The organism is Pseudomonas fluvialis (genome assembly GCF_002835605.1).
Lineage (GTDB): Bacteria > Pseudomonadota > Gammaproteobacteria > Pseudomonadales > Pseudomonadaceae > Aquipseudomonas > Aquipseudomonas fluvialis.
Genome location: NZ_PIYS01000027.1, coordinates 115,344 through 230,686, shown reverse-complemented (window position 1 = coordinate 230,686; position 115,343 = coordinate 115,344). Strand labels below are relative to the sequence as shown.

General features: G+C 65.0%; 96 protein-coding genes (2 of these 96 cut by a window edge). 59 read left to right on the top strand and 37 right to left on the bottom strand.

Translation table 11 applies throughout. From position 1 onward, the window contains the following. The 3 genes in view from CW360_RS13945 to CW360_RS13935 are tightly spaced (at most 17 nt apart) and all read left to right on the top strand, a layout consistent with a single transcriptional unit that may run on beyond the window. A protein-coding gene (locus CW360_RS13945) for a bifunctional diguanylate cyclase/phosphodiesterase (RefSeq protein ID WP_212633303.1) crosses the window boundary here: on the top strand, positions 1 to 827 show its 3' portion. The gene continues 1,426 nt to the left of window position 1, outside the view; the window shows 827 of its 2,253 coding nt (coding positions 1,427-2,253); its start codon lies off the left edge, out of view; the stop codon is at positions 825 to 827. 17 nt (positions 828 to 844) lie between these two features. Then, complete coding sequence (locus CW360_RS13940; RefSeq protein ID WP_101194111.1) at positions 845 to 1,966, top strand: ABC transporter substrate-binding protein; 1,122 nt, start codon at positions 845 to 847, stop codon at positions 1,964 to 1,966. Further along, on the top strand, positions 1,941 to 3,956 hold the full coding sequence (locus CW360_RS13935) for a sensor histidine kinase (protein WP_101194110.1): 2,016 nt from the start codon (positions 1,941 to 1,943) through the stop codon (positions 3,954 to 3,956). The genes CW360_RS13940 and CW360_RS13935 overlap by 26 nt, the downstream gene beginning before the upstream one ends. Here CW360_RS13935 and CW360_RS13930 read toward each other — a convergent pair. Next, positions 3,886 to 4,662 carry a ferredoxin--NADP reductase gene (locus CW360_RS13930; protein WP_101194109.1) on the bottom strand — a complete coding sequence of 259 codons (777 nt, stop codon included), beginning with the start codon at positions 4,660 to 4,662 and terminating at the stop codon, positions 3,886 to 3,888. The genes CW360_RS13935 and CW360_RS13930 overlap by 71 nt on opposite strands. Before the next feature lie 72 nt (positions 4,663 to 4,734). Here CW360_RS13930 and CW360_RS13925 point away from each other — a divergent pair, with 72 nt between their 5' ends. The 6 genes from CW360_RS13925 (at position 4,735) to CW360_RS13905 (ending at position 12,204) form a co-directional block, all read left to right on the top strand. After that, a complete protein-coding gene (locus CW360_RS13925) occupies positions 4,735 to 5,859 on the top strand; it encodes a methyltransferase (RefSeq protein ID WP_101194108.1) in 1,125 nt (374 codons plus the stop codon). Between the two features lie 47 nt (positions 5,860 to 5,906). Continuing rightward, on the top strand, positions 5,907 to 8,603 hold the full coding sequence (locus tag CW360_RS13920; RefSeq protein ID WP_101194107.1) for a diguanylate cyclase domain-containing protein: 2,697 nt from the start codon (positions 5,907 to 5,909) through the stop codon (positions 8,601 to 8,603). A 192-nt stretch (positions 8,604 to 8,795) separates the two neighbouring features. Next, entirely contained in the window at positions 8,796 to 10,091 is a 1,296-nt protein-coding gene (locus tag CW360_RS13915) for an NCS2 family permease (protein ID WP_093984332.1), read from the top strand. A 95-nt stretch (positions 10,092 to 10,186) separates the two neighbouring features. Beyond that, positions 10,187 to 10,333 carry a hypothetical protein gene (locus CW360_RS16925; protein WP_165765279.1) on the top strand — a complete coding sequence of 49 codons (147 nt, stop codon included), beginning with the start codon at positions 10,187 to 10,189 and terminating at the stop codon, positions 10,331 to 10,333. Between the two features lie 80 nt (positions 10,334 to 10,413). Further along, positions 10,414 to 11,571 carry an MFS transporter gene (locus tag CW360_RS13910; protein ID WP_101194106.1) on the top strand — a complete coding sequence of 386 codons (1,158 nt, stop codon included), beginning with the start codon at positions 10,414 to 10,416 and terminating at the stop codon, positions 11,569 to 11,571. A 63-nt stretch (positions 11,572 to 11,634) separates the two neighbouring features. Continuing rightward, positions 11,635 to 12,204, top strand: a complete 570-nt coding sequence (locus CW360_RS13905; protein ID WP_101194105.1) for a COG3904 family protein — start codon at positions 11,635 to 11,637, stop codon at positions 12,202 to 12,204. 2 nt (positions 12,205 to 12,206) lie between these two features. On the opposite strand, the gene lipA is transcribed toward CW360_RS13905, so the two are convergent. The 12 genes from lipA to CW360_RS13845 form a co-directional block, all read right to left on the bottom strand. Then, complete coding sequence (lipA, locus tag CW360_RS13900) at positions 12,207 to 13,181, bottom strand: lipoyl synthase (protein WP_101194104.1); 975 nt, start codon at positions 13,179 to 13,181, stop codon at positions 12,207 to 12,209. Further along, positions 13,178 to 13,846, bottom strand: coding sequence for a lipoyl(octanoyl) transferase LipB (gene lipB, locus CW360_RS13895; RefSeq protein ID WP_093984336.1), 669 nt, complete (start codon positions 13,844 to 13,846; stop codon positions 13,178 to 13,180). Before lipB ends, lipA begins: the two co-directional genes overlap by 4 nt. Further along, the gene (locus CW360_RS13890) at positions 13,846 to 14,124 is read right to left on the bottom strand and encodes a DUF493 domain-containing protein (RefSeq protein ID WP_093984337.1); all 279 of its coding nucleotides are present in this window, start codon (positions 14,122 to 14,124) and stop codon (positions 13,846 to 13,848) included. The genes lipB and CW360_RS13890 overlap by 1 nt, the downstream gene beginning before the upstream one ends. A gap of 127 nt (positions 14,125 to 14,251) precedes the next feature. Continuing rightward, the gene (locus tag CW360_RS13885; RefSeq protein ID WP_101194103.1) at positions 14,252 to 15,412 is read right to left on the bottom strand and encodes a D-alanyl-D-alanine carboxypeptidase family protein; all 1,161 of its coding nucleotides are present in this window, start codon (positions 15,410 to 15,412) and stop codon (positions 14,252 to 14,254) included. Between the two features lie 70 nt (positions 15,413 to 15,482). Then, positions 15,483 to 16,499: a septal ring lytic transglycosylase RlpA family protein gene (locus CW360_RS13880; protein WP_093984339.1), complete on the bottom strand. Its 1,017-nt coding sequence runs from the start codon at positions 16,497 to 16,499 to the stop codon at positions 15,483 to 15,485. Further along, positions 16,496 to 17,500 (bottom strand): lytic murein transglycosylase B, encoded by a 1,005-nt coding sequence (gene mltB / locus CW360_RS13875; RefSeq protein ID WP_101194191.1) that lies wholly within the window; start codon positions 17,498 to 17,500, stop codon positions 16,496 to 16,498. Before mltB ends, CW360_RS13880 begins: the two co-directional genes overlap by 4 nt. A 13-nt stretch (positions 17,501 to 17,513) precedes the next feature. Next, positions 17,514 to 18,659, bottom strand: a complete 1,146-nt coding sequence (gene rodA / locus CW360_RS13870; RefSeq protein ID WP_093984411.1) for a rod shape-determining protein RodA — start codon at positions 18,657 to 18,659, stop codon at positions 17,514 to 17,516. Between the two features lie 2 nt (positions 18,660 to 18,661). After that, positions 18,662 to 20,551, bottom strand: coding sequence for a penicillin-binding protein 2 (gene mrdA, locus CW360_RS13865; protein ID WP_101194102.1), 1,890 nt, complete (start codon positions 20,549 to 20,551; stop codon positions 18,662 to 18,664). A gap of 6 nt (positions 20,552 to 20,557) precedes the next feature. Next, complete coding sequence (gene rlmH / locus CW360_RS13860; RefSeq protein WP_101194101.1) at positions 20,558 to 21,025, bottom strand: 23S rRNA (pseudouridine(1915)-N(3))-methyltransferase RlmH; 468 nt, start codon at positions 21,023 to 21,025, stop codon at positions 20,558 to 20,560. 7 nt (positions 21,026 to 21,032) lie between these two features. Beyond that, positions 21,033 to 21,383, bottom strand: coding sequence for a ribosome silencing factor (gene rsfS / locus CW360_RS13855; RefSeq protein ID WP_101194100.1), 351 nt, complete (start codon positions 21,381 to 21,383; stop codon positions 21,033 to 21,035). Between the two features lie 12 nt (positions 21,384 to 21,395). After that, a complete protein-coding gene (gene nadD, locus CW360_RS13850) occupies positions 21,396 to 22,040 on the bottom strand; it encodes a nicotinate-nucleotide adenylyltransferase (protein ID WP_101194099.1) in 645 nt (214 codons plus the stop codon). Then, the gene (locus tag CW360_RS13845; RefSeq protein ID WP_101194190.1) at positions 22,040 to 23,305 is read right to left on the bottom strand and encodes a glutamate-5-semialdehyde dehydrogenase; all 1,266 of its coding nucleotides are present in this window, start codon (positions 23,303 to 23,305) and stop codon (positions 22,040 to 22,042) included. The genes nadD and CW360_RS13845 overlap by 1 nt, the downstream gene beginning before the upstream one ends. A 131-nt stretch (positions 23,306 to 23,436) precedes the next feature. Here CW360_RS13845 and CW360_RS13840 point away from each other — a divergent pair, with 131 nt between their 5' ends. Beyond that, on the top strand, positions 23,437 to 24,126 hold the full coding sequence (locus tag CW360_RS13840; protein WP_101194098.1) for a DNA-3-methyladenine glycosylase: 690 nt from the start codon (positions 23,437 to 23,439) through the stop codon (positions 24,124 to 24,126). Beyond that, on the top strand, positions 24,123 to 25,439 hold the full coding sequence (locus CW360_RS13835; protein WP_101194097.1) for a bifunctional DedA family/phosphatase PAP2 family protein: 1,317 nt from the start codon (positions 24,123 to 24,125) through the stop codon (positions 25,437 to 25,439). Before CW360_RS13840 ends, CW360_RS13835 begins: the two co-directional genes overlap by 4 nt. A 1-nt stretch (position 25,440) precedes the next feature. Here the strand turns inward: CW360_RS13835 and CW360_RS13830 are convergent, their stop codons facing one another. From CW360_RS13830 to CW360_RS13820, 3 genes are read right to left on the bottom strand one after another with little or no spacing between them, the layout of a single operon-like run. Continuing rightward, complete coding sequence (locus tag CW360_RS13830) at positions 25,441 to 26,025, bottom strand: LON peptidase substrate-binding domain-containing protein (RefSeq protein ID WP_101194096.1); 585 nt, start codon at positions 26,023 to 26,025, stop codon at positions 25,441 to 25,443. 17 nt (positions 26,026 to 26,042) lie between these two features. After that, a complete protein-coding gene (locus tag CW360_RS13825) occupies positions 26,043 to 26,756 on the bottom strand; it encodes an LrgB family protein (protein WP_101194095.1) in 714 nt (237 codons plus the stop codon). Further along, positions 26,749 to 27,111, bottom strand: a complete 363-nt coding sequence (locus tag CW360_RS13820; protein WP_093984348.1) for a CidA/LrgA family protein — start codon at positions 27,109 to 27,111, stop codon at positions 26,749 to 26,751. The genes CW360_RS13825 and CW360_RS13820 overlap by 8 nt, the downstream gene beginning before the upstream one ends. Before the next feature lie 208 nt (positions 27,112 to 27,319). Between CW360_RS13820 and CW360_RS13815 the strand changes: the two genes are divergently transcribed. From CW360_RS13815 to CW360_RS13795, 5 genes are all read left to right on the top strand, one after another. Then, positions 27,320 to 27,775 carry a MaoC family dehydratase gene (locus tag CW360_RS13815; protein WP_101194094.1) on the top strand — a complete coding sequence of 152 codons (456 nt, stop codon included), beginning with the start codon at positions 27,320 to 27,322 and terminating at the stop codon, positions 27,773 to 27,775. 63 nt (positions 27,776 to 27,838) lie between these two features. Then, positions 27,839 to 28,051 carry an NINE protein gene (locus tag CW360_RS13810; RefSeq protein WP_093984350.1) on the top strand — a complete coding sequence of 71 codons (213 nt, stop codon included), beginning with the start codon at positions 27,839 to 27,841 and terminating at the stop codon, positions 28,049 to 28,051. 103 nt (positions 28,052 to 28,154) lie between these two features. Further along, entirely contained in the window at positions 28,155 to 28,796 is a 642-nt protein-coding gene (locus CW360_RS13805; RefSeq protein WP_101194093.1) for a Rossmann-fold NAD(P)-binding domain-containing protein, read from the top strand. 58 nt (positions 28,797 to 28,854) lie between these two features. After that, positions 28,855 to 29,136 (top strand): DUF5629 family protein, encoded by a 282-nt coding sequence (locus tag CW360_RS13800; RefSeq protein WP_245874724.1) that lies wholly within the window; start codon positions 28,855 to 28,857, stop codon positions 29,134 to 29,136. A gap of 59 nt (positions 29,137 to 29,195) precedes the next feature. After that, complete coding sequence (locus CW360_RS13795) at positions 29,196 to 31,787, top strand: EAL domain-containing protein (RefSeq protein WP_101194091.1); 2,592 nt, start codon at positions 29,196 to 29,198, stop codon at positions 31,785 to 31,787. 5 nt (positions 31,788 to 31,792) lie between these two features. Here the strand turns inward: CW360_RS13795 and CW360_RS13790 are convergent, their stop codons facing one another. Next, positions 31,793 to 32,431, bottom strand: a complete 639-nt coding sequence (locus CW360_RS13790; RefSeq protein WP_093984354.1) for a response regulator transcription factor — start codon at positions 32,429 to 32,431, stop codon at positions 31,793 to 31,795. 19 nt (positions 32,432 to 32,450) lie between these two features. Further along, entirely contained in the window at positions 32,451 to 34,730 is a 2,280-nt protein-coding gene (locus tag CW360_RS13785) for a PAS domain-containing sensor histidine kinase (protein WP_101194090.1), read from the bottom strand. Positions 34,731 to 34,881: 151 nt separating this feature from the next. Here CW360_RS13785 and CW360_RS13780 point away from each other — a divergent pair, with 151 nt between their 5' ends. The 12 genes from CW360_RS13780 (at position 34,882) to CW360_RS13725 (ending at position 46,075) form a co-directional block, all read left to right on the top strand. After that, the gene (locus CW360_RS13780; RefSeq protein ID WP_101194089.1) at positions 34,882 to 36,504 is read left to right on the top strand and encodes an acyl-CoA synthetase; all 1,623 of its coding nucleotides are present in this window, start codon (positions 34,882 to 34,884) and stop codon (positions 36,502 to 36,504) included. A 99-nt stretch (positions 36,505 to 36,603) separates the two neighbouring features. Beyond that, complete coding sequence (locus CW360_RS13775; protein ID WP_093984357.1) at positions 36,604 to 37,977, top strand: solute carrier family 23 protein; 1,374 nt, start codon at positions 36,604 to 36,606, stop codon at positions 37,975 to 37,977. Positions 37,978 to 38,150: 173 nt separating this feature from the next. After that, positions 38,151 to 39,017, top strand: coding sequence for an MBL fold metallo-hydrolase (locus CW360_RS13770; RefSeq protein ID WP_101194088.1), 867 nt, complete (start codon positions 38,151 to 38,153; stop codon positions 39,015 to 39,017). Positions 39,018 to 39,061: 44 nt separating this feature from the next. Continuing rightward, complete coding sequence (locus tag CW360_RS13765; protein WP_101194087.1) at positions 39,062 to 39,382, top strand: MazG-like family protein; 321 nt, start codon at positions 39,062 to 39,064, stop codon at positions 39,380 to 39,382. Continuing rightward, the gene (locus CW360_RS13760) at positions 39,375 to 40,124 is read left to right on the top strand and encodes a methyltransferase (RefSeq protein ID WP_093984360.1); all 750 of its coding nucleotides are present in this window, start codon (positions 39,375 to 39,377) and stop codon (positions 40,122 to 40,124) included. The genes CW360_RS13765 and CW360_RS13760 overlap by 8 nt, the downstream gene beginning before the upstream one ends. 77 nt (positions 40,125 to 40,201) lie before the next feature. After that, positions 40,202 to 40,789: a DUF4136 domain-containing protein gene (locus CW360_RS13755; protein ID WP_157825305.1), complete on the top strand. Its 588-nt coding sequence runs from the start codon at positions 40,202 to 40,204 to the stop codon at positions 40,787 to 40,789. Between the two features lie 20 nt (positions 40,790 to 40,809). Then, the gene (locus CW360_RS13750; RefSeq protein WP_093984362.1) at positions 40,810 to 41,352 is read left to right on the top strand and encodes a DUF4136 domain-containing protein; all 543 of its coding nucleotides are present in this window, start codon (positions 40,810 to 40,812) and stop codon (positions 41,350 to 41,352) included. 8 nt (positions 41,353 to 41,360) lie between these two features. After that, positions 41,361 to 41,849 (top strand): GNAT family N-acetyltransferase, encoded by a 489-nt coding sequence (locus tag CW360_RS13745; protein WP_093984363.1) that lies wholly within the window; start codon positions 41,361 to 41,363, stop codon positions 41,847 to 41,849. 53 nt (positions 41,850 to 41,902) lie between these two features. Further along, positions 41,903 to 42,352: a DMT family transporter gene (locus tag CW360_RS13740; protein WP_093984364.1), complete on the top strand. Its 450-nt coding sequence runs from the start codon at positions 41,903 to 41,905 to the stop codon at positions 42,350 to 42,352. Positions 42,353 to 42,511: 159 nt separating this feature from the next. Further along, complete coding sequence (locus tag CW360_RS13735; protein ID WP_101194084.1) at positions 42,512 to 43,999, top strand: SulP family inorganic anion transporter; 1,488 nt, start codon at positions 42,512 to 42,514, stop codon at positions 43,997 to 43,999. Between the two features lie 15 nt (positions 44,000 to 44,014). Further along, entirely contained in the window at positions 44,015 to 44,866 is an 852-nt protein-coding gene (locus CW360_RS13730) for a universal stress protein (RefSeq protein WP_101194083.1), read from the top strand. A gap of 87 nt (positions 44,867 to 44,953) precedes the next feature. After that, complete coding sequence (locus tag CW360_RS13725; protein WP_101194082.1) at positions 44,954 to 46,075, top strand: GGDEF domain-containing protein; 1,122 nt, start codon at positions 44,954 to 44,956, stop codon at positions 46,073 to 46,075. Between the two features lie 9 nt (positions 46,076 to 46,084). Here the strand turns inward: CW360_RS13725 and CW360_RS13720 are convergent, their stop codons facing one another. From CW360_RS13720 to CW360_RS13690, 7 genes are all read right to left on the bottom strand, one after another. After that, positions 46,085 to 47,416 carry a hemolysin family protein gene (locus tag CW360_RS13720; protein ID WP_212633302.1) on the bottom strand — a complete coding sequence of 444 codons (1,332 nt, stop codon included), beginning with the start codon at positions 47,414 to 47,416 and terminating at the stop codon, positions 46,085 to 46,087. 354 nt (positions 47,417 to 47,770) lie between these two features. Further along, positions 47,771 to 50,089, bottom strand: a complete 2,319-nt coding sequence (gene pbpC / locus CW360_RS13715; protein WP_101194080.1) for a peptidoglycan glycosyltransferase PbpC — start codon at positions 50,087 to 50,089, stop codon at positions 47,771 to 47,773. Positions 50,090 to 50,138: 49 nt separating this feature from the next. Next, the gene (locus tag CW360_RS13710) at positions 50,139 to 55,043 is read right to left on the bottom strand and encodes an alpha-2-macroglobulin family protein (protein ID WP_101194079.1); all 4,905 of its coding nucleotides are present in this window, start codon (positions 55,041 to 55,043) and stop codon (positions 50,139 to 50,141) included. Between the two features lie 201 nt (positions 55,044 to 55,244). Continuing rightward, positions 55,245 to 57,158: an arginine decarboxylase gene (gene speA / locus CW360_RS13705; protein ID WP_101194078.1), complete on the bottom strand. Its 1,914-nt coding sequence runs from the start codon at positions 57,156 to 57,158 to the stop codon at positions 55,245 to 55,247. 96 nt (positions 57,159 to 57,254) lie between these two features. Then, complete coding sequence (locus CW360_RS13700) at positions 57,255 to 57,626, bottom strand: translation initiation factor Sui1 (protein WP_093984372.1); 372 nt, start codon at positions 57,624 to 57,626, stop codon at positions 57,255 to 57,257. A 225-nt stretch (positions 57,627 to 57,851) separates the two neighbouring features. Next, the gene (locus CW360_RS13695; RefSeq protein ID WP_101194077.1) at positions 57,852 to 58,385 is read right to left on the bottom strand and encodes an NUDIX hydrolase; all 534 of its coding nucleotides are present in this window, start codon (positions 58,383 to 58,385) and stop codon (positions 57,852 to 57,854) included. Next, positions 58,385 to 59,449, bottom strand: coding sequence for a DUF2333 family protein (locus CW360_RS13690; RefSeq protein ID WP_101194076.1), 1,065 nt, complete (start codon positions 59,447 to 59,449; stop codon positions 58,385 to 58,387). The genes CW360_RS13695 and CW360_RS13690 overlap by 1 nt, the downstream gene beginning before the upstream one ends. A 254-nt stretch (positions 59,450 to 59,703) precedes the next feature. On the opposite strand from CW360_RS13690, the gene CW360_RS13685 reads away from it, so the two are divergent. From CW360_RS13685 to CW360_RS13670, 4 genes are all read left to right on the top strand, one after another. Next, positions 59,704 to 61,314, top strand: a complete 1,611-nt coding sequence (locus tag CW360_RS13685; RefSeq protein ID WP_101194075.1) for a response regulator — start codon at positions 59,704 to 59,706, stop codon at positions 61,312 to 61,314. Positions 61,315 to 61,422: 108 nt separating this feature from the next. Next, a complete protein-coding gene (locus CW360_RS13680; protein ID WP_101194074.1) occupies positions 61,423 to 63,381 on the top strand; it encodes a methyl-accepting chemotaxis protein in 1,959 nt (652 codons plus the stop codon). Positions 63,382 to 63,457: 76 nt separating this feature from the next. Next, a complete protein-coding gene (locus CW360_RS13675) occupies positions 63,458 to 65,194 on the top strand; it encodes a protein-disulfide reductase DsbD (protein ID WP_101194073.1) in 1,737 nt (578 codons plus the stop codon). A 307-nt stretch (positions 65,195 to 65,501) separates the two neighbouring features. After that, positions 65,502 to 67,556 carry a TonB-dependent receptor gene (locus tag CW360_RS13670; RefSeq protein ID WP_101194072.1) on the top strand — a complete coding sequence of 685 codons (2,055 nt, stop codon included), beginning with the start codon at positions 65,502 to 65,504 and terminating at the stop codon, positions 67,554 to 67,556. A 145-nt stretch (positions 67,557 to 67,701) separates the two neighbouring features. Here CW360_RS13670 and CW360_RS13665 read toward each other — a convergent pair whose 3' ends face one another. Then, on the bottom strand, positions 67,702 to 68,841 hold the full coding sequence (locus CW360_RS13665) for an acetyltransferase domain-containing protein (protein WP_101194071.1): 1,140 nt from the start codon (positions 68,839 to 68,841) through the stop codon (positions 67,702 to 67,704). A 328-nt stretch (positions 68,842 to 69,169) separates the two neighbouring features. Here CW360_RS13665 and aroQ point away from each other — a divergent pair, with 328 nt between their 5' ends. The 20 genes from aroQ to tyrS all read left to right on the top strand — a co-directional run bounded on the left by aroQ (position 69,170) and on the right by tyrS (position 95,785). Continuing rightward, positions 69,170 to 69,613 carry a type II 3-dehydroquinate dehydratase gene (gene aroQ / locus CW360_RS13660; protein ID WP_093984380.1) on the top strand — a complete coding sequence of 148 codons (444 nt, stop codon included), beginning with the start codon at positions 69,170 to 69,172 and terminating at the stop codon, positions 69,611 to 69,613. 52 nt (positions 69,614 to 69,665) lie between these two features. Next, positions 69,666 to 70,127 carry an acetyl-CoA carboxylase biotin carboxyl carrier protein gene (gene accB / locus CW360_RS13655; RefSeq protein WP_101194070.1) on the top strand — a complete coding sequence of 154 codons (462 nt, stop codon included), beginning with the start codon at positions 69,666 to 69,668 and terminating at the stop codon, positions 70,125 to 70,127. A 17-nt stretch (positions 70,128 to 70,144) separates the two neighbouring features. Further along, entirely contained in the window at positions 70,145 to 71,494 is a 1,350-nt protein-coding gene (gene accC / locus CW360_RS13650; protein ID WP_093984382.1) for an acetyl-CoA carboxylase biotin carboxylase subunit, read from the top strand. 60 nt (positions 71,495 to 71,554) lie between these two features. Then, the gene (locus CW360_RS13645; protein ID WP_101194069.1) at positions 71,555 to 72,415 is read left to right on the top strand and encodes a hypothetical protein; all 861 of its coding nucleotides are present in this window, start codon (positions 71,555 to 71,557) and stop codon (positions 72,413 to 72,415) included. 26 nt (positions 72,416 to 72,441) lie between these two features. Further along, on the top strand, positions 72,442 to 73,320 hold the full coding sequence (prmA, locus tag CW360_RS13640; protein ID WP_101194068.1) for a 50S ribosomal protein L11 methyltransferase: 879 nt from the start codon (positions 72,442 to 72,444) through the stop codon (positions 73,318 to 73,320). Positions 73,321 to 73,436: 116 nt separating this feature from the next. Further along, a complete protein-coding gene (locus CW360_RS13635) occupies positions 73,437 to 74,810 on the top strand; it encodes a DUF3426 domain-containing protein (protein ID WP_101194067.1) in 1,374 nt (457 codons plus the stop codon). Between the two features lie 130 nt (positions 74,811 to 74,940). Next, positions 74,941 to 75,939 carry a tRNA dihydrouridine synthase DusB gene (dusB, locus tag CW360_RS13630; RefSeq protein WP_101194066.1) on the top strand — a complete coding sequence of 333 codons (999 nt, stop codon included), beginning with the start codon at positions 74,941 to 74,943 and terminating at the stop codon, positions 75,937 to 75,939. Continuing rightward, positions 75,936 to 76,256, top strand: coding sequence for a DNA-binding transcriptional regulator Fis (fis, locus tag CW360_RS13625; RefSeq protein ID WP_093984387.1), 321 nt, complete (start codon positions 75,936 to 75,938; stop codon positions 76,254 to 76,256). Before dusB ends, fis begins: the two co-directional genes overlap by 4 nt. Before the next feature lie 97 nt (positions 76,257 to 76,353). Beyond that, positions 76,354 to 77,961 (top strand): bifunctional phosphoribosylaminoimidazolecarboxamide formyltransferase/IMP cyclohydrolase, encoded by a 1,608-nt coding sequence (gene purH, locus CW360_RS13620; RefSeq protein ID WP_101194065.1) that lies wholly within the window; start codon positions 76,354 to 76,356, stop codon positions 77,959 to 77,961. Between the two features lie 88 nt (positions 77,962 to 78,049). After that, positions 78,050 to 79,351 (top strand): phosphoribosylamine--glycine ligase, encoded by a 1,302-nt coding sequence (purD, locus tag CW360_RS13615; protein ID WP_101194064.1) that lies wholly within the window; start codon positions 78,050 to 78,052, stop codon positions 79,349 to 79,351. A 104-nt stretch (positions 79,352 to 79,455) separates the two neighbouring features. Then, positions 79,456 to 82,188 carry a hybrid sensor histidine kinase/response regulator gene (locus tag CW360_RS13610; protein ID WP_101194063.1) on the top strand — a complete coding sequence of 911 codons (2,733 nt, stop codon included), beginning with the start codon at positions 79,456 to 79,458 and terminating at the stop codon, positions 82,186 to 82,188. Positions 82,189 to 82,361: 173 nt separating this feature from the next. Then, positions 82,362 to 84,170 (top strand): allophanate hydrolase, encoded by a 1,809-nt coding sequence (gene atzF, locus CW360_RS13605; RefSeq protein ID WP_245874723.1) that lies wholly within the window; start codon positions 82,362 to 82,364, stop codon positions 84,168 to 84,170. A gap of 132 nt (positions 84,171 to 84,302) precedes the next feature. Next, positions 84,303 to 87,932: an urea carboxylase gene (gene uca / locus CW360_RS13600; RefSeq protein ID WP_101194061.1), complete on the top strand. Its 3,630-nt coding sequence runs from the start codon at positions 84,303 to 84,305 to the stop codon at positions 87,930 to 87,932. Position 87,933: 1 nt separating this feature from the next. After that, complete coding sequence (locus tag CW360_RS13595; RefSeq protein WP_093984392.1) at positions 87,934 to 88,656, top strand: GntR family transcriptional regulator; 723 nt, start codon at positions 87,934 to 87,936, stop codon at positions 88,654 to 88,656. 33 nt (positions 88,657 to 88,689) lie between these two features. Then, positions 88,690 to 89,955: an urea ABC transporter substrate-binding protein gene (gene urtA / locus CW360_RS13590; RefSeq protein ID WP_101194060.1), complete on the top strand. Its 1,266-nt coding sequence runs from the start codon at positions 88,690 to 88,692 to the stop codon at positions 89,953 to 89,955. 149 nt (positions 89,956 to 90,104) lie between these two features. Continuing rightward, complete coding sequence (urtB, locus tag CW360_RS13585) at positions 90,105 to 91,673, top strand: urea ABC transporter permease subunit UrtB (protein ID WP_101194059.1); 1,569 nt, start codon at positions 90,105 to 90,107, stop codon at positions 91,671 to 91,673. Further along, positions 91,673 to 92,764, top strand: coding sequence for an urea ABC transporter permease subunit UrtC (gene urtC / locus CW360_RS13580; protein WP_101194058.1), 1,092 nt, complete (start codon positions 91,673 to 91,675; stop codon positions 92,762 to 92,764). Before urtB ends, urtC begins: the two co-directional genes overlap by 1 nt. Then, positions 92,761 to 93,600 carry an urea ABC transporter ATP-binding protein UrtD gene (gene urtD, locus CW360_RS13575; RefSeq protein WP_101194057.1) on the top strand — a complete coding sequence of 280 codons (840 nt, stop codon included), beginning with the start codon at positions 92,761 to 92,763 and terminating at the stop codon, positions 93,598 to 93,600. Before urtC ends, urtD begins: the two co-directional genes overlap by 4 nt. Positions 93,601 to 93,693: 93 nt before the next feature. Then, complete coding sequence (gene urtE / locus CW360_RS13570) at positions 93,694 to 94,392, top strand: urea ABC transporter ATP-binding subunit UrtE (protein WP_101194056.1); 699 nt, start codon at positions 93,694 to 93,696, stop codon at positions 94,390 to 94,392. Positions 94,393 to 94,567: 175 nt separating this feature from the next. Then, positions 94,568 to 95,785: a tyrosine--tRNA ligase gene (gene tyrS / locus CW360_RS13565; RefSeq protein WP_101194055.1), complete on the top strand. Its 1,218-nt coding sequence runs from the start codon at positions 94,568 to 94,570 to the stop codon at positions 95,783 to 95,785. 23 nt (positions 95,786 to 95,808) lie between these two features. Here tyrS and CW360_RS13560 read toward each other — a convergent pair whose 3' ends face one another. Then, positions 95,809 to 96,579 carry a substrate-binding periplasmic protein gene (locus CW360_RS13560; RefSeq protein WP_101194054.1) on the bottom strand — a complete coding sequence of 257 codons (771 nt, stop codon included), beginning with the start codon at positions 96,577 to 96,579 and terminating at the stop codon, positions 95,809 to 95,811. Positions 96,580 to 96,741: 162 nt separating this feature from the next. On the opposite strand from CW360_RS13560, the gene CW360_RS13555 reads away from it, so the two are divergent. Both CW360_RS13555 and CW360_RS13550 read left to right on the top strand, forming a co-directional pair. Then, positions 96,742 to 97,455 (top strand): VC0807 family protein, encoded by a 714-nt coding sequence (locus CW360_RS13555; RefSeq protein WP_101194053.1) that lies wholly within the window; start codon positions 96,742 to 96,744, stop codon positions 97,453 to 97,455. A 42-nt stretch (positions 97,456 to 97,497) separates the two neighbouring features. After that, positions 97,498 to 98,775: an Hsp70 family protein gene (locus CW360_RS13550; RefSeq protein WP_101194052.1), complete on the top strand. Its 1,278-nt coding sequence runs from the start codon at positions 97,498 to 97,500 to the stop codon at positions 98,773 to 98,775. Here the strand turns inward: CW360_RS13550 and CW360_RS13545 are convergent. Continuing rightward, entirely contained in the window at positions 98,754 to 99,842 is a 1,089-nt protein-coding gene (locus tag CW360_RS13545; RefSeq protein WP_101194051.1) for a fatty acid desaturase family protein, read from the bottom strand. The genes CW360_RS13550 and CW360_RS13545 overlap by 22 nt on opposite strands. After that, on the bottom strand, positions 99,839 to 100,942 hold the full coding sequence (locus CW360_RS13540) for a ferredoxin reductase (protein ID WP_101194050.1): 1,104 nt from the start codon (positions 100,940 to 100,942) through the stop codon (positions 99,839 to 99,841). Before CW360_RS13540 ends, CW360_RS13545 begins: the two co-directional genes overlap by 4 nt. 152 nt (positions 100,943 to 101,094) lie before the next feature. On the opposite strand from CW360_RS13540, the gene fabR reads away from it, so the two are divergent. The 4 genes from fabR to CW360_RS13520 all read left to right on the top strand — a co-directional run bounded on the left by fabR (position 101,095) and on the right by CW360_RS13520 (position 105,680). Next, a complete protein-coding gene (gene fabR / locus CW360_RS13535; protein WP_093987063.1) occupies positions 101,095 to 101,742 on the top strand; it encodes an HTH-type transcriptional repressor FabR in 648 nt (215 codons plus the stop codon). A 531-nt stretch (positions 101,743 to 102,273) separates the two neighbouring features. Beyond that, positions 102,274 to 102,864 carry an LOG family protein gene (locus CW360_RS13530; protein WP_229727214.1) on the top strand — a complete coding sequence of 197 codons (591 nt, stop codon included), beginning with the start codon at positions 102,274 to 102,276 and terminating at the stop codon, positions 102,862 to 102,864. A gap of 60 nt (positions 102,865 to 102,924) precedes the next feature. Continuing rightward, complete coding sequence (locus CW360_RS13525; RefSeq protein WP_101194049.1) at positions 102,925 to 103,956, top strand: ABC transporter substrate-binding protein; 1,032 nt, start codon at positions 102,925 to 102,927, stop codon at positions 103,954 to 103,956. Between the two features lie 2 nt (positions 103,957 to 103,958). Beyond that, positions 103,959 to 105,680, top strand: a complete 1,722-nt coding sequence (locus CW360_RS13520) for a sensor domain-containing diguanylate cyclase (protein ID WP_101194048.1) — start codon at positions 103,959 to 103,961, stop codon at positions 105,678 to 105,680. Between the two features lie 7 nt (positions 105,681 to 105,687). Here CW360_RS13520 and CW360_RS13515 read toward each other — a convergent pair whose 3' ends face one another. Continuing rightward, complete coding sequence (locus tag CW360_RS13515; protein ID WP_101194047.1) at positions 105,688 to 107,967, bottom strand: YgiQ family radical SAM protein; 2,280 nt, start codon at positions 107,965 to 107,967, stop codon at positions 105,688 to 105,690. A 165-nt stretch (positions 107,968 to 108,132) separates the two neighbouring features. Between CW360_RS13515 and CW360_RS13510 the strand changes: the two genes are divergently transcribed. Then, positions 108,133 to 110,007: a diguanylate cyclase gene (locus CW360_RS13510; RefSeq protein ID WP_101194046.1), complete on the top strand. Its 1,875-nt coding sequence runs from the start codon at positions 108,133 to 108,135 to the stop codon at positions 110,005 to 110,007. On the opposite strand, the gene alr is transcribed toward CW360_RS13510, so the two are convergent. From alr to rlmB, 7 genes are all read right to left on the bottom strand, one after another. After that, positions 109,979 to 111,046, bottom strand: a complete 1,068-nt coding sequence (gene alr / locus CW360_RS13505) for an alanine racemase (RefSeq protein WP_101194045.1) — start codon at positions 111,044 to 111,046, stop codon at positions 109,979 to 109,981. The two genes, CW360_RS13510 and alr, sit on opposite strands and share 29 nt — an antisense overlap. 80 nt (positions 111,047 to 111,126) lie before the next feature. After that, on the bottom strand, positions 111,127 to 112,521 hold the full coding sequence (dnaB, locus tag CW360_RS13500) for a replicative DNA helicase (protein ID WP_093987071.1): 1,395 nt from the start codon (positions 112,519 to 112,521) through the stop codon (positions 111,127 to 111,129). Between the two features lie 107 nt (positions 112,522 to 112,628). Beyond that, positions 112,629 to 113,075 carry a 50S ribosomal protein L9 gene (gene rplI / locus CW360_RS13495; protein WP_093987072.1) on the bottom strand — a complete coding sequence of 149 codons (447 nt, stop codon included), beginning with the start codon at positions 113,073 to 113,075 and terminating at the stop codon, positions 112,629 to 112,631. A gap of 21 nt (positions 113,076 to 113,096) precedes the next feature. Next, positions 113,097 to 113,987 (bottom strand): YybS family protein, encoded by an 891-nt coding sequence (locus CW360_RS13490; protein WP_093987074.1) that lies wholly within the window; start codon positions 113,985 to 113,987, stop codon positions 113,097 to 113,099. A 37-nt stretch (positions 113,988 to 114,024) separates the two neighbouring features. Next, positions 114,025 to 114,255, bottom strand: a complete 231-nt coding sequence (rpsR, locus tag CW360_RS13485; protein ID WP_093987076.1) for a 30S ribosomal protein S18 — start codon at positions 114,253 to 114,255, stop codon at positions 114,025 to 114,027. Positions 114,256 to 114,283: 28 nt separating this feature from the next. Further along, positions 114,284 to 114,697 (bottom strand): 30S ribosomal protein S6, encoded by a 414-nt coding sequence (gene rpsF, locus CW360_RS13480; protein ID WP_093987077.1) that lies wholly within the window; start codon positions 114,695 to 114,697, stop codon positions 114,284 to 114,286. A gap of 158 nt (positions 114,698 to 114,855) precedes the next feature. Then, positions 114,856 to 115,343 carry the 3' portion of a 23S rRNA (guanosine(2251)-2'-O)-methyltransferase RlmB gene (rlmB, locus tag CW360_RS13475; protein ID WP_093987079.1) on the bottom strand. It continues 250 nt past the right edge of the window, so only the last 488 of its 738 coding nucleotides appear in the window; its start codon lies beyond the right edge, outside the window; it ends in the stop codon at positions 114,856 to 114,858.

Sequence of the window (115,343 nt, the reverse complement as noted above, 5' to 3'; positions counted from 1 at the left end):
CCATGGAACAGGCCACCCATGCCCGTGTGCGCCTGCTGCAGGAGCTGCGCGAAGCCTTCGAGCAGCAACAGCTGTTCCTTGTCTACCAACCGCAGGTGCGTCTGCAGGACGGCCTGCTGGTAGGCGTCGAGGCGCTGCTGCGCTGGCGCAAGAGCGACGGCCAGTGGGTTGCTCCCGACCAGTTCATTCCGCTGGCGGAAAGCTCCGGGCTGATCGTCAGTCTCGGTGCCTGGGTACTGCAGCGCGCCTGTAGCGATCTGCAACGACTGCAGGCTGCCACCCGGCAACCCCTGCGCATGGCCGTGAATGTCTCGGTCAGCCAGTTCCGCCAGGCCGGCTTCCTGGCAACCCTCGACCAGGCCCTGCAGCACAGCGGCATCGCGCCGGAACGCCTGGAGCTGGAGATCACCGAATCGGTGGCCATGCTGGACGCCGAGTTCATGGTCGAGCTGATCAACCACATCAAGCAACGCGGCGTACGCATCGCCATCGACGACTTCGGTACCGGGTTCTCTTCCCTCAGTTACCTGCAGCAACTGCAGGTCGATCGCCTGAAGATCGACCTCAGTTTTATCCGCCAACTGGAACATAACGAAGGCAGCCGACGCATCGTCGAAAGCATCGTGCAACTCGGCCACAGTCTGCAGCTGCAACTGCTGGCCGAAGGCATCGAGCAGGCCAGCCAGGCCCGTCGCCTGGTGAGCATGGGCTGCCAGGAAGGCCAGGGCTACTGGTTTGCCCGCCCCATGCCGCTGGACGATTTGTTGCAACTGGTGGAGCAGCGCGCCAACGGCAGCCTGCAACTGCCCCAGGAGATCGCCCTGTAAACCTGCGAGGACCTGCCATGCGAGCATTGCCCTTAGCGACCCTGGCCCTGCTGACCAGCCTGCTGCTGACGGGTTGCGACAGCCCTGCCAACACCCCTCCCGCCTGGCAACTGGGCATTCTGGTCGACACGTCCGGGCCGAGTGCCAGCCTGGGCATCTCCGGGCGCAACGGCATGCAGCTGGCCGTGGAACAGGCCAATGCCCAGGGCGGCATCCAGGGGCGCCCGGTGGAGCTGGTGTTTCGCGACGACGCCTTCAACCCTGTGCAGGCCCGGCACGCCGCGGGCGAACTGATCGCCCTGCAGGTGGATGCCGCGCTTGGCCCGATGACCAGCCTGGTCGCCGAACAGGTAGCCCCGCTATTCAGTGATGCCGGCATTCTGTTGATGGGCGGCTCACCGCTGACCCGCCAGCTGGCCGGACGCGACGACCAGTTTTTCCGCACGCTCAGCCATGACAACCCGGACGCCCGTGCCATCGCCCGCCATCTGCGCGAAGCCCTGCAACTGCAGCACCTCGCCGTCCTCGTGGAAAGCAGCAACAGCGCCTTCACCCGTCCCTGGCTGGATGACTTCACGGCGCACTTCGAGGCGCTAGGTGGTCAACTGCATGCGCCCATCGAGTTTCAGCGCGATCACCAAACCGACTTTGCCGCGCTGGCCCGCCAGGCGCTGGCCAGCGGTCCGCAAGGGGTGGTGCTGGTCAGCAGTGCCCTGGATACCGCCCTGCTGGCTACCCAGTTGCGCCAGCAACACCCCGGACTGCCGCTGGCGGCACCTGCCTGGTCCGCCGCCGACGACCTGATTGGCATGGGCGGCAAGGCCGTGGAGGGCCTGGTGACCTCACAGGTTTTCGACCTCGATGACCCCAGCGCACATTTCCGGGCCTTTCGCGACGCTTTTGAAAAGCGCTTTGGCCAACCGATCAATACCGCATCGGTCACCGGCTACAACGCCGCTCAGGTCCTGCTCGAAGCCATGCGCCAAGGCCAGCCCGGGGAGTCACTCAAGCAGACCCTGCTACGCATCCGCCGCTTCAACGGCCTGCAGTATGAAATCGTCTTCGATGACTATGGCGACAGCCACAGCCCCTTCTACCTGATGGTGGTGCGCGATGGCCGCTACAGCCGCGCAGACTGACAAGGCCCGGCCACTGCTGTGGACACTGGCCGGACGTTTCCTGCTGGTCGCCCTGCTGCCCATTCTGACCATGGGCCTGCTGTTCTACCTGTACTACGCACCGCTCATGCGCAGCGCCGTGGAGCAACGCCAGCAACTCGCCGCCGACACCACCGCACAACAGCTACAGCGCCACTTCAGCATTGCCAACCGTGAGCTCAGTGCGCTGGCTGCACTGTTTCGGCATAACCGCCAGCTACCGGTCGCCCAGCTGCAGACACTGCTGGACGCTTACGCCGACTCTTCGGACTTCTACGAAGCGATCTACCTGACCGATGCCGAGAGCCGCATTCAGGTCATCGGGCTGCCCCAGGCCAAACGCCACCTGCGCCAGAACCTGGCCGGGCTGGATCTGTCGGCGCGCGATTTCGTTCGCCAGGCCCATCAACAACAGCAAGCCTACTGGTCGAACAGTTTTCTCTCCACGGTCAGCGCCCGCCCGGCCGTGGCCCTGGCCCTGCCGGTTGGCCGACGTAGCCTGGTCGGCGAGGTGGCGATCAGTCCGCTGCCGCAACTCGCCCACCAGCTGAGTCTGGACGGCACCCTGCAGGTGCGTATCGTTGACCGGCAATACCAGCTGATCGCTGACTCGCAACGCCAGGGCGATCTGCAGCAACTCAACCTGGGACACCTCGCGGTGCTCCAGGACGATGCGCCCAGCCCCCGTGAATTTACCCTCGACGGCCAGCGACTCACCGGCCTGGCCCGCCAGGTCGACGGTCCCGGCTGGCGCGTACTGGTCGCGCAGCCGGTCGAGCAGGCCTATGCGCTGATCCAGGCCACCTGGCAGCGCCTGCTGATTGCCCTCGGCCTGACCCTGACCCTCGGCCTGCTGTTTGCCGGGGCCACCAGCTGGGCACTGGCCGGGCGCATTTCCCTGTTCAGCCGGCATGCCCGGGCAATTGCCGCCGGCGACTACCAGCTGCCCCTGGAACACAGCCGGATTGCCGAACTGAACGACCTGAGTCACAGCCTGCAACGCATGGTCGCGGCCATCCATGAACGGGAAAGCGACTACCGCGAACTCAATGCCAGCCTCGAGCAGCGCATCAACGACCGCACCGAAGCCCTGCGCCAGAGCAACAGCGAACTGAGCAGCGCCATGCAGATTCTCCAGCACACACAAAGCGAGCTGGTACAGAGCGAAAAGCTCGCCGCGCTTGGTGCGCTGGTCGCTGGCATCGCCCATGAGCTGAATACGCCGATCGGCAATAGCCTGATGGCTGCCAGCAGCCTGCAGGACTTCAGCCGCGAGGTGGCCAGCGCCATCAGCGACGGCACCCTCAAGCGCAGTGCATTGGAAAGTTTCCTGGCCGACAACCAGACCGCCAGCGACATCCTGATCCGCAACCTGCGCCGCGCCAGCGAGCTGATCAGCAGTTTCAAGCAGGTGGCCGTCGACCAGGCCAGCGCCCAGCGCCGCCAGTTCCACCTCGACGAGGTGGTCAGCGAGATTCTCATCACCCTCGGCCCGAGCCTGAAGAAAACCCCCTACCGGGTAGTCAACCAGGTGCAGTTGCATGAGGAACTGGACAGCTATCCCGGGCCGCTCGGCCAGGTGCTGGTCAACCTGATCAACAATGCGCTGCTGCATGCCTTCCACGCTCGCGAGCAAGGCTGTATCGAACTACGCGGACAAACCCTGCCCGGTGACTGGCTGGAACTGCAGGTGTGTGACGATGGCATCGGCATTGCCGATGAGCACCTGCCACGCATCTTCGACCCGTTCTTCACGACCCGGCTTGGTCAGGGCGGCAGCGGCCTGGGCCTGCATATCGTGCACAACCTGGTCAGCGGCGTACTGGGCGGCAAGCTGGGCGTGCGCAGCCAACTGGGCCAGGGCACCTGCTTCACCCTGCGTCTGCCACGCGTGGCACCGCTTACCAGTAGTTCTCCACCGCCACCTGACCGGGCCGACGCGTCAACGCCAACTGCAAACCCCGCTGCCTGAGCGATTCGCGGGTATCTTCGATCATCTGCGGATTGCCACAGACCATCAGGCGCGAGTGCTCCGGCTGCAAGGCCAGGCCAGCGGCGCGCTCCAGTTCACCTGTGGCCAGCAAGCGGGTCAGCCGTCCGTGCAGGCAGCCGTCCTGCTGCTCGCCGGTCAGGGTCACCAGGTACTGCCATTGACCGGCCCGGATACCCAAATAGTCACGCCCCGGCAAGGCATCGAGCAACGCCCGATACACCTGTTCCTCGGCGTGGCGCACGCTGTATAGCAGGCGCACCTGGGCAAAGCGCTGCCAGACCTCTGGCTCCTGGAGAATCGACAAGAACGGCGCAATTCCCGTACCACTGGCCAGCAACCACAGGTCACGGCCATCGCTGAAGCGGTCCAGGGTGAGAAAACCATAGGCCTGGCGCTCCACCAACAGTTCATCGCCAACCTGCAGGCGGGCCAGTTGGCTGCTGAACTGGCCATCGGGCACCTGGATGGAGAAGAATTCCAGGTAATCATCGTGCGGCGCCGACACCATCGAATAGGCACGCCAGACCACGCAACCGCTGGCCGTTCGTACGCCGAGGCGGGCGAACTGTCCGGCACGGAAACGGAAAGCTGCGTCGCGGGTGCAGCGCAGACTGAACAGCTTGGGCGTATGGCGCTGCAGCGCGGTAATGGTCTGGCGGGTGAACTTGTCGTCACGGGCAGTCATACTGTGTACCCCTTGTACGCGGCTCACTGCCAGTGTCGCGCAAGTCACGCCGAACAAACACCGCCAGTTGCTATGCCTATTCTGACCAGCCCCTTTGCCGCCCACGACCTGATCCGCCAGCCCGAGATGGCCAACCAGCCACTGCAGGCCTTCGATGCCGCCGATCAGTACCTGCTTGAGCACCTGCATGCCCAGGGCCTGGCCCCGGACAGCCGGGTGCTGCTGCTCAACGACAGTTTCGGCGCACTGGCCTGTGCACTGACCGGGCACTGCCAGCTCACCAGCAGCGGTGACTCCTTCCTCGGTCACCTGGCCCTGAGCAAGAACCTGCTGCGCAACGGCCTGGCCGCTGACAGCCTGCGCTTCGTGCCTGCCAGCCAGCCCGTCAGCGGCCCCTTCGACTGGGTGGTGCTGCGTATCCCCAAGACGCTGGCCTTGCTCGAAGAGCAACTGATCCGCCTGCACGGCCAGCTGGCACCGGGCGCCCGGGTCGTTGCCGGCGCCATGCTCAAGCACCTGCCCCGCGCCGCAGGCGAGCTACTGGAGCGCTACGTCGGCCCGGTGCAGGCCAGCCTGGCGGTGAAGAAGGCCCGCCTGCTGTTCGCTACGCCGCAGCCGCGTCCACAGCCGCACTCGCCTTACCCGACCTATTACTCGCTCGAGCAACCCGCCATCCGCCTCGCCAACCACGCCAATGTGTTCTGCCGGGAAGGCCTGGATATCGGCACCCGCGCACTGCTCCCGCACCTGCCCGCGCGCAGTGGCGCGCTGCGCGTCGCCGACCTGGGTTGCGGCAACGGCGTGCTGGGGATTGTCTTTGCCCTGCACAATCCCGAGGCACAGCTGACCCTGGTCGACGAGTCCTACATGGCCGTGCAGTCGGCCGAGGAAAACTGGCAGGCCGTGCATGGCGCACGGCCAGTGTCTATCCGCGCGGGCGACGGGCTGGCCGAACAGCCTGCGGCCTCGCTGGACCTGGTGCTGTGCAATCCGCCCTTTCACCAGCAGCAAGTGGTCGGAGACTTCCTCGCCTGGCGTATGTTCCAGCAGGCCCGCGCAGCCTTGGTGGCGGGCGGCGAGCTATGGGTGGTCGGCAACCGCCACCTGGCCTATCACATCAAGCTGAAACGTCTGTTTAGCGAAGTCCATCAACTGGCCGCCACGGCAAAATTCGTGATTCTCCGCGCAATACGCTAGGCTGGGAAAAACCACCGCAGCGATGGCCACCTGCCACCGAGTCCTCCATGCGCCCCGGCTCACCGAGCGATACGCCCATTCCCTGGCAACGCTACCTGCAAGCTCTGCTGGTCTTTCTGCTGGCCAGCCTGGCCAGCCTGAGCCTGCTTTATCTGCATCAGCAACAGCGCCAGGCAGAAACCGACCAGGCCCTGCGCCAGCAACTGCGTCAGGCCGTGCAACGTTTCGAAGAGGAAGTGCAACAGGCACAGAGTGGCAATGCCGAGCTGCGGCGCCTGCTGGCACGCGGCGCCGAACAGGCCGAACTGGAGCAACTGGCGGCCCAGTTGCTGACCCGCCACCCGCCTATCGTCAGTATCAGCACCACGCGCAAGCTGCGCGTCAATTTCATCTACCCGCTACAAGGCAACGAGGCGCTGCTCGGCCTGGACTACAGTGTCAATCCCGAGCAAATGAGCGGCGTTGAACGCGCCATCGCCCAACGCGATACGGTACTGGTCGGACCGATACGCCTGGTGCAGAGCCTTAACCTGGGCATCGTCAACCGCACACCGGTATTTGCCGACGAGGGCAACGGCGAACTGCTCGGCCTGGTATCCATCGCGCTCAGTCTGCAGGACACCCTGCAGCGCGCCGGCCTGCTCGATCTGCCCGCCGGGGTACGCCTGGCCCTGCGTGGCGTGGATGGCCAGGGTGAACACGGCCAGATCTTCCACGGCGAGGCCAGTCTGTTTCGCCAGGCTCGCCTGCTACTCAACATACACCTGCCCGGTGGGCAGTGGCAGCTGGCTGCCGACTGGCCACAGCAAGGCCTGACCGACAGCCGCGAGAGCCGTCTGTTACTGGCCTGCGGCCAGTTGCTGGCCCTGGTGGTCGCCCTGCTGTGGTTTCATCGCCGCCGACCACGCAGTCGCACCGTATTCAGCTCGCGCCCCTTGCCGCTGCGCCAACTGTTGCTCGGCGCCCTGTTGCTGACCCTACTGCCAATCATCGCCATCGGCGGCTGGCTGGCCTACGAACATGCGCAACGTGCAGCCGAGCAGATCTCCCGGCAACTGGCGGATACCATCAGCGAACGCACCCAGGACCAGCTGCAGCGTTTCTTTGAGGCCCCACGCAGCGTACTGGCCCTGAATGTCGAGCAAGCCAGCGTGGACCTGCTCGATACACAGCAGCCGGATGCCCTGCTGCAACGCCTGCTCCTGCAACTGCGCCAGCACCCGCTGCTGACCTTTGTCTCGGCCGGCCTCGCCGACGGCCAGTACTATGCCGGCAGTCGTCCACCGATGGGCCCGGACCGCGGGCTGCGCATGCTGCATGCGCGACCGGCCGAGCAGATGCAGATGCAGATCCACCGGGTCGATGCGGCCAACCGCAAAGGCAGCCTGGTTTCTACCGGCGCGCACTTCGACGCCCGCCAGCGCCCCTGGTTCAAGGCGGCCCGTCACAACGGCAGCATGGCCTGGTATGAGGTATATGCCTATGCCATCCATGATCAGGAGCAGGCCTATGCCACCCTGGGTATCGGTATGTCCGCACCGCTGCACGACAGCCAGGGGCGCTTTCTCGGTGTGGCCACCGCGGATATCGCCCTGCCGCAACTCAGCGGGTTTCTCGCCGAACTGAGCGAGGGCACCCAGGCCCTGGTATTTCTTCTGGAAAACGACGACCAGTTGCTGGCCACTTCCAGCACCGACGCCCTGTACCGACGCCAGGGCGAACAGGTCGAGCGCCTGACCAGCCAGACCAGCGATAACCCACTGATTCGTGCCGCCGGCCAGGCCCTGCGCGACAGTGGGGACAGCGAAGGCAGCCTGCACCTGCAGATCGACGGCCAGACCTACCACCTCGACTGGCGTCCCTATGTACTGGCCAAGGGGCCCCGCCTGACCCAGGTCGTGCTGCTGCCGGACAGCCAGTTCGCCAGTGCCATGCAGGCCCTGCTACACAACACCCTGTACCTGGGCCTGGCGGTTCTGGCCCTCGGCCTGCTGATCGCCCTGTTTGTCAGCGACTGGGTCGCCCGTCCGCTGGTTGCCCTCAACCACTGGGCGGCGCAACTCGCCGCCGGACAGTGGCAGGCCAGCCCACCACAGCGCAGCCCGGTGCGCGAGGTCAGCGACCTGGCACGCTCGCTGGACCAGATGGCCAGGCAGTTGCAGCAGAACACCGAGCAACTGGAGCAGCGTGTGGCGCAACGCACCGCCGAACTGCAGCAGGCCAACCTGCAACTCGCCGAGCTGTCACGCACCGACGCACTGACTGGCCTGGGTAACCGCCGCCACTTCGATGAAATCCTCGCCGACGAATGGGCGCGGGCCGCACGCAGTGGCCAGCTGCTGGCCTTGCTGATGCTGGATGTCGACCACTTCAAGCTGTACAACGACCACCTCGGTCACCAGGCCGGCGACCAGTGCCTGAAGACCATCGCCAGCGTGCTGCAATCCTGCGCACGGCGTGCCGGCGATCACGTGGCCCGCTATGGCGGTGAGGAGTTCGCGGTGATTGCCGCCGATTGCGACCTGGCCCGCGCCCGCCAGCTGGGCGAGACCATCCTCAGCGTACTGGCCACCTTGGGCCTGCCCCACCCGCATAGCCCACTGGGCCGGGTCAGCCTGAGCATCGGCGTGGCGGTACGTGCAGCAAGCAACCAGGACAGCGCCGGCGAACTGATCGAGCAGGCCGACGCAGCGCTGTACCGAGCCAAGCAAAACGGTCGCAACCGGGTAGAGCCCGACGCGTAGCGTCTCGCCGGCGCACACAAACTGGCTGCACGGTCAGATTCTCGGCCTGCCAGCAAGCTGCTATGATGCCGCCGCTTTTGCCCGGGACGGCGCATGGCGCGGCCTGCAGGGCCATACGCGAGGTCGCTCAGAGCGGTCACGCGTTGCCGAATCAGTCATTTCACGGCGCCCTGGCGCCAGCGGGGAATCCACATGCTGGAAAAACTCTTCCAACTGCAGGCTCACAACACCACGGTGCGCACCGAGCTGCTGGCCGGCCTGACCACCTTCCTGACCATGGCCTACATCCTCTTCGTCAACCCCAGCCTGCTCAGCGAAGCCGGCATGGATCGCGGCGCGGTATTCGTAGCCACCTGCCTGGCGGCCGCAATCGGCTCGGCCATCATGGGCCTGGTTGCCAACTATCCGATCGCCCTGGCGCCCGGCATGGGCCTCAACGCCTTCTTCACCTACACCGTGGTACTGACCATGGGCTACACCTGGCAAGTCGCGCTGGGCGCGGTGTTCCTCTCCGGGGCGATCTTTTTCGCCCTGTCGATCTTCAAGATCCGCGAGTGGATCATCAACAGCATCCCGCTACCACTGCGCTCGGGTATTGCTGCCGGTATCGGCCTGTTCCTGGCGATAATTGCCCTGAAAAATGCCGGCATCGTGGTCGATCATCCGGCCACTCTGGTAACCCTCGGCGACCTCAGCAGCGGCGGCGCCCTGCTCGCCTGCCTGGGCTTCTTCGTCATCGCCGGGCTGTATTACCGCCAGGTCACCGGGGCCGTGATGATTGGCATCCTGCTGGTCACCGTACTGTCCATCGTGCTCGGTCTGTCCAAGCTTGATGGCGTGGTGTCCATGCCGCCCAGCCTGATGCCCACCCTGATGCAACTGGATATCGCCGGTGCTCTGGATATCGGCCTGATCAGCGTGATTTTTGCCTTCCTGTTCGTCGACCTGTTCGACACCTCGGGCACCCTGGTCGGCGTGGCACAAAAAGCCGATCTGCTCGACAAGGACGGCAAGATGCCGCGAGTCGGTCGTGCACTGCTTGCCGACAGTACCGCAACCATGGCCGGCGCTGCGCTGGGTACCAGTACGACCACCAGCTATATCGAATCGGCGGCCGGCATCAGCGCCGGCGGGCGTACCGGCCTGACGGCACTGACCGTGGCGGCGCTGTTCTTGCTCAGCCTGTTCTTCGCCCCGCTGGCCGGCGCCGTACCGGCTTTTGCTACCGCACCGGCGCTGTTGTTCGTCGCCGTGCTGATGACCAGCAGCCTGGCGCGCATCGACTGGGACGACCTGTCGGTTGCCGCCCCGGTGGTGGTCGCCGCGCTGGCCATGCCGCTGACCTTCTCGATCGCCAACGGCATCGCCTTCGGCTTCATCGCCTGGACCGCCATCAAGCTGCTGGCCGGCCAGTGGCGCCAGCTGAACCCGGCGCTGTGGATCCTCTCTGCACTGTTCGTGGTCAAGCTCGCCTACTTCAGCGCCTAACGCGCTTCGCCTTGCCGGCACTGCCGGCAAGGCTTGGCCTGACCTGCGCAACCGGCTACACTCGCCGCCCGCTGAACAACCCTGCGTCTTTCGTCATGTCGCTGCTCTGCTCACTGTCCTTCTACGTGGTCCTGGCCCTGCAAGCCATGGCCAGCCGTGAGTGGCCACGCGACGCCCTGCTGCGTCGTCGTCGCAGCGTACTGTTCGCCTTCACCTTCTCGCCTCCCGCCGGCTACGCCTGAGCCGCGCCGGCGCCGCTGCCGGCCCTACCTTGCCTGTCTGTCGCAAGCCCGGCTGTCCGCATCCGGGTGGGAGTCTTTTGATGCGTAACTATCTGTTGGCCCTGCTGATCTTCGCCGTTTCGGTGGTCGGTCTGAGCATGGGCGCCACCCTGCCCCTGGTTTCCCTGCGTCTGCACGAGGACGGCGCCAGTCCCTGGCTGATCGGCCTGTTCAGTGCGCTGCCCGCCGCCGGGATGATCATCGCCGCGCTGCTGATCAATCCATTGCAGCGCCGCTTGAACGGCCGACACCTGTACCTGGGCAGCTTTGCCGTGGCCCTGCTGTGCTGCGCCGCCCTGGAATGGCCACAGCCCTCGGCCTGGTTGCTCGGCCTGGCGCGCCTGGGCCTGGGCCTGGCCATGGGCATCCTGGTCATTCTCGGCGAGTCGTGGGTCAACGAACTGTGCAGCGAGGCGCGCCGCGGTCAGGTGGTAGCGCTGTATGCCGCCTGCTTCACCGGTTTCCAGTTGGTCGGCCCGGCGATGATCGGTCTGTTCGGCGCCGCCAGCCCCTGGCTGATCGGCCTGGTCAGTCTGGCCAATCTGCTCGCGCTGCTACTGGTCTATGCCTATCTGCCGGCCGGCTGGGGGCAGGTTGCCGCACACGCTACGCGCAGTTTCTCCCTGATGGGCTTCTTCCGAGTAGCCCCGGCGCTGTGCATGGGTGTGCTGTTCTTCGCCTTCTTCGATAGCGTGGTGCTGTCGCTGTTCCCGGTTTATGCCAGCGGCCATGGCTATGCGGTGGCCGCGGCGGCCTTCATGGCCACGCTGATCCTGCTCGGCGACATGCTCTGCCAGGTGCCGCTGGGTTGGCTGTCGGATCGCCTGGACCGCCGCCGCCTGCACCTGACCTGCGGGACGCTGGTCCTGCTGCTGGGCATGGCACTGCCCTGGCTTATGCAACACCCCTGGCTGCTCTGGCCAAGCCTGGCACTGCTCGGCGCGGTAGCCGGCGGCGTATACACCCTGGCCCTGGTCCTGATTGGCCAGGACTTCCGGGGCCAGGACCTGGTTACCGCCAACGCCTGTGTCGGCCTGCTGTGGGGCGTGGGTAGTCTCAGTGGGCCGCTGCTCAGTGGCGCGCTGATGGGCCTGGCCAGCCACGGCCTGCCCCTGGCACTGAGCCTGGCCGCCGGTCTGTTCGTGGTGACCGCGCTGGGCAGCGCGCATCGTCTGCGTCACAGCCTGCCGGCCAGCTAGTCGCTCACCCGCGCAACACGTAACATGCCGGAGCCACTGCCGCGCCGAGGAGGCCCATCCGTCATGTTGCGTATTCCCACCCTTGTTCTGTTTGTCCTGAGCAGCCTTGGCCTGTCGCCTGCACTGGCCCAGGTCGAAGTGCTGCCGGTGGATCACCAGCGCCTGGGACGAGTCTTGGTGGCCAAGGTTTCCGCCGACATCGCGCCAGGCGACTACGAAACCCTGCTCAAGGGGCTGCGCGACCACCCGGGGCACTACCAGCAGAAACTACTGCTGCTCGACAGCATTGGCGGCAGCGTGCCGGAAGCCCTGCGCATGGGCCGCCTGCTGCGCGAAACCGGTTTTGTTGCGCTGGTAGCGTCCAACGCGGTGTGCCAGGGCAGCTGTGTCTACCTGCTGGCTGCCGGGCAGTCACGCACCATACGCGGTGCGGTAGGCCTGCATCGCCCCGCCTATCCGGGTGGCGACTCCAGCCTGGGCGCCGAGCAGGCCCGCCAGCAGCGCTACAACCCGCAGCACTACCTGCGCGAAATGGGCGTTTCCGCACAGCTGTTCCGCGACATGCAGGCCATCGCCCCGCACAGCCCGCGACTGCTCTCCGCACTGGAGCTCAGTCGCTACGGGCTGCACTGAGGCTACTTGCAGCCGCCGCCGTGCGCCTGCTGGTCGGCATGGTAGGAGGAGCGTACCAGCGGGCCGGAGGCCACATTCTTGAAGCCCATGCGTGCACCTTCCTCGGCAAACCAGGCAAAGGTGTCCGGATGCACGAAGCGCTGCACGGCCATGTGACTGCGTGACGGCTGTAGATACTGACCCAAGGTAAGCATGTCGATCTCGTGCTCGCGCATGCGCTGCATGACCTCCAGCACTTCCTCGTCGGTCTCGCCCAGGCCGAGCATCAACCCGGATTTGGTCGGTATCCCTGGCACGCGCTTCTTGAAGTTTTCCAGCAGGTCCAGCGACCACTCGAAGTCGGAGCCGGGACGCGCAGCACGGTACAGCCGCGGCACGGTCTCCAGGTTGTGGTTGAACACATCCGGCGGCTCGCTGGCGGTGATATCCAGAGCAATCTCCATGCGCCCACGGTAGTCCGGCACCAGGGTTTCCAGCTGGATGCTCGGCGACAGGCGGCGAATCTCGCGCAGGCAGTCGGCAAAATGCTGAGCCCCGCCATCACGCAGATCATCCCGGTCGACCGAGGTGATCACCACGTACTTCAGGCGCATGTCGGCAATCGCCTTGGCCAGGTTCCGCGGCTCGTCGGGGTCGAGCGGCTTGGGCCGGCCATGGCCGACATCGCAGAACGGGCAGCGCCTTGTACAGATATCGCCCATGATCATGAAGGTCGCGGTGCCACTGGAGAAGCACTCGCCCAGGTTCGGGCAGGAAGCTTCCTCGCAGACGCTGTGCAGCTTGTGCTGGCGCAGCGTGCTCTTGATCTGGTCGACTTCGGCCGACACCGGCACGCGCACGCGAATCCAGTCCGGCTTGCGCGGCAACTCGTCGGTGGGAATGATCTTCACCGGAATACGCGCGACCTTCTCGGCACCGCGCAGCTTGACGCCAGCTTCGACTTTGGCCGGCTTGCCGGCGGGGTTTTCACTACTCATAGGGATTCGATACCGCCCGCGAGGGTCTGCTGTACTGGGTAATCGAGGTGTGTGACGAGCTGTTCGCGCAATTGGCCACTGACCCTGGCGAAATCCACCGGGGCGTCGATCAGCTCGCGCAACTGAGTCATGGCCATGCCCGCATAGCCACAGGGGTTGATACGACTGAACGGCTGCAGATCCATGTCGAGGTTGAGTGCCAGGCCATGGAAAGAACAACCGCGGCGGATGCGCAGGCCCAGCGAGGCGATCTTCGCCGCGCCCACATACACCCCCGGCGCATCGGCACGTGGCGCGGCACTGACGCCATATTCGGCCAGCAAGGCGACCAGGCTCTGCTCGATACGGCTGACCAGCTCCCGTACGCCGAGACCCTTGCGGCGCACATCGAGCAGCAGGTAAGCCACCAGCTGCCCCGGACCGTGGTAGGTCACCTGACCACCGCGATCGACCTGCACCACCGGAATATCGCCAGGGAACAGCAGGTGTTCGGCCTTGCCGGCCTGGCCCTGGGTAAATACCGGCGGATGCTGCAACAGCCAGATTTCGTCAGGCGTCTCGGGGCCGCGCGCATCCGTGAAGCGCTGCATCGCCTGCCAGGTGGGAAGATAGGGCTGCAGCCCCAGATCGCGCACGCCCAACGGGGGCAGCGGCGCGCCGTCCATCACAACACCATGTGCACGCGCCCGGTGGCGCGCAGGTCGACATGGATGGCCTGCAACTGCTCGACACCCGTGGCGGTAATCAGCACCTGCACGGACAGGAAGCGACCATTGCGGCTATCGCGGATCACCAGGCTGCCGGCATCGAAATCCGGCGCATGGCGCTGCATCACCTCGATGATCAGCTCGGTGAAGCCCTCGCCCGCCTCGCCGATCACCTTGATCGGGTAGCGCTCGCAGGGGAACTCGATTTTCGGAGCTTGTACGTCGGTATCGTTCATGACTTCTGCAGGCTTGTGGCCTGTTGGCAAGGGGCTGTCGGGTAGACAGCAAATGGGGGCGTGCCTGGCCGATTGCAAGCAGGCCCGGGCAAGTTTGCCGGACGCCCCGCAGGGCGTCCATGCGACCTCAGTTGAACAGGTTGAAGAAGAACAGTCGTACGCTGTCCCACAGACGGCGGAAGAAACCACCCTGCTCAACTGCTTCCAGGGCCACCAGATCGCTACTGTGCACCAGTTGCTCGCCCAGCTTGACCTCAACCTTGCCAATCACCTGACCGGCTTCGATGGGAGCTTCCAGCTGCGGGTTGAGCAGCATGCCGGCCTGCAACTGGGCCATCTGGCCCTTGGGCAGGGTCAGGCTGAGGTCTTCGGCCAAGCCGGCCTTGACCTGGCGTGTCGTACCTTTCCAGACCGTCGCCTGGGCCAGCTCGGCGCCTTTCTGGAAGAAGGTCTTGGTTTCGAAGAAGCGGAAGCCGTAGGTCAGTAGTTTCTGAGTTTCCGCGGCACGCGCCTGCTCGCTGACCGTACCGAATACCGAAGTGATCATCCGTGCGTTGTCACGCACCGCTGACGCCACCAGGCAGAAGCCGGCCTCCTCGGTATGCCCGGTCTTCAGGCCATCGACCGTCTTGTCGCGCCACAGCAGCAGGTTGCGGTTGGGCTGCTTGATGTTGTTCCAGAAGAACTCCTTCTGCGAGTAGATCGCATAGTGCTCGGGGTCTTCGAGGATGATTGCCCGCGCCAGGATGGCCATGTCGTGCGCGCTGGAATAGTGGTTGGGGTCTGGCAGGCCCGTGGCATTGACGAAATGCGTGTTGTGCATGCCCAGGCGCTGCGCAGTGGCATTCATCATGTCAGCGAAGGCTTCCTCGCTGCCGGCAATGTACTCGGCGATCGCCACACTGGCATCGTTGCCGGACTGGATGATGATGCCGTGCAGCAGGTCGCTGACGCTGACCTGGCTGTTGACCTGGATGAACATGCGCGAGCCGCCGGTACGCCAGGCCTTTTCGCTGACAGTCACCATGTCCTGCTCGCCGATCTTGCCGTTACGGATTTCCAGGGTGGCGATGTAGGCGGTCATCAGCTTGGTCAGGCTGGCGGGCGGCAGGCGCTGGTCGCCATTGTTTTCCACCAGCACCTTGCCGCTGGCGGCATCCATCAGCACGTAGGACTTGGCCGCCAGCTGCGGCGCGGCCGGCAGTGCCGGGGCGCTGGCCTGGGCCAGGCCGGCAAGGCTCAGGGACAGGGTCAGCAGAAGGGATTTGCCAAGGGTCAGAATGTTCATCGTTCTCTCTAAGGGTCAGCGGGACAGCACCCCTGCCCAGGCCAAGGCCTGCACAAGGGCATGGAAAAACTCAATCGCCACGCACCAGGGTGGCCAGGCCGAAGTTGGCCAGGCTCAGGTCGTCACGCAGGCGTTCAGCCTCGCTCTGGCTGGACAAGGGCCCGAGCCGCACGCGGTGCAGTATCTGCTGGTTGCGCACCACCGAACTGATCAAGACCGGCGCACTCACGGCTGCGCTCAACTTGGCTTTGAGCAGCTCGGCAGCGTCGGGATTGGCGAAGGCTGCCAGTTGGAGATACAGGCCAGAGGCTGCGGGTAAAGCGTTTTTTTTTACGTCGACTTCCACCGGCAGCACGGCAGCCGCATGTTGCTGGGGCGGTGGCGTGTACTGCTCGACCGCCAGCGGGGCAGCCGCCTGCGGGGCGCTCTGCACCTGACTGGTGAGGGGTTGCGCAACCTGCTGCGGCTGGGCCAGGACCATGGGCACCGGACGCCCCTGCTGGGCCCACCACTGGTGCGGATCGATGCCTTCGACCTTGACCCGTGCCGTACCACTCTCGGCATAACCGAGCTTCTTGGCGGCGGCAAACGACAGGTCGATGATGCGGTCGGAATAGAACGGCCCGCGGTCATTGACGCGCAGGATCACCGTACGGCCATTCTCCAGGTTGGTCACCCGCACGTAGCTGGGCAACGGCAGGGTCTTGTGCGCTGCGGTCATGCCGTACAGGTCATAAGCCTCGCCATTGGCAGTGGCCTGCCCGTGAAACTTGGTGCCGTACCAGGAGGCAATACCCGTGGCGCGATAATTGCGCGCATCACTGATCGGGTAGTAGGTCTGCCCGAAAACCGTATAGGGATTGGCCTTGAACTTGCCGTAATGGGGCATGGGTACCGCATCGGGAATGCGCGATACATCAACGTCCCACCAGGGCGCACCATCCCGCGAAGGACGCTGGTAGTTACCGGGACCGGAGATCACCCCACCCTGGGCTACCGGCGCCACAGGCTGTGGGGTACGGCTGGTGGTGCAACTCGCCAGCAGCACGCTGAAAGCCAGCAGGCTCAGGCTCAGGCGACGGCTCATCGAATACCTCGGCGGGCAATTTCCTCAGACAGCTGATGCACCGCCAGGGCGTACATCAGGCTGCGGTTGTAGCGGGTGATGGTGAAGAAGTTGGGCAGGCCCATCCAGTACTCGACACCTTCGGCTCCATCCTGACGGAATGCCGTCACCGGCAGGTCATCACGCAGTACGTCCTGGCTACGCCAGCCCAAGGCGCGCAGCTTGCCGACCGTACTGGTCGCGTCCAGCCCAGGGCTCAGCGCATCGACGGCGGAGGCGTCGCGCAGTTCGGCACGACTGACCACCGGCTCACCGCTCTTCCAGCCGTGCGCCTTGAAGTAGCTGGCGACACTGCCAATGGCATCCACCGGATTGGTCCAGATATTGATATGCCCATCACCATCAAAATCCACCGCATAGGCACGGAAGCTGCCCGGCATGAACTGCGGCAAGCCCATGGCCCCGGCATAGGAGCCCTTGAGGCTGAGCGGGTCAACCTGCTCCTCACGGGTCAGCAGGAGAAACTCGCGCAACTGCTGGCAGAAGAACGGCGCACGCGGCGGATAGTCGAAACACAGTGTGGACAGTGCATCGAGCACCCGCCAGCTGCCGGTATTGCCACCGTAGAAGGTTTCCACACCAATGATCGCCACAATAACCTCGGCGGCCACGCCATATTCGCGCTCGGCACGCGCCAGCGCCTTGGCATGCTGACGGGCAAACGCCTGGCCCTTCTGAATGCGTGCTTCGGTAATGAAAATCGGCCGGTATTCGCTCCAGGGGCGGACCCGTTCGGCGGGGCGCGAAATGGCGTCGAGAATGGCCTGCTTGCGCTCTGCCTGGGCAAACAGCCGCTGCAATTGCTCGCCGGCAAAGCCATGTTCACGGGTCATCTGCTCGATGAATTGCTCGACGGCAGGTACACCACTGTAGTCAGCCGCCTGCGCAGCACTCTGCAGACCTAGGCCGACCAACAATGCCAGGGCGCCGCGACGCACCTGTAAAAGCCAATTTCCGTTCAAATTCTGCACTCTTTCAAACCTGGGCAATCCATTTGCGATGGGTATGGATCGCCATCAAAATCCCGAAACTGGACAGCAGCGTCACCAGCGAAGTTCCTCCCAGGCTGATGAAGGGCAAGGGCACCCCCACGACGGGCAACAGGCCACTGACCATGCCGATGTTGACAAACACATAGACGAAAAAGGTCAGGGTCAGGCTGCCCGCCAGCAACTTGCCAAACAGCGTCTGCGCCTGGGCGGTGATCATAAGGCCACGAGCAATCAATAGCAGGTACAGCAACAACAAAATAGCGATACCGACCATGCCGAACTCTTCGCCAAGCACGGCAATGATAAAGTCCGTGTGGCTTTCCGGCAAAAAATCCAGATGCGACTGGGTGCCCTGCAACCAGCCCTTGCCCCACACGCCCCCCGAGCCAATGGCGGCCTTGGACTGAATAATGTTCCAGCCAGCCCCCAAGGGATCGTTCTCCGGGTCGAGAAAGGTCAGCACCCGGCGCTTCTGATAGTCGTGCATGTAGAAGGTCCACAGCGCGACAGCCAGCGGCACGGCGGCGGCCAACGCACCCAGCATCCAGCGCCAGCGCAGCCCTCCGACAAACAGCACGAACACGCCAGCGGCCAGGATCAGCAACGAAGTTCCCAGATCAGGTTGCTTGGCAATCAGCACCACCGGCATGCCGATCAGCACCAGGCTGATGGCGATATGTTTGAGGCGCGGCGGCAGGTTGTGCCGCGCCAGATACCAGGCGATGGTCATCGGCATGATGATTTTCATCAGCTCGGAGGGCTGGAACCGCATCACCCCAGGAATATGAATCCAGCGGGTCGCGCCCATCGCCGTGTAGCCGAACAACTCCACCCAGACCAGCAACAACAAGCCACCCAGGTAGGCCAGCGGCACCCAGCGCGCCATGAAGCGCGGCTCGATCTGGGCAATCACCAGCATGGCCGCCAGGCCGATGGCAAAAGAGCTGGCCTGTTTATAGAGCAGCTCCCAGTTCTTGCCACTCGCCGAATAGAGGATGAACAAGCCGGCACAGGCCAGAGTGACCAGCAACAGCAACAGGATGCCGTCGATGTGCAGGCGCTGCAGCAGGCTGGCACGTCGCTTGAGCACATCCTCCTGGGAAATGGTTCGATCGAAGTTACCCGTCATATTCATGGCTTGCTCCCGGCGCCAGGCAGCGCAGCGGCATACTCGGCCTTAAGCTGGCCCTGCTCGTCGAGCAGCCAGGCATCCATCACCGCCTTGGCCACCGGCGCCGCCACACCCGACCCCGATTCGCCGTTCTCGACCATGACCGCCACGGCAATCTGCGGTGCTTCGGCCGGCGCGAAGGCAATAAACAGCGCATGGTCACGATGCCGTTCAGCCACCTTGTTGCGGTCATACTTCTCGCCCTGCTTGATCGCCACCACCTGCGCCGTGCCGCTCTTGCCGGCAATCCGATAGAGCGACGCCGCACCGACCTTGTTGGCGGTGCCGCGCGGACTGTGCAACACCGCCTCCATGCCCTGGCGAATCAGGTCCCAGGTACGTGGATCGCGGTAGACGATATCCGGCATCGGCTTGGCGTCGACCGGCGGCGTGCCATCCAGGCTGCGCGCCAGGTGCGGGCGAATCCACCGACCGCGGGTAGCCACCAGCGCCGTGGCCTGGGCCAACTGCAAGGGCGTGGCCTGCATATAGCCCTGGCCAATACCGAGGATCAGCGTTTCCCCCGGGTACCAGGCCTGGCGATAGCGGTTGCGCTTCCACTCGCGCGACGGCATCAATCCGCCGGTTTCCTCGTACATATCCAGCGCCACGCGCTGACCAAAACCGTAGGCACTCATGTACTGGTGCAGACGATCAATACCCAACCGGTTGGCCAGATCGTAGAAGTAGGTGTCGTTGGAGCGGGCAATGGCCAGTTCCATATCGACCCAGCCATCGCCATTGCGATTCCAGTTGCGGTACTTGTGACTATGGTTGGGCAGCTGGAAGAAGCCCGGATCGAAGACCCGCGAACTGCGGGTAATCACCCCGGCATCCAGCCCCGCCGCAGCGACCATTGGCTTGATCGTCGAACCCGGCGGGTAAAGGCCGCGCAACACACGGTTGTACAGCGGCCGGTCGATGGAGTCGCGCAACTCGGCATAAGCCTTGAAACCGATGCCGGTGACGAAGGGGTTGGGATCGAAGCTCGGCTGGCTGACCATCGCCAACACTTCGCCGCTGTCCGGCTGGATCGCCACGATGGCACCACGTCGACCGCCCAGCGCCTCTTCGGCAGCTTCCTGCAGGCGTACATCCAGGGTCAGGTGCAGATCAGCCCCCGGCTTGGGGTCGGTACGCTTGAGTACCCGCAGCACCCGGCCACGGGCATTGGTCTCAACCTCCTCGTAGCCCACCTGACCATGCAACTGATCTTCGTAGAATTTCTCCAGCCCCGTCTTGCCGATATGGTGGGTGCCGCTGTAATTGGTCGGATCGAGGTTTTTCAGCTCTTGTTCATTGATCCGCCCGACATACCCCACCGAATGGGCAAAATGCTCCTTGAGCGGGTAATGGCGGACCAGTTGCGCCGCCACGTCGACGCCGGGCAAACGAAACTGATTGACGGCGATCCGCGCGATCTGCTCTTCCGACAACTCGAACATGATCGGCACCGGCTCGAAAGGCCGGCGTCCCTGGCGAGTGCGCCGCTCGAACAAGGCACGCTCTTCCTCGCCCAATTCAAGCACCTCGACCACCTGATCCAGCACCTGCTGCCAGTCGCCGGCACGCTCGCGGGTCAGGGTCAGGCTGAAGCTGGGCCGGTTGTCCGCCAGGATCACCCCGTTGCGGTCGTAGATCAGCCCGCGAGTCGGCGGAATCGGCTGCACATGGATGCGGTTGTTTTCCGCCAGGGTCGAGTGATACTCGTATTGCACCACCTGCAGGTAATACATACGCGCCAGCAGCACGCTCATCATCAGCAGCACCACCGCGGCACTGACCAGCACCCGGCGTTTCACCAGGCGGGCATCGCGTTCGTGGTCCTTGAGGCGGATCGGCTGCGGCATCGGCGCTTACTTGTGGTAGGGGTGGCCGTTGAGTACGGTCCAGGCCCGGTAGATCTGCTCACCCAGCAGGATACGCACCAGCGGATGGGGTAGGGTCAGCGGCGACAGCGACCAGCGCTGCTCGCTGCGCGCACAGACCTCCGGCGCCAGCCCTTCCGGACCGCCGACCATGAGGTTGACGTTGCGCGCCTCGAGGCGCCAGCGCGCCAACTGCTCGGCCAACTGCTCGGTACTCCAGGGTCGCCCTTGGACTTCCAGAGTGACGATGCGTTCCCCCGGCTGCACCTTGGCCAGCATGGCCTCACCTTCCTGGCGGATCAGCCGGGCCACATCGGCATTCTTGCTGCGCGTGTGCAGGGGTATTTCCAGTAGTTCCAGAGGCAGCTCGGGCGGCAGGCGCTTGGCATATTCCTGCCAGCCGTCTTCCACCCAGCGCGGCATGCGCGAGCCCACGCAGATCAGCCTGATGCGCACGGCCGTGTTACTCTAGGTGTTGCGCGCGGCTCTGTTCGGCGCCCTGCCACAGACGCTCCAGGTCATAGAACTCGCGGGTAGCTTCCTGCATGACATGCACAACCACGTCACCCAGGTCGAGCAGCGCCCATTCGCCGCCATCCAGGCCTTCGTTGCCGACCGGCCGCACACCCTGTTCCTTAACCTTCTCCAGCACGTTCTCGGCAAGCGACTTGACGTGGCGCCCGGAGGTACCGCTGGCAATCACCATGAAATCGGTGATGCTGGTCTTACCGCGCACATCGATGGTCGTGATGTCCTTGGCCTTGAGATCTTCCAGGGCGGCGATCGCCAGCTGGAGCAGTTGTTCGTTTTGCATCGTTACCTCGGTTCAATGAGCAGCACGGTACAGTCCGTGCTGCTGGATATAGGCGAGTACGGCATCGGGCACCAGGTAGCGCACCGAGCGGTTCTCTGCCAGCAAATAGCGAATCTGCGTGGCCGACACCGCCAGCGGGGTCTGCCAGACACAGGCAATCTGTCCGGCCGGCCCTTGCAGTTGCCCAGGGTCGGCCACACTGCGCGCCGCCAGCAGGTCGCGCAGCACTTCGGGCGCGTCGCTGTCGGCATCCGGGCGCTGCAACACCAGGATGTGGCACAACTCCAGCAACTCCGTCCAGCGGTGCCAGCTCGGCAGGCCGCAGAAGGCATCCCAGCCCAACACCAGCAGCAGGCTGTCCTGCGCAGCCAGCTCACTGCGCAGCGAACACAGCGTGTCATAGGTATAGGACGGGGCCTGCCGAGACAGCTCGCGATCATCCACGCACAACGGCGGCAGGTCCTGCACGGCCAGGCGAACCATCGCCAGGCGCTGCTCGGCACTGGCTTGCGGTGCCTGGCGATGCGGTGGCCGTGCACTGGGCAGCAGGCGCAACTCCTGCAACTGCAGCAACTCGGCCACTTCCACGGCCGCCCGCAGGTGGCCGATATGGATGGGGTCGAAGGTGCCGCCGAGCAGGCCGATGCGACGGCTCATCAGCTGCGTACGTGGCCGTCGCCGAACACCACGTATTTCTCGCTGGTCAGGCCGTGCAGGCCGACCGGGCCGCGCGCATGCAGCTTGTCGGTGGAGATTCCGATTTCTGCGCCCAGGCCATATTCAAAGCCATCGGCAAAGCGTGTCGAGGCATTGACCATCACCGAACTGGAATCAACTTCGGCAAGGAAGCGCCGCGCATCACTGAAGTTCTCGGTGATGATCGCATCGGTGTGCTGCGAGCCGTAGTGATTGATGTGCTCGATGGCCGCTTCCAGCGAATCGACAATACGGATTGCCAGGATCGGCGCGTTGTATTCGGCAAACCAGTCATCCTCGCTGGCCGCCAGCACCGCACTGCCCAGCAGCTCGCGGGTCGCCGCACAGCCACGCAGCTCCACCCCCTTGGTCTGGTAGATCTCGCCCAGCGGCGGCAGTACGCGCGCAGCGATGGCGCGATGCACCAGCAGCGTTTCCATGGTATTGCACGGCGCATAGCGCTGAGTCTTGGCGTTGTCAGCCACGCGCACCGCCTTGTCCAGATCGGCAGCCTGGTCGATATAGACATGGCAGACGCCATCCAGATGCTTGATTACCGGTACGCGCGCCTCGCGGCTGATGCGTTCGATCAGGCTCTTGCCGCCACGCGGCACAATCACATCGACATACTCGGGCATGCTGATCAGCGCACCCACGGCCGCCCGATCGGTGGTTTCCACCACCTGCACCACGGCAGCCGGCAAGCCGGCAGCGGCGATACCCTGTTGCACACAGCGGGCAATCGCCTGATTGGAATGGATGGCCTCCGAGCCGCCGCGCAGAATGGTGGCATTGCCGGACTTGAGGCACAGGCTGGCCGCATCGATGGTCACGTTGGGACGCGACTCATAGATGATGCCGATCACCCCCAGCGCCACGCGCATCTTGCCGACCTGAATACCCGAGGGCATGTAGCGCATGTCGCGGATCTCGCCGATCGGGTCCGGCAGGGCGGCCACCTGGCGCAGGCCTTCGATCATGTCGTCGATGCGTGCCGGGGTCAGCGCCAGGCGATCCAGCATCGCCTCATCCAGCCCGTTTTTCCGGCCAGCCTGCAGATCCAGTTGATTGGCCTGCAACAGCGCTTCGCGCTCGGCATCCAGGGCCTCGGCGGCAGCCAGCAGGGCATGATTCTTCTGCGCGGTACTGGCCCGCGCCAGCTGACGCGAGGCCTCGCGGGCGGCACGTCCCAGGCGGGTCATGTAGTCGAGTACGGTCTCGGTCATCGGGTCGGTCTCGCTGGACGAACGTCGGAGAAAGCCGCTGAGTATACCCAGCGCGGCACCAGGCTGCACAGCAGCAAGCGCTGCCGCCAATCGGTATAATCCGCGCCTGCCGCCCCCTTCGGGACCCCTGCATGAGCTGTTCTTCTCGTATCGACCGCCCCCTGCCGGCCAGTTTCTTCCAACGTGACGCGCAGTGCCTGGCCCAGGCCTTGCTGGGCAAGGTGATCCGCCATTACCACAACGGCCTGTGGCTGAGCGCGCGGATCATCGAAACCGAAGCCTACTATCTGGCCGAGAAAGGCAGCCATGCCTCGCTGGGTTACACCGAGAAGCGCCGCGCGCTGTTCATGGACGGCGGATATATCTACATGTACTACGCACGCGGTGGCGATTCACTGAACTTCAGCGCCGCCGGCCCCGGCAATGCGGTACTGATCAAGTCTGCTTATCCCTGGCAGGACGTGCTGAGCGACGCCCAAGCCCTGACGCGCATGCAGCACAACAATCCTGACCGGCAAGGGCGAGCGCGGTCTGTCGAGCGCCTGTGTGCCGGACAGACCCTGCTCTGCCGCGCCCTCGGGCTCAAGGTCAGCGAGTGGAACGCCCAGCCCTTCGACACCCAGCGCCTGTTCGTCAGCGACCTGGGACTGCGCCCACGCGCCATCATCCAGACCCAGCGCCTGGGCATTCCCCCTGGCCGTGACGAGCACCTGCCCTACCGTTTCGTCGACGCCGACTATGCCGCCTGCTGCACGCGCAATCCCTTGCGCCGCGGCCAGCGTGCCGGGCATGACTATCAATGGCTGGAGACGCCGCCATGAGCGACTGGCTGAACGCAGCCCACGCACTGCTCGCCAGCCATCCGCAATGGCTGGCGCTGGCGATCTTTGCCATTGCCCTGCTGGAATGCCTGGCCATCGTCGGCATCCTCCTGCCAGGCGTGGTGCTGCTGTTTGGCGTGGCGACGCTGGCCGGCAGCGGTCATCTGTCGCTCGCCCAGACATTGCTCTGGGCCTGGGCGGGCGCGCTGTGTGGCGATCTGCTGTCCTACACCCTGGGGCGCAGCTGCCAGGCACGCCTCCAGCGCCTGCCCTGGCTGCGCGATCATCCGCAAGCGCTGCACAGCGCCGAGCAGTACATGCAGCGCTACGGCATGGCCAGCCTGCTGGTCGGCCGCTTCATCGGCCCGCTGCGCCCGCTGCTACCCATGACCGCCGGCATGCTGCGCCTGCCCGCCGGCCAGTTCCTGGCCATCAGCCTGCTGGCCTCGGCCGGCTGGGCCGTGGCCTACCTGCTGCCCGGCTGGGCCACCGGCGCTGCCTTGCGCCTGCCGTTGAGCAGCAGCTTCTGGCAACAGGCCGGCCTGCTCGCGTTGGGTCTACTGGGCTTGCTGCTGATCGCCGCCCAGGCCAGCCTGCGCGAACGGCGCCAGGCCAGCCTGCTCTGCGCACTGCTGGCCCTGGCCGGCCTGCTCGGCCTGCTCCTGGGTTGGCCATGGCTGGAGGATTTCGACCGCGGACTGATGCACCTGGTACAAAGCCTGCGCCAACCCTGGCTGGACAGCTGGATGGTCTGGCTAACCCGCCTGGGCGACCTGCGCAGCCAGTTGCTGGCCGGCCTGCTGCTGGTCGCACTGCTGACGGCGGCACGCCAGCGCCAGGCCGCGCTGTGGGCGGCCATCGTGCTGATTGGCTGCGCGCTGAGCAATGCCGGCCTGAAACTGTTACTGGCGCGCAGCCGCCCGGATGTACTGCAACAGGCTCTGGAAACTCACAGCATGCCCAGCGGCCATAGCGCCGCGGCCTTCGCCTTGTGCCTGGTGTTGGGGGTTCTGGCCGGACGCGGCCAGCCGGCCCGCCTGCGCCTGACCTGGCTGGCGATCGCCGCGCTACCCGCCACAGCCATCGCGCTGTCACGCCTGTACCTGGGCGTACACTGGCCCAGCGACATCCTCGCCGGCGCGCTGCTGGCCATGTTCTGCTGTGCCGGCGGGCTATACCTGATGCAACAGCAACAACGCCTGCCCGCCTTGCCGCGCCGCTTGTGGCTTGGCCTGCTGCCGTTGCTGCTGGTCGTACTGGCTGGCCTGGCCAGTTGGCAGCTGGACGCCGCCGTGCTGCGCTATCGCTACTGAATCAGCCCTGCAACTGTTCGAGCAGTTCGCGCAACTGCGTACAGCGCGCGCACGGATCGTCCTGGGCGAGCAGGCGCAGCTTTTCATCACGCTGCAGCGGCAGCAGGTAGGCCAGCTCCCAGGTCAGCGCCTGCAGCCCACGCGGGCGGCGCTCTGCCAGCAGATCAGCGACCTGCGGATGACAGGCTAGCGCTTCACGCAGCAGCAACAACTCCTCGTGCTCGGCCTGCAGCGCGACATCTGCCTGCTCGGCCAGCCAGTCGATGTCGCCCAGCAGCAATTGATCGGGCTGCGCCTGCCAGTCATGCAGACGAAAGCGCCGTGCGCCGCGTACCCTTACCCCCAGCAGGCCGTTGGGTAACTGCTGCCAGTCGCACACCTCGGCCTCGCAGCCCAGGGCCGACAGACGCCGGGCCGACGCGCCCACTTCACCCCCTTCCAGCAGCGCCACCACGCCAAAGCCACTGCCCTGGCGCAGGCAGCGACTGAGCATGTCCAGGTAACGCGGCTCGAACAGCTGCAGGTCGAGCAGACAGCCCGGAAACAGCACGGTCTGCAGAGGGAACAGCGGTAACGACTGAAGCATGCTGGCACCTCACCCAGTCAACGCAAGAAGAGTACCGCCAGCGGCAGGAGAATGGCCGTAGCCGCCCCCAGCACGCTCATCGCCAGCGCGGAAAACGCCCCGGTCTCCTCGCTTTCCTGCAGAGCCTGGGCAGTGCCTACCGCGTGCGCGGTAATGCCCAGCGCCATGCCCCGCGCAGCCGGATGGCGCACACCGATCCAGCTCAGCAGGGGCGGGCCGAAGATCGCCCCGAGCACCCCGGTGATCAGCACGAACACTGCCGCCAGCGCCGCCACGCCACCGATCTGCTCGGCCACCAGCATGGCGATGGGCGACGTCACCGACTTGGGTAGCAGCGTCATCAGCACCATGTCATCGGCACCGAACCACCACGCTAGCCCTACGCCTGCCAGGGTGGCGAACAGCCCGCCAATCACCAGGGTCAGCACAACCGGCCAGAATAACTGGCGAATCCGCCGCAGGTTGAGATACAGCGGCACCGCCAGGGCGACAGTGGCCGGGCCGAGAAACAGGCTGAGCAACTGGGTGCCATCGCGATAACGGGCAAAATCGATATCGCACAGCAGCAACACCGGAATCACCATGAGCATGGCCAGCAGCACCGGCTGCATGACCACCCAGCGCGTGCGTTCATACAGCGCCAGGGCCAGCTGGTAGGCTGCCAGGGTCAGCGCGAAACAGAACAGCGGATGATCAATCAATGCACGCAACGCCGCCTGGCCGTCAAACATCGTGCTTCTCCTGCTGCTGGCGCTCGATCAGGCGCTGCATCAGCCAGCCACAGAACAGCAGCGACAGCAGCAACGACACGACCAACGCCCCGACAATCGCCCAGGCATCAGCCCAGATCGCCGCCGCGTAGACCATCACCCCGACCGCGGGCGGCACCAGCAGCAACGGCAGGTAGCGCAACAGACTGTTGGCCGCCACGCTCAGCGGCTCGCCCACTTCGCGGCGCAGCATGAGAAAAACGAACAACAGCAGCATGCCCAGAATCGCTCCGGGCAACATCGGCAACAGCAGCGCGCTGAGCATGCTGCCCAGCAACTGAAACAGCACCAGTGTGGTCAGACCGCGCAACAGCATCGGCACCATCCTCCTCTTCGGGCAACCCGTTCAACCGGTCGCCACGCTCTAAAACGCCATTATAGGCCGTTCGGTCAGCTTCTCGCCTAGCGACCATGGCCGCACAAACAAATGCTTGACCTCAGCGCAGCGCACTGGCATTTGTTAGCGCAAAGGCGCAGTGACGCGCCAGACAAAAACAACAAACAGCACCACCCCAGGAGACGCTATGCCATACGTTACTCTCGAGGAACTGCTTGCCTGCGTGGGCAAGGACCTTGGATTCTCCGACTGGATTCAGATCGATCAGGAACGTGTCAACCAGTTCGCCGAGTGCACCGGTGACCATCAGTTCATCCACGTCGATCCGGAAAAGGCCAAACTTACCCCCTTCGGCTGCACCATCGCCCACGGCTTCCTCTCGCTGTCTTTGATCCCCAAGCTCATGGAAGGCCTGATGCCGCTGCCCAAGGGCCTGAAGATGGCCGTCAACTACGGCCTGGACAGCGTACGCTTCATTCAGCCAGTCAAGGTCGGCGCGCGTGTTCGCCTCGGCCTGAGCCTGCTCGACGCCCAGGAAAAAAATCCCGGCCAGTGGCTGCTCAAGGCCCGCACCGTGCTGGAGATCGAAGGCGAGGCCAAGCCGGCCTACGTCGCCGAACCGCTCACCCTGTGCTTCGTTTAAGCTAGCCTGTGCCGCGCTTCGGCGCGGCCATTTACCTTCTTGATATTCATCCAAGGACAGATGATGAGCGAAAAACGCATTCTGCCGGCCTTCCTGCTGTGCTTCTTCCTCGGCTGCTTCGGCGCCCACCGTTTCTACGTCGGCAAGATCGGCACCGGCATCCTGCAACTACTGACCCTCGGCGGCCTGGGTATCTGGGCACTGATCGACTGGATCATGATCATCATCGGCGCTTTCACCGACAAGCAGGGCCAAAAGCTCACCGAGTGGACCTGAATCCAACCGTTCTGGACGGGCAGCCCCAGGCGGGCGCCCTGCCATACCCACAGTCCCTTCGGACATGCCACACTGAGGGCATCGGACTGGCGGAGCCCCCTTCATGCAACCCACCCCCCAACGTATCCTGCTGGCCGGCGCCAGCGGGCTGTGCGGCAGCCACCTGCTGGATCGCCTGCTCAGCGAGCCAACGGTAACCCAGGTCGTCGCACCCAGCCGACGCGCGCTCGCCGAACACCCACGCCTGAGCAACCCGCAAGGTGAACTGCTCGACCTGCTGCCCCAGCTGCAAGGCCCTTTCGATAGCGCATTCTGCTGTCTGGGCAGCACACTGCACGATGCCGGCAACAGCCAGACCTTTCAGACACTGGAAAAAGCCCTGGTGCTGGGGTTTGCCGAACGCGCCCGTGCGCTGGGCGTTCGCCATTTGCTGGTGATCAGTGCGCTGGGCGCCAATGCCGGTTCACGCCTGCTCTACAACCGGGTCAAGGGCGAGGTGGAACAGGCGCTCAGCCAGCAGGGCTGGCCACAGCTGACCCTGGTACGCCCCTCGCTACTGATCGGCGAGCGCGCCCGCCCGCGCCTGGCCGAACGCCTGGCTGCGCCACTGCTGCGCTACCTGCCCGGCAACCTGCAAGCCATCGAGGCCAGCGTATTGGCCCGCGCGCTCTGGCGCCTGGCCCTGGAGCAGGGCGACGGCCTGCGCATCGTCGAGTCAGCGGAGTTGCGTCGCCTGGGGCGCTGAGCCGGCCACAGCGGTTACAATCGCGCCCCCTTTACACGGAGCCTGCCCGAGCATGCCCATGACCCTCTGTGAAGCCCTGCAAGGCGCCGACCTGCTGTTGATCGACGACCTGCACGCCTGGCAGTTCCACTACGCGCCAAGCGGCGAACCGGCCCTGCGCATTGACTGCCAGGATGGCAGCCAGGCACGCCACTGGCAGTTCAACCAGGCCGAACTGGCCGCGGCACAGTATGACCCTGGCGAGGATTGCTGGCGGCTTGGCAGCCATCGCCTGCAATGCCTGGGCGCATTCAGTGGCGACAATCTCGACAGCGCAGAAGGCAGCGACAGCAGCGCCTGAAACAGGCAAAACGCCAGCCAGCATCTACAGTTGAGACACCCACTGGAGAGTCTCGAGCCATGCTGCCGCGCCTGCTTCACGCCTGTCTTTGCTGCCTGCTGCTGGGCCTGCCTGCGCCGCTCCTGGCGCAACTCCAGCTGCGCGTGGGCAGCTATGACAACCCGCCCAAGGTCATCAGCAACGCCCAGCACCCCCTGGGCGGCATCTTCGGTGAGCTACTCGAGGAAATCGCCCAGGCCGAAGGCTGGCAACTGCACCGCGTGCCTTGTCAGTGGCAGGAATGCCTGCAGGCCTTGCAGGACGGACGCATCGACCTGATGCCGGATGTGGCCTGGAGTGAAGAACGCAGTCGCGTCATGGACTTCCATACCACCCCGGTGCTCTACAGCTGGTCGCAGCTGTATAGCCACAAGAGCCAGGCTGCGCAGTCACTACTCGACCTGCAAGGCGCACGCATCGCCGTACTGCAAGGCTCGGTGCAGCAGCATTATCTGGCCGAGCAACTGGCCGCCTTCGCCGTACAGGCTGAACTGGTGCCGGTAGCCAGCCTGCAGGAAGGCTTCAACCTGGCCCGCGATGGGCAGGTGGATGCCGCAGTGGCCAACTTCCAGTACGGCAACTACCAGGCACGTGACTATCAGCTGCACAGCACGCCGATCATGTTCATGCCGGCCCGCCTGTTCTATGCCAGCGCCAAGGGGCGCCAGGCCGGCGTGCTCAACGCTATCGAAGCCCGCCTGCGCCAGTGGCAGGCAATGGAGGACTCGCCGTACACACGCATCCTGCAACGCTGGACCGGCAGCACAGCGCAGCCGCTCATCCCGCCGCTGCTGTGGTGGCTGCTGGCCAGCCTCGCCGCACTGCTGCTGGTCAGCCTGGCGGCCAGTGCCTGGCTGCGCCAGCAGGTCAGGGAGAAGACCCGCCACCTACAGGCCAGCGAAGAGCGCCTGAACACCATTCTCGACACCGTCGAAGCCTGCATCTACATCAAGGATCGCCAGGGGCGCTACCAGTACGCCAACCGCAAGATCGCCGAACTCTACGGCATGGCGCAGGCGACGATCCTCGGCCTGGATGACAGCGCGTTCTTCGACAGCCATACCGTAGCCCAGCTGCGCGACAACGACCGCCGTGTTCTGCTCGATGGCCAGCGCATCGAGCTGGAAGAAAACCTCTGCATGCCTGGCGACAGCCGGGTGCATGTCTACCTGACGGTCAAGCTGCCCTTGCGCAATGCCCAGGGCGAGGTCATCGGTCTGTGTGGCATCTCCACCGATATCAGCGAGCACAAGCAGAACCAGGCGCAGATTCACCGCCTGGCGTTCTACGACTCGCTCACCGGGCTGCCCAACCGCCGCCTGCTGCAGGAACGACTGCAGCACGCCCTGGCCCAGCAACAGCGCAGCGGCCTGGAAGGCGCCCTGCTGTTCATCGATCTGGACCACTTCAAGAACATCAACGACACCCTCGGCCACGCGGTTGGCGATCAGCTGCTGATGCAGGTCGCCCAGCGCCTGAGTAGCTGTCTGCGCCAGGGCGATACCCTGGCACGCCTGGGCGGCGATGAGTTCGTGCTGATGCTGGAAAACCTGCCGCGCGAACGCAGTCGGGCCCTGGCGGAAATCGGCACGGTGGCCAACAAGCTGCTTGGCACCCTCAGTCAGCCTTACGAATTACTCGGCCAGCCACGCAGCAGCGGAGCAAGCATCGGCATCGCGCTGTTCTCGGATGCCGCCGGCAATCCGGAAGACCTGCTCAAGCGTGCCGACCTGGCGATGTATGAAGCCAAGTCCGGCGGGCGCAACACCCTGCGCTTTTTCAATCCGCACATGCAGGCCCAGCTGCTCGCCCGCACCCAGCTGGAAGCCGACATGCGCCGCGGCCTGGCCGCGGGCGAGTTCATCCTGCACTACCAGGCGCAGGTCGATGTGCAAGGTCGGGTGGTCGGCGCCGAAGCCCTGGCGCGCTGGCAGCACCCGCAGCAGGGGCTGGTAGCTCCCGGCGCCTTCATCCCGCTGGCGGAAAGCACCGGGCTGATCCGCCCACTGGGCCGCTATCTACTGCAACAGGCCTGCCAACGCCTGGCCAGCTGGCAGGCACGCCCGGAACTGGCGCACCTGCGCCTGGCGGTCAACGTAAGCATGCCGCAACTGCACCATGAGGCGTTTGTCGAGGAAGTGCTCGACTGCCTGCAGCACAGCGGCGCACATGCCGCCGGCCTGGAACTGGAGCTGACGGAAAGCCTGTTGGCGGAGGACACCGAGCGACTGATCGAGCGCATGCAACGCCTGCGTCAGCATGGCGTTGCCTTTACCCTGGATGACTTTGGCACCGGCTTTTCCTCGCTCAGCTACCTCAAGCGCCTGCCGCTGGCGCGCCTGAAGATCGACCGCAGTTTCATCCACGACCTGCTCGACGACCCCAATGATGCCGCCATCGTGCGCACCATCCTCGCCCTGGGCCGTAGCCTGGACCTGCAGGTGGTCGCCGAAGGCGTGGAAAGCTGTGCCCAGCACCAGGCATTGGTCGAGGCCGGCTGCACGCTGTTCCAGGGCTACCTGTTTGCCCGCCCCGACCAGCCGGAGCGTCTGGAACAGGCGCTGATGGCCCAGGCCCTGGCCCAGTTCAAGCCCGCCGAGCGCGGTGAGTAACCGCCCTAGTCACGCACGGCCAGCGGATCAAGCAGGCCGGCGGCAATCGCCATGCCCACCAGTTCTGGCAGGCTTTCCGCCTGCATGCGCTTCATGACCCGCGAACGGTACAGATCCACGGTCTTCACGCTGATCTGCAGTTGCTCGGCCACTTCGCGATTGGTGTAACCGCGCACCAGCGGCAGCAACACATCGCGCTCACGCGGAGTGAGGCTGTCCAGGCGCACCTGCACCTCGGCCAGCCGTGCATCGCCGCCGCCCGCGGGGCGCGCGCGACTGGCCAGCGCCTGTTGCACGCTGTCGAGGAGTAGTTGCTCGTTGTAGGGTTTCTCGATGAAGTCCACCGCGCCGGCCTTGAAGGCTCGTACCACGATGGGCACATCGGCATGCCCGCTGACGAAAATGACCGGCAGGTTCAGACCGCGCTGGCGCAGTGCTTCCTGCACGTGCAGCCCGCCCATGCCCGGCATGCGCACATCGAGCAATACGCAGGCCGGCAATTGGTCGTCACAGGCGGCCAGAAAGGCCTGGCCGCTGGTGAATGGCAGCGCGCGCAGGCCGACCGACTCCAGCAACCAGACGGTGGAGTCGAGCATGCCCTGGTCATCATCCACCACGTAAACGCGTTGTTCCTGCTGATTCATGCGCTGTGTTCCTGGCTTCTTATGATTGTTCGTGGTCCTGACGAACCAGCGGCAGGCGGCACTCCAGGCACAGCCCGGCACTGACGCCTGGGCGTGCCTCCAGCGAGCCACCAAAGCCTTCGATGATACTGCGACTCATCGACAGGCCCAGCCCCAGGCCTTCCGCCTTGCTGGTGTAGAACGGCGTAAACAGGTGCTCCAGCGCCTCGGCCGGCACCCCCGGCCCCTGGTCCTCGACACGCATGCACAGGCTGCCCTGCTCCACCCGCGCACTGATGACGATCTGCGAAGGCTGGCCGGCACAGTGCTCGCGGTTGGCATCGATGGCATTGCGCAGCAGATTGAGCAGCACCTGCTCGAGCAGCACGCGGTCGGCATACACGCAGCCCAGCGCCCCTTCGGCCTGTTCGATGATGCTGATCTGGCTGTTGCCGGCCTGCCACTGGCAGAGCAGCACCGCCTCATGGATCAGCTCGGCCGGTTGCAGGGCCTGCATGCGCCGCTGGCCCTTGCGCAGGAACGCGCGCAGACGGCGGATCACCTCGGAGGCATGGTTGGCCTGCTCGGTGATCCGCGCCAGCCCCTGGGCCACGCGCTCGGCAGCCTGCGGATTGTCCCCCAGGCTTTGCAAGTAACGCTGGCTGGCACTCGCGTAGTTGACCACGGCTGCCAGCGGCTGGTTGATTTCATGAGCGATCCCGGAAGCCAGCTCACCTAGGCTGACCAGCCGCGCGGTGTGCGCCAGTTCGTCCTGGTGACGACGCTGTTGCGCCTCGCGCAGCTCGCGTTCGGTCATGTCCCGGGCAATCAGCGAGTAGTAGCGCTCCCCGCCCGCCGCACGGTGTGCCAGCAACACCAGCGAGACCGGCAGGCTGGCACCACTGGCAGCGCGCAACTGCCCTTCGCTGCTCCACACGCCGTCGCGTTCGGCCAGCTGCCGACCACTGCCGTGCAACTGCTGCAGCACCGCCGGTGCCAACAGCTCACACAGCGCCGGCAGTGCCGCCCCGTGGGCCAGGCCGAGGGCACGCCGCGCCGCCGGGTTGAGGTAACTGAGCTGGCCGGCTGCGTCGATAAACAGCACCAGATCGGTATTGGCCTCGACCACCTCGGCCAGACGCCTGCGGTTTTCTTCGGCCTGCACGCGCAGGGTGATATCCCGCGACACACTGACCACCTCGACCACCGCCCCAGTGTAGGTTTCGCGAATCGCCCGGCTGGCCGTTTCAAACCACAGATAATGACCCTGGCGATGGCGCAGGCGCATGGTCATGGTGTGGTAGCCATCCTGTTCCAGCGCCTGGGCCGCCAGACGCAGCAGGCGACGATCCTGGCGGTGCAACAGGCGCCGCACCGAACTGCCACGTAACTGCTCCGGCCAGTAACCCAGCAAGGTCCAACTGGCTGGCGAGGCATCCAGAAAGCGTCCGTCCGGGGTATGCCGGGAAATCAGGTCGGTGGTGTTCTCGGTGATCAGCCGGTACAGACGACGCGCCTGGGCCGCCTCGCGGGCACTGCGCAACTCCTCGCTGGCCTCCCGGCAACGGGCCAGCACACGCCCTTCGGCCGGCTCGGGGATAAAGCACCAGACCAGGCTGCGCTCGCCATCCTGCGCCTCCACCGCATCGATGGCACGCTGCTGCTGCAAGCAGGCACGCCGCAAGGCGGCATGATTGACCGGCAGCAGTTGCGCATAGTCGGCAAACGGCCGCTCGCCCAGCAGGCGCAGCAAGGCCGGGTTGCAAGCCAGCGGCCGGCCGCCGGCATCCAGCAACAGCGCGGGCTGCGGGTCATTGACCAGCAACGGGCTGCTGGCTGGCTGCCCACCCGCCAGACTGGCCAACTGGTTCAATAGCGGCTGCAGCCAGGCCAGCCAGGCGCTCTCCAGCTCTTCCGCGCACTCCACCAGGAGCAGCCCGGCGCCATCTGCCTGCCAGCTCAGCGCCAGCACCCAGCCCTGGCTAAGCGCGGCACGACGCAAGCGCCCGGCCAGCCAGCAGGGTAGCTGGCGGACCTGTTGCAGGCTCAGGCAAGGCTGCTCGGCCAGCAGCTGGTGCAACGCCAGGTCGCTGGCCTGCAGCGGATCACCCTGTCCGGGTGGCAGGGCCGGGCCGCCATCCTGCTGGGCATAGATGCCACTGCTGGCCTGCCAGGCCAGGTAGCCCGTCTGGCGCACCCCGGGCGCACTGAGCAGGGCGCGACGCAAGGCCTCGCCCTGCGCCGCCAGGGGCAGTTGCTCGCGCAGGCTGGCCAGCCAGCCCTGCAGGGCCAGGGCAGCAAAATCATGCTGTGCAGTCATGCCAACACCATATAGCAATTCACCTATACAACCTTGGTATAGATTCCATATTTACCGGGCAAATTCTATAAAGCAAACCCGTGATCTCCCGGTATCCGCTAGAGACTACCGGAATAACCAGAGCTAACAATTCGCCAAAGGTGTCAGCCGCATGTCGATCTATGAACAGGGCCTTGAACGCGCGCCCGTCAACCACATCGCCCTCAGCCCGCTGAGCTTCATCGAACGCACCGCAGCGGTGTACCCCGACTACCCCGCGGTGGTGCACGGCTCGATCCGCCGCACCTGGGCAGAAACCTACGCGCGCTGCCGGCGCCTGGCCTCGGCCCTGGCCGGACGCGGCATCGGCAAGGGCGACACCGTGGCGGTAATGCTGCCGAATATCCCGGCCATGCTTGAAGCGCACTTCGGCGTGCCGATGATCGGCGCGGTACTCAACACCCTCAACGTGCGCCTGGATGCCGAGGCCATCGCCTTCATGCTGCAGCATGGCGAAGCCAAGGTGCTGATCACCGACCGAGAGTTCTTTGACGTGATCCACGCCGCCGTCGGCATGCTCGACCATCCGCCGCTGGTGATCGATGTCGATGATCCGGAATACGGCGAAGGCCAGGCCGCCAGCGATCTGGATTACGAAGCCTTCCTCGCCGAAGGCGATCCGCAGTTTGCCTGGCAGTGGCCGGACAACGAATGGGACGCCATCAGCCTGAACTACACCTCCGGCACCACCGGCAACCCCAAGGGCGTGGTCTATCACCATCGTGGCGCCTACCTGAATGCCCTGGGCAACCAGATGACCTGGGCGATGGGCAACCATCCGGTGTACCTGTGGACCCTGCCGATGTTCCACTGCAACGGCTGGTGCTACCCCTGGACGGTCACCGCGCTGGCCGGTGTGCATGTATTCCTGCGCCGGGTCGATCCGCAGAAGGTACTCAACCTGATCCGCGACGAGCAGGTCACCCACCTGTGTGGCGCGCCCATCGTGCTCAATGCGCTGGTCAACATGCCGCCGGAAGCCAAGGCAGCCATCGACCACCCGGTCAAGGCCATGGTCGCCGGCGCCGCGCCACCCGCCAAGGTCATCGGTGCCGTCGAGGAAATGGGCATCCAGGTTACCCATGTCTATGGCCTCACCGAAGTCTACGGCCCGGTCACCCTGTGCGCCTGGCATGCCGAGTGGGACGCCCTGCCACTGGATGAGCGCGCCGTGCTCAAGGCCCGTCAGGGCGTGCGCTACCCGACCCTGGAAGGGGTAATGGTCGGCGATCCCAAGACCCTGGAGCCGGTGCCGCGTGACGGACAGACCATCGGCGAGATCTTCATGCGCGGCAACACCGTGATGAAGGGTTACCTGAAGAACCCCAGTGCCACCGAGGAAGCCTTCGCCGGCGGCTGGTTCCACACCGGCGACCTGGCCGTCTGCCACCCGGACGGCTACGTGGAAATCCGCGACCGCCTCAAGGACATCATCATTTCCGGTGGCGAGAACATCTCCACCATCGAGCTGGAAGGCGTGCTCTACCGTCACCCGGCGGTACTCGAAGCGGCCGTGGTAGCGCGCCCTGACGAGAAATGGGGCGAGACGCCCTGCGCCTTCATCACCCTCAAGGCCGACCGTCAGGATGTACGCGACAGCGACATCATCCACTTCTGCCGCGAGCACCTGGCCGGCTTCAAGGTGCCCAAGACCATCGTCTTCACCCAACTGCCCAAGACCAGCACCGGGAAGATCCAGAAGTTCGTGCTGCGTGACATGGCCAAGGCGCTCTGACCACTCACCAGGCGCGGCCGGTTCACCCAGGCGAACCGGCCGCCTGCGACACCGTTTGTACAACAACAAGAAGGGCCCTCGGGCCAACGGAGAACCCCTATGCAACTGATCCACCGTAAAGACGGCGACGAACAGCCGTTCTGGAAGGCCGGCCCGTTCAAGGTCCGCCTGCCGTTCGTGCACTACCGCTGGGAAACCGCGGAAATGCTCCAGGCGCTGATCATGTTCGTGGTCAGCCTGGCAATGATCCCTCTCTTGGAAAAATACCTCGGCCTGCCCTATGACGTGGCGCTGGCTTACGTAGTGGTCTGCGGCGTCGGCTTCATGCTGCCGGCCCTGCTCGGTGTACCCCTGGTACCCGGCTGGATCACCCCGGGCATCCCGGTGGTGCTGCTGTTCCTCGGCAAGTTCGAACCCGGCCCGGAGGCCATCCAGGCGTTGTTCGCCCTGCAGTTCCTGGTCTTCGTGATCTTCCTGTTCCTCGGCATCACCCGCCTGGGCAGCACCCTGGTGCGCCTGTTCCCCAACTCCATGAAGGGCGGCATCATCATCGGTGCCGGTATCGCCGCACTGATCGGCGAGATCGACGCCGGCGGTCGCCTGGCCAACACGCCCATCTCGCTGGTCGCCGGCAGCCTGATCTGCCTCTACCTGATGTTCTCGGTGTCCTTCAAAGGCCTGACCGAACGCCTGCCGCTGGCCCGCAAGGTGGTCAACTACGGCATGGTGCCGGGCATGCTGATCGCCATCTTCATCGGCATCGGCGTGGGCGAGTACAAGATGCCCGACATCAAATGGGGGATCACCGCGCCGGCCTTCGGCGAGATGTGGAACTACCTGCCGTTCAACGTCGGCTTCCCCAGCCTGGATATCTTCCTGCTGGCCGTGCCCACAGCGGTCATCGCCTATGTCATCGCCTTTGGTGACATCATCGTCGGCCAGTCGCTGATGCAGCGTGCCGATGAGCTGCGCACCGACGAGAAAATCGACAACAACGTCGACCGCATCCACCTGGTTACCGCCATCCGCAACGCCCTGCACGCCTTCTTCGCCCCCTACCCGGGCCTGGCCGGGCCGCTGTGGACTGCCGTGGCCGCGACCATGGCCGAGCGTTACAAGTATGGGCGCAAGGCCATGGACTCGATCTACAGCGGCGCTGGCACCTTCTGGATCACCGGCTTCATCGCGCTGTTCCTCCTGCCGCTGGTCAGCTTCTTCCAGCCGGTACTGCCGATCGCCCTGTCGCTGACCCTGATCCTCACCGGCTATATCTGCCTGATGGTCGGTTTCGAGCAACTCAATGACAACACCGAGCGCGGCATCGCCGGGACCATGGGCGTTGTCCTCGCCGTGTATGGCGCTGGCTGGGGCCTGGCGGCCGGGGCTGCGCTGTACATCATGATCGAACGCACCCACCTGCTGAAGTTCACCATGCCCGGTGACCGCCTGAAGAAGAGCGCGGAAGCCGAGTAACCCGTTCGACCGCTGCAACCCTTGGGGGCGTCCGGCCCACGGCGCCCCGCTTTTTTTATTCCGGCAGGAGGCCATGGCCGCCTGCCACACGCTTGAGCGTTGGCGTGGCGGTTGCGGCCGCTGCGTCCTTTTTATCCCTCTGCTGCAACGGCCACGCCGGCCAGGATACTGACATGCGTACTCTCTCCAGCCTTACCGGCAACAGCCAGAAACTCGACGGCGGCGCCATGTTCGGCAATGCCCCCAAGGCACTCTGGCAACGCTGGATGCCCGCCGACGAGGACAACCGCATCGACCTGGGCTGTCGCGCCCTGCTGGTCCAGGAGCCGGGGCGCAATATCCTCATCGAAACCGGTATCGGCGCCTTCTTCAGCCCGGAGATGAAGCAACGCTATGGCGTACAGGAAAGCCGCCATGTGCTGCTCGACAGCCTGGCCGAGCTGGGCCTGAGCGATTCCGACATCGACCTGGTGATCCTCACCCACCTGCATTTCGACCATGCCGGCGGACTGCTCGCCCCCTGGGCCGAAGGCCAGCCGGCGCGCCTGCTGTTCCCGCGCGCACGCTTCATCACCAGTCGTCGCCACTGGCTACGCGCCGGCAATCCGCACCCGCGTGACCGCGCCTCGTTCATTCCCGAACTGCTGCAACTGCTTGAGCAAAGCGAGCGCCTGGTACTCCTCGAACCCGGTGACGAACAGCATGTACTGGGCCAGGGCTGGCGCATGCACTGGAGCGACGGGCATACCCCCGGGCAGATGCTCCCCGAGGTGAGCATGCCGGATGGCCCGGTGGTGTTCGCCGGCGATCTGGTGCCCGGCGCGCCCTGGGTACACCTGCCGATCACCATGGGCTACGACCGTTTCCCGGAAGGCCTGATCGAAGAGAAGGAGCGCCTGCTCGACAGCCTGGCGGCCTGCGGCGGGCGGCTGTTCTTCACCCACGACCCGCACTGTGCGCTCGGCCAGGTACAACGAGACGAACAGCAGCGCTACAGCCTGAGCCAACGCTGGACAAGCCTGCAGCGCCTGGCGCGGTAACCCCGCACAACCGCTACAATGGCGGGCCATTCCGGGAGCCCGCCATGCCTTTCACCGACCTGCTTGCCCGTCTGCACGCGATCCGCGACCACAATGCCTGGGCGCCGCTGCACAGCCCGAAGAACCTGGCCATGGCCGCCAGCGTGGAAATGGCCGAGCTGCTGGAAGTCTTCCAGTGGCTCAGCGAAGCGCAATCCCGCCAGCTGGATGAAACCCAGCGCCGCCAGGCCGGCGCTGAGGTGGCCGACGTGATCTTCTACCTGCTGCTGCTCAGCAGCGAACTCGGCCTGGACCTGCCGCAGGTGCTACAGGATAAGCTGGCCGACAACGAGCGACGCTTTCTCGGGGCGCCTGCCCATGCATGATCGCCACTTCGACCAGCTGGCCAGCCGCTTTGCAGAAAAGATCTATGGCGGCGCCAAGGGAGCCATCCGCCTCGCCGTGCTGCAGGCCGATCTCAAGGAAGTCCTGCCACAACGCCCGCTGCGGGTCCTCGACATCGGCGCCGGGCTCGGCCACATGAGCCTGTGGCTGGCCGAGCATGGCCACCAGGTGACGCTCGCCGAACCCTCCGCGCCGATGCTCGACGGGGCGCGCCAGCGCTTTGCCGACGCCGGGCAGCGTGCCGAGTTCATCCAGGCCCCCTGGCAGGACTTGCCCGGCCAACTGCAGCAGCCCTACGACCTGGTGCTCTGCCATGCGGTGCTGGAATGGCTGGCCGAACCTGCGGCCATTCTGCCCGTACTGCACCAGCTGACCCGCGCCGATGGCTGGTTGTCGCTGGCCTTCTACAACAAGGACGCGCTGGTCTACCGCAACCTGCTCAAGGGGCATTTCCGCAAGCTGCGCAAAGCCCACTATGCCGGCGAAGGGCAAAGCCTGACGCCACAGCAGCCGCTCGACCCACTGGAGCTGGCCGCCCTGCTCGACGGCCACTGGCATATCCACAGCCAGAGCGGTGTACGGGTGTTCCACGACTACATGCCGGTGGAGTTCCAGCAACGTGCCGAGCTGCTCGACCTGCTGGAAATGGAGCTGGCTTACCGCCGTCACCCGACCTTCGCCGGTTTGGGCCGCTACCTGCACTGGCTGTGCCGCCCCTTGTGATACCTGCCGCGTAAAGGGGCGCGACTTTTTCGCGGTTTCGCGCTCCAATGCTTCATCCTCACTGCGGAGTCTTCCACATGCCGCGCTTAGCGATACTCCTGCCACTGCTGCTCCTGCTGGCTGCCTGCCAGTCCGACAACCCCTACCAGGCCAGCAGCCTGCCACTGCCCCCCGCACCGGCCGCTGCCGCCAACAGCTTCGACGCCAGCGCCTATCCGGCCGCCCCGCGCGACTGGGCACGCTACCAGCACTGGCGCTGGCAGCAAGCGCCGGCCGGCCAGGCCCTGGCCGAGGACGCCGAACTGGCCAGTGCCGTGGCCAACGCGCTGGAACAGCGAGGCCTGCGCCCGGCGCAGCCAGACCGGCCTGCCGACCTGCTGGTACGCGCGCAGCTCGACGAACAACGCCGCTACTACTCGTACCGTGAGCAACTGGGCGGCCACTACGCTCACGGTCCCTATGGCGATTACCGTGGCGTGCATGGCCAGGTGCCGCTGACCCGCGAGGTCGAGGAACGCTTTCTGCTGTTACAGGTCGAACTGCTCGACGCAGCCAACGGCCAGGTCATCTGGCGCGGCCGCAGCGAACAGCGCCTGACCGGCCCGGCCAGCACACTGCTCTACCCGGCCGCCGAGCAAGCCCTGCAGCCGTTTCCACCGCACTGATCCCGACCCGGAGAACTTCCATGCATCGCTCCCTGCTATGGCTGTCCTGCCTGCTCCTGCTGGCCGGCTGCCAGAACCTGCCGATCGAGCAGGACTACGACACTCAGCGCGACTTCAGCCGCTACCAGAGCTGGCAGTGGGCCGAGCCAGCGGTACAGTTCCGCCCGGACAGCCCGTTGCTGCGCAGCGATCTCACCGCGCAGCGCATCCGCCAGGCCACTGCCGAACAACTGCTGCAGCGCGGCCTGCGCGAAAGCCCTACAGCCGACCTCAAGGTGCAGGCCAGCCTGGTGGTCGAGCAGCGCCAGCAGCACATCAGCAGCGGCTATGCCAGCAGCTACTGGGGCTATCCCTGGGGCTATTGGGGCGCGCCTGTGGAAACCCGCACCCTCGACTATCAGGTGGCGACCTTGCAACTGGATCTGTTCGACGCCCGCGACGGCAAGCTGGTCTGGCGCGGCAGCCTGAGCAAAACGCTGCGCGACGGCAGCACGCCCAGCCAACGCGAAGCAGAAATCCGCCAGGTCATGACCCGCCTGCTCAGCCACTACCCGCCACAGTAAAGCCGCCCATGCCTGCCAGCGACCTGCAGCACCGCCCCGCCGAAGCCGCCGACCTGCCGGCCATCGTGCAGTTTCCGCAAAGCGCCGAGGAGCTCTTCTACTGCTTCCCGCGCGCCCGCTGGCCGCTGGATGTCAGTCAGTTGGCCAGCGCCATGGCCGAGCGCCAGGACAGCACGCTGATCCTCCTCGACCGGCGCCCGGCGGCGTTCGCCAACTTCTACCAATGCCAGCCCGGCGAGTACTGCGCGCTCGGCAACCTGATGGTCGCCCCCTGGGCCCGCCAGCGTGGCATCGCCGCCCATCTGGTCGGTCTCATGGAGCAGCGCGCCCGCGAGCAGCACCAGGCGCGCGAGTTGCGGGTGTCCTGCTTCAACGGCAACAGTGCCGGCCTGCTGCTCTACCCGCGCCTGGGCTATCAGCCCTATGCGCTGGTAGAGCGCCAGGACTGGCTGGGCCGACGGGTCGCGCTGATCCAGTTCAGCAAGGCACTTTCCTGACGAAAAAGACAGCTTCTGAGATAATCCACCGCCCCATTGTTCGGAGCATGCCTGTGTCTACCCCGAGTATCTGGTTGCTGCTTCTGCCACTGCTCGCCGGCGCCCTGATGCCCCTGCAGGCCGGCGTCAACGGCCAGCTGGCCAGCCATCTGTCGAGCAGCCTGGTCGCCGCCCTGCTGTCCTTTCTGGTCGGCACCCTGGCCCTGCTTGCCGTGGTGCTCTTGCAACGTGATCTTCCCGCACTGGGACAGTTCAAAGGGCTCAGCTGGTGGCACTGGACGGGTGGCCTGATGGGCGCCTTCTTCATCGCCACGGCGGCCTTCAGCGGCCCGAAGATTGGCGCGCTGCTGTTCACCGCAATGATCCTCGCCGGCCAGCTCGGCGCCGCCCTGCTGCTTGATCATTTCGGCTGGGCTGGCTTTCGCGAGGCCCCACTGAGCCTCGGCAAACTCGCCGGCCTGGGCCTGGTGATCGCCGGCGTGGTGCTGATCCAGCGCGGCTGAATGCCCGCCGGCGTATTAGCCGCCTGGCACCCGGCATGCTAAGGTGCGCGCCCTTTGCCAACCCAGGGGCGCGCTCACGACACGCCAGGCTCCGCGCCGCGGTTCCGCGTTCCTCTTCATGCCGCCCTGCCACGGGCCCGTTACCCGGAATGCGCCGCCATGCTGCACAGCCTGAAAAACACCTGGTTCTTTAATACGCGCGGCGACGTGCTCGCCGGCCTGGTGGTCGCCCTGGCGCTGATCCCCGAGGCCATCGCCTTTTCCATCATCGCCGGGGTCGACCCCAAGGTCGGCCTGTATGCCAGCTTCTGCATCGCCGTGGTGATCGCCTTTGTCGGCGGGCGTCCCGGCATGATCAGCGCGGCGACCGGCGCCATGGCACTGGTCATGGTCACCCTGGTCAAGGAACACGGCCTGCAGTACCTGCTGGCCGCCACGCTACTCACCGGGGTACTGCAGATTGGCGCGGGCTACCTCCGCCTGGGCAGCCTGATGCGCTTCGTTTCGCGTTCAGTGGTCACCGGCTTCGTCAACGCCCTGGCCATCCTGATCTTCATGGCTCAGTTGCCGGAGCTGACCAATGTCACCTGGCAGGTCTACGCCATGTGCGCGGCAGGCCTGGCCATCATCTACCTGTTCCCCTATATGCCCAAGGTGGGCAGGGTCATCCCCTCGCCGCTGCTGTGCATCCTGTCGATGACCGCCGTGGCCATGTACTTCGGCCTGGATATCCGCACCGTGGGCGATATGGGCGAGCTGCCGGACACCCTGCCGATCTTCCTCTGGCCGGATGTACCGCTGACCTTCGAAACCCTGGCGATCATCTTCCCCTACTCGGCAGCCCTGGCGGTGGTCGGCCTGCTGGAATCCATGATGACCGCCACCATTGTCGATGACCTGACCGACACCGAAAGCGACAAGAACCGCGAGTGCAAGGGCCAGGGCATGGCCAATATCGCCTCCGGGCTGATGGGTGGCATGGCCGGCTGCGCCATGATTGGCCAGTCGGTGATCAACGTGAAATCCGGCGGCCGCGGCCGTCTGTCGTGCCTGGTCGCCGGCGTGGTGCTGCTGCTGATGGTGGTCTTCCTCAGCGAATGGGTCAGCCAGATCCCCATGGCGGCCCTGGTGGCGGTGATGATCATGGTGTCGATCGGTACCTTCAGCTGGGACTCGATCCGCAACCTCAAGCAGTTCCCGCTGTCGACCAATATCGTCATGCTGGCCACCGTGGCAGTGACCGTCTACACCCATAACCTGGCCTATGGCGTGTTTGTCGGCGTGCTGCTGGCCGCCCTGTTCTTCGCCAACAAGATCGGCCACTTCCTATATATCCAGTCGCAAACCGATGGCGAAGATCGCCAGCGCACCTACCAGGTGATCGGCCAGGTGTTCTTCGCCTCCGCGGATAAGTTCATCGCCGCCTTTGACTTCAAGGAAGCCATCGACAAGGTGACCATCGATCTGTCTCGCGCACACTTCTGGGACATCACCGCTGTGGCAGCGCTGGACAAGGTGGTGATCAAGCTGCGCCGCGAGGGCACCGAAGTCGAGGTCATCGGCCTCAATACTGCCAGCGCGACCATCGTCGATCGCTTTGCTGTACATGACAAAGACAACCCCAGCGACCTGCTGCCCGGCCACTGAGCAAGGAGCTTCCCGATGAGCGACGTACTGGCCTGCATTGATGGTTCCCCCGCCACCCAGGCGGTCTGCGACTACGCAGCCTGGGCCAGCCGGCGCCTCGACGCGGCACTGACCCTGTTGCACGTACTGGATCCGCAGCGCTACCCGCAGCAGCGCGACTTTAGCGGAAGCATCGGCCTGGGCAGTCGCGAGCATCTGCTGGATGAACTGGCCCTGCTCGACCAGCAGCGCCACCGACTGGCCATGGAGCAGGGCCGCCTGATGCTGGAAGCCGCCCGCGACCGCGTGCATACCGACGGCGTTGCCCAGGTGCAGCTGCGCCAGCGCCATGGCGACCTGCTGGACAACCTGCTGGAATTGCAGGACGACACGCGCCTGCTGGTTATCGGTCGCCAGGGCGCACGCAGCAGCGCGCACCTGCAGCAGCTCGGCAGTCATCTGGAAAGCGTAATTCGTGCCGTACAGCGCCCCATCCTGGTCAGCTGCGGCGAGTTCAAGGCCCCACAAAGCTACCTGCTGGCCTACGACGGCAGCCCCACCGCACAGCACAGCCTGCAACGGATAGCCGCCAGCCCACTGCTGCAAGGGCTGCCCTGCCACCTGTTGCTGGTCGGTAACGCCAGCGACACCCAGCGCGCCCTGCTGGAGGACGCCGCTGCCCAGCTGGCCGGCAGTGCCAGCCAGGTCAGTTGGGCGATCCGCCAGGGCGACGTCGAACAGGCACTGCCTGCCTATCAGGCCGAGCAACAGCTCGACCTGCTGGTGATGGGTGCCTACGGCCACTCACGGCTGCGCCAGTTCTTGCTCGGCAGCACCACCAGCGCGTTGCTGGCCAGCAGCCAAAGCCCCTTGCTGATCCTGCGCTGACACAACCAGCAGGCACTCTGCAGGCCACTTGCCACCAGCCTTACCGCTGACGCACCATGCGCGCATAGCCGTTGTCCGCGAGCCCTCATGCAGCCGTCAGCACACCCCAGCCAGCCCGAGGCTTTTCGCCTGTGGCGTGAAGCCCAGGACACCCAGGTACGCACCCGCCTGGGTGGCGTGTTCTACCTGCTGGCCTGGCTGCTGCTGTGGGGTTTTGCCGGCGCACCCGGCCAGTTGTTGCTGGCGGGCATTCTGCTGAGCCTGCTGTTTGCCGGCCTGTGGCTGCTGCGCCTGCTGCACCGCCTGCCCGACGCCCATGACCAGGCCAGCCTGCGTCACTGGCTGGACAGCCACTGGCGGCTGATCTTCGCTACCGCCCTGGCCTGGGGACTGACCCACGCGGCGGCACTGCAACTGGCGGTATTCGCCGATTCACGCCTGATCGCTACGCTGAGCACGGTGGCTTTCAGTACCGCCATGGCCTTCAACTTCGCCATGCGCAAGCGCCGCGCCATCATCGCCATGACCCTGCTCTACCTGCCGGGCCTGCTGGTCCTCTGGCTGAACCGCGCAGAACAACTGGCCAGCCTGGTCACGCTGGCCTGCTACCTCGGCTACCTCTTGCTGGCCCTCAGCCGTAGCCACCGCGAGTACCACACGACCCTTGACCTGGAGCTGCAACTGCTCGAGCAGCAGGCACGCCTGCAGCAGCTCAGCCATAGCGACAGCCTCACCCAACTGGGTAACCGCCATCTGTTCAACAACCGCTTTCCCCAGTTGCTCGAACAGGCACGCAGCCACCAGCGCCCTCTTAGCCTGGTGCTGCTTGATCTGGACTTCTTCAAACAGGTCAACGACCGCCACGGCCACCTGACCGGCGATGCCTGCCTGCAATGCTTCGCCGACTGCCTGCGCCGGCATTTTCGCCGCGACAACGACCTGCTGCTGCGTCTGGGCGGCGAGGAATTCGCCGTGCTGCTCCCCGACACGCCGCAGGAGCAGGCGGTCAGCCAGGCCGAGCAGTTGCGCCAGTACCTGTCCAGCGAGGGCCTGCAGGTACATGGCCAGCCGCTGGCACTGACCACCAGCATCGGCGTGGGTGGCTACGACCCGCAGCAGGATGACGATGCCGAGGCCTTCTTCCGCCGCGTCGACCAGGCGCTGTACGCCGCCAAGCACAACGGCCGCAACTGCCTGGCAAGGGCCTGAACGGTCTGCTCAGCGCGCTTGCAGCGTCTCGTCAGGCGACTCGACCGGCGCGTCACCTGGCAGTTCGACAGGCGTAGCCAGCACCTTGTCGATGCGTTTGCCGTCCATATCGACGACTTCGAACATCCAGCCCTGCCACTCCACCCGGTCACCGGTCTGCGGCACACGCCCCAAGAGCAGCATGAACATGCCGGATACCGTGTGGTAACGCCCCTTGTCCTCCTCCGGCACCTGCTTGAGCAACAGGCGATCCTTCATTTCCGGGATGGGAATAGCCCCGTCCAGCAGCCAGCTGCCATCGTGCCGCTGCACCGCCCAGGCATCCTCGGCGTTGTTCGGCGTGAACTCGCCGGTGACCGCTTCCAGCACATCCTGCAGGGTAACGATACCTTCCAGTTCACCGTACTCATCGATCACGAAGGCCATCTGCATGCCGCTGGCACGGAACTGTTCGAGCAGTTCCATGCCGGTCAGGGTTTCCGGTACAAACACGCAGGGATGCAGCTGCTGGCTGAAATCCGGCTTCTCGCCACGGGCCAGGCTGGCAAAAGCCTGTTTGGCATGCAGGACGCCGAGCAGGTTGTCCAGACCGCCATCGCAGACCGGAAAGCGCGAGTGTTCGGAGTCGATCATCGCCTGGATGTTCTGCTCGACCGGCTGACGCAGGTCGACATACACCAGGTCGGAGCGCGGGATCATCAGCGAGCCTAGCTGGCGGTCATCCAGCCGGAAAACGTTGCGCACCATCTCGTGCTGGTGTTGCTCGATGATCCCCGCCTCCGAACCTTCTTCGAGCATGGCGTGAATCTCTTCCTCGGTAACCCCGCTGGTATTGCTCTGACGTACACCGAGCACCCGCAGCAGGGTGTGGGTCGACCAGGACAGCAGCAGCACGAAGGGCCGGGTGAGGAACGCCAGGGTAACCATCGGCCGGGCCACCAGGCGGGCAATGCTCTCCGGACTGAGCTGGCCGATACGCTTGGGCACCAGCTCGCCGATGACGATCGACACATAGGTGATCACCAGTACTACGCCCGCGGTGGCCGCGATACCGGCACTGCTGGCCGGCATACCCAGGCCCTGCAGCCAGGCGGCCAGGGGTTCGGCCAGCACCGCCTCGCCGACGATGCCATTGAGGATACCGATGGAGGTGATGCCAATCTGGACGGTCGAGAGAAACTGGGTGGGGTCCTCTGCCAGTTTCAGCGCCACCCCGGCGGCCGAGTCACCCTCGGCCGCCAACTTCATCAGACGTGCCTTGCGGGCCGCCACCAAGGCAATCTCCGACATGGCAAACAAACCATTGAGGACGATGAGCACGCCCAGAGCAAAAAATTCCACTGCGATTCTCCTGCCGCCACATATGCGCCACGGCCACTGCACAACATCAAGCGCGGGCAACGCCCGCCATCCCATGCCCACCGCCGGCCGGCGGGCCAGGTTCAATCAGTCACGACGCTGGCACACCTGCCGCCTGACAGGCCTGGGCAGGCTCTGCACGAGAGCAGGCGTTGGGAAAGCAGGCGCAAGGAAGATACAGCGCAACGGCGCTGCCAGAGAAGGGAAAAAGCAACGACAGGGAGGTTCCGCAGGGGTGTTCATACCGGTCAGCGAATGGCCAAAGATGCGCCATCATAGCCAGGCCATGCATGACGGCCATGAGGAAGGTTTTACAAAGTGTTTTACCTGCCCGGTTCAGTCACGTAACTCGAAGTCCAGCAACGCGACCTGACCACTGTCGTCAAGCAGGCTCAATTGGTAACCCCCCAGGCGCGGCAGGCTAAGCGCCTGCTCGCGGCCATCACCGAGCACGGCGAGCGGCTGGCCATCGAGGAACCACCAATAACGCCCGCTCCCCCCCAGTGCACTGACCTGCAGATTCAGCGCGCCAGCCTGCAGGCGCCGCAGGCGATCGCCCTGGCGCACCCCGACGATACTCAGGGGGGCCTGCGCCTGGGCGCTGGGCGGACAGTCCGCGCTGGGCGCCGGCAGGCGCGCGCTACGCCGTTCGCGGCGCGGCAGCCAGGGCTCCAGTGGCGCGGGCCAGAGCAACCGTTCAGCCGGCTGCGCCCGAGCACAGTGGCGCGCTACCCGCCGGCCTTGCTCGTCTACCCAGAAGTGTTCGCGCAAGCCCAACCCCAACGGCTGGTCAGCCGCCAGCAGGGTCGGCGGCACGGTGCCGTTGAGCGTCCAGGCAAAGCGCTGGCGGCGACAGTCGGCATGCTGGCGCGGCAACACCTGGCCCAGCGGCCAGCAGATTGCCGCCACACCGACGCTGTCCGGCTGCGGGTCGGCCGGCGCCACTCGGCCACGCTGGCGTTCGCGGTTTTCCAGCAAGTCATGTACCTGCAACAGCAAGGGCGCGGCGGAAGCCAGGCCAAACTGCCCCTGCACCGGCGTGCCATCCGGGCGACCGATCCACACACCGATGCTGTAGCGCGGCCCCACGCCAATCGCCCAGGCGTCACGAAAGCCGTAGCTGGTGCCGGTTTTCCAGGCCAGCGGGGCACGCTGACTGAGCGCCGCGCGTGGATCACGGTCAGGGCGTGCCTGGCCGGAGAGAATGCGCCGTACGATCCATGCACTGCCTGGCGAGAGCAGGCGCCGCTCACGCAACGCCTGTTGCGGCTGCAGGCGCACCTCTGCGGCCATGCCGTCTCGCGCCAGGGCACTGTAGGCGCCCACCAACTGTTCCAGGCGCGCGCCGGCACCGCCGAGGATCAGCGCCAGGTTCGGTTCGGCGCCCGCCGGCAGGTACAACGGCAGACCGGCCGCACGCAGCTCGCCGGCAAAGCGCTTCGCGCCATAGGCCTCCAGCAGTTGCACCGCCGGCAGGTTGAGCGAGGTGGACAGCGCCGTGCTGGCAGCCACCGGGCCGCTGAAACCGGCGGCGAAGTTACCCGGCCGGTAGTCGCCATAACGTCGCGGCACATCCTGCAGCAACGATTCGGAATGGATCAGCCCGGCGTCCAGCGCCAGGCCATAGAGAAACGGCTTGAGCGTCGAGCCGGGCGAGCGCAGGGCACGCACCATGTCGACATGACCGAAGCGCTGGTCATCGCTGAAATCCAGCGAACCGAGGTAGGCGCGCACCGCCATGCTGTCGTGCTCAACCACCAGCAGAGCCGCCGAGGTACGCGCCGGCAGGCGACCGCGCCAGCCCAGCAGGAGATCCTCCAGGCGCTGCTGCAGAGCTGCATCGAGGGTGGTGCGCAGGTGCGCGGGGGTATCGCCGCGATTCAGCCGGCGCGCCAGCAACGGCGCCAGCTGCGGTTCGCGGCGCGGGGCAAGAAACAGCTGCTCCTGCAAGGCATCACGCACCGCCTCGGCCGGCCACTGGCCGCTGGCCAGCAGGCGGCGCAAGACCTTGTCGCGCGCCGCCTGGGCACGCGCCGCATGACGATCCGGACGCAGTCGGCTGGGCGCCTGTGGCAGCACGGCAAGCAAGGCCGCCTCGGCACGGGTCAGCTGACTGGGCGGCTTGCCGAGGTAGGCCCAGCTAGCCGCCGCCACGCCCTGCAGGGTGCCACCGAACGGCGCCCGGTTGAGGTACAGGGTGAGAATTTCTTCCTTGGACAGGTGCCACTCCAGCTGCAGGGTGCGCCACAGTTGCTGCAGCTTGCCGGCATAGCTGCGCGCATGCGGATCGAGCAGGCGTGCCACCTGCATCGACAGGGTGCTGCCGCCGGACAGCACGCGCCCGGCCCGCGCGTTCTGCCAGGCGGCGCGCGCCAGGGCCAGCGGATTGACCCCGGGATGCTGGTAAAACCAACGATCCTCGTAGCCGAGTAGCGCTTCCAGGTAATAGGGCGAAACCTCTTGCGCGGTCACCGGGTAGCGCCACACCCCGTCCTGATCGGCAAAGCGCCACAGCGGCGTGCCATCCTCCGCCAGCACCACCCGCGCCAGGTCATCGCCTGGCAGCGGCAAGGGCCACAGCCGGTCGGCCAGCCAGAGCAGGGCCAGCAGGCCGAGCGGCGCCAGCAGCCAGGGCCGGCGCTTCAGCCACAACATGCCGGCGCTCCGCTGGCGCGCAACCGGCGGCACCGGAGCCCGGCCATGCTCAGCGCCCCTTCACCACCAGCCAGTCCGCTGTCTTGCCGACGGCCTGCCATTGCGGGCGATACATCGATTCGACCTGCGGCGGCGGCACCCGGTAACGCCCCGGCGTCACCGCCCGCGCCAGGTACAGCAGGTGGGTGGTGTCGTAGCTGTCGACATCCACCGCGGCGACGTAGCGATCAGCACGGTATTCCTGGTGGCGAATGCGCGCGTTCTGCATCTTCTCCTGCCAGTCACGCAGGTTGCTCGCGGCATCCTCCAGGGACGCCGAGCTGCCGGCCAGATTCTGGTTCTCCAGTTCCAGGCCTGCCGGCAGCAGGTCGACCACCAGCGCATCGGGGACACGCTGCTCGGCGCGTACCGCCAGATGCACCAGCACCAGGTCACCACTGCGCAGCTGCTCCAGCTGCAGCGGCTGGCCATCCAGGCCGTAGTACTCGCGTTCGATGCTCAGCGTATCGCCACCGGCCGCCGGCGCCTGACGCGGATAACCGGACAGGCTGAGCTGCTGGTAAACCGCCTGTTCGCCCGCCTGGCTAAGGCGCCACGGCGCTTGCAGCCAGTCGCCCTGCAAGGTCACGCCGGCTTCGGCAGGGCTGAACTGGCGCTGCCGTTCGCCGGCCTGCAGGCTGACCTGCCAGCTGCCTTCAGGACGATCCAGCAGACGCCGCCCGGCCAGGAACAGCGCATTGCGCTCCTGGGTCGACCAATACTCGCTGCGTACCGCGCGCTGCGACAGCTGCAGCAGCCGCTGCTCCAGGTCGTCGCCCAGGCCATGTTCCTCACGCAGCGCCAGGCTCAGCGCTTCGTCGCGCAGTTCGCTGCCGTAGTCCCCCAGCCAGTCACGCGCCGGTCGGCGAATCGCCTGGCTGGCGAGCAGCGCCTGCTCGGCACGTGGCGCGTCGCCCATCGCCTTGAGCGCTGCGGCAAGGTGTACCAGCGGCAGTCCGGAACGTGCATCGCTGCGCCGCTCGAACAGCGAACGCAGCGCGCCCAGCGGTGCCTGCTGGCTGCGCGACAGGACATAGCCGGCATAGGCCTGCACGGCAAAGCGGCTATGTTCCAGGCTGTCGCTATAGTGCGGATCGATCAGTTGGCGCTCCTGCAGGTAGCGCAGCAGGCGCGCATTGGCGCGCTGCAGGGCCTCGGCCGGCACGGCAAAGCCCTGCTCGCGGGCGCGCAGGAGGAAGTCGGTGACATAGGCGGTCAGCCAGTACTCTTCCTCGCCATCGCTGCTCCACAGGGCAAAGCTGCCGTTGTGGCGCTGCATGCCGAGCAGGCGTTCGATACCCAGCTCGATCTTGCGCTGCCGCTCAGACTCCGCTTCCACGCTGATACCCAGGCGGGCCATGGCCTTGGCATCGGCATACAACGAGGGATACAAACCGCTGGTGGTCTGTTCGAGGCAGCCGTAGGGATAGGCTTGCAGGGCGCGAATCTGCTCGCCCAGGTTGAGCGGCGGACGGCTCGACAACTGCAGCACGGCCTGCAGGCCGGCAGGCTCGAAAGCCTCCAGCTGCGCCGGGCTGAGTTCGAAGGGCTGCTCGGCCTTGAGTACCGCGAGGTGCTGGCGGGTCACGGCCGCATAGGCCGGGCGCACGCCCAGCGTCCACTGCCGGCTGAACGGCGCGGCGGGCTCTCCGGGCAGCTGCAGGTTATCGATACGCACCGCCAGCGTGCCACTACCGAAGCCACCGCCCGCCTGCACCTGCAGCGGCAGGGTCAGGCGCTGGCCGGCCGCCAGCTCGACACGCTGACGCGTGTTGCCAAGCAGTTGCAGCAGGCCATCGGCTGACAGCTCGACCTCCAGCTGCTGCGCCTGCCCGCTGAGGTTACTGAGATCCAGGGCCAGCTCGCTGCGGTCACCACCGGCGAGGAAGCGCGGCATCGACAGCTCGGCAACCAGCGGCGCGGCGACCAGCGTCTTGCCTTCAGCCATGCCGTACTCCTCGTCGTTCCAGGCCTGCACCATCAGGCGCAGCTCGCCATTGAAATCGGCAATGTCCAGGCTCAGTTCCGCTTCGCCCTGGGCATCCAGGCGCACCGCCTGGCTCTGCTCGGCGACGATGGTCACGCTGGTGGGCGGGCGCTTGCCGCCACCGGCCAGCGCGGCGTCACCGCCAAAGGCCAGGCTGGCGGCACGTCCCTGACCGACTTCGATCAACTGGTCGTAGACGTCCAGCTGGTCGAGGCCGTAGGCCTTGCGCCCGAAGAAGGCCTGGAAGGGATCGGGCGTGGCGTATTGGGTGATGTTGAGGATGCCTACATCCACCGCCGCCAGCAGCACGCGCACCTCACTGGGCAGCGAGCCATCGGCACGCTGCGCCTTGATGCGCACCTTGAGCGGCTGCAGCGGACGCATGCGCTCGGGCGCCTGCACGCTGAGCGCCAGCTTGCGCTGCTCACGGGCCAGCGGCAGGTGCAGCAGGCCAACCGCACGCTTGGGCGTGACCTGCGCCTTGCGCTCGCCGGGACGCACCACCAGCGCACTCAGGTACAGGTCATGGCGTGCCCAGTCGGCACTGATCGGCACCGTGAAGGTTTTGCCTTCGGCCGGCACCTCGATGCTCTGCCACCACAGCGGGCCATCCGCCGACTCGACCAGCAGGTAGCCCTTGCCGGCACTCGGCGGGGTGAGGGTGACCCGGGCCTCGTCGCCACCGGCATAGGCCGGCTTGTCCAGCGCCAGCTTGACCTGGTCGGGACGCACCGCGCCGCCCTCGGCGTTGTCCTGCCAGCGGTAACCCGCCCAGAAACGCAGGCTGCTGACCAGGCCGCTGTGCATGTCCTGCACTTCCAGGCGGTAGGGCCCCCACTCCACCGGCACGCTGACTTTCGCCGTGCCTCCGGCGGGCACGCTCAGGCTGTCTTCGCTGAGGGTGATGAAGCGCTCGTTGTAGCGCTGGGTCCAGCCATCGCTGTCGGAATGATTCCAGTAGTAATCGCGCTGCTCACGAATCAGCCGCACACGCAACTGGTCACTGGCCAGCTTGTTGCCGGCGACATCGGCCAGCAGCACCTCGAACTCAGCCTGACTGTCGGCATCCACCTCTTCGCCATCGAACAGTGCACGCAGCCCCGGCAGGCGCTCGGCCGGCCAGACCGGCTGCAGCAGACGACGGGTCAACGGACGGCCGCCGGACTCCTGCAGACTGGCCTGGAGGATCAGCTGGACAGGCGAGCGCACCTCCTGCCACTGGCTATCGATACTCAGCCGTGCTTCCCCCTGGCTATCCAGGCTGGTTTCTTCCAGCTCCAGGTCCTGGCTCAGCTCACTTTCGGTCAGCGAACCGAACTGGAAACCCGGCAGGCTGGCTACCGCCTCGCGCAGCGGACGCACGAAGAGCTGCCCGGAAACACGGTTACCGCTAGCCGGCGCACCGTACAGGTAACGTCCGCTGAGCTGGAACTCGGCGTTCTGCTGAGGGCTCAGGGGTTGCTCGCTGCCACGGATATCCAGGGCCAGGCGCTCGGGCAGGAAGTCTTCGACCAGGAATTCATAGCGTTGCTGCTGGCCATCACCGAGATCGAAACGCAGCTGCCAGCGGCCGGTTGGTGCCTCTTCGGCGAGCGGCAGACGGTACTGATAGAGGCCACTGTCATCGGCCTGCCAGACAAAGCTGCGGCTCAGTTGCTGGTCGGGACGCCACAGCTCCACGGCAATCGGCGAGGCCTCGCCGGCGCGACCATCGCGATCACGCAGCAGGCCGTTGAGCAGCACGGTTTCCCCGGGACGATAGAGATCGCGCGGACCGAACACGAAGAACTGGCGCGGTAGTGCCGGCGCCCCGCCGATAGCGAACTCGGCGAGATCGAGCGCCGCGCCCTGCAGGTTGAGCAGGCTGGTCTGGCCATCCTGGGTCGCCAGCAACAGGCGCGCCGGCTTGCTCAGCGGCAACTGGGCATGCCCCTGGCTATCACTGACGGCCTCGGCCAGTTGGTTGCCCTGTTCGTCGAGCAGTTGCAGATGCACCTTGCCCAGCGGCTTGCCGCCCTGCAGCGCCTGGGCAAACACATCCAGCGCCTTGCGGCTGCGATGCACCGACAGGCCAATGTCACTCAGGGTGAACAGGGTCGCCGGCATGCTGTAGTCGTACTGTCCGGAGCGGCGCATCACCGCCAGGTACACCCCCGGCTCCTGCAGCGGCTCAATACCGGCCATCGGCAGCCAGAGCGTTTCCCGGGTATTGCGTGCCGGCTGCAGGTCGAAGCGCCCGGCATACACCAGCTCGGCCATCTTCAGCAGTTCACGCGACTCCCAGAGGTCGAGGCTGCTGCTGCGTCCCCAGCGACTGACAAAGCGCGAAAGCTGTTCCTGGCGCACCCGAAAGAACTCCACGTCGATGCGCGGCACATTCAGCGCAATCACCGGCAAGCCCTCGCCAAGCCGCGTCGGCAGCAACGAGCCACGGCTGGCAAAGCCCACGCTGGGCTGCAGGTCGCGGGTTTCCAGGCGATGCTCCTGCTCCTTGCCCAGGCGCTGGCCGTTCACTCCGCGCAGCCCGCCATCCACGGTAAGCACCAGCTTGCGCTTGGGCTCCAGCGGACGCAGACGCAACTCCATCAGGTTGTCGCTCAGCTCCCAGGCGCCATCGACCTTGCCGGCCACGCTGTCGACCAGGTGCAGCCGCTCGGCAAAGGGCTGCTCGGGGTCGAGGGGAATATTGAAGGTCAGGTTCAGCGTGCTGGCGCCATCGCGCTGCACTTCCGCGACATCCGCCAGACGCAGTGCCTGGCCGGCATAGCGCTCGGCCAGCGCCGGCAGGTCACGGTTTGCCTGGCGCGCACTGGGTGCACTGGACGCCACCGGGGCCACGGCACTGACACTGGCTTTTTCCGAGGTAGAAGAATCACAGCCGCTGAGCAGGCTCAGCAGCAAGGCCAAAAGCAATCCCTTGTTCGGCATGGGGGCTCCAGCAGGCGCGGATTAGGAAGGACAACAGCCGCCTGAGACCGGCGCCGCGGGAAATGATTCCCGCACTGGCCGGGCAGACAGAAAAAACCCCGGCACTATAGCCCAGGCCACGTTGGGGCAACGTGGCACGCCCAGCAAAATCCGCGACGCCCTGCCCTGCCAGACAGCACAGTCACCGGCTCGGGGCGGGGCTCAGGGCGCCAGGTAGGAGGAGCGGGTCAGGCCCAGGCGCAGGGCATCCAGGTACTGGGTACGCTCGCGAGCCGTGAGTCGCGCACCGGCCACCTTGTCGCGATACAGCGTCATCAGCTCTTCGGGCGACAGATGCACATAGCGCAGCATGTCCTCGATGGTGTCGTGGGTTTCGATGCCGGCGTGGTACACGCTGCCATCCTCACGCTGGTAGATGTTCACCGAGTCGGTATCGCCGAACAGGTTGTGCATGTCGCCCAGGATCTCCTGGTAGGCACCTACCAGGAAGATCCCCAACAGGTAGTCCTCACCCTCGCGCAACTCATGCACCGGCAGGCTGGTTTCGATGCTTTGCTCGTCGACGTACTGGCGGATCTTGCCGTCGGAGTCGCAGGTCAGATCCTGCAGCACGGCGCGGCGCAGCGGCTCCTCGCACAGCCGCGACAACGGCAGGATGGGCAGGATCTGGCCGATCGCCCAGGTATCCGGCAGGCTCTGGAACACCGAGAAATTGCAGATGTACTTGTCGGCCAGCTTGTCGTTGAGTTCGTCGAGTACCGCGCGATGGGAACGCTGGCGTGCCTTGAGCTGATTGTGCAGGCGCCGGCAGATGGCGAAATAGCACTGCTCGGCCAAGGCCTTGTCGGTCAGACTGAGCTTGCCGGAAGAATATTGCGCGGCGACTTCCTCGATGTAGTGCGTCGCCCGCCAGTAGCTTTCCGCGACCATCTCCGGGTCACTATCGCCGAGCAGCTCGACCAGGTTGGCCAGCACTTCGGGCAGTTCCTGCGCCGGGTCGATCTGCGGCACGGCATCGTTATGGCGCTCCACATCGGTGACCTGCACCACCAGCAGGGCATGGTGCGCGGTCATCGCCCGGCCGCTTTCCGAGAAGATATGCGGATGCGGGATATCCTGGCGGTCGCAGAACTCCTTGAGCATGTCGACCACCGTGGCCGCGTAGTCGTCCATGTCGTAGTTGATCGAACTGGCATTGCGCGAGTGCGTGCCGTCGTAATCGACACCCAGTCCACCACCGACATCGATGTGATCGACCGGCAGGCCGAGTGCGCGCAGTTCGCCGTAGTAGCGGATGGCCTCGCGAAAGCCCTTGCGGTAATCGGCAATGTTGGCGATCTGCGAACCCATGTGAAAGTGCAGCAGGCGCACTCCCTGCTCCAGTCCGGCCTGTTGCAGGCGCGCCACGACCTTGAGGATCTGTGCCGCGGACAGGCCGAACTTGGATTTCTCGCCGCCGGTATCGGCCCACTTGCTCGACGCCAGCGAGGACAGCCGCACCCGCAGACCGATCTGCGGCAGCACCTGCAACTCGGCGGCCTCCTCGATCAGCAGCGGGACCTCCGACTCCTTCTCGATGACGATGAACACGTTATGGCCGAGCTTTTGCCCCATCAGCGCCAGGCGGATGAACTCGCGGTCCTTGTAGCCATTGCAGACGATGGTGCCGCCTTTCGGCGCCAGCGCCAGCACGGCCAGCAGCTCCGGCTTGGAACCGGCCTCCAGGCCAATCGATACATTGGCGGTGGCAATGATGTTTTCCACCACCGCCTCCTGCTGGTTGACCTTGATCGGGTACAGCGCGGTGTAGCGATTCTGGTAGTCGAGGCGGGCAATGCTCGCGTCGAAAGCGCCGGTCAGGCGACGCACACGGTCTTGCAGGATGTCCGGAAAACGCACCAGCAGCGGCAGCGACAGGCCACTCTCGCGCAACTGTTCAACCTGCTCGTAGAGATCGATCGGCGCACTGTCCGGCCCCTTCGGGCGCACCTGCACACGGCCGTCGTCGCTGATGGCGAAATAACCGGCGCCCCAGTGGCGAATGCCATACACGCTGCGGCTGTCGGCAGCAGTCCACTGGCTGCCATCGTCTTTACGGGTACGTCGTGCGGCCATCGCAATCTCCTGTCAATGAGGCAAGGTGCCGGCCCGGTGGGCAGCATGATGAAACGGATAGATGAACAGCCGTGTGACACGGCCGTATGCGGCCGATCAGCCGCCGGATTTGCGGGCCTTGAAGCCGCGCCTGGCCAACTCTTCGAGCAACAGCTCGACCTTGTCACCCTGGATCTCGATGACCCCGTCCTTGAGCCCGCCACCACAGCCGCAACGCTGTTTGAGCGCACTGGCCAGGGCCTTGAGTTCGCTATCGGCCAGCGGCACACCGCTGATGGTGGTAACCGTCTTGCCACCACGCCCCTTGGTTTCCCGGCGCACCCGGACGATGCCATCACCAACCGGACGCTGCACCTCGGCGCAGCGACAGGCGTCCTGCGGCTGACTGCACGCCGGACAATGCCGCCCCGCGTCCGTGGAGTAAACCAGCCCACCCAGGGCTGACAATGACGAAGCTTTCTTGACCACCGGCTTTTCCTCAGTAGGGGTCAGGACAGGCAGGCCCCGCTCGGCCAGGGGCAACGCCACGAAGGCCGTGGCGCATCAGGCCAGACCGTGAAGGCCGCGCAGTGTAAGGGCAAAGCCATACCCTGCTAAGAGGCAAATTGCGCCATCCAGCGACGGATTGGCGACCTTGTGCAGCATAGCCCACAGGCTCACCGCAAATACTGCACAAGCCCCGCGCGATGCGCCTTAAGCATGTGCCAGGTAACGCTGCAAGGCCTGCAGCGAATCCGGGCAATAGGGGCGCTGGCGGGCGTCCTGCAGGACCTGCTCGGTTGCCAGGAAGCAGGCTTCCAGCACCTCTTCCGGCTGCAGGCTGAGCGGCGCATCGGAAACGCAGGAATACACGGCGCACCACAGCCGGTTGCCTGGCTGATCGAAGAAAAAGCGCCCATGCTCGGCCAGCGCCACGTCACGAATGCCCAGCTCCTCGGCCAACTCACGGGCAGCCGACTCGGCATAGCTCTCCGCAGCACCCACCATGCCGCCGGCGGCCGCATCCCAATAGCCGGGATACACGGCTTTGCTCAGGCTGCGCCGGTGCACGCAGAGGTGTCCGGCACTGTTGAACAGCAGGATGAAGGTACCGCGGCCGATTAACCCACGTTCACGCAACTCGGCACGCGGCAGGCTGCCAAGCAAGCGATCCTGCTCGTCGACCCAGGCGATCAGCTCGGCATCCGAGGCAGCGCGATGCGCCGCCTCACGGGCGCTGATGACCATCAGCCCTGGCTCAGCAAGGTGCGCAGTTCGATGATCGCGGCGTTGGCGCGGGAGATGTAGTTGGCCATCACCAGCGAGTGGTTGGCCAGCACGCCGTAGCCACTGCCATTGAGCACCATGGGGCTCCACAACGGCTCCTGGGCAGCCTCCAGCTCACGAATGATCTGCCGCAGGCTGACCGTGGCATTTTTCTTGGCCAGCACGTCGGCAAAGTCCACCTCGATGGCGCGCAGGAAGTGCGCCAGCGCCCAGGCCTGACCACGCGCCTCGTAGAACACATTGTCGATCTGCAGCCAGGGCGTCTTGACCCGCTGCTCGGCAGCCATCTGTTCGGCCTGCGCCGAAGCGCTCTCCACCGCATCGGTGTTCAGGCGCACGCGGCCAACGCTGGCCGACAGGCGCTGCGACAGCGAGCCCAGGCGCGTGGCGACATCGCCCAGCCAGTTATTGAGGTTGTCGGCACGGCTATAGAAGCGCGCATTGGCCTCGCTGGGATCGGCCAGGCGCGCCTGGAAGCGCTCCAGCGCCTGGATGCCTTCGGCATACTCAGCCTCCGAGGCCGGCAGCGCCCAGCTCTTGTTGTCGAAATTGAAGCGCGGCTCGGCCTTGGCCAGGTCCGGGTCCTCGGTGGACTGGGTTTGCGAACGGGCGAAGTCCTTGCGCAGGGCTCGCGACAGGTCACGCACCTGTATCAGCACGCCGTATTCCCAGTTGGGCATGTTGTCCAGCCACAGGCCGGGCGGCGCCAGGTCGTTGCTCAGGTAGCCACCCGGCTTGTCGAGCAAGGTATTGGCCACCTGCTTGAGGGTTTCCACCGTGGTGTAGCCATTGACCAGACGACGCTGCGCCTGTTCCGCCGCGGCTTGCGCCTGCTGCTGCACCGGGAAGGCAGCCGGCTCCTGGCTCCAGTACCAACCCACCAGCAAGGCCGTCAGCAGGTACAGGCCCAGCGTCAGGCCCAGCGCGCGACTGAGCCAGGCGCCGCCCAGATAGCTGCGCACATCATCCAGCGAGTCCTCGACCCGGTCGCGCGCCGCGGTGGAGCGCTTCATCCAGTCAAACATGGCAATTCCTTCAGGTTCGGTGAGCAGAGCATCGACCCGGTCGCGGACAGACACCGGGCAGTTGACGCACTATAAGCCAAGGCACGCTGCCAGGCAGCGCCTGCATGATGGCTTAGCCGAACAATCTGCGCAGTTGCACAGGTTTTTCGACAACAGGATGTAAACAGAGTAGAAACGGCAATTGCCTGGCGCCAATAAGCTGATAGCATCGCGCCATCACCGGAGTCAGACAGACCAGGGACAGCCTGCCAGACATGAGCGAGCACGAAGACCAGAGCGACCGCCTCAAGCAGCACTTTGCCCAGCGCGTGATCAACCAGGCGCGCCAGGTACTGGAAGTGTGGCAACGCCTGCAGCGCAACGCCTGGTCCAAGCAGGAAATGGACGAGCTGCAGGAGGGCAACCAGCGCCTGCTGCGCTATGCCGAGCGATTCGAACAGCCCGAACACTGCCAGATCGCCGAGGGCATCGAGCATTGCCTGCAGGGCGTGGCCGCCAACCGCAACCGCCTGTCCAGCGAACTGATCTGCGAGCTCAACCAGCTCATGCAGCGCCTCTCACGCACCGGCCTGCGGCATGGCGACCAGTTTGAACAGACCAGCCTGCCGCCGCTGCGCAAGCCGGTCTACCTGGCCCTGCAGGACAACGAACGACGCCTGCGCCTGGAACAGCAACTGAGCTCCTACGGACTGATCGCCCAAGGCTGCCCGGACAGTCAGGCCTTCCGCCAGGCCATGGCCGCCCGCCACCCGCTGGCCATCCTCATGGACGTGGACTTTGCCGGCGACAAGCAGGGCCTGCTGCTCGCCGAGGAGGCCCAGCAGGGCCTCGAGCAACGCATCCCCGTGCTGTTTTTCAGCGAGCAGGACAGCGATACCGCTACCCGCCTGCAGGCCGTACGCGCCGGCGGACTGGACTTCTACTGCAACAGCCTGGACGCCTGGACCATCCTCGAACGGGTCGAGCAATTCAGCCACACCGCGCATTACGAGCCTTTCAAGGTACTGATCATCGATGACTCGCGCGCCCAGGTGACGCACACCGAGATGGTCCTGAACAGCGCCGGCATCGTCACCCGCACCCTCACCGAGCCGCTGGAAGCGCTGGACGTACTGGCCGATTTCAATCCCGAGCTGATCATTCTCGACATGTATATGCCCGGCTGCGTGGGCACCGAACTGGCCAAGGTGATTCGCCAGCACGAGCGCTACGTAAGCATCCCGATCATCTATCTGTCCGCCGAGGACGATCTGGAGAAGCAGCTGGATGCGATGAGCGAGGGCGGTGACGACTTCCTCACCAAGCCGATCAAGCCCCGCCACCTGATCGCCACTGTGCGCACCCGCGCGACGCGCGCACGCAGCCTGCAGGCACGCATGGTGCGCGACAGCCTGACCGGCCTGTACAACCACACGCACACCCTGCAACTGCTCGAAGATGCCCGCCTGCGGGCTAGCCGCGACGGCCAGCCACTGTGCTTCGCCATGCTCGACATCGACCACTTCAAGAAGGTCAACGACAGCTATGGCCACCCTATGGGCGACCGGGTGATCAAGAGCCTGGCACTGTTCCTCAAGCAGCGCCTGCGCAAGACCGATCACATCGGCCGCTATGGCGGCGAAGAGTTCGCCGTGGTGCTGCCGGATACCGAGCTGGAGGCCGCGCAGCGGGTCCTCGACGAGATCCGCCGGCGTTTTGCGGAAATCCACTACCCGGCACAACCCGAAGACCTCTCCTGTACCTTCAGCGGTGGTATTGCCCTGCTCCGCCCAGGCGAGGACGCGCAGAGCCTGTCCAAGCGCGCCGACGAGGCGCTGTACCAGGCCAAGCACGGCGGGCGCAACCAGATTGCCTGCGCTGAGTAGGCATGGCGGCCATTGGCCATCTTTTTCGGCGTCAAGCAGTCGCCGTCACAAAACTGACACAGCACCGCAATAACCTGCCGCCATTCCCTGCCGCGGTCGATTGCTGCCATGCGCCTGAAAAGCCTGACCAACCTCAATACTTCACTGCTCCTGCTGGTATGCCTGAGCCTGGCCGCCACCCTGTGGTGGTCACAACGCGCCCTGCAGCAGCCTCAGCGCCTGATGAGCCTGTATCTGCAACTCAGCCAGGCCTTCCAGCAACAGGTGGCCGGGCAGGTACTGGCCTACCTGGACAGTGGCGATGCACTACGTCACCAGCAGGCCGAACAGGCCGCCCGGCAACTGGCCACGCGCATCGACACGCTACCGAACAGCCTGGCCGAACAACTGCGTCCCAGCCTGCTGCACCTGCAGGATTTCATCGCCAACCCGCTACTGGCCGCCGGCAAGCTCGCCGGCGACCCGCAAGGGCTGCTCGTGCAGGCTGAACGCGAACTGGCCGGCAACCTCGAACAACTGCAACGCTATGCCAGCAGTAGCCAGCACAACGATGCCGCGCGCTACCTGGCGCCCCTGCAGAGCAGCAGCCTGCATCTGTTGCGCCTGGCACACGCCCGTGGCCGCTATGTCAGCCAGGGGCAGGAGCAGCATCTGCAAGCCATCCAGCGCGAACTGCAGCAGCTGCAGGGGCTGGCCGAGCAACTGCAGGGCCTGCCGCTACTCGGCGAACAAACCACAGCCAGCGCCAGCAGCAGCTTCGCCGCCCTGCTGGAGCTGGACAGCAGCGAGCAACAGCAAAGCGAGGACCGCGGCAGCGAACTCAAGCGCGAGCTGGCCTACCTGTTGCGGCGCTACCCCGATGAGCTGCAGCGCACCAGCGCACTGGTGCAACAACGTCTGCAACTGCGTAGCGACACCCAGCAGCGTATCGACGCCCTGCAGCAGGCCCTGGCCGGCCTGGAGCCGCTGGTCCAGGCCGAACAGGCGCGCATCCAGCAGGATGTACGGACTATCCAGATCGGCCTGATCCTGCTGATCCTCGCCATCGCCCTGCTCATCGACCGCATGCAGCGCAGCCTGACCCGCCTGCTCAGCCAGCTGGTGCCGCAACTGAGCGCCTGGGCACAGGGCGATTTCAGCCAGCCCTTGCAACTGTCCTCGCGCATCGTCGAACTGCAGGCCATCGAGCAGTCGTTGCAACGCCTGCGCGAATACCTGCAGACCCTGGTCGGGGAAATCCGCCAGCATGCCGGCGCGCTGGCCGCCAGCAGCCAGCACCTCGCCGGACTGGGCGAAGAGCTGCAACACAGCGGCGAACAACAGGCCGCGGAAACCGCCTCGATTCGCGACGCCCTGGCCCACCTGCAGGACAGCATTGGCCAGGTGGCCGGCGACGCCGACCAGGCGGCCGGTGCCAGCCACGCCGCTGGCAGTGCGGTCGCTGAAGGCCAGCGGGTCATCGAACAGAGCCTGCATGGCCTGCACGGCCTGGTTGGCGAAGTCCGCGGCAGCGCCCAGGCCATCGAGCAACTGGCCCACGAGAGCGGCAACATCGGCAGCGTACTCAGCGTAATCCGCGGCGTGGCCGAACAGACCAACCTACTAGCCCTCAATGCGGCTATCGAAGCAGCCCGCGCCGGCGAGCTGGGCCGCGGCTTTGCGGTGGTCGCCGACGAGGTGCGCACGCTGGCACAGCGCACCGCCAGTGCCACCGAGGAGATCCAGCAACTCACCGCGCGCCTGCAACAAGCCGCCCAGCAGTCACTGGGCGCCATGCGCCAACAGGTGGAGCAGGCCGAAGGTACCGCACGCCAGGCGCAAGCCGCCGAAGGCGCCCTGGATACCGTGGTCGAGGCCATCCGCACCATGGCCGACCGGGTGCAGCGCATCGCCCAGGCCAGCGCCCAGCAACATGACAACACCGCGCAGATCAGCCAGCACAGCGAACACATCTACCGACGCGGTAGTGCCAACCTGCAGCGCATCGCCAGCAGCCGCCAACAGAGCGAACAGCTACGCGATCTCAGCGAACAACTGCAACACACCGTGCATCGTTTCCAGGTGTGACCTGCGACCGATTGAACCTGCTGCCGGCTGACGCAGTCCGTTATGATGCCCGCTCAGCCGTTCCTGCGAGTTCATCATGCGTCGTCTGCTGCCCCTGTTGCTTTTCGTGTTCACCCTGCCCGCCCTGGCCAGCCTGTTCGACAGCCGGCCAGCCAGCACCCTCGGCGCGCCGCTCAACAACAGCAGCGATTTCCTGCCGGTGGAGCAGGCCTTCCGCCTCGACCTGGTCGACAGCAGTCCAGGCGTTGTGCGCCTGCGTTTCACCAACGCCGAAGGCTACTACCTGTACCGCCACCGCCTGAGCTTCACCGCGGAACCGGCCACAGTGGCCCTGCAGGTCGTCGAACTCCCTCCAGGCCAGGCCAAACAGGACGAATTCTTCGGCGATGTCGAGGTTTACTACGGCCTGCTCGACGTGGAGCTGCGCCACAACGATCAGCAACCCTTTACCCTACGCGTGGGCTATCAGGGCTGCGCCGACCTCGGCCTGTGCTATCCACCAGAAACCCGCGAATTGCAGATCGGCAGCAGCGGCGCTGCCAGCGCATTGGACTGGCACAGTATCGCGCTGTTTTTCCTCGGCGGTCTGGCCCTGACCTTTACCCCTTGCGTACTGCCCATGCTGCCGATCCTCGGCGGCGTGGTCCTGCGTGGCGAGATCGGCGGACTGCGCGGCCTGGTGCTGTCCACCGCCTATGTGCTGCCGATGGCTCTGTGCTTTGCCCTGCTGGGCGCCTTGATGGGGCTGTTTGGCGCCGAACTGAACCTGCAGGCCCGCCTGCAGTCGCCCTGGGTGCTGGTGCCCTTTGCCGCCTTCTTCGGGGTATTCGCCCTGGCCATGTTCGGCCTCTTCGAGCTGCGCCTGCCGCACTGGCTGAGCGCCCCGCTGGACCGCCTGGCCGGCAACACGCGCGGCGGCTCGGTGGTCGGTGCCGCGCTACTCGGCGTTTGTTCGAGCCTGCTGGTCAGCCCTTGCGTATCAGCGCCGCTGGCCGGCGCCCTGCTCTACATCAGTGCCAGCGGCGACGCCTTGGGCGGCGGCCTGAAACTGTTCGCCCTGGGACTGGGCATGGGAGCACCACTGATCCTCTTCGCCACCGGAGGCGGCGCACTGTTGCCACGCGGCGGGCAGTGGATGCTGACGGTGCGCAACACCTTTGGCGTACTACTGCTGGCGGTAGCCATCTGGCTGCTCGAACGGGTCCTGCCGGGCGCCCTCAGCCTATTGCTGTGGGGCCTGCTGGCGGCCGGCGTGGCGCTGTTTCTCGGTACCCTGGAACTCACCCCGAAAAGCCCGCGACAGAAAATGGCCCAGCTTGTCGGTCTGCTGTTGCTTTGCTACGCGCTGGCCGCCTGGTTCGGCGCCCTGCAGGGGCACAGTGATCCCTTGCGCCCGCTGGGCAACCTGTCAGCCGACAGTGCGCCAGCCAGCAGCAGCGCAGCACACGACTGGCAAACCATCGATACCCCCGAGGCACTGGACAGCGCCCTGGCCGCTGCACGCAGTGCCGGACAGAAAGTCGCGCTGGACTGGTACGCCGATTGGTGCGTGAGCTGCAAGGTCATCGAACGCGAGGTGTTCAGCCAGGCCGAGGTACAACAGCGCTTGCAGGACTGGCGCCTGCTGCGCTTCGACATCACCGCCAGCAATCCGGCGCAACGCGCCCTGCTCGACCGCTACCAGCTGTTCGGCCCGCCAGCCATCCAGCTGATTGCCGGTAACGGCGAGGAATGGCAGGACCTGCGCGTGGTCGGCGAAATCGATGCCGCCGCCTTCAGCCAGCGCCTCGACCAGGCCAACGCCCGTCGCTAAGGATCGCCTGAAGTAGTCCTACATTTCCGACTGACTTCTGAGCATCCCTAGGCAGCAACACCTCGAACCCTCCGCGATGAGGCGAATGGCGCAGGCCGTGGCGCCACCCACGGCGTTGGACAGGTACTTCCGGCATCAATCCGCACTTGCCAGACTGGCCGGCCGCAAAGAATATGTTATGGTATAACATATTTATCAAAAGCAAATCCTCCAGCCCCTGCCCAAGCGGAGCGCTCGCAAGACACTGAAGCGCTGCCAGCCCCCCCGTAGCCCCCGACACTTAGAAAACGCAACGCTAGGAATACCCATGAAAGCCACTTCGGCCTCCCTCGCCGTCATGACCGCCCTGGTCACGCCTCAGATTCACGCTGCCTCATCCGGCAACTCCACCGTTTCGCTCGGCTCGGTCTACGTCACCCCGGAGGCCAGCGGCACGCTGCGCACCGACAGCATCCTGACCTCAGTCGACATCATGGGCAGCGACAAGATCGAAGATAAAACCGTGATGAACAGCTGGGAGCTGGTGGGCCAGATGCCCGGCATCCAACTGACCGAAACGCGCATGGGCGCCGAATCCGGCAAGGTGACCTTCCGCGCTTTCAACGGCGAGGGCTACATCAACGGCATCAAGACCCTGATCGACGGCGTGCCGAGCAACGTCAACAGCGGTAACCAGCGTTTCATCGACATGATCTTCCCGCTGGACATCGACTACATCGAAGTTGTGCGCGGCACCAATGACCCGCGCTACGGGCTACACAACATCGGCGGCAACATCAACTTTGCTACCCGCCAGGGCGGCAACTACACCGATGGCCGCCTGACCTACGGCAGTTTCAATACACGCGAATTGCAGTTGGCAGTTGGTCATGAGAAAGGCAACTTCGCGCAGAACTATTTCCTGGCCAAGCAGGACTCCGCTGGCTTTCGCGACCATAGCGACTCCGACAAATATTCCCTGGGCGGCAAGTGGTTCGTCAGCGATGACGAGCAGACCATGCAGCTCGGCGTGGTTGCCCGCCTCTACCACCACGAGGCTGAGGAGCCGGGCTTTCTCACCGCCCGGCAACTGTCGGCCAGCCGCACCCAGTCGCCGGCCAAGAACGCCAACGACGGCGACGACCGCGACATGAAGCACCTCAGCGGACATGCCGACTTCCAGCTCAGCGACGACCTGAGCCTGAGCAACAAGCTGTACTACAACAGCTACGACGATGAGCGCACCGTGACCTTCACCGACTACCCGGTCGGCAACGCCCCGCGCCAGCGCCGCCAGTGGCAGGAGCGCCAGGCCGGCGCGCTGAGCAACCTGACCTGGCGTGCCCACGAGATGCTGACCCTCGATGGCGGCATCAACTACGAGCAGCAGAACAACGAGTACCGTCGCTACCGCTACAACTTCGGCATCCCCACCGACTTCGACGTGCCGCCGGCCCGTACGCAGAACGACGATAGCTACACCCTGTACAACACCGGCGCCTATGCCCAGGCGATCATCCAGCCCATCGAGCAGCTGAAGATCATCCCGGCTTACCGGGTGGACACATTCTCCGGCAACACCGAGTTGATGAGCGGTGAGAAGGCCAAACTGCAGGACTATGGCTGGATCGAACAACCCAAGCTCAGCGTGGTGTACAGCATCACGCCGGTCATCAACGTCTATGCCAACTGGGGCCGTACCTTCCAGGTCCTCACGGGTTCCACTGCACCCGCCTACATGACTGTCGGCCAAGCCTCGTACAAACCGTCGATCAACACCGGCAAGGAAGTGGGTGTGAAGTTCAAACCCTTCGCCGGCTCCGAAGCGCGCATCGCCGTGTGGCAACAGGAAGCCACCGACGAAGTGGCCAACATGCCGAGTACCGGCACCACCGTCGGCCTGGGTGAAACCAAGCGTCGCGGCATCGACATGCAGCTCAGCGCACAGCTGAATGATCAGTGGACCGTGTGGGGCTCGCACGCCATCCAGGAAGCCAAGGTGGTCAGCGCCTTTACCGCTGGCGGGCAGTCGCTGTCAGGTAAGGAGGTGTTCTCCACGCCGCGCCACATCAGCAATGCCGGCGTCGACTACCAGCTCAACGATACCTGGCGTTTCGGCCTGTCGGCGCGTGCACAGGGCGACTACTACATCGACGAGCTGAACGAGCAGGGCAAGTACGGCGGCTTCGCAGTGCTCGATGCCAACGTGCGCTATCAGGTATCGACCACCACCAGTCTCGACCTGCAACTGAAGAACCTGACCGATCGCGATTACGAGTACGTATGGTTCGACAACTTCTTCTGGGCCGCTGGCGACGAACAACCAATGTTCTCTCCCGCTCCGGGCCGCTCGGCCTATCTGTCGGTGAATATGAAGCTGTAGATTCTGGCCCGAAGCCAAATCTGTAGGAGTCGGCTTGCCGGCGATCGTGTCAGTCAGCCAGCGCCCACAAGCGCGCTCCTACACGCAGAAGAGGGTGCTGCCAGCAAACCCAGGGTGCGCCGTGCGCCCCCTAGGTCAGAGGTTCTCAGAGGTACTTCAGCCAGCGAATGTCCCGGCGGCGCGCCTTGAGCCGGGCGAACCATTGCGTGGGCGGGAACAGCAGCACGGCCAGAACCAAGGTCGCTACCCAAATCCAGCCCATCGAATCGAAGCCGAAGTAACGCCCCTGGTTCGCGCCCCAGATAGCAAAGGCGGCGACATAGAACAGCTTCAGCAGATACAAGTGCAGCAGGTAGAAGAACATCGGTGCACTGCCGTACACGGCCAGGGTACGCACCGCACGCCCATCGTTGCGGCGCTCGAAGTAGGCCAGCAACAGCAGGCCGATGCCCAGCGTCAGCGCCAGGAACAGCAGTGACGGCGGATATTTGGTGAGATTCAGCACACTCATCAGCGTCTGCAGCCCGGTTTCTCCAACCGCCCACGGCTTTTCGCCGTAACCATTGACAAAGCGCAGCACCACGAACAGCGCCAGAGCAGCAAAACCGCTACGACGCAGCCATTGCAAACGCTGCTCAGGCACGCTCGCAGCGCGGAACCAGGGGCCGATCACGTAGCCCAGGGCAATCACTCCGATCCACGGCAACACCGGGTAGGAGGTGCGCAGGCGCAGCGCGTCGGAAAATTCGAGCCATCCACGCTCATGCAGCACCGCCCAGGGGATGTGCATGGCCGACTCGACAGGAAAGTGCAGCCCATCGAGCAGGTTGTGCCCGGCCACCAGTACCAGGCCCAGCACTGCCAGCACGGCACGCGGCAGCCACAGCAGCGCAGAGAGCGCCAGCATGCTCAGGCCGATGGCCCAGATCACCTGCAGATAGATCACCGTAGGCGGGATCTGGAAGGTCCAGGCGAAGTTGACCAGGGTGAACTCCAGCAGCACCAGAAACAGCCCGCGCTTGAACAGGAAGGTGCTGGTCGTTGCGCGACTTATCTGCTTCTCGCCGTAGAGAAATGCCGAGAGTCCGGTAAGCAGGATGAACACCGGCGCGCACAAATGCGCCAGAGTACGACTGAAGAACAGCGCAGGATCAGTAGCGGTCACGTCCATCGGGTCGCCGACCTGCTGGTGCAGGTAGAAGGTTTCGCGAACATGATCGAGCAACATGAAGAGGATGACCAAACCACGCAGGGCATCGATCGAAAGCAGGCGACTGGAGGGCATGGAAGGCTTCGCGTAGCACAAGTAAATTAACGTAATAAAATAACATTAATCGAAATATCGATGCACACCGCCCCCATTCGACAAGGGACTCTACCTGCAGCAAAGGAAGAAAAACCTAACCCACCGTCCAGGATGGATTAACCACTTCGAAGTCATCTCGCACCTGAAGTTGCCCGGCAATACCGGGCTACCTTAGAGCAGTCCTAAAAGCCATTGGCGGCCATCCCCCTGGAAAGTGCAGAGAACTGCTGACAACGGACGCGCCATTGGGCATAGTCCGTGCACACTTGTGCGCCCACCGCCCTCTGCTCCCTGAAAGGACTGCCCCATGGCCACCATCCTGGTACTCCACGGCCCCAACCTCAACCTGCTCGGCACCCGCGAACCTGGCGTCTACGGCGCCACAAGCCTGGCGCAAATCAATCAGCAACTGGAGCAGCAGGCCCGCGATGCCGGCCATCACCTGCTGCATCTGCAGAGCAATGCCGAGTACGAGCTGATCGAACGCATTCATGCCGCGCGCCAGGAAGGCGTCGACTACATCCTCATCAATCCGGCCGCTTTTACGCATACCAGCGTCGCGCTACGTGACGCGTTGCTGGCGGTGAGCATCCCATTCATCGAAGTGCACCTGTCCAACGTGCACAAACGCGAAGCCTTCCGCCATCACTCCTACTTTTCCGATGTTGCCGTCGGAGTGATCTGCGGCCTGGGCGCCAGTGGTTACCGCCTGGCCCTGGATGCGGCAATCGAACAACTGGCCGCGCGCTGAAACGCTACAGCGCCGCCACTACCGTTAAACCTGAGCTTGGGAGTCAACCGCCATGGATATTCGTAAAGTCAAGAAACTGATCGAGCTGCTGGAAGAGTCCGGTATCGACGAACTGGAAATCCACGAAGGCGAAGAATCGGTACGCATCAGCCGTCACAGCAAAGTGCCGGCCCAGCAGGTCTATGCGGCAGCACCGGTTGCCGCGCCTGCTGCACCGGCACCGGCCGCTGCAGTCGCACCCGCTGCAGGCGACAGCGCCCCGGCGGCGCCCAAGCTGAACGGCAGCGTCAGCCGCTCGCCCATGGTCGGCACCTTCTACCGCGCCGCCTCGCCGACCTCGCCAAACTTCGTGGAGGTCGGCCAGAGCGTGAAGAAGGGCGACGTGCTGTGCATCGTTGAAGCCATGAAGATGATGAACCACATCGAAGCCGAAGCCAGCGGCGTGATCGAGTCGATCCTCGTGGAAAACGGCCAGCCGGTTGAGTACGACCAGCCCCTGTTCACCATCGTCTGATGCCTGGGGAACCTGCAATGCACAAGCTGGAAAAAGTCCTGATCGCCAACCGTGGCGAAATTGCCCTGCGCATCCTGCGTGCCTGCAAGGAAATGGGCATCAAGACGGTGGCCGTGCACTCCACAGCCGACCGCGATCTGATGCACCTCAGCCTGGCCGATGAGTCGGTGTGCATTGGCCCGGCGGCCGGCGCGCAGTCCTACCTGAACATCCCGGCGATCATCAGCGCGGCGGAAGTCACCGGCGCCACGGCGATCCACCCGGGCTACGGCTTCCTCGCCGAGAACGCCGACTTCGCCGAACAGGTGGAGAACTCCGGCTTTGCCTTCATCGGCCCGAAAGCCGAGACCATCCGCCTGATGGGCGACAAGGTCTCCGCCAAGGACGCCATGATCAAGTCCGGTGTACCGGTGGTACCGGGCTCCGACGGCCCGCTCCCGGAAGACGAAGGCGAAGCCCTGCGGATTGCCCGCGAAGTGGGCTACCCGGTGATCATCAAGGCTGCCGGCGGTGGCGGTGGCCGCGGCATGCGCGTGGTGCACAAGGAAGAAGACCTGATCAAGTCGGCCAAGCTGACCCGTACCGAAGCCGGTGCCGCGTTCGGCAACCCGATGGTCTACCTGGAGAAGTTCCTCGGCAATCCGCGCCACGTGGAAGTCCAGGTGCTGTCCGACGGCCAGGGCAACGCCATCCACCTGTATGACCGCGACTGCTCGCTGCAGCGCCGCCACCAGAAGGTCATCGAGGAAGCGCCCGCCCCGCAGATCGACGAAAAGGCCCGCGCCGAAGTGCTCAAGCGCTGCGTGGATGCCTGCATCGAGATCGGCTACCGCGGCGCCGGCACCTTCGAGTTCCTCTATGAAGACGGCCACTTCTACTTCATCGAGATGAACACCCGCGTACAGGTCGAACACCCGGTCACCGAGATGGTCACCGGCATCGACATCGTCAAGGAGATGCTCAGCATCGCCGCTGGCAACAAGCTGTCGATCAAGCAGGAAGACGTGAAGATCCTCGGTCACTCGGTCGAGTGCCGGATCAACGCCGAGGACCCGGACAACTTCATGCCCAGCCCTGGCAAGGTCAAGCACTTCCACGCCCCGGGCGGCAATGGCGTGCGCGTCGACTCGCACCTGTACAGCGGCTACAGCGTGCCGCCGCACTACGACTCGCTGATCGGCAAGCTGATCACCTTCGGCAAGGACCGCGACGAGGCCATGGCGCGCATGCGCAACGCTCTGGACGAAATCATCGTCGACGGCATCAAGACCAACGTGCCACTGCACCGCGACCTGGTACGCGACAAAGGGTTCTGCAAGGGGGGCGTGAATATTCACTACCTCGAGCACAAACTCGGCAAGAAGTGACGCCGCACTGACAACAGGGGCCGCATAATGCGGCCCCTGTTGTTTGCACGGATGCCTGTCATGTCACTGTCTTCTCTCGGCCAGGCCTGTGCGGATGCCTTCCGTGAGGCCGGCCTGTGCCTGTTGCTGGCCCTGCGCAGCAGCCTGCACCCCACCCTGCTACTCGGTTCGGCAGGGCTCTGCATACTGCTCAGCAGCCTGTGGCTCTGGCTGTTCTACCACTACTTCGAGCTAATCGCGCAACTGGCCGGTGTAGTCGCGACCTTTGTCGTGCTCGGCGCCGGCACCCTGGGACTGCTGCCGGGCCTGGCCAGCAGCGGCCCGGCCACCCTTAGCGGCATGGCGGGTATCGCCCCGGCCATGGCGCTGGCGGCGCTGTATGCCGCAGCCCTGGCGTTGCTCATTCTGATCGCCCTGTATGCCGGTGCCGTGCTGATCAGTATTCGCCTGCTGCTACCCTGGCTGCTCCTGCCCAGGGCCCGCCGCCGCGCACTGCGCCACTACCCGCAACTGCACGGACGCCGCAAACAAAGCGGCCACCCACTGCGCGCCGGGCAATACTATCTGGCGCCCTGGCTGGGCCTGGGCGCCGGCACCTTGCTATGCCTGCTCATCCCGCTGCTCAACGGCGTGCTGTTGCTGGTCCTGCTCGGCTACCTGAACCTGCGTTTCCTGCTGCCCTACACCCTGCATGACCTGGCCAGCGCCGCCGAACAACTGCAGGTGGCCCGACTGCAACGCGGGGCACTGATCGTCTACGGCGCGCTGATGCTCTGTCTGGTTCTGCTGCCGCTGGTCAACCTGTTGCTGCCGGCCCTGTTGGCCAGCGGCACCAGCCATCTGGCCTATCGCGGCCTGCAACGCCTAGATGCCTCAACTGGCGCCTCGCAGGCCGCTCAAGTAAGCTTGAGCGCCGCTTAACAGGCTGCCGCCTCGAGGTTTTTGTCATGCCCTGGTTACAAGTTCGTCTCGCCATCACCCCGGAGCAGGCCGCTACTTATGAAGAGGCCCTGCTGGATGTGGGGGCGGTATCGGTGACGTTCATGGACGCCGAAGACCAACCGATCTTCGAACCAGACCTGGGCACTACGCCGCTGTGGAGCCACACCCATCTGCTGGCACTGTTCGAGGCCGACACCGACCCGGCGGCGCTGCTGGCCCACCTGGCGCTGCTCACCGGCGGCCCGCTACCCGCTCATCAGGTCGAACAGATTGCCGATCAGGACTGGGAGCGCAGCTGGATGGACAATTTCCAACCGCTGCGCTTCGGCCAGCGCCTGTGGATCGTACCGAGCTGGCACCAGCCGCCCGAGCCGCAGGCGGTCAACCTGCACCTCGACCCTGGCCTGGCCTTCGGCACCGGCACGCACCCTACCACGGCACTGTGCCTGGAGTGGCTGGACGGCCAGTCTTTGCACGACTACACCGTACTGGATTTCGGCTGTGGCTCGGGCATTCTGGCGATTGCCGCGTTGCTGCTGGGCGCCAAGCAGGCCTGCGGCACCGACATCGATCCGCAGGCGCTGGAAGCCTCGCGTGACAACGCCACGCGCAACGGCATCGACGCGGCACGCTTCCCGCTCTACCTGCCCGGGGACATGCCCGCAGACACCTTCGACCTGGTGCTGGCCAACATCCTCGCCGGCCCACTGGTGCAGCTGGCACCGACCATCAGCCAGCATGTGCGCCAGGGCGGCTACCTGGTGCTCTCCGGCATTCTTGCCGAGCAGGCCGAGGAGGTACGTGCCGCCTACCAGGCCGACTTCATCCTCGACCCCACGGCGGAAAAGGATGGCTGGGTGCGCATCAGCGGCGTACGTCGCTGAGCTGTTGTCGCTCGGGGCGACAGCCTGCTAGTGAGACAGGGTAGCTTGCAGCTTGCACGCGCTCCTTTCAGACTAGCGCTCCCAATCGTATCGCCGCTTTCTGCACGGACTCGCGCATGACCGACAGTTTCGTCACCCAATGTCCCAATTGCCGCACCAGCTTTCGCGTCAACCGCGCACAGCTGGGCGCCGCCAATGGCGCGGTACGTTGCGGCGCCTGTCTGCATGTCTACAACGCCGCCCAGCAATTGCTCAGCGAAGCCGTGTCCGCGGTCAAGCCGGCCCGCCCTGCGGCACCCGGCACTGCCTCGCCGACAAGCAGCCCGGCGCAACCAGCCGCCAGCCAGTCGCCGGCTCGCACAGCCGTGCCTGCACCTGCACCTGCACCTGCACCTGCACCTGCACCTGCACCTGCACCTGCACCTGCACCTGCACCTGCACCTGCACAGACAGCATCGCCAGGCGTCGCCCCATCCAGCAAGCCTGCCAGCAAGCCTGCCAGCAAGCTGGATACCCTGTGGATCCATGACGACCTGGATCTGGACAGTCTCGATCTCGACGAAGAACTGGCCAAGCTGGAGGCCGCCGAACAGCAACTGTCCCAGGATTTCCTCGCCCTGCGCCCGGCGGCGCCCCCCGCGCCACGCCTGCTCGACGACGCCACAACCGCGCCACAGAGCACGCCCCTGCCAGAACTGCTCGCCGCCGAAGACCAGCAGGCTCTGCGCGACAGCGCGCCACGCGCCAGCTTCCTCGACGACAACAGCAGCAGCGTGGCCGACGAAGCGCCATGCGAAGCGCTACGCGCCGAACGTGACGAGCTACCGAGTGCTGACGAGCCCGCCCAAGCGCTCGACAGCGAACCCGACGAACCGCGCATAGGCCGCCTCGACAGCACCGCAGAGGAGCAACAGGACACCCCGCGCCACGAGCCCTCGTTACGCGCCGGTAGCCTGCTCGACCTGAGCAACGAGCCCTTGCAGCTCGACTGGCAACGCCCCAGCAAGCCATGGGGTCGCTGGATCGGCTGGGGGCTGCTCAACCTGCTGGCTGCTGGCGCCCTGGCCGGGCAATACGTGACCTATCACTTCGCCGAACTGGCCCGCCAGGATCAGTACCGCCCCTGGTTCGAACAACTCTGCCCGGAACTAGGCTGCACGCTGCCCTCCAAGGTCGATATCGAATTGATCAAGAGCAGCAACCTGGTGGTACGCAGTCACCCACAGTTCCCTGACGCCCTGGTGGTCGACGCCATCCTCTACAACCGCGCCTCCTTCACCCAGCCCTTCCCGTTGCTGGAGCTGCGCTTTGCCGATATCCAGGGCCAGTTGCTGGCCAGCCGACGCTTCAAGCCCGGCGAGTACCTGGCCGGCGAACTGGCCGGACGTAGCGAAATGCCGCCACAGGTGCCGATCCGCGTGTCGCTGGAAATCCTCGACCCGGGCACCCAGGCGGTCAACTACAGCCTGAGTTTCCATTCGCCGGAGTGATAGTGCGCAGTACCTGACTGGTTAGTTTTTGTGCAGAACAATCTTTATCCAGTCATCCAGAGCGGGTATCATCGCCAGCCTTTTCGACACCCCGTTCACTCGCACGCATGCCCACAGGCAGGGAAGACCCATGTCGGCGGTATCCATTGGCCCTTACCGGCTGCCCAATCCCCTGATCCTCGCGCCCATGGCCGGCGTCACCGATCAGCCCTTTCGCCGCCTGTGCCGGCGGCTGGGCGCGGGCATGGCAGTTGCCGAGATGGTTACCAGCGACACCCGCCTGTGGCAGAGCCGCAAGACCCAGCAACGGCTCATTCATCGCGACGAAAACGAACCACGCAGCATTCAGATCGCCGGCGCCGACCCGCAGATGCTGGCCGATGCCGCGCGTGCCAACGTTCAGCTTGGCGCACAGATCATCGACATCAACATGGGTTGTCCGGCCAAGAAGGTCTGCAACAAGGCCGCCGGTTCGGCGCTGATGCGCGACGAGCGCCTGGTCGCCGAGATCCTTGCTGCGGTGGTTGCCGCCGTGACGGTCCCGGTCACCCTGAAAATCCGCACCGGCTGGGACCATGACAACCGCAATGCACTGCGCATTGCGAAAATCGCTGAAGACGCCGGCATCAGCGCCCTCGCCGTGCACGGCCGTACCCGTGCCGACCTGTATACCGGCCAGGCCGAGTACGACACCATCGCCACGATCAAGCAGGCACTGTCGATTCCGGTGTTTGCCAATGGCGACATCGACTCGCCGCGCAAGGCCCGCCAGGTCCTCGACTACACCGGCGTCGATGCCCTGCTGATCGGCCGTGCCGCCCAGGGGCGGCCGTGGATATTCCGCGAAATCAACCATTACCTCGCCACCGGCGAGTACCTCCCGACGATCGACAACCGGGAAATCGAAAGCATCCTGCTGGAACACCTGACTGCACTGCACGCCTTCTACGGCGAGCACCTGGGCGTACGCATCGCCCGCAAGCATGTCGGCTGGTATCTGGCAACCCTGCCGGGCGCCGGGGAGTTTCGCGCCCAGTTCAATCGTCTGGACAGTACGGACGCTCAATGCAGCGCGGTTCGCCGGTTTTTCCGCGAACAGAACAACAGGGATGAAGGAGTAGCGGCATGACGACGATGATCGAAACCTTTTTGCATGGGGCCACATCGGTGAGCGACAACATCAACCTGAAACAGCACCTCAAGGCGGTCAGCGACGAAGGCCAGACCCTGCGCGGTAGCGTCGAAAAAGCGCTGCGCAACTACTTTGTCCACCTCGAAGGTGCCTCGGTAACCGACCTGTACAACCTGGTGCTCTCCGAAGTCGAAGCACCGCTGCTGGAGTCGGTGATGCTGTACGTCAAGGGCAACCAGACCAAGGCCTCGGAAATGCTCGGCCTGAATCGCGGCACCCTGCGCAAGAAACTCAAGCAGTACGATCTACTTTAAAAATCGCTGGAGGTTCAAGGCTGGAGGCTGGACGAACAAGCGACACCCTCGTCCAGCCTCCAGCCTCCAGCGTTGCCTACCTTTCGATGGAATCCTTATGACCGATCAAACCACCCGTCTCCCCGTTCGCCGCGCCCTGATCAGCGTTTCCGACAAGACCGGCATCCTTGAGTTCGCCCGCGAACTGGTTGCCCTGAACGTGGAGATCCTCTCCACCGGCGGCACCTACAAGCTGCTCAAGGACAACGGCATCGCCGCTGTGGAAGTCGCCGATTACACCGGCTTCCCGGAGATGATGGACGGCCGGGTGAAGACCCTGCACCCGAAGATCCACGGCGGCATCCTCGGCCGTCGCGCCCTCGACGGCGCGGTGATGGAGCAGCACGGCATCAAGCCGATCGACCTGGTCGCGGTCAACCTCTACCCCTTCGCCGCCACCGTGGCCAAGCCGGGCTGTGAGCTGGCCGACGCCATCGAGAACATCGACATCGGCGGCCCGACCATGGTCCGATCTGCCGCGAAGAACCACAAAGATGTGGCCATCGTGGTCAACGCCAGCGACTACGCCGGCATCCTGGCAAGCCTCAAGGCCGGCGGCCTGAGCTACGCCCAACGCTTCGACCTGGCGCTCAAGGCCTTCGAGCACACCGCCGCCTACGACGGCATGATCGCCAACTACCTGGGCACCATCGAGCAGAGCCGCGACACCCTGTCCACCGCAGAGCGCGGCGCCTTCCCGCGCACTTTCAACAGCCAGTTCATCAAGGCCCAGGAAATGCGCTACGGCGAGAACCCGCACCAGCGCGCGGCGTTCTACGTCGAGGCCCAGCGTGGCGAAGCCAGCGTGTCCACCGCCGTGCAGCTGCAGGGCAAGGAGCTGTCGTTCAACAACGTGGCCGACACCGACGCCGCGCTGGAGTGCGTGAAGAGCTTCGTCAAGCCGGCCTGCGTCATCGTCAAGCACGCCAACCCGTGCGGCGTAGCCGTGGCCACCGATGACGAAGGCGGCATCCGCAAGGCCTATGACCTGGCCTATGCCACCGATACGGAATCCGCGTTTGGCGGCATCATCGCCTTCAACCGCGAGCTGGACGGCGAAACCGCCAAGGCCATCGTCGAGCGCCAGTTCGTCGAAGTGATCATCGCCCCGAAAGTCTCCCAGGCCGCCCGCGACGTGGTCGCTGCCAAAGCCAACGTGCGCCTGCTGGAGTGCGGCGAGTGGCCGGCCGAACGTGCCGCCGGCTGGGACTTCAAGCGCGTCAACGGTGGTCTGCTGGTACAGAGCCGCGACATCGGCATGATCACCGCCGCCGACCTCAAGGTGGTGACCAAGCGCGCGCCGACCGAGCAGGAAATCCATGACCTGGTGTTCGCCTGGAAAGTGGCCAAGTTCGTCAAATCCAACGCCATCGTCTATGCCAAGGGCCGCCAAACCATCGGCGTCGGCGCCGGCCAGATGAGCCGCGTCAACTCCGCGCGCATCGCCGCCATCAAGGCTGAGCACGCCGGCCTGCAGGTGGCCGGCGCGGTGATGGCCTCGGACGCCTTCTTCCCGTTCCGCGACGGCATCGACAACGCCGCCAAGGTCGGTATTACCGCGGTGATCCAGCCGGGTGGTTCGATGCGCGACCAGGAAGTGATCGATGCGGCCGATGAAGCCGGGATCGCCATGGTGTTCACCGGCATGCGCCACTTTAGGCACTAACTGAACAGCCGCTGGAGGCTGAAGGCTAGACGAAAGTGCTGCTCCCTCGTCCAGCCTCCAGCCTCCAGCCCAACGCAGGATTGTAACGATGAATGTATTAGTGATTGGCAGCGGCGGCCGCGAGCACGCCCTGGCCTGGAAAGTGGCGCAGGACAAGCGCGTCGAGAAGGTCTTCGTTGCCCCGGGCAACGCCGGCACCGCCACCGAAGCCAAGTGTGAAAACGTGGCCATCGACGTGCTGGCCATCGAGCAGCTGGCCGACTTCGCCGAGAAGAACGTCCAGCTGACCATCGTCGGCCCGGAAGCGCCGCTGGTGAAGGGTGTGGTCGACCTGTTCCGCTCACGCGGCCTGGACATCTTCGGCCCGACCGCCGCCGCCGCCCAGCTGGAAGGCTCCAAGGCCTTCACCAAGGATTTCCTGGCCCGCCACAAGATTCCGACTGCCGACTACCAGAACTTCACCGAAGTCGAGCCGGCGCTGGCCTACCTGCGCGCCCATGCCTTGAAAAGCGGGGGCGCACCGATCGTGGTCAAGGCCGACGGCCTGGCCGCCGGCAAGGGCGTGATCGTCGCCATGACCCTGGCCGAGGCCGAAGAAGCCGTGCGCGACATGCTCTCGGGCAATGCCTTCGGCGATGCCGGCGCGCGCGTGGTAATCGAGGAGTTCCTCGACGGCGAAGAAGCCAGCTTCATCGTCATGGTCGACGGCGAAAATGTGCTGCCGATGGCCACCAGCCAGGACCACAAGCGCGTTGGCGACGGCGACAGCGGCCCGAACACCGGTGGCATGGGCGCCTACTCGCCGGCTCCGGTGGTCACCCCGGACGTGCACCAGCGGGTGATGGACGAAGTGATCTACCCGACCGTGCGCGGCATGGCCAGCGAAGGCAACGTCTACACCGGTTTCCTCTATGCCGGGCTGATGATCGACAAGAGCGGCGCGCCGAAAGTCATCGAGTTCAACTGCCGCTTCGGCGATCCGGAAACCCAGCCGATCATGGTCCGCCTCGAGTCGAGCCTGGTTCTGCTGGTCGAGGCCGCCCTGGCCAAGGCGCTGGACAAGGTCGAAGCCACCTGGGACCCACGTCCGACCGTAGGTGTGGTGCTGGCCGCTGGCGGCTACCCAGGCGACTACGCCAAGGGCGAGGTCATCGAAGGCCTGGACGCCGCGGCGAAGATCGATGGCAAGGTGTTCCACGCCGGTACTGCACTGAAGGATGGCCAGATCGTCACTGCCGGCGGTCGCGTACTCTGCGCCACGGCCATCGGCCGCACGGTGTCCGAAGCCCAGCAGCAGGCCTATCGCCTGGCCGAGCGGATCCGTTGGGACGGCTGTTTCTACCGCCACGACATAGGCTACCGCGCCATCGCCCGCGAGCAGCAGGACTAACGGGGCTACTCGAACATCAGTGGCTGTGCCATGCTGCCAGCCACTGCGTTCCAGCAAGCCATGCCGCCCAGCGGCGCTTTACCCGGGAAAGGACTCTGATCACCGTGCACTGGCCCAGCACAGCCCTCCGCCTACTTGCCTGCCTGCTGCTCTGTCTGAGCAGCAGTCTGCCGGCCGTGGCCGATGCCCTGCACTGGCGTAGCCTGGTGGACGAACACAACACACTGCAACTCAAGGACATTCGCAGTTCACGCTACCAGGTCCAGTTCAGCGACACCCCGCTGCAGCAGCTTGCCATGCCCGGACGGGACAAAAGCCTCTGGCTGCAGGTCAGCCTGCCGGCCAGCGAGCAGACTCGCTTACTCCGTCTGTTTGCCCCACAACTGCAACAGCTCGACCTGTATCTCGTGCAAGACGACCAGGCACTGCTGCAACTCAGCACCGGTGAGCGCCCACGCCAGCCCGTCAATGCCCAGCCAGGCCCGGACTACCTGTTCAACCTCCCCCCCTTGCAGGCACCCGCCGAGCTGTATTTGCGTCTTGCCGCCAATCACAGCCTGCGCCCTACCCTGCAACTGACAGAAGCCAGCCAACTGGTCGACAGCCAGCCACAGCCACTGCTGCTGGGCATGCTGCTGGGGGCCTGCGTGATGTTGATCCTCTACAACCTGGTGCGTTATGCCTATGCTCGAACCCGCTGCGGCTTGTGGCTGGGCGCCGCACAGGGCGGCTTGCTGCTGAGTTGCGCCAGCCTGTTCGGGCTGCTGCCCGCCCCCCATCCTGACTGGGCCTGGTTACACGCCAGCCTGAGCGAACTGTTGGTGCTGGTTACCCTGGGCTGCAGCCTGATGTTCACCCGCAGCTTTTTCCATCAAGTCTGTGCCGAGCAATACGGCCAGCGCTGGCTGGCGGCAGCCGGCATCATCGTCGCCCTGGCCATGCTGATCCAGGCCGGCGATCTGCTGGCCGAGCAGTGGCTATTCCTGCTGGTGCTACTTGGCACCTTGTGCATGCTGAGCATCGCTGCCAGTCACTGGCGCCATGGCTATCGCCCGGCACGGCTGTTCACCCTGGCACAGCTGTTGTTCTGCAGCAGCTTGCTGATAGCCAGCCCGGCTTTCCTCGGCTACTGGCCCGTATCCAGCGCCACGCTACTCGGCGGCCTGCTGGCCAGCGCCATCGCCAGCCACTTTTTACTCAGCCTGGCGCTCAGCGAGCGACAGCGGCGCATTCTGCACAGCGATTTCAGCCATAGCCGGGCACGCACCGCCAATCGTGCCGAGCTACGTGCCAAAGCCGAGTTCCTTGCACACATCAGCCATGAAATCCGCACCCCGATGAACGGCGTGCTGGGCATGACCGAGCTGCTGCTGGATACCGCCCTGTCTGCCAAACAACGCGACTACGTGCAAACCATCCACAGCGCCGGTAATGAACTACTCGGCCTGCTCAACGAGATACTCGACTTTTCTCGCCTGGAGTCCGGGCAGATCGAACTGGACGAAGTGCAGTTCGATCTCAACGCGCTGTTCGAGGACTGCCTGGACGTGTTCCGCAGCAAGGCCGAACTGCAGCAGGTGGAGCTGATCAGCTTCATGCAGCCGCAGGTTCCGCAGGTCATCAAGGGCGATCCGGCGCGCCTGCGCCAAGCCCTGCTCAGCCTGCTGGAGCATGCTTTCCGGCACACCCAGGGCGGTGAAGTGCTGCTGCTGGCAACCCTCGACGAGCAGACACCGCCCTGCCTGCGCATTACCGTGCAGGACAGCGGCCAGGCCCTGTCGAACGAGGAGCGCCAGGCCCTGCTCGGCGATACGCCGCACAGCAAGGACCTGCTCAGCCACCCACAGTTGAGTAGCCGTCTCGGCCTGGTCATTGCCCGCCAACTGTTGCGTCTGATGGGCGGCGACTTTGGCATCCAGCCTGGCAGCGGACGCGGCAATACCCTCTGGCTGAGCCTGCCATTGCGCCACCCAGCCAGCCAGCCAGCCAGCCTGCTCAGCGGCCCACTGCAAGGCGCGCAGCTGCTGGTGGTGGACGATAACGACACCTGCCGCAAGGTGCTCCAGCAACAATGCAGCGGCTGGGGCATGCAGGTCAGTTGCGCCAGCTCCGGCACCGAGGCACTGGCCATGATGCGCAAGCGTGCCCAGCTCAACCAGTATTTCGACCTGGTGCTGATCGACCAGGAAATGCCCGGCATGTCCGGCCTGCAACTGGCCACACGCATCAAGGAAGACAGCTATCTCAGCCGCGACAGCCTGCTGATCATGCTGACCGGCGTCAGCCAGGCACCGAGCAAGGTCAACGCCCGTAATGCGGGTATTCGCCGGGTGCTGGCCAAGCCCGTGGCCGGCTATACCCTGCGCGCGACCCTCGCCGATGAGCTCAGCCAACGCCCGGCAGCCAGCGAGCAACCCGCCCCCACCGCGCTGGAAATCCCCAGTGACTTCCGGGTGCTGGTGGCCGAGGACAACAGTATCTCGACCAAGGTAATCCGCGGCATGCTGGCCAAACTCAACCTGCAGCCGGATACCGCCAGCAATGGCGAGGAAGCCTTGCAGGCCATGCAGCGCCAGCACTACGACCTGGTCTTGATGGACTGCGAGATGCCGGTGCTCGATGGCTTTACGGCCACCGAGCGGCTCCGCGCCTGGGAAGCGCAAACCGGTGCGCCACGCACCCCGATCATCGCCGTCACCGCCCACGTGCTCAGCGAGCACAAGGAACACGCGCAGGCTGTAGGCATGGATGGCCACATGGCCAAGCCCGTCGAGCTGCTGCAGCTGCGTGAACTACTCGCCCACTGGATAGCGCAGAAACACCCGCCTCAGGCCTGACACGCACCAGCAGCAGGCAGACAGGCCCCAGCGCAGTGCATCCCTCCCTGGCATACCGCCTCTCCCGCCACAAAAAAATCACATAAACCACTGAATTAATTAGACTTTAAAAACCTGGCACTGACCTTGCTCAAGCCATCTTGTCACTTGGATACAAGATGGAATTGCAGAGCATGTCCCACGCCCTCCCAGCCTTCACCCTGCGCGACTGGCAACAGGCCTACCGTAGCCAGCAATTGCAACCCAGCGTGCTCGCAGAACTACTGGCCGCCTGTCGCGCCGAAGATCCGGCCTGGATCAGCCTGGCTAGCGCACAACAACTGCAGAGCCAGCTGGATCAGTTGCAAGAGCGCCTGGCCGCCGTGGATGGCGAAATCAGCCAGCTGCCACTGTACGGCATCCCCTTTGCCATCAAGGACAATATCGACGCCGCCGGCTGGAGCACCACCGCCGCCTGCCCGGAGTTCGCCTATGCGGCCAAGGCCGACGCTACAGTGGTCGCCCGCCTGCGCGCTGCCGGTGCCATCCTGATCGGCAAGACCAACCTCGATCAGTTCGCCACCGGCCTGGTCGGCACCCGCTCGCCGTATGGCGCGGTGCCCAACAGTTTCAACCCGGATTACGTCAGCGGCGGTTCCAGCTCCGGCTCGGCCAGCGTGGTGGCGCGTAGCCTGGTGCCCTTCGCCCTGGGCACCGACACCGCCGGCTCCGGCCGCGTACCGGCGGGCTTCAACAATATTGTCGGGCTCAAGCCAACCAAGGGCTGGCTGCCCAATAGCGGCCTGGTGCCGGCTTGCAAGACGCTGGACTGCATCTCGGTATTCGCCTTGACCGTGGCCGATGCCCTGGCCGTGGCCACCATCGCCGGCGGCTACGACGCTGCCGATGCCTACAGCCGCAAGAACCCCAATAGCGCCAAGGTCGGCATGCCGGCCAAGCCGCGCCTGGCGGTGCCAAGCAATCCCGAGTTCTTCGGCGACAGCCAGAACCAGGCCGTCTATGAGGCCGCCCTGGGCAAACTGCGCGAACTGGGCGCCGAGTTGCAAGAGATTGATTTCGCGCCCTTCCAGCAACTGGCCGAGCAACTCTATTACGGCCCCTGGGTCGCCGAACGCACGGTGGCGCTGGAAGGCGTTGATCCTGCACATATCAACCCGGTGGTGCGCGGCATCGTCGAGAATGGCCACGCCTACAGCGCCTGCGACGCCTACCAGGCCGAATACATCCGCGCCGAACTGAGTCGGAAGATCAATGACCTCCTGGCCGGCTTCGACGCCCTGGTGGTGCCGACCTCGCCAACCCTCCGCACGCTGGCCGAGATGCAGGCAGAGCCGGTGTTGTTCAACAGCCAGTTCGGCACCTACACCAACTTCACCAACCTCGCCGACCTGTGCGCCCTGGCGCTGCCCGCCGGTTTCCGCGATGACGGCCTGCCGGCCGGCATCACCCTGATCGCCCCGGCCTGGCACGACCAGGCGCTGGCCGCGCTCGGGCAACGCTGGCAGCAGGCCAGCGGCCTGCCTCTGGGTGCCACCGGCCAGCCGCTGCCCCAGCAGCCCAGCGACGATACAGCGGCGCCGGGCAGCGTGCGGGTGGCGGTGGTCGGCGCGCACCTGACCGGCATGCCACTGAACTTCCAGCTCACCACGCGCAATGCCGTACTGGTCGAGCAGACCACCAGCGCCGCGCATTACCGCCTCTACGCCCTACCCGGCAGCGTGCCGCCCAAGCCGGGCCTGGCGCGGGTCACCGAGGACGGCGCAGAGATCATCGTCGAACTGTGGGACGTGCCGCAGGCGCGCTTCGGCGAGTTCGTCGCCGAGATCCCGCCTCCGCTGGGCATCGGCAACCTGCAGCTGGCCGACGGCCGCTGGGTCAAGGGGTTCATCTGCGAGCCCTACGCCCTGCAAGGCGCGCGCGACATCACTGCTTTCGGCGGCTGGCGCGCCTATCTCGCCAGCCTGCAAACCGCCAAGAACTGAGGAAGGGATAGTCCATGTTCCAGACCGTACTGATCGCCAACCGGGGTGACCAGCCGCAAAGCGGCGCAGCGACGCAGTCAAAGTGCCGGGTGGGCGCAGCCCGCCACGGCGATCTCGCCACGGAGGCCTCCCATGTTTGAAACAGTCCTGATCGCCAACCGTGGCGAGATCGCCGTTCGCGCCATCCGCACCCTCAAGCGCCTGGGCGTGACAAGCGTGGCGGTGTATTCCGACGCCGACCGCAATGCCCAGCACGTGCGTGACGCCGACATCACCATCGCCCTCGGCGGCGACAAGCCGGCCGACAGCTACCTGCGCATCGACAAGATTCTCGCCGCAGCAAAGGAAACCGGCGCCCAGGCCATCTACCCCGGCTACGGCTTTCTCTCCGAGAGCGCCGAGTTTGCCGAAGCCTGCGAGGCCGCCGGCATCGCCTTCGTCGGCCCGACTCCGACCCAGATCCGCGAATTCGGCCTCAAGCACCGCGCCCGCGAACTGGCCGGCGAGGCCCGGGTGCCGATGGCGCCGGGCACCGGCCTGCTGGACAGCCTGGAAGAAGCCCTGGCCGCCGCCGAGACCATCGGCTACCCGGTGATGCTCAAGACCACCGCCGGCGGGGGCGGCATCGGCCTGACCCGCTGCGCCGACGCCGAAGCCCTGGCCAGCGCCTATGACAGCGTCAAGCGCATGGGCGAGCAATTCTTCAGCGATGCCGGGGTGTTCCTCGAACGCTTCGTCTACCAGGCCCGGCATGTCGAGGTGCAGATCTTCGGTGACGGTACCGGCCGCGTCGTGGCCCTCGGCGAACGCGACTGCTCGCTGCAGCGGCGCAACCAGAAGGTGGTCGAGGAAACCCCGGCGCCCAACCTGCCGCAGGCTACCCGTGAGCGCCTGCATGCCGCCGCCGTGCAGCTCGGCGAGTCGGTTGCCTACCGCAGCGCCGGTACCGTGGAATTCATCTACGACGCCGCCCGCGACGACTTCTACTTCCTCGAAGTAAACACCCGCCTGCAGGTTGAGCACCCGGTCACCGAGGCCGTCACCGGCCTCGACCTGATCGAGTGCATGCTGCGCGTGGCAGCCGGCGACGAACTCGACTGGGCCGTACTGCGCCGCGCCCCGCAGGGCGCCGCCATCGAGGTACGCCTCTATGCCGAGGACCCGCTGAAGAACTTCCAGCCCAGCCCCGGCGTGCTCAGCGAAGTACACTTCCCCGACGACGTGCGCGTCGACAGCTGGGTCAGTACCGGCAGCGAAGTCTCGGCCTTCTACGACCCGATGATCGCCAAACTGATCGTGCATGGCGCCAGCCGCAATGAAGCCATCGCCAAGCTGCGCCGCGCGCTGGGCGAAACCCGCCTGCACGGCATCGCCAGCAACCTCGACTACCTGCGCCAGGTGGTGGCCGACGAACGCTTCGCCAAGGGCGAGGTGTGGACCCGCCTGCTCGACGACTTCGCCTTCCACGCCCGGGTGATCGAGGTGATCGAGCCGGGCACCCACTCCAGCGTGCAGGACTACCCCGGCCGCCTGGGTTACTGGGACATCGGCGTGCCGCCGTCCGGGCCGATGGACAACTTCGCCTTCCGCCTGGCCAACCGGATTGTCGGCAACCATGCCAGCGCCGCCGGCCTGGAGTTCACCCTGCAGGGCCCGACCCTGCGCTTTCACAGCGACACGCTTATTGCCCTGACCGGCGCCGACTGTCCGGCCAGCCTCGACGGCGAGCCGGTGGCCTACTGGCAGCCGATCACGGTCAAGGCCGGCCAGTTGCTCAAGCTAGGCCGTGCGACCAGCGGTTGCCGAACCTACCTGGCGGTGCGCAACGGTCTGGATGTGCCGCTGTACCTGGGCAGCCGCTCCACCTTCGCCCTCGGCCAGTTCGGCGGGCATGCCGGGCGTACCCTGCGCCCGGCCGACATGCTGGCCATCTCCCAGCCCGAGTTGGCCGCCTGCACCACCCCAGCCCCCGAGGCCCTGCCGCAGGCCGTTGACCCCAGCCTGATCCCGGTCTACGGCAACACCTGGGACATCGGCGTGCTCTATGGCCCGCATGGTGCGCCGGACTTCTTCACGGCCGAGTCCATCGAGGCATTCTTCGCCGCCGAGTGGCAAGTGCACTACAACTCCAACCGCCTCGGCGTGCGCCTGTCCGGGCCCAAGCCGAGCTGGGCCCGCGCCGACGGCGGCGAGGCCGGCCTGCACCCCTCCAACGTGCACGACTGCGAATACGCCATCGGCGCGATCAACTTCACCGGCGACTTCCCGGTGATCCTCACCCAGGACGGCCCCAGCCTGGGCGGTTTCGTCTGCCCGGTGACCATCGCCAAGGCCGAACTGTGGAAAGTCGGCCAGCTCAAGCCCGGCGACCGACTGCGCTTTCACCCCATCAGTTTCCAGCAGGCACAAAGCCTGGAGCAGGCGCAGCTGGGCAGCCTGCAGGCACTGGCCGCGGTCAGCGCAGTGAAGCTGCCGGCGCCGAGCCTGCTTCCCGGCGCCAGCACCTCGGCCACTATCCTCGCCGAGCTGCCGGCAGCGGGCAGCCGGCCGCGCGTGGTCTATCGCCAGGCCGGCGATGCCTACATCCTCCTGGAATACGGCGACAACGTGCTCGACCTGGCCCTGCGCCTGCGCGTACACCTGCTGATGGAAGCGCTCAAGGCCGCACCACTGGCCGGCCTGGAAGAACTCGCCCCCGGTGTGCGCTCGCTGCAACTGCGCTATGACAGCCGCGTGCTGCACCAGCAGGCGCTGCTCACCCGGCTGCTCGAGCTGGAAGCACAACTCGGCGACGTCGCCAGCCTCAAGGTGCCGAGCCGTATCGTCCACCTGCCGATGGCCTTCGAGGACAGCGCCACGCTGGGCGCCGTGCAGCGCTACCGCGAAACGGTGCGCAGCGAGGCACCCTGGCTGCCGAACAACGTCGACTTCATTCAGCGCGCCAATGGCCTGGCCCATCGCGACGAGGTGAAGGACATCCTGTTCGACGCCAGCTACCTGATCCTCGGCCTCGGCGACGTCTACCTGGATGCCCCCTGCGCGGTACCGCTGGACCCGCGCCACCGCCTGCTCAGCTCCAAGTACAACCCGGCGCGCACCTACACCGCCGAAGGCACCGTGGGCATCGGCGGCATGTACATGTGCATCTACGGCATGGACTCGCCCGGCGGCTACCAGCTGGTCGGACGCACCCTGCCGATCTGGAACAAGTTCGTGAAGAACGCCCAGTTCGTTGATGGCCAGCCCTGGCTGCTGCACTTCTTTGATCAGGTGCGCTTCTACCCGGTCAGCGAAGCCGAGCTGGATGCCTTCCGCGAGGCCTTCCGCGAGGGCCGCGCGCAGATCCGCATCGAGCACGGCGAGTTCGATTTCGCCGAGTACCGGCATTTCCTCGCCGAGCATGCCGAGTCCATCGCCGACTTCCAGACACGCCAGAAAGCCGCCTTCGAGGCCGAGGTACAGCTGTGGCGGGACGACGATCCGGCCGCCGCCGCACCGCTGGTCTGCGTCCAGGGCGATGACGGCGACCTCGACGGCCACCTGGTCAGCGCCGAGATGAGTGGCAGCGTATGGAAAGTCCTGGTCGAGCCCGGCCAGCACGTCGAGGCCGGCGCCCCGCTGCTGGTGGTGGAAGCGATGAAGATGGAGCTGGCAGTCACTGCACCGGTCGCCGGCACGGTCAAGGCCGTGCGCTGCGCCCCCGGCAAGGCGGTGACGCCCGGCGATGCGCTGCTCCTGCTGACCCCCACCGAGGCCGCCTGACATGCAACTGGTCAGCCCTGCCAGGACACCGCGCGAGCGCCCGGAGAATCTCGCCGAGCGCATCTACCAGCAGCTCAAGGACGACATTTTCGAGTTTCGCCTGCTGCCCGGTGATCGTTTCAGCGAAGGCGAGGTCGCCGAGCGCATGGCGGTCAGCCGTACGCCGGTGCGCCAGGCGCTCTATCGCCTGGAGCGCGAGGGTTACCTGGAGGTGTATTTCCGCAGCGGCTGGCAGGTGCGTCCGTTCGACTTCCACTACTTCGAGGAGCTCTACGAGGTACGCATCGTGCTCGAACTGGAGGCCGTGCGGCGCCTCTGCGAGCGCGCCCCGGGCGAACTGCCCGCGCCCCTGGAAGCGCTGCGCCGCACCTGGCTGGTCGAGGAAAGCCAGCGCCTGCAGGACGGCCGTGCGGTGTCGCTGCTCGACGAGCGCTTCCACTGCCAACTGGTGGAAGCCACCGGCAACCGCGAGATGGCCCGCCTGCATGCCGAGGTCAGCGAGAAGATCCGCATCATCCGGCGCCTGGACTTCACCCAGGGCCCGCGGGTGGCGGCGACCTACGCCGAACACGGACAGATCCTCGGCGCGATCCTCTCGCGGCGCAACGAAGAAGCCCAACGCCTGCTGCGCACCCACATCGAGGTGAGCAAGGCGGAAGTACGCAAGATCACCCTGCACATGCTGCACAGCGCCCGCCAGCGCAGTGCCGCGCCCCTTCCGTAGTACCCACACCATCCGTCACTGGAGAGCATCACCATGCAACGTCGCAAACTGATCAAGGCTCTGACCCTGTCCTCCGCCGTCGCCGCCATGGGGCTGTCGTGGACCATCCAGGCCGCCGAAACCATCAAGGTCGGCATCCTCCACTCACTGTCCGGCACCATGGCGATTTCCGAAACATCGCTCAAGGACATGGCGCTGATGACCATCGAGGAAATCAACGCCAAGGGCGGCGTACTCGGCAAGCAGCTGGAGCCGGTCGTCGTCGACCCGGCCTCCAACTGGCCGCTGTTCGCCGAGAAAGGCCGTCAACTGCTGACCCAGGACAAGGTCGCGGTGACCTTCGGTTGCTGGACCAGCGTGTCGCGCAAATCCGTGCTGCCGGTCTACGAGGAGCTCAACGGCCTGCTGTTCTACCCCGTGCAGTACGAGGGTGAAGAGCTGTCAGCCAACGTGTTCTACACCGGCGCCGCACCTAACCAGCAAGCCATCCCGGCGGTGGAATACCTGATGAGCGAAGACGGCGGCGCGGCCAAGCGCTTCTTCCTGCTCGGCACCGACTATGTCTACCCGCGCACCACCAACAAGATCCTGCGCGCCTTCCTGATCAGCAAGGGCGTCGACGAGAAAAACATCGAAGAGGTCTACACCCCCTTCGGCCACAGCGACTACCAGACCATCGTGGCCAACATCAAGAAATTCGCCGCTGGCGGCAAGACCGCAGTGATCTCCACCGTCAACGGCGACTCCAACGTGCCCTTCTACAAGGAGCTGGCCAACCAGGGCCTGGACGCCACCGAGGTGCCCGTGGTGGCCTTCTCGGTGGGCGAGGAAGAACTGCGCGGCATCGATACCAAGCCGCTGGTCGGCCACCTGGCCGCCTGGAACTACTTCCAGTCGGTAGAAAACCCGGTCAACAGCGAGTTCGTCAGCAAGTGGAAGGCCTACGCCAAGGCCAAGAACCTGCCCGGCGCCGACAAGGCAGTGACCAATGACCCGATGGAAGCCACCTACGTCGGCATCCACATGTGGGCGCAGGCCGTGGAGAAGGCCGGCACTACGGATGTCGACAAAGTACGCACAGCTCTTTATGGACAGACCTTCGCCGCGCCCAGTGGCTACACGCTGAAGATGGATGAAAGCAACCATCACCTGCACAAGCCGGTGATGATCGGCGAGATCCAGGAGGACGGGCAGTTCTCCGTGGTCTGGGAAACCGATGGACCGATCCGCGCACAGCCGTGGAGCCCGTTCATCGAAGGCAATGACCAGAAGCCGGATCACCCGGTGAAGAGCAACTGACGATACAAGCGTCGGGGGCTCGAGGCGGAGCGTGAACACAGCGCCTCGGCCTCCCGCGCCGCGTCAACCGTCAAAACGCTGCGGGCCGGGGAGTCAACCTCGCCCAGCCTGCAGCGCCGTCAATCGTCTCTCTCCTTCGAGGGCCACTCATGCCCACTGCCCTTACCCGAATTCTGCTGAGCCTGCTGCTGTTACTGCCGCTGGCCGTGTCGGCTGACGAGGCCGATGCCTTTGTCGCCGCCAATCCCGGCAAGCAGGCCGCATTGCTGCAGGCCTGGGCCGCCACGCCACAGCCTGAACGCCTGGCGCTGTTGCAGGCACTGCAACAGAACCGCATCGGCGGCGATACCGACAAGCGCGCCTTTATCGAGCAGGCTGGCACCTGGCAGGCCGCCGATGGCACAGCCACGGCCAATGGCACACCGCGCAAGCTGCGCCTCAATAACCGGCTACGCGGCCTGCTCAGCGTAGCCCTGGCCAGTCATCAGCTGCTCGACGCCGATAGCCGTTTGCGCCTGGCCGCCGCCCGCCAGCTACAACGCAACACGCCAGCGGCTCTGCTGCCCTGGCTGGAAAGCCGCCTGGCCGTAGAAAGCGATGAATCGGTGCAGGCTGCCCTGGCCCTGGCGCTGGCCAACCTGCAGCTGGCGGACACGGACCCGAGCGTACGCCTGGCGGCCGTACAACTGCTCGGCAAGACCGGTGACCCGCTGGCGCGTACCCGCCTGGAAGGCCTGCTGGGCGGCGAGGAACGCGACACGGCGGTGCGCGCCGCTGCCGAGCAGAGCCTGGCTCAGCTCAACAACCGACTGCTGCTCGGCGAACTGCTCGGCCAGGCGTTCAGCGGCCTGAGCCTAGGCAGCATCCTGCTGCTGGCGGCGCTCGGCCTGGCCATCACCTTCGGCCTGCTCGGCGTGATCAATATGGCCCATGGCGAAATGCTCATGCTCGGCGCCTATACCACCTACATGGTGCAGCTGCTGTTCCAGCGCCATGCCCCGGAAGCCCTGGCCCTCTACCCGCTGGCCGCCCTGCCGGTTGCCTTCCTGGTCACCGCCTGCATCGGCATGGCGCTGGAACGCACGGTGATTCGCCACCTGTATGGCCGCCCGCTGGAGACCCTGCTGGCCACCTGGGGGATCAGCCTGATGCTGATCCAGCTGGTACGCGTCACCTTCGGTGCACAGAACGTCGAGGTGGCCAACCCGGCCTGGCTGTCTGGCGGCATACAAGTACTGCCCAACCTGATACTGCCTTACAACCGCCTGGTGATCATCGGCTTCGCCCTGTTTGTGGTGCTGCTCACCTGGCTGCTACTCAACAAGACCCGCCTGGGCCTTAACGTGCGTGCCGTCACCCAGAACCGCAATATGGCTGCCTGCTGCGGCGTGCCAACGGGGCGGGTGGATATGCTCGCCTTCGGCCTGGGCTCGGGCATCGCCGGCCTCGGCGGCGTGGCCCTGAGCCAGATCGGCAACGTCGGGCCGGACCTGGGGCAGAACTACATCATCGACTCCTTCCTGGTGGTGGTGCTCGGCGGCGTCGGCCAACTGGCCGGCAGCGTGAGTGCCGCCTTCGGCCTGGGCGTGCTGAGCAAATTCCTCGAACCGCAGATCGGTGCCGTACTGGGCAAGATCCTCATCCTTGCGCTGATCATTCTGTTTATCCAGAAGCGTCCGCAGGGCCTCTTCGCACTCAAGGGACGGGTGATCGACTGATGACTCAAGCACTCAATCAAACGCTGCTGGCCCGCGCCACGGCCAAACTCGGTCCGCAGGTTTCGCTGGTTCTTGGCCTGCTGGTGCTGGCCATTCTCGTCGCCATGCCGCTGCTGCACCTGCTGCCGGCCGAGCACACCCTGCACATCTCGGCCTATAGCCTGACCCTGGTCGGCAAGATTCTCTGCTACGCCATCGTCGCTTTGGCACTGGATCTGGTGTGGGGCTATGCCGGCCTGCTGTCGCTGGGCCATGGCCTGTTCTTCGCCCTCGGCGGCTATGCCATGGGCATGTACCTGATGCGCCAAAGCGCCGGTGACGGACTGCCGGCCTTCATGAGCTTCCTGGCCTGGACGGAGCTGCCCTGGTACTGGTACGGCACCTCGAGTTTTCTCTGGGCGATGTGCCTGGTGGTGCTGGCACCTGGGCTGCTGGCCCTGGTGTTCGGTTTCTTCGCCTTCCGCTCGCGGATCAAGGGCGTGTACTTCTCGATCATGACCCAGGCGCTGACCTTTGCCGGCATGCTGCTGTTCTATCGTAACGAAACCGGCTTCGGCGGCAACAACGGCTTTACCGGTTTTACCCGCATCCTCGGCTTCGACATCACCGCAACAGGCACGCGTACCGCGTTGTTCCTGGCCACGCTGGTCGTGTTGCTGGGCAGTCTGTACCTGGGTTTTGTCCTGGCGCGCAGCAAGTTTGGCCGGGTGCTGACGGCACTGCGCGACGCGGAGAACCGCCTGATGTTCTGCGGCTACGACCCGCGCGGCTACAAGCTGTTTATCTGGGTACTGAGTGCGGTGCTCTGCGGGCTGGCCGGCGCGCTCTATGTGCCGCAGGTGGGCATCATCAATCCCGGCGAAATGTCGCCGACCAACTCCATCGAAGCCGCCGTCTGGGTGGCCCTGGGCGGGCGCGGCACGCTGCTTGGGCCACTCCTTGGCGCCGGTATCGTCAACGGCATGAAGAGCTGGTTCACCGTGGCGTTCCCCGAATACTGGCTATTCGCCCTGGGCGCACTGTTCATCCTGGTCACCCTGTTCCTGCCCAAAGGCGTGGTAGGCCTGCTACGCAAGGAGCCCACCCCATGAAGACCACTCCCCTGGCCCCCACGCTGCTGCCGGCACACCTGATTCCCGGTGCTGCGCTGGATACCGGCAAGACCGTCGGCAAGGGCGTCAACGTCCGTCATGGCACGCTGCTAACCCTGGAGGACATCAATGTCAGCTTCGATGGCTTCCAGGCGCTGACCGACCTGACGCTGTATATCGGCGTGGGTGAACTGCGCTGCATCATCGGCCCCAACGGCGCGGGCAAGACGACCCTGATGGACGTGATCACCGGCAAGGCCCGCCCGGACAGCGGCACGGCCTACTTCGGTGAGCAGTACGATCTGACCACCATGAGCGAAGTGCAGATCGCCCAGGCCGGCATCGGTCGCAAGTTCCAGAAGCCCACGGTGTTCGAGGCCCTCTCGGTGTTCGAGAACCTGGAGCTGGCGCAAAAGGCCAACAAATCGGTGTGGGCCAGCCTGCGCGCGCGCCTGTCCGGCGAGCAGAAGGAGCGCATCGACGAGGTGCTGCAGACCATCCGCCTGGAAGCCTCGCGCCACCGACCGGCCGGCCTGTTGTCCCACGGCCAGAAGCAGTTTCTGGAAATCGGCATGCTGCTGATGCAGGAGCCGCACCTGCTGCTGCTCGACGAGCCGGTAGCGGGCATGACCGACGCCGAGACCGAATTCACCGCCGAGCTGTTCAAGTCCCTGGCCCGCCAGCACGCCCTGATGGTGGTGGAACATGACATGGGCTTTGTCGGCTCGATCGCCGACCACGTCAGCGTGCTGCATCAGGGCCGCGTGCTGGCCGAGGGTTCGCTGGAGCAGGTACAGAACGACGAGCGCGTCATCGAGGTTTATCTGGGGCGATAACGCCGAATAAAGCGCTGCACGCTGGACGAGGGCGTCGCTTTTTCGTCCAGCCTCAAGCCTCAAGCCTTCAGCGGTTTTCAAAGGATTCAGAACATGCTCAATATCGAAAAACTGCATCAATATTACGGCGGCAGCCACATCCTCCGCGGCCTGTCGTTCGACGTGAAGGTCGGCGAAGTCACCTGCCTGCTCGGCCGCAACGGCGTGGGCAAGACCACCCTGCTCAAATGCCTGATGGGCCTGATTCCGGCAGCCGACGGCAAGGTGCACTGGCAAGGCCAGGCCATCACCGGCTACAAACCGCACCAGCGCGTGCAGGCCGGCATCGCCTACGTGCCGCAGGGACGCGAGATCTTCGCCCGCCTGACGGTAGAGGAGAACCTGCTGATGGGCCTGTCACGCTTTCCCGGCAGCCAGGCCAAGGAAGTCCCGGCGTTCATCTACGAGCTGTTCCCGGTGTTGCGCGAGATGAAGCAGCGCCGCGGCGGCGATCTCTCCGGCGGCCAGCAGCAACAACTGGCCATCGGCCGCGCGCTGGCCAGCCAGCCGCGCCTGCTGATCCTCGACGAACCCACCGAAGGCATCCAGCCCTCGGTGATCAAGGAGATCGGCGCGGTGATTCGCAAGCTCGCCGAGCGTGGCGATATGGCCATCCTGCTGGTCGAGCAGTTCTACGACTTCGCCGCCGAACTGGCCGACCACTACCTGGTGATGAGCCGCGGCGAGATCATCCAGCAAGGCCGCGGCGCAGACATGGCCCGGGAGGGCGTTCGCAACCTGGTGGCCATTTGAAGCACAAGGGCGTTAGACTAACGGCCATGCCACAGTTCATTACCCCCATCGCCGCGTATTACTACTACCTGCTCTCGTAGGTGGTAGGCGCTGCGCTGCATCCGACCGCCTGAGGCGGCTCGGCATGCATTCTGTTCCGGTCTCCCAGGCGGCATTCCCCCCAAGGAGACCTGCAATGACTGCTCACCAAGACCTGCTGGCCGTACTCGAAGAGCGCGGCTTCATTCACCAGTGCACCGACCATGCAGGCCTGCGCCAGGCGCTGGCGGAAGGCCCACTGACCTGCTACCTGGGCTTCGACGCCACCGCCGACAGCCTGCACGTCGGCCATCTGCAGGGGCTGATGCTGCTGCGCTGGCTACAACGGGCCGGCCATCCGGTGCTGCTGCTGATCGGCGGGGCCACCACGCGCATCGGCGACCCCAGTTTCCGGGACAGCAGCCGGCCGCTCCTCGATGCCACGCAGATTGCCCGCAACATCGACGGCATCCGCAGCTGCTTTGCCCGCTACCTGCAACTGGATGGCCACCTGGGACAGCTGGTGGACAACGCCGAATGGCTCGACGGCCTGGGCTACCTGGCCTTTCTTGAACAGGTCGGCCGGCACTTTTCGATCAACCGCCTGCTGGGTTTCGAGGCCATCCGCCAGCGCCTGGAACGCCAGCATTCCCTGTCCTTTCTGGAGTTCGGCTACACCCTGCTACAGGCCTACGACTTCGTGGAACTGGCCAGGCGACATGCGTGCCGCCTGCAGCTGGGCGGTGCCGATCAGTGGGCCAACATCATCAATGGTGTAGAGCTGGCACGCCGCCAGGGCGGACCACAGCTGTTCGGCCTGACCATGCCGCTGCTGGCCACCGCCGATGGCCGCAAGATGGGCAAGTCGGCACAAGGTGCGGTATGGCTGAATGCCGAACGTCTGTCGCCCTTCGAGTTCTGGCAGTTCTGGCGCAACTGTGATGACCGTGACGTCGGGCGCTTCCTGGCCTTGTTCAGCGAACTGCCGATGGACGAAGTACGCCGCCTGGCCGCCCTGCAGGGCGCCGAGCTGAACCAGGCGAAAATCATCCTGGCCGACCAGGCCACGCGCCTGGCTCATGGCGAACAGGCCCAGCAGCAGGCGCGTCTGGCGGCCCAGGGCCGGCAGGCCGATCAGCTGCCGGCGCTGCAGATCAGCCAGGCACGCCTGCAGGAAGGCCTGAGCCTGGCCCAGCTGTTACTGGAGAACGGCCTGGTCAGCTCGCTGAGCGCCGCCCGACGCCTGGCCCAGGGCGGCGGCATCCGCCTGCGCGACACGCGCGTGACGGATGTTGACACGCCCCTGCCGGCGAACCTCGATGGTTACTCACTGAGTCTGGGCAAGAAACGCCACTGGCAGTTGCAGCTGCGCTAAGCCAAGGCAACCACAGACACCGCCTAGCGTGTCACCTGGCCAAGGACGGCCTCCAGGCGTGGTCCCAGCGGGCGATCGGCAAACCAGCGGCGATAGCTGTGCTGAAAGCGCCCGTCACGGTACAGCGTATGCAGCGCCTGCTGCCAGCGGGCTACCAGGGCCGTATCGGTCTGCGGCGAGAAGGCCAGGTAGGACTCATGTTCCATGAAGCAGTGCTGTTGCTGCACGTCTTCCATGCGCAGGTTGCGCAGACCCAGCAACTGCGGCACGGCGATATCGCTGGCGACGATCAGGTCACCGCGCCCCAGGGCGAACATGTGCATCATCTTGTCCTGGGATGCAACGGTGAACAGGTTGTCGAAACCCTGAGCCAGCAGGTAGTCGGTGCTGTACCACTGGCGCGGCAGGGCCAGCCGACGCAGGCGCCGGGCATCCTCCAGGCTGTCGATCCGCAGGTTGTCGACGCGCCGCGAATAGAAACAGGTGCGCGCCTGCATCAACGGCCCAACCCACTGAAACAGGCTTTCTCGTTCGGGCGTGCGCGCCGTGGAAAACAGCCCCACCCCGGCCTCTCGCTGGGCCCGGCTATAGCCGCGGGTCCATGGCTCCATGCGAATTTCCGCGCGGTCACCGGCCTGTGCCGCCAGCAGGCGCACCAGTTCTACACTGAAGCCACTGGGCTGGCCGGCACGGGTAAAGTTCAGCGGTGGATTTTCCTCACTCAGCAGCAGCACGTCCGCTGCCTGCAGCACAGGCGCGAACAGCAGCAACAGAAGGCAGCGCAAAGCAGCCATGACGACTCCACGAGCAGGATCAACAGCCGGTTATTTTGCCATGGACAGCAGTATAGAAGCCTGGCCGACAACGCAATTCTTGCCAGCAAACTGCCAGCAGTCTTGCCGCCCGGCTTCACACACGGGATCATGCCACCAGCCTACCCGTCAACCGAGTTCCCCATGTCTGCGCCACGCTCTTCCGAACAGAACAACCCGCTGGTCGACCTGCTGATCAGCATCGTCATCCCCTCGCTGATTCTCATGAAGCTGAGCAGCCCGGAACGCCTCGGTGCCGACGGCGCACTGCTCCTCGCGCTAGCCTTTCCCTTCGGCTGGGGCGCACTGGACTTGTGGCGCAAGCGTCGCTTCAACTTCATTGCCCTGCTCGGCCTGGTCAGCGTCTTGCTCACCGGCGGTATCGGCCTGCTGCAACTGGACAGCCAGTGGCTGGCCGTCAAGGAAGCCGCCGTGCCGGCGATCATCGGTATCGCCGTGCTGCTCTCCACGCGCACCCGCTATCCGCTGATCCGTACCCTGCTGTTCAACGACAAGCTGCTGGATGTCGTACGCATCGAAGCCATCCTCGAACAGCGCGGCCTGCGCCTGCGCTTCGAGCAACGCCTGCAGCAGGCCACCTACCTGCTCAGCGGTACGTTTTTCTTTTCCGCGGCCATGAACTACATCCTGGCGCGCTGGCTGGTCACCAGCCCGGCCGGCAGCGAAGCCTTCAATGCCGAACTGGGGCGCATGACCCTGCTCAGCTACCCGATGATCGCCCTGCCCTCGATGGTCATGCTGATCGGCGTGTTTTATTACCTGTGGCGTACCCTGCGTGGTCTGACCGGGCTGAGCCTGGAAGAAATGCTCGCCGAACAGCACCGCGACAAGTCCTGAGCCAGCCACTACACTGCGCGGCTTTTTCCGCAGGAGCCGCGCATGTCACGCCCTCTTCCCGCCCGTGCGCTGGGCATCGACTTCGGCACGTCCAATTCCAGCGTGGGCTGGCAAGGCCCGCAGACCAGCCGCCTGTTGCCGCTGGAAGGCGACAAATGCAGCCTGCCTTCGGTGATCTTCTTCAACAACGAAGAACGTCGTCCGGCCTATGGCCGGCAGGCCCTCGACGAATACCTGGACGGTTATGAAGGGCGCCTGCTGCGCTCGCTGAAGAGTCTGCTCGGCTCCAAACTACTGGCCAGCGAAACCACGTTGCTGGGCAGTGCCATGCCGTTTCGCCAGGTGCTTGGGCTGTTCCTCGGTGAACTCAAGCGCCGCGCCGAACAGGCCGCCGGACGCAGCTTCACTGAGGTGGTGCTGGGACGCCCGGTGTTCTTCGTCGACGATGATCCACAGGCCGACCGTGAGGCCGCCGATACCCTGCAGGACGTCGCCCGGCAACTGGGCTTTCGCGAGGTCAGTTTCCAGTATGAGCCGATTGCCGCGGCCTTCGACTACGAGTGCCAGATCAGCCGTGAGGAGCTGGTGCTGATCGTCGATATCGGTGGCGGCACGTCGGACTTTTCCCTGCTCCGCCTGTCGCCGGCCCGCCGCCAGGACAGCTGCCGGGACAGCGATATCCTGGCCAGCGATGGCCTGCATATCGGCGGGACGGACTTCGACAAGCAACTGTCACTGGCCGGCGTGATGCCGCTGTTCGGCTACGGCAGCCGCATGCACAGCGCCGCGCTGATGCCGACGCATTACCACCTGAACCTGGCCACCTGGCACACCATCAACGCGCTCTACACGCAGAAAACCCGCCTGGCCCTGCAAAGCCTGCGCTACGACTGCCAGCAACCGCAGGGCATCGACCGCCTGCTGCGCCTGCTGGAGCGCCGCGAAGGCCACTGGCTGGCCCTGCAGGTGGAAGCACGCAAGATCGACCTGGGGCACAGTGCGCAGCAGGTCATCGCGCTTGGGCAGATCGAAGAGGGGCTGCAGGCCGAGCTGAGCCGCGCGTTGTTCGAGCAGGCCATCGAAGCACCGCTGCAGCGCATTGCCAACACCGTGCAGGGCTTGCTGGCCAGCGCCGGGGTACGCGCCGAGCAGGTCGATACCCTGCTGTTCACCGGCGGTTCCAGTGCCGTACCGGCGCTGCGTGCTCGGGTTGCCGCCCTGCTGCCGGGCGCCCGGCAGGTCGAGGGCGACCGCTTTGGCGGCATCGGCAGCGGCCTGGCCATCGAAGCGGCGCGCCGCTACGGCTGCAGCGCCGCCTGAGGCGGCAGGCGATAACGCCAGATGCGCCGCAATACGGTCGCCAGTTGCCCGGCAAAGCTGCCGCTGTTGTAGAGCTGCCCATAGCGCAGGGCAATCGCCCGCACGTCCACGGCCATCTCGGCATAGCGACGTGCCGGCAGGTCGGGGAACAGGTGATGCTCGATCTGGTGGCTGAGGTTGCCGGTCAGGATATGCAACAGGCGCCCCCCTTCCAGGTTGCTGGAACCACGCAACTGGCGCAGGTACCAGTGGCCGCGGCTCTCGCCGAGCACCGATTCCTTGCTGAACACGGCCGCCTTCTCGGTGAAATGCCCGCAGAAGATCACTGCGAAGGTCCACAGGTTACGCAACAGGTTGGCCAGCAGGTTGCCGGCCAGCACGGCCAGCGCATTGGCGCCGAGCAACAGGGCCAGCACGGGGAACAGCAGGTAGTCCTTACCCCACTGGCGCAGCAACTTGGCATTGAACTGACGCAGCAGCGGGCGCAGTTCAGCGGCGCTGAGACGCCCCTTGAAATACTGGTCCAGGCGCAGGTGCTGGATCGCCACCGCATACTGGAAGAGCAGCGCCTGCAGGGTCACCCACAGCGGTTGCCAGCGATAGAAGGGCTTCCAGCGCTGCTCGGGAAACAGGCGAACCACGCCGTAACCGACGTCGTCGTCCATACCCACCACATTGGTCCAGGTGTGATGCACATGGTTATGGGTATGCCGCCAGAAATCGCTGGGACCGACAATATCCCACTCGTAGTCGCGCCCGCTCAGTTCCGGGTCATTCATCCAGTCGTACTGGCCATGCATGACGTTATGGCCCAGCTCCATGTTCTCGAGGATCTTGCCCAGCGCCAGCAACAGGCTGCCGAGCAGCCAGGTCGGCGGGAACCAGCCAAACATCAGCAGCAGGCGACCGCTCCAGCAACAGGCACGCACAGCCGCGCGCACCCGGCGGATATAGCGAGCATCCTCGCTACCCAGGCTGGCCAGGGTACGCTGGCGCAGGGCATCCAGCTCCGCGGCAAAGGCCTGCAATTCGACTTCGTTCAGTTCACGGTCTTCACGGTTACTCACAGATCGATCTCCACATCACCCAGCGGCACGCTGACGCACAGGCGCACGGCCTGCCCCGGTTCATCACTGACCAAGCCGCTGCGCAGGTCGCGCACCCGGCCGCTGAGCAGCTGGCAGGTGCAGCGGGTGCAAATGCCCTGACGGCAGCCATGCATCGGGCGCAGGCCCTGAGCCTCGGCCTGCTCCAGCAGGTTGTGCGCCGTGTCGCCCTGGCAGGCCGCGCCGCTGCGACGAAACGCCAGACGCACGCTGGTCTGTTCCCTGGCGTCGACAGGTGCCGGGCTGAAGGCCTCGCTCTGCAGGCTGGCGGGCGTCTCGCCGCCCTGCCACCAGCGCTGCACGGCGGCCACAAAGCCATGCGGCCCACAGGCCAGTGCCTGCTCGGCTGCCCGCTCCGGCACATGCGCAGGGCAGAAACGCCCGCTCAGCTCGTCGCCCTGCGCCGCCTGCCCGGTCAATGACCAGCGCACCTGCAGGTTGGCATGGCGCTGCATCAGCGCCTGCAGTTCCTCGGCAAAGGCACGCTGGCCGCGCTCGCGCACGTAGTGCAGCAAGGTCACCGGCGCGCTGTAGCCGCTGGCCAGGGCCTGGCGCAGCAAGCCGAGCAAGGGCGTGATCCCGCTGCCGGCAGCCAGCAGCAGCACGCCCTGCGCCTGCGACGGCCAGCGCAGCGAACCGCTGGCCTGGCTCAGCTCAACGCGCTCGCCAATGCCCAGGTGATCCTGCAGCAGGCCGGACAGGCGCCCATCCGCCTGACGCTTGATGGCCAGTTCAATGCGCCCGTGGCCATCCACCGCAGTCAGGCTGTAGCAACGCGACAGGCGCACGCCATCCACTTCACGAAACAGCTGCACATGCTGGCCTGGCCGCCAGTCGCAGGCATTGCCATTGCACTGCAGGGTCAGCGCCAACATGTCATCGGACACCCAGCGACGCGCCAGCAAGCGGGCATAGACACGGTTAAGACTGAGCAACGGGTGCAGACGTTGCAGCCAATAATCGCAGTCGGCTTCGCGTAGCCAGGCTCGCGCCGCCAGGCGCCGCCAGGGCATCAACAGAGGATTGAGTGGCCGCACGGCGGCCAGGGGTAACAAGGGCATCTCACACATCCAGTGAACAAGTGTTCACTAAATTGACAGATGACCACAAATCAGTCAACACTTGTGCACCCAGTCGTTCACGCCCCGGCCGTTCGACGTCACTGCAGGGCTTTTGCTAAAGTCCCCGCCTCTCGCCAAGGATGCCGGACAGCATGTCTTCTCCCCGCGCCGAACAGAAACAGCAAACCCGCCAGGCCCTCATGGAGGCGGCCCTCAGCCTGATGCACAGCGGGCGCGGCTTCGGCAGCCTGAGCCTGCGCGAAGTCACGCGCCTGGCCGGCGTGGTGCCGACCGCCTTCTACCGGCACTTCAGCGATATGGATGAGCTGGGCCTGGCACTGGTCGCCGAAGTGGGCCAGACCTTCCGCGCCACCCTGCGCGAAGTGCGACGCAACGAATTCGAACTGGGCGGCCTGATCGAAGCCAGCACGCGCATCTTTCTCGATGCGGTACAGGCCAACCACAACCAGTTCCTGTTCCTCGCCCGCGAGCAATACGGTGGCTCGCAAGCCGTGCGCCAGGCACTGGGCGAGTTACGCCAGTTGATCACCGACGACCTGGCCGCCGACCTGCGCCTGATGAACCGCCTGCCCCAACTGGACGATGCGGCATTGGGCGTATTGTCCGACCTGGTCGTGAAGACCGTGTTTGCCACACTGCCCGAACTGATCGACCCACCCGCTGCCAATCTACCCCCCCACCTGCAACCTGAAGCAAAGATCACCCAGCAGCTGCGCTTCATCATGATCGGCGGCAAGCACTGGCAAGGACTGGGCAAAGGCAGTCAATCGACGCCATAGAAAAAGGCCACGGGCCCGCACTGGGCCTGCCTGCTAGTCTGAATCCCGTCACATCCCGTGATGGTTCAGGAGTGCCTGCCATGTCCATCCAGCAACTGCTCGACCTGCTCGCCGACTACGCCGCCGCGCACAGCTAACAGACCGTTGAAACACCTCGCTGAGACCGGCAAGACAAGGCGAAAACCGCCGCTACGCAGCGCAACGAGTAAGAACCGCAGCGTGGGCGTGGTGAGTCAAAAGCGCAGCTCAGGTTTGCTAGATGAGCATTTGAAGTGCTTCGCTCGCGCCTTCACGGCCACTTAGAGCCGGTTCAGCCTTCGCCTGTGAGGCCGTTTCAACGCAGCATGGCCAACGCACAGAGGCATGGAGGCAGGAGGCAGGGCGACGCAGGCAGGCAAAGCCTGCGGTAGTCGCTCAGCGGCCGGCTAAATCGCCAGGCGACCAACGGCCGTTACAACGCTCTTGGTTAACGGCCGGCAACCGTCTATCCTGCGCGACTTTTTTCGCCCGGGAACGCCCATGAGCACATCCATGCTTTGCTTGTTGAACAGCGCCAGCCCGGTCCGCCCCGCCTACCGGGCAACTGCCCTGCAACTGGCCGACGCCCTCCACCAGCGCAACCTAGGGCTGATTTATGATGGCAGCCACGACAGCCTCGGCGCGCTGGTGGCCGAGCACCTGCTCGCCATGGGCGGCCAGGTTCTGGCGCTGCTGGGCAGCAGCCAGGCACAACCCAGCCCCAGCGCAGGCCTGAGCAGCGAGCGCTGTACGGATCGCCAGCAGCGCAAGGCACGCCTACTGCAACTGGCCGATGCATTCATTGCCCTGCCCGGCGGCAACCGCGGTTTGCAAGAGGTCATCGAAGTATGGGCCTGGGCCAAGCTGGGCCAGCATCACAAGCCGCTGGGACTACTCGACGGCAATGGTTTCTACAGCCAGTTGGGCGGCTTCTCGCGCAGCGCCGCCAGCGCTCGCCAATCGGGCGAAGCGCCCGCACTCCTGCAGATCGACAGCGATGCCGAGCTGCTCCTCGGACGCCTGCAGGAAGCCTGCAGCGCTCTGCCCGACTGCTCACCAGCCCTGCACAGAGCACGCACAATGGTGCAACACCCTCTACACTGAGGCTGTCATCCGGCAGTGGCGATCAGCCACTGCGGCTGCGCCGACCTGTGAGGGAACATCATGCCGCGTTGCCTGCACCTGCTGGGCCTTGCTGCCCTGCTGCTGAGCTTACCTGCCCTGGCGACGCCCCCTTTGCGCCTCCTCAGCTGGCCAGGCTATGCCGACGAAGACCTGGTCGCCGCCTTCGAGCAACGTTACCAGCACCCGGTGGAAGTCACCCTGGTACACAGCGACGAACAACTGCGCCGTCAGTTCAACCGCCAGCAGGGCCGCTATTTCGACCTGATCGCGGCCAACACTGCCGAACTGCAAGCCCTGCATGCCCAGCAGCGTCTACTGGCCCTGCCGCTGCAACAGTTGCCCAACCGCCTGCGCCAGCAACGGCGTTTCCGTGATCTGCAGACACTGCCTGGCATCAGCGCCGATGGCCAGGTGTATGCCATCCCCTACGCCTACGCCGAAATGGGCCTGATCTATGACCGCCAGCAGTTGTCACAAGCACCGCAGTCGATTGCCAGCCTATGGGACCCGGCGCTGCACGGACGGGTGCTGATCTACGATGGCGGCAGCCACAATTTCGCCCTGGCCGCACTGCGCCAGGGGCTGCCGCCCTTTGACCTTCCCGCCCAGGCGCTCAGCGAACTCGCGCGCGACCTGCAGGCACTGCGCCGTAACAGCCTGACCTTCTACCGCGGCCCGGAAGAATCGGCAGAACTGTTCATCAGCCAGGGCGCCGCGTTGATGTTTGCCAACTACGGCCAGCAGCAGGTCAAGTTGCTTCGCGATGCCGGCGCCGACATCGGCTACAGCATTCCTCGTGAAGGCGCCCTGGCCTGGCTCGACTGCTGGGCAATCAACCAGGCCAGCCAGCAGGTTGAGCTGGCCCTGCGCTGGATCGACTACAGCCTTGAGCCACCCGTCAGCCAGGCGCTCAGCGAGCGCCACGGGCTGGGCAGCACCCTGGAGGGTGCCGCTGACGCCCTGCCCGCCCAGGCTCGCCTGCACTGGCTGCAGCCCGTCGAGAACGAGCAGCGGCGTAGCCAGTTGTGGCAAGCCATTCGCAGCGGCAAACGACAACTGCCTGGCGAATGATCATGCCGCTGTCCATCGCCACCCGCCTGAGTCTGTTGCTGCTTGCCTTCGCCCTGTTGCTGGCGGCCAGCATCGGCTATTACGCCTGGAGTCAGAGCCGCGACGCACTGCTGCACGCTGCCCGCGAAGAGCTGTTGGGCGCCAACCGGGTTCTGGCGCTCAACCTCAGTGAAAGTCTCAATCAATCGGCCCGCCATGTGCAGTTACTGGCAGCCCTGCCCAATACGCGCATGGCTCTGGCCAGCCATGAGCCGCAACTGGCCGCTGCCGCACGCAACCGCCAGGCCCAGGCCTTTGCCCAACTCCTGCACTTTCATCCCCAGTACAGCCAGTTGCGCCTGATCAGCCTCGAGCAGTTCGGCCTGGAACGTATTCGCGTGGAGCGTGCCAATGGGCATATCCGCCGCCTGCGCAGTGGCCAGCTGGAAGAAAAGGGGCATTTTCCCTACGTCTATCTGACCCGCCAGTTGCACGCCGGCCAAGTGCGTTTTTCACCGATCAACATCAACGACGAACAAGGCTCAAGCGACCTCGAACAACGCCCCAACCTGCGCATCGCCACCCCCGTGGTGGACAGTTATCAGCAGACCCTCGGCGTGCTGGTACTGAATATCGACCTGGAGCGCCTGTTCAACCAACTGCGCAATAACCTGCCGTCTCACTACCGACTGTTCCTGGCCAACGCGGAAGGCGACTTCCTGCTGCATCCAGACCCCCAGCAGGCCTTTGCCTTCGAACGCGGCCAACGCAGCCTGCTCCAGGCACAATTTCCTGCCCTGGCCGGCCTGCTCGATGAAGACAGCGCGCCGCGCGTCGCGGACCTCGGCCGACAGGCCAGCGCAGAGCATCTGGTTGGTGCCTTCAGCCGGGTCAGCCTGGACAGCGACCAGGGCACCCGCGTGCTGATTCTTGGCCTGGCCGTGGAGCACAGCCACGTGGTGGCGGGCGCCAATCGCCTGGCAGGCCAGATGCTGCAACTGGGGTTGTTGTTAAGCCTACTGGCCGCCCTGCTGGCACTCTGGCTGGGGCGCGCCTTCAGTGCCCCCTTGCGGGCCATGGTCAAGGAAATCCAGCACTTCTCGGAGCATCGGCAGATCGGCACATTGCCACTGCAGCGCGAGGACGAACTGGGCCTGCTGGCACGCAGTATCTATCAGCAACAAAGTCAGATTCTCGAGCAGATCCAGCAACTGCACGACAGCCACCAGGCCGCCGAACACCTCGCCCACCATGACCCACTGACTGGGCTGGGCAACCGGCTACTGTTCATCGACCGCCTGCAACACGCCATCAGCAATGCCCGGCGCAGCGGCAAGCGCCTGGCGCTGGTATTCGTCGACCTGGACTACTTCAAGGAAATCAACGACAGCCACGGGCACGCCATGGGCGATGCGGTACTGCGCCAGGTCGCCAACCTGTTGCGAGGCGCCACCCGCGCCGGGGATACCGTGGCACGCCTGGGTGGCGATGAATTCGTGATTCTCTACGATGGCCTGGATACGCACAGCGACCTGCCGCAGATCGCCGGCAAGCTACTGGCGCGCTTCCAGAATCGCCTGCTGATCGATGGCCAGGAAATCCATATCCAGGCCAGCATGGGCATCAGCCGTTTCCCGGAAGACGGCCAGGACAGCGTCAGCCTGCTACAGCATGCCGACCGCGCCATGTATCAGGCCAAGCGCGACGGTCGCAACCGTATCCGCTTTAGCAACGAACACGGCTGAGCATCACTCAGCGCGGCGTAGCAGCGGGGCGCCGCGCCGGCTTGCCGCCCTTGCCTTTGCCCTTGCCTGCCGACTGCCCCTTGGCGAAAGCCGCCGCCTTGGCCTGCTCACGCTTATCCCAGGGCTTACTGCCATCGCTGGCCCGCGGCGGCAAACCGCTGTGCTGGGTAAGCAGCGGCTTGCTCGGCCGCTCGGCAGGCGTCGAGTTCTTGCGGCGCGCGCATTGGTAGCCACCACTCAGCGCCGGCTGCTGTGCCGGAATCAGCTGATGCTTGCCGGGGCCAATCAGATCAGCGCGGCCCATGGCCTTGAGCGCCTCGCGCAGCAAGGGCCAGTTGTTGGGATCGTGATAGCGCAGGAAGGCCTTGTGCAGGCGGCGCTGCCGCTCGCCCTTGATGGTTTCCACGCTCTCGCTCTTGTAGGTCACCTTGCGCAACGGGTTCTTGCCGGAGTGGTACATGGCAGTTGCCGAAGCCATCGGCGAGGGATAGAACGCCTGCACCTGGTCGGCGCGGAAGCCGTTGCGCTTGAGCCACAAGGCGAGGTTCATCATGTCCTCGTCGGTGGTTCCCGGGTGCGCGGCAATGAAGTAGGGGATCAGGTACTGCTCCTTGCCCGCTTCTTTCGAGAACTTCTCGAACATCTGCTTGAAGCGATCATAGGTGCCGATGCCCGGCTTCATCATCTTCGACAGCGGCCCCTGCTCGGTGTGCTCCGGGGCGATCTTCAGGTAGCCGCCAACATGGTGGGTAACCAGCTCGCGTACGTATTCCGGCGACTCAACAGCCAGGTCATAGCGCAGCCCGGACGCAATCAGGATTTTCTTCACCCCGGGCAGCGCACGTGCGCTGCGATACAGCTGGATCAAGGCCGAGTGGTCGGTATTGAGGTTTTCGCAGATACCCGGATAGACGCAGGAGGGCTTGCGGCAGGCCGCCTCGATCTCGCGGCTTTTGCAGGCAATGCGGTACATGTTGGCGGTCGGTCCGCCCAGGTCGGAGATCACCCCGGTAAAGCCGGGCACCTTGTCGCGGATCTCCTCGATCTCGCGAATGATCGACTCGTGGGAGCGACTCTGGATGATGCGACCCTCGTGCTCGGTGATCGAACAGAAGGTACAGCCGCCAAAACAGCCACGCATGATGTTGATCGAGAAGCGGATCATCTCGTAGGCGGGGATTTTCGCCTGGCCATATACCGGGTGCGGCACACGGGTATAGGGCAGGCCGAACACGTAGTCCATTTCCTCGGTGCTCAGCGGGATGGGTGGCGGGTTGAGCCAGACATCCTGATTGCCATGGCGCTGCACCAAGGCTCGCGCATTGCCCGGATTGGTCTCCAGGTGCAGCACACGGTTGGCATGCGCATAGAGCACCGGATCGCTCTTGACCTTCTCGTAGGCCGGAATACGGATCACCGTGCGCGAACGGTCCAGCTTCGGACTGGGCAGGATCTCCACCACACGTGCCGCCTGCGGATCATCCTCGGCACTGCCCTTGGCCTGTTCCAGCGCGCAGGACTGCAGGTCCTGGGTGCTCACATAGGGGTTGATGATCTTGTCGACCTTGCCGGGGCGGTCGATACGCGTGGAGTCGATCTCGAACCACCCCTCCGGCGTGCTGCGCCGCACAAAGGCTGTACCACGGATATCGGTCATCGCCTGGATGGACTCACCGGCGGCCAGGCGATGGGCGACCTCGACCACCGCGCGCTCGGCATTGCCGTACAGCAGCAGGTCAGCCTTGGCGTCCATGAGAATCGAATGGCGTACCTTGTCCTGCCAGTAGTCATAGTGGGCAATCCGCCGCAGCGAAGCCTCGATGCCACCGATGATGACCGGCACGCCCTTGTAAGCCTCCCGGCAACGCTGGCTGTAGACCATGCAGGCACGATCCGGGCGCTTGCCTCCCTCGCCGTTGGGGGTATAGGCATCATCCGAGCGAATCTTGCGGTCGGCGGTGTAGCGATTGATCATCGAGTCCATGTTGCCGGCGGCAACGGCAAACATCAGGTTCGGCCGGCCCAGCGCCATGAAGGCATCCTTGGACTGCCAGTCTGGCTGGCTGATGATGCCAACGCGAAAGCCCTGCTCTTCCAGCAGCCGGCCAATCACCGCCATGCCGAAGGACGGATGATCGACGTAGGCATCACCGGTAACGATGATGATGTCGCAGCTATCCCAGCCCAGCACATCCATCTCGGCGCGACTCATCGGCAGCACCGGCGCCGGGCCAAAACACTCGGCCCAGTATTTGGGGTAGTCGAACAGGGGCTTGGCGGCGTGCATGGCGATAACCGGGAACAGACGGGAAAAAGGCCGCGGAATATAGCACAAAAAATAGGCAGGATACCCGAGCAAAGCAGTCCGGCATTCACCAGGGCGCATGGCCAGCGCTACAGGCGCCTGACTATACTGGCAATCCTGACCCACCCGCCAAACCATGGAGCCTGGATGCCCCGCCTGCTTTACCTGCTCGGACTGCTCTGGCTGAGCCTCAACCTGCCCGCCCAAGCCCATAGCCTGCAACGTGCCGACAGCGGCAAGTGGCTGGTGGAAGGCATTGAACTGCTGGAAGACCCGAGCGGCCAGTGGCAACTGGCAGACATCCTGCAGCGCGAGCAACAGAAGGCTTTTCGCCCAGCAAATGGCCGCAGCACCGCGGGCATGAGTCGCTCTGCCTGGTGGCTGCGCGTGCCCTTGCAGCGCAGCGCAAGCGCGCCTAACGACTGGCTACTGGAAGTTGCTGCCGTATCCCAACTGGATATCCAGTTGTACCGCCCGAGCAGCATGGGCTGGCAGCGCATCCAGTCGGGAGAAATCAGCGACTTTGCCAGTGGCCGTGAGATCGCCTACCGCCATCCGGTATTTCACCTACCCGCGCTGGGCGAGCAACCTATCCATGTGTACCTGCGCCTGTACGACCCGGCGGGTAACAGCTTTCCACTACGCCTTTGGCAGGCCGATGATCTGCAACAGCACATACAGACGGAAAACCTGCTGTTCGGCATGATCTTTGGCGGCCTGGTGGCCTTGCTGCTGTACAACCTGATCCTCTTGCTCAGCCTGCGTGACGATGCCTATTTCTGGTATGTGCTGAGTACCACCTGCGTGCTACTGGTGATTCTCGGCGGCACCGGCTACGGCTTTCAGTACCTATGGCCAAACCAGCCACTCTCACCCTGGCTGGACCGGGTTGGCGCGCCGGCGCTCTGGGGGCTATGCGTCTGTCGTTTCAGTCAGCGCCTACTGCAAAGCCGCCGCTATCTGCCGCGCCTACACCGCGGCTTGAACCTCCTGCTGCTGGGCAACCTGGTAATCCTGCTGGCTAACCTGGCCGGCTGGCGAGCATTGGCTGCTACCGGACTGGGCGTAGCCGCCCTGCTCGGCATACCGCTCATGCTGTGCAGTGCCTGGCAGCGCTGGCGGCAGGGCTATCGCCCGGCGCTGTTCTTTCTGCTCGGTCATGGGCTGATCTTTACCGTGGCCTGCCTGATGATGTTGCGCAGCCTGGGCCTGCTGGATCCCGCGTGGCTCAACACCTTCCTCTTTCCAGCCTCGGCGGCGACAGAAACCGTGCTGTTTTCCTTTGCCCTGGCCTACCGCATTCAGCTGCTGCGCCAGGAAAAGGCCGCAGCGCTGGAACTCGCCAATCAGGAAAAGAGTGCACGCCTGCAGCACTTGCAGAACTACACCCTCAATCTGCAGGCAGCCGTGGACGAACGCACCCACGCCCTGGCTGCCGCCAACCAGCAACTGCGTGAACGCGAACAGGCACTGCAGCACGCTGCCTTCCATGACCCACTGACCGGCCTGGCCAACCGCCGCCTGTTTCTGCAGCACGCCGCCGGCAGCCTGGCCGAAGCGCAGCGTCTGGGGCAATCGGTAGCCTTGCTGCTGATCGACCTGGATCACTTCAAACCAGTGAATGACCGACACGGACACAGCGCCGGTGACTGGCTACTCGGCGCACTTGGCCAACGCCTGCAGCAAAGGCTACGCGGGCATGACCTGCTGGCCCGCCTGGGTGGCGACGAGTTCGCCGTACTGCTGCGTGCCGCACAGGATGTCCGCGAGCAGGCGCTGCAGGTTGCCCTGCGCATTCAGGACGCGCTGGGCGAGCCCTATGTTTACCAACAGCAGACACTCCACATCGGCTGCAGCATCGGCATCGCCCTCTACCCTGAACATGCCCGCCATCTGGAAGCCCTCTACCAGGCCGCAGACGACGCGCTCTACCAGGCCAAGGCAGATGGCCGTGGCGCCATCGTAGTGTGCCCGCACGCCAGCCCAGAGCCAGTCAATAGCGACGCGGCACCCGTGCGGTGACCCGGGTCAGCAATTCATAGCCAAGGGTGCCGGCAGCCCGCGCCACCTCATCCACCGGCAGGCGCTGTCCCCACAACTCGACCTCGCTGCCCAGCTGCACACTTGGCAATACACCGACATCCACACACAGCATGTCCATCGACACCCGCCCGGCAAGCGGCACACGCTGCCCCTGCAACCACACCGGGGTACCGCTGGGCGCATGCCGCGGATAACCGTCGGCATAGCCGCAACTGACCGTGGCTATGCGCGTGTCATGCGTCGCCTGCCAGCTGCCGCCGTAGCCCACCGTTTCGCCGGCCTGCACTTCGCGCAAGGCAATCACCTCGGCACGCAGACTCATCGCCGGGCGCAAGCCCAGCTCGCCGGCCGACAGTTCGGCAAACGGGCTGGCCCCGTAAAGCATGATGCCCGGCCGCAGCCAGTCCATGTGCGCGGCAGGAATCATCAGCACCGCGGCCGAGTTGGCCAGCGAGCGCTGGGCAAAGGGCAGGTCCAGCACATCCAGGAAGCGCTCCAGCTGCAGCTCGGTGAGGCTGTTGCCACGCTCGTCGGCGCAAGCGAAGTGGCTGATCAGGTTGAGCTCGCTGACCTGGCTGGCCGCCTGCAGGCGGGCATGCCAGTGGCGCAACGCCGCCTCACCAAAGCCCAGGCGTTGCATCCCGCTGTCCAGTTTCAGCCAGACCCGCAACGGCGCCGGCAAGACACTGGCCAGCAGTCCCTCGGCCTGCTCGGCGCTGTGCAATACGACATCCACGCCCAACTCGGCCGCCCGCTGGTATTCGGCAACGGCAAAACAGCCTTCGAGTAGTAGCAGACGCGCCTGGCTCGCCACCCGGCGCACCCGTTCGGCCTCCTCGAGGCAGGCCACGGCAAAACCATCGGCGTCAGACAGGGCGGCCACCACCGGCTCCAGGCCGTGACCATAGGCATCTGCCTTGACCACCGCCAGGGCCTGGCGGCCCGGGGCGCACTGGCGGGCCAGCGCATAGTTGTGGGTAATCGCGGCAAGATCGATATGAGCGACCAGCGGGCGCATAGCAGACTCCAGCACTACACAGACAACCCGGCAGGCCGGGTCAGGCGGCAGGCCGCACGGCCTGCGCAACAAGGGAGGGGTTATTCGTCTTCGAAGGTGTACATGCCCGGCGCCAGGTTCTCGAAGCGCGTGTACTTGCCGAGAAAGGCCAGGCGTACGGTACCGATCGGGCCATTACGCTGTTTGCCGATGATGATTTCCGCCACGCCCTTGTACTCGGTCTCCGGGTGATAGACCTCGTCGCGGTAGACGAACATGATGATGTCGGCATCCTGCTCGATGGCCCCGGACTCACGCAGGTCGGAGTTGACCGGGCGCTTGTTGGGGCGCTGCTCCAGCGAGCGGTTGAGCTGCGACAGCGCCACCACCGGGCAATTGAATTCCTTGGCCAGGGCTTTCAGCGAGCGGGAGATTTCGGAAATCTCGTTGACCCGGCTATCGCCACTCGAGCCAGGAATCTGCATCAGCTGCAGGTAGTCGACCATGATCAGGGCAATTTCGCCGTGCTCACGCGCTACCCGGCGGGTTCGTGCGCGCATTTCCGATGGCGAGATGCCGGCCGTATCGTCGATGAACAGCTTGCGCTCGTTGAGCAGGTTGACCGCAGAGGTCAGGCGCGGCCAGTCCTCGTCATCCAGCTTGCCAGTACGCACCTTGGTCTGGTCGATCCGCCCGAGGGACGACAGCATACGCATGACGATCGAGTCAGAGGGCATCTCCAACGAGTACACCAGTACGACCTTGTCGGTACGCAGCACGGCATTCTCTACCAGGTTCATGGCAAAGGTGGTCTTACCCATCGACGGACGACCGGCCACGATGATCAGGTCGGCAGGCTGCAGGCCGCTGGTCTTCTCGTCCAGGTCGGTGAAGCCGGTGGAAATGCCGGTAAGCCCTTCATTGGTATTGAACAGCGTATCAATGCGGTCGATGGTCTTGACCAGGATATCGTTGATACCCACCGGCCCACCGGTTTTTGGCCGTGCTTCGGCAATCTCGAAAATCTTGCGTTCGGCATCATCGAGAATCTCCGCGCCACTGCGCCCTTCGGGGGCGTAGGCACTGTCGGCGATCTCGTTGCTGATGCTGATCAGCTGGCGCAGTGTCGCGCGCTCGCGAACGATCTGCGCGTAGGCCTTGATATTGGCCACCGACGGCGTATTACGCGCCAGTTCAGCCAGGTAGACCAGGCCGCCGGCCTGAGCCAGCTGCCCCTCCTTGTCCAGCTGCTCGGACAAGGTAACCACGTCGAACGGCTGGTTACGTTCGGCCAGGCGAAAAATCGCGCGGAAGATCAGGCGATGGTCATGCCGATAGAAATCATTGTCGGACACCTGATCAAGCACCCGCTCCCAGGCGTTGTTGTCGAGCATCAGACCGCCCAGCACAGCCTGCTCGGCCTCGATCGAATGAGGCGGCACCTTGAGCGCAGCAGTTTGCAGATCGTATTGCTGGGGGACGGAAATATCGTTCATCGGCGGACGACTATGCACTCGGCAAAAAAACAAAAGGCACGCCCTGCAAGCAGGGCGTGCCCGATGTTAACCGTCTGGGCAACCAGTGCCTAGGCGGTCAGCACACCTTAGGCGGCGACTACGATCAGCTTGACCGCAGCTTCGACGTCGCTGTGCAGGTGCAGAGCAACTTCGAATTCGCCAGTGTGGCGGATGGTACCGTTGGGCAGGCGCACTTCAGCCTTGCTGACCGGCACACCAGCGGAGGTCAGGGCATCAGCGATGTCATGAGTACCGATGGAACCGAACAGCTTGCCCTCATCGCCGGCGACGGCGGTGATGGTGACTTCCAGCTCATTGAGCTGGGCAGCACGGGCTTCGGCAGTCGCCTTCTTCTCGGCAGCAGCCTTTTCCAGCTCGGCGCGGCGTGCTTCGAAAGCAGCAACGTTGGCCGGGGTGGCAGCAGTAGCCTTGCCCTGCGGCAGCAGGTAGTTACGGCCGTAGCCAGCCTTGACATTTACCTTGTCGCCCAGGTTGCCCAGGTTGGCGACTTTTTCCAGCAGGATGACTTCCATTTGGGTCTTACCTCTTAACTTTTAACCTTCACCGTTCGCGGCGTCGTCCGGCTTATGTCGCTGACGCCCACGAAAATCAAACAGACTGTCGACAATGGCCAAGACCATCAGCAACGGATAAATCAGCTGCAGGAACAGCAGCAACGACACATACAGGCCAACCAGCCAGAACCCGGCCAGACGCTTCTGCGCCACCAGGCCATGCAGCAATGCCACACCAGCCAAGGCCAGCGGCACTGTACACAGCGGCACCAGCATGGCCAGCTGCGGTGCCACATTGGGCACCAGCAACAACGCCAGCAGCAGGCCAAAAGCCGGCAGCGGCGACAGCCGCAAGGCATGGAACTCGCCGGCAAAACCGCCGGGGTTGTACAACGCCGCTTGCCAGTAACGCGCCAACATCAGGCTGAGCAGGCTGAGCAACTGCAACAGGGCCGCCATCAGGCCGGTGAGCACCGGCACCACCAGGCTGTCCATGCGCGCGCGCTCGGCCTCCGGCCACTGCTGGAGAATCTCGCCCATCTGCTGCTGCATGAGCGTATTCAGCTCCTGCGCCAGCCGGGCAATCGACTCCTGGAACTGCTCGCCCAGCACCAGGGCAAACAACAGCCCCAACGGCACACTGGCCAGCAGTACCGCTACCCAGGACTGTGTGCGGCGCAACAACTGCGCCAGAGACAGCGTCCCGAGCAACACCAGCAAGGTGCGCGGTTCCGCGAAATACCACCAGGCCAAGGCCGGCAGTACCGCCCATACCACTATCGTTACCGCATCCTGCATACCCCGGCGCAACAACACCAGGGCACTCGCCGCAGCACTCAGCCAGAACAACAAAGGCAGAGCTGCCGCCGCAGCCACCACAAGGGTGGCCTGCATACGTCCGCGCATGATGAACTCAGCGATGGCGCGCATGCGATCTATCCATTAACTCGTTGTCGACCGCCCGGTTTCAACGGCCGTGGCTGTCGGTGTAGGGCAGCAGGGCCAGGTAGCGGGCGCGCTTGATAGCGGTACCCAGCTGACGCTGATACTTGGCTTTGGTCCCGGTGATACGGCTCGGAACAATCTTGCCGGTTTCGGAAATGTAGGCCTTCAGGGTGTTGAGATCCTTGTAATCGATCTCTTTGACGTTTTCTGCGGTGAAGCGGCAGAACTTACGACGACGGAAGAAACGTGCCATGAGATTGGCTCCTCAATAGATCCGTGGATTACTCGTCAGCGTTGTCGCTGTTGTCGCCATCGTCGCCATCGGCGGAGTCGGCTTCAACACGATCACGGCGCTCGCGGCGCTCGCTGCGGTTTTCTTCGGCCTTGAGCATCTCGGACTGGCCGGTTACGGCTTCGTCACGACGGATGACCAGGTTACGGATGACCGCGTCGTTGTAGCGGAAGTTGTCTTCCAGCTCGGCAAGCGCCTTGGCGCTGCACTCGACGTTGAGCATCACGTAGTGAGCCTTGTGCACGTTGTTGATGGCATAAGCCAGCTGACGACGGCCCCAGTCTTCCAGGCGGTGAACCTTGCCACCATCTTCTTCGATCAGCTTGGTGTAACGCTCGACCATGCCGCCGACTTGTTCACTCTGATCCGGGTGGACCAGGAAAACGATTTCGTAATGACGCATAAATGCTCCTTACGGGTTGTAGCCTGCCAGATAATCCGGTCAGGCAAGGAGTGAATGACTCTTGTGAGCTTGCCGCCAGGCAGGTGCAAGAACACCTACCCAAACGGCAAGGGGCGAGATTGTACGGGCAGGACAGACGCGCCGCAAGCGGCGGGCGCTCAGCGGCGCTGACGCAGTGCCTCGAACAGGCACACCCCGGCAGCCACCGAAACATTCAGGCTGCTCACGCTGCCCGCCATGGGCAACTTGACCAGAAAGTCGCAGTGCTCGCGAGTCAGCCGCCGCATGCCCTTGCCCTCGGCGCCCATGACCAGCACCAGCGGCCCGCGCAGATCCTGCTGGTATATCTCCTGATCGGCTTCACCCGCCGTGCCGACCACCCACAAGCCGCGCTTCTGCAGTTTTTCCAGCGTCCGCGCGAGGTTAGTCACCGCAACCAGCGGCATGACCTCGGCCGCGCCGCAAGCCACCTTGCGCACCGTGGCATTCAGCGTGGCCGACTTGTCCTTGGGCACGACCACCGCCAAGGCACCCGCCGCATCAGCCGTACGCAGACAGGCACCGAGATTGTGCGGATCGGTCACCCCATCCAGCACCAACAGCAACGGCACACCTTCATGGCGATCCAGCAATTCCTCAAGCATCG

What these genes read in the sequence shown, in the direction of transcription:
- CW360_RS13635 (WP_101194067.1), top strand. Translation starts at nt 73,437, where the DNA reads ATGACCGACAGTTTCGTCACCCAATGTCCCAATTGCCGCACCAGCTTT.
- nadD (WP_101194099.1), bottom strand. Translation starts at nt 22,040, where the DNA reads ATGAGCCGTCGCATCGGCCTGCTCGGCGGCACCTTCGACCCCATCCAT.
- rsfS (WP_101194100.1), bottom strand. Translation starts at nt 21,383, where the DNA reads ATGCAAAACGAACAACTGCTCCAGCTGGCGATCGCCGCCCTGGAAGAT.
- CW360_RS13830 (WP_101194096.1), bottom strand. Translation starts at nt 26,025, where the DNA reads ATGCTTCAGTCGTTACCGCTGTTCCCTCTGCAGACCGTGCTGTTTCCG.
- aroQ (WP_093984380.1), top strand. Translation starts at nt 69,170, where the DNA reads ATGGCCACCATCCTGGTACTCCACGGCCCCAACCTCAACCTGCTCGGC.
- CW360_RS13690 (WP_101194076.1), bottom strand. Translation starts at nt 59,449, where the DNA reads ATGTTTGACTGGATGAAGCGCTCCACCGCGGCGCGCGACCGGGTCGAG.
- CW360_RS13890 (WP_093984337.1), bottom strand. Translation starts at nt 14,124, where the DNA reads ATGAACGATACCGACGTACAAGCTCCGAAAATCGAGTTCCCCTGCGAG.
- CW360_RS13910 (WP_101194106.1), top strand. Translation starts at nt 10,414, where the DNA reads ATGCGTAACTATCTGTTGGCCCTGCTGATCTTCGCCGTTTCGGTGGTC.
- CW360_RS16925 (WP_165765279.1), top strand. Translation starts at nt 10,187, where the DNA reads ATGTCGCTGCTCTGCTCACTGTCCTTCTACGTGGTCCTGGCCCTGCAA.
- CW360_RS13745 (WP_093984363.1), top strand. Translation starts at nt 41,361, where the DNA reads ATGCCTGCCAGCGACCTGCAGCACCGCCCCGCCGAAGCCGCCGACCTG.
- purH (WP_101194065.1), top strand. Translation starts at nt 76,354, where the DNA reads ATGACCGATCAAACCACCCGTCTCCCCGTTCGCCGCGCCCTGATCAGC.
- CW360_RS13595 (WP_093984392.1), top strand. Translation starts at nt 87,934, where the DNA reads ATGCAACTGGTCAGCCCTGCCAGGACACCGCGCGAGCGCCCGGAGAAT.
- CW360_RS13775 (WP_093984357.1), top strand. Translation starts at nt 36,604, where the DNA reads ATGCAACTGATCCACCGTAAAGACGGCGACGAACAGCCGTTCTGGAAG.
- mrdA (WP_101194102.1), bottom strand. Translation starts at nt 20,551, where the DNA reads ATGCCGCAGCCGATCCGCCTCAAGGACCACGAACGCGATGCCCGCCTG.
- tyrS (WP_101194055.1), top strand. Translation starts at nt 94,568, where the DNA reads ATGACTGCTCACCAAGACCTGCTGGCCGTACTCGAAGAGCGCGGCTTC.
- CW360_RS13530 (WP_229727214.1), top strand. Translation starts at nt 102,274, where the DNA reads ATGCTTTGCTTGTTGAACAGCGCCAGCCCGGTCCGCCCCGCCTACCGG.
- CW360_RS13835 (WP_101194097.1), top strand. Translation starts at nt 24,123, where the DNA reads ATGAGCGACTGGCTGAACGCAGCCCACGCACTGCTCGCCAGCCATCCG.
- CW360_RS13840 (WP_101194098.1), top strand. Translation starts at nt 23,437, where the DNA reads ATGAGCTGTTCTTCTCGTATCGACCGCCCCCTGCCGGCCAGTTTCTTC.
- alr (WP_101194045.1), bottom strand. Translation starts at nt 111,046, where the DNA reads ATGCGCCCGCTGGTCGCTCATATCGATCTTGCCGCGATTACCCACAAC.
- CW360_RS13780 (WP_101194089.1), top strand. Translation starts at nt 34,882, where the DNA reads ATGTCGATCTATGAACAGGGCCTTGAACGCGCGCCCGTCAACCACATC.
- CW360_RS13510 (WP_101194046.1), top strand. Translation starts at nt 108,133, where the DNA reads ATGCCCCGCCTGCTTTACCTGCTCGGACTGCTCTGGCTGAGCCTCAAC.
- CW360_RS13765 (WP_101194087.1), top strand. Translation starts at nt 39,062, where the DNA reads ATGCCTTTCACCGACCTGCTTGCCCGTCTGCACGCGATCCGCGACCAC.
- CW360_RS13515 (WP_101194047.1), bottom strand. Translation starts at nt 107,967, where the DNA reads ATGCACGCCGCCAAGCCCCTGTTCGACTACCCCAAATACTGGGCCGAG.
- CW360_RS13880 (WP_093984339.1), bottom strand. Translation starts at nt 16,499, where the DNA reads ATGAGCCGTCGCCTGAGCCTGAGCCTGCTGGCTTTCAGCGTGCTGCTG.
- CW360_RS13755 (WP_157825305.1), top strand. Translation starts at nt 40,202, where the DNA reads ATGCCGCGCTTAGCGATACTCCTGCCACTGCTGCTCCTGCTGGCTGCC.
- CW360_RS13770 (WP_101194088.1), top strand. Translation starts at nt 38,151, where the DNA reads ATGCGTACTCTCTCCAGCCTTACCGGCAACAGCCAGAAACTCGACGGC.
- CW360_RS13750 (WP_093984362.1), top strand. Translation starts at nt 40,810, where the DNA reads ATGCATCGCTCCCTGCTATGGCTGTCCTGCCTGCTCCTGCTGGCCGGC.
- CW360_RS13805 (WP_101194093.1), top strand. Translation starts at nt 28,155, where the DNA reads ATGCAACCCACCCCCCAACGTATCCTGCTGGCCGGCGCCAGCGGGCTG.
- urtB (WP_101194059.1), top strand. Translation starts at nt 90,105, where the DNA reads ATGCCCACTGCCCTTACCCGAATTCTGCTGAGCCTGCTGCTGTTACTG.
- CW360_RS13675 (WP_101194073.1), top strand. Translation starts at nt 63,458, where the DNA reads ATGCGTCGTCTGCTGCCCCTGTTGCTTTTCGTGTTCACCCTGCCCGCC.
- urtC (WP_101194058.1), top strand. Translation starts at nt 91,673, where the DNA reads ATGACTCAAGCACTCAATCAAACGCTGCTGGCCCGCGCCACGGCCAAA.
- CW360_RS13790 (WP_093984354.1), bottom strand. Translation starts at nt 32,431, where the DNA reads ATGAATCAGCAGGAACAACGCGTTTACGTGGTGGATGATGACCAGGGC.
- urtE (WP_101194056.1), top strand. Translation starts at nt 93,694, where the DNA reads ATGCTCAATATCGAAAAACTGCATCAATATTACGGCGGCAGCCACATC.
- lipB (WP_093984336.1), bottom strand. Translation starts at nt 13,846, where the DNA reads ATGGACGGCGCGCCGCTGCCCCCGTTGGGCGTGCGCGATCTGGGGCTG.
- urtD (WP_101194057.1), top strand. Translation starts at nt 92,761, where the DNA reads ATGAAGACCACTCCCCTGGCCCCCACGCTGCTGCCGGCACACCTGATT.
- CW360_RS13760 (WP_093984360.1), top strand. Translation starts at nt 39,375, where the DNA reads ATGCATGATCGCCACTTCGACCAGCTGGCCAGCCGCTTTGCAGAAAAG.
- CW360_RS13810 (WP_093984350.1), top strand. Translation starts at nt 27,839, where the DNA reads ATGAGCGAAAAACGCATTCTGCCGGCCTTCCTGCTGTGCTTCTTCCTC.
- CW360_RS13555 (WP_101194053.1), top strand. Translation starts at nt 96,742, where the DNA reads ATGTCTGCGCCACGCTCTTCCGAACAGAACAACCCGCTGGTCGACCTG.
- CW360_RS13820 (WP_093984348.1), bottom strand. Translation starts at nt 27,111, where the DNA reads ATGCTGTTGCGCGGTCTGACCACACTGGTGCTGTTTCAGTTGCTGGGC.
- dusB (WP_101194066.1), top strand. Translation starts at nt 74,941, where the DNA reads ATGTCGGCGGTATCCATTGGCCCTTACCGGCTGCCCAATCCCCTGATC.
- CW360_RS13560 (WP_101194054.1), bottom strand. Translation starts at nt 96,579, where the DNA reads ATGGCTGCTTTGCGCTGCCTTCTGTTGCTGCTGTTCGCGCCTGTGCTG.
- CW360_RS13645 (WP_101194069.1), top strand. Translation starts at nt 71,555, where the DNA reads ATGTCACTGTCTTCTCTCGGCCAGGCCTGTGCGGATGCCTTCCGTGAG.
- CW360_RS13540 (WP_101194050.1), bottom strand. Translation starts at nt 100,942, where the DNA reads ATGCCCTTGTTACCCCTGGCCGCCGTGCGGCCACTCAATCCTCTGTTG.
- CW360_RS13815 (WP_101194094.1), top strand. Translation starts at nt 27,320, where the DNA reads ATGCCATACGTTACTCTCGAGGAACTGCTTGCCTGCGTGGGCAAGGAC.
- CW360_RS13525 (WP_101194049.1), top strand. Translation starts at nt 102,925, where the DNA reads ATGCCGCGTTGCCTGCACCTGCTGGGCCTTGCTGCCCTGCTGCTGAGC.
- rodA (WP_093984411.1), bottom strand. Translation starts at nt 18,659, where the DNA reads ATGACGGGTAACTTCGATCGAACCATTTCCCAGGAGGATGTGCTCAAG.
- urtA (WP_101194060.1), top strand. Translation starts at nt 88,690, where the DNA reads ATGCAACGTCGCAAACTGATCAAGGCTCTGACCCTGTCCTCCGCCGTC.
- CW360_RS13670 (WP_101194072.1), top strand. Translation starts at nt 65,502, where the DNA reads ATGAAAGCCACTTCGGCCTCCCTCGCCGTCATGACCGCCCTGGTCACG.
- CW360_RS13845 (WP_101194190.1), bottom strand. Translation starts at nt 23,305, where the DNA reads ATGACCGAGACCGTACTCGACTACATGACCCGCCTGGGACGTGCCGCC.
- lipA (WP_101194104.1), bottom strand. Translation starts at nt 13,181, where the DNA reads ATGAGTAGTGAAAACCCCGCCGGCAAGCCGGCCAAAGTCGAAGCTGGC.
- purD (WP_101194064.1), top strand. Translation starts at nt 78,050, where the DNA reads ATGAATGTATTAGTGATTGGCAGCGGCGGCCGCGAGCACGCCCTGGCC.
- prmA (WP_101194068.1), top strand. Translation starts at nt 72,442, where the DNA reads ATGCCCTGGTTACAAGTTCGTCTCGCCATCACCCCGGAGCAGGCCGCT.
- CW360_RS13490 (WP_093987074.1), bottom strand. Translation starts at nt 113,987, where the DNA reads ATGCGCGCCATCGCTGAGTTCATCATGCGCGGACGTATGCAGGCCACC.
- CW360_RS13785 (WP_101194090.1), bottom strand. Translation starts at nt 34,730, where the DNA reads ATGACTGCACAGCATGATTTTGCTGCCCTGGCCCTGCAGGGCTGGCTG.
- CW360_RS13920 (WP_101194107.1), top strand. Translation starts at nt 5,907, where the DNA reads ATGCGCCCCGGCTCACCGAGCGATACGCCCATTCCCTGGCAACGCTAC.
- rpsF (WP_093987077.1), bottom strand. Translation starts at nt 114,697, where the DNA reads ATGCGTCATTACGAAATCGTTTTCCTGGTCCACCCGGATCAGAGTGAA.
- CW360_RS13695 (WP_101194077.1), bottom strand. Translation starts at nt 58,385, where the DNA reads ATGGTCATCAGCGCCCGTGAGGCGGCGCATCGCGCTGCCTCGGATGCC.
- CW360_RS13685 (WP_101194075.1), top strand. Translation starts at nt 59,704, where the DNA reads ATGAGCGAGCACGAAGACCAGAGCGACCGCCTCAAGCAGCACTTTGCC.
- CW360_RS13800 (WP_245874724.1), top strand. Translation starts at nt 28,855, where the DNA reads ATGACCCTCTGTGAAGCCCTGCAAGGCGCCGACCTGCTGTTGATCGAC.
- CW360_RS13680 (WP_101194074.1), top strand. Translation starts at nt 61,423, where the DNA reads ATGCGCCTGAAAAGCCTGACCAACCTCAATACTTCACTGCTCCTGCTG.
- fabR (WP_093987063.1), top strand. Translation starts at nt 101,095, where the DNA reads ATGTCTTCTCCCCGCGCCGAACAGAAACAGCAAACCCGCCAGGCCCTC.
- CW360_RS13710 (WP_101194079.1), bottom strand. Translation starts at nt 55,043, where the DNA reads ATGCCGAACAAGGGATTGCTTTTGGCCTTGCTGCTGAGCCTGCTCAGC.
- CW360_RS13925 (WP_101194108.1), top strand. Translation starts at nt 4,735, where the DNA reads ATGCCTATTCTGACCAGCCCCTTTGCCGCCCACGACCTGATCCGCCAG.
- CW360_RS13795 (WP_101194091.1), top strand. Translation starts at nt 29,196, where the DNA reads ATGCTGCCGCGCCTGCTTCACGCCTGTCTTTGCTGCCTGCTGCTGGGC.
- CW360_RS13905 (WP_101194105.1), top strand. Translation starts at nt 11,635, where the DNA reads ATGTTGCGTATTCCCACCCTTGTTCTGTTTGTCCTGAGCAGCCTTGGC.
- fis (WP_093984387.1), top strand. Translation starts at nt 75,936, where the DNA reads ATGACGACGATGATCGAAACCTTTTTGCATGGGGCCACATCGGTGAGC.
- pbpC (WP_101194080.1), bottom strand. Translation starts at nt 50,089, where the DNA reads ATGTTGTGGCTGAAGCGCCGGCCCTGGCTGCTGGCGCCGCTCGGCCTG.
- CW360_RS13730 (WP_101194083.1), top strand. Translation starts at nt 44,015, where the DNA reads ATGAGCGACGTACTGGCCTGCATTGATGGTTCCCCCGCCACCCAGGCG.
- CW360_RS13935 (WP_101194110.1), top strand. Translation starts at nt 1,941, where the DNA reads ATGGCCGCTACAGCCGCGCAGACTGACAAGGCCCGGCCACTGCTGTGG.
- uca (WP_101194061.1), top strand. Translation starts at nt 84,303, where the DNA reads ATGTTTGAAACAGTCCTGATCGCCAACCGTGGCGAGATCGCCGTTCGC.
- CW360_RS13725 (WP_101194082.1), top strand. Translation starts at nt 44,954, where the DNA reads ATGCAGCCGTCAGCACACCCCAGCCAGCCCGAGGCTTTTCGCCTGTGG.
- speA (WP_101194078.1), bottom strand. Translation starts at nt 57,158, where the DNA reads ATGGCCGCACGACGTACCCGTAAAGACGATGGCAGCCAGTGGACTGCT.
- accB (WP_101194070.1), top strand. Translation starts at nt 69,666, where the DNA reads ATGGATATTCGTAAAGTCAAGAAACTGATCGAGCTGCTGGAAGAGTCC.
- accC (WP_093984382.1), top strand. Translation starts at nt 70,145, where the DNA reads ATGCACAAGCTGGAAAAAGTCCTGATCGCCAACCGTGGCGAAATTGCC.
- CW360_RS13520 (WP_101194048.1), top strand. Translation starts at nt 103,959, where the DNA reads ATGCCGCTGTCCATCGCCACCCGCCTGAGTCTGTTGCTGCTTGCCTTC.
- CW360_RS13915 (WP_093984332.1), top strand. Translation starts at nt 8,796, where the DNA reads ATGCTGGAAAAACTCTTCCAACTGCAGGCTCACAACACCACGGTGCGC.
- CW360_RS13930 (WP_101194109.1), bottom strand. Translation starts at nt 4,662, where the DNA reads ATGACTGCCCGTGACGACAAGTTCACCCGCCAGACCATTACCGCGCTG.
- atzF (WP_245874723.1), top strand. Translation starts at nt 82,362, where the DNA reads ATGTCCCACGCCCTCCCAGCCTTCACCCTGCGCGACTGGCAACAGGCC.
- dnaB (WP_093987071.1), bottom strand. Translation starts at nt 112,521, where the DNA reads ATGAACGATATTTCCGTCCCCCAGCAATACGATCTGCAAACTGCTGCG.
- CW360_RS13885 (WP_101194103.1), bottom strand. Translation starts at nt 15,412, where the DNA reads ATGAACATTCTGACCCTTGGCAAATCCCTTCTGCTGACCCTGTCCCTG.
- CW360_RS13825 (WP_101194095.1), bottom strand. Translation starts at nt 26,756, where the DNA reads ATGTTTGACGGCCAGGCGGCGTTGCGTGCATTGATTGATCATCCGCTG.
- CW360_RS13550 (WP_101194052.1), top strand. Translation starts at nt 97,498, where the DNA reads ATGTCACGCCCTCTTCCCGCCCGTGCGCTGGGCATCGACTTCGGCACG.
- rplI (WP_093987072.1), bottom strand. Translation starts at nt 113,075, where the DNA reads ATGGAAGTCATCCTGCTGGAAAAAGTCGCCAACCTGGGCAACCTGGGC.
- CW360_RS13940 (WP_101194111.1), top strand. Translation starts at nt 845, where the DNA reads ATGCGAGCATTGCCCTTAGCGACCCTGGCCCTGCTGACCAGCCTGCTG.
- CW360_RS13665 (WP_101194071.1), bottom strand. Translation starts at nt 68,841, where the DNA reads ATGCCCTCCAGTCGCCTGCTTTCGATCGATGCCCTGCGTGGTTTGGTC.
- CW360_RS13735 (WP_101194084.1), top strand. Translation starts at nt 42,512, where the DNA reads ATGCTGCACAGCCTGAAAAACACCTGGTTCTTTAATACGCGCGGCGAC.
- rpsR (WP_093987076.1), bottom strand. Translation starts at nt 114,255, where the DNA reads ATGGCACGTTTCTTCCGTCGTCGTAAGTTCTGCCGCTTCACCGCAGAA.